Source organism: Paenibacillus anseongensis (assembly GCF_009757995.1).
In the GTDB taxonomy this organism is placed as follows: domain Bacteria; phylum Bacillota; class Bacilli; order Paenibacillales; family NBRC-103111; genus Paenibacillus_E; species Paenibacillus_E chondroitinus.
This window is the reverse complement of record NZ_WSEM01000039.1, coordinates 519,044-634,386: the sequence shown is the minus strand read 5'-3', so window position 1 is coordinate 634,386 and position 115,343 is coordinate 519,044. Positions and strand designations below refer to the sequence as shown.

Here is a 115,343-nt window from a genome sequence, read left to right as displayed (position 1 = left end):
CATGGTTTATAGAACGACGGGACTGATGGATCACATCCTGAAAGACATTGACCATACAAGTCTCGATGCCGGCAAACACTCGGCGAAGGGCATTTCTGAATACGCGTTGGAGTGCTCGATCAATAAGGTGTTTGCATCGGAAGTTTTGGATTTTGTTGCCGATGAAGGCGTGCAAATTCATGGCGGATACGGCTACATTCAGGAATATAAAGTAGAGCGTATTTATCGCGATTCGCGGATTAATCGCATTTTCGAGGGAACGAATGAAATTAACCGTCTGCTTATACCGGGTACATTAGTGAAGAAAGCGATGAAAGGCGAGCTGCCTTTGATGCAAAAAGCGCAAGCGCTGCAAGGAGAATTGCTTTCGATCGTCCCGGGCCAGACGTTTGAAGGCACACTTGCCGAAGAGGTGCATTTGATCTCGATGGCGAAGAAGATTTTCTTGATGGTTGGCGGACTTGCCGTTCAGAAGTATGGCATGGCCTTGGAGAAAAATCAGGAGGTCTTAAGCAATTTAGCTGATATCATGATTCAGATTTTTGCTGGAGAGAGCGGACTTCTACGTACGCAAAAGCTGATTGCCAAGAGCGGTGAAGAGAAAGCGAAAAATGCGATTCAAGTCACAACCGTTTTCGTGCATGAAGCTTTTGACAAAATTGAGGCATACGCGAAGGAAGCGCTCAGTACGATGGAAGAAGGAGATGTTCTTCGGACGCAATTATCGATTTTGAAAAAACTGTCAAGACGCAGTGCTGTCAATACAACCCAGCTGAAGCGCGACATCGCCGCACGTGTTATTCAGGGTGAGAAATTCATCGTCTAGTCATCCGTGGGAAGAACCTGAAGGGGATGGTTTGTATGAGTGAGGCAAAGCCTTGGCTGCGTCATTATCCAGAGGAAGTGGCGCCGACGTACGAGTACCCTAAGATTAACCTTGCACGTTTGTTGGTAGATTCCGCGCATAAGTACCCCGACCGACCAGCCTTGCACTTCCTTGGTAAAACAATGCGTTATCATGAGGTGCTTGATGCGTCTTATCGCTTTGCAAATGTTCTGAAGGAACTCGGTGTGTGCCAAGGAGATCGTGTATCGATCATGCTGCCCAATTGTCCGTCCGCCATTATCGCCTACTTCGGAACGCTTATGATGGGCGGGATCGTCGTTATGACGAATCCGCTTTATATGGAGAGAGAGCTGGTCCACCAGCTCTCCGACTCTGGGGCAGAGATCATTATTACACTGGATTTATTATTTAATCGTGTGCAGAAGGCTAAAGCGCAGACGTTGATTCGACATATCATTGTGACATCGATTAAGGATTACCTGCCTTTTCCGAAAAATGTCTTATATCCGATTAAAATGAAAAAAGAAGGCGCAAAGCTGGACGTTGCTTATGGCGAAGGCGTGTACGCTTTCAAAAAATTGCTGCGTGCCGCTTCAGCGCGACCGATTTGCGTTGAGGCGGATGCGGATACGGATATTGCCTTGCTTCAATACACTGGAGGTACAACAGGGGTTTCGAAGGGTGTTATGCTGACTCACACGAACTTGATCGCCAACACGTATCAGACGACAAAATGGTGCTATAACATTCAAGTGGGCGGAGAGCGGTTCCTGGGAGCGATTCCCTGCTTCCATGTGTTTGGTTTAACGGTTCTGCTAAATCAATCCATGCTGCAGGCAGGTATGCTGATTCTGATCCCCAAATTTGATATCGACCTTATTTTAGAAACGATTAATAAGATGAAACCCACGATTTTTCCTGGAGCACCTACCATGTACATTGCAATTATTAATCATAAACGGGTCAAAGAGGTTGATATTTCGTCCATTAATGTCTGTGTAAGCGGTTCGGCACCACTTCCATTAGAAGTTCAGGAACGTTTTGAGGCTTTGACTGGAGGTAAGCTCATTGAAGGGTACGGGTTAACGGAGACCTCCCCGGTTACGCATGCCAATCCCATTTGGGGTTATCGTAAAATCGGCTCGATTGGTGTTCCTTTACCCGATACTTCAGCGAAGGTTGTTGATGTGAATACCGGCGAAGAATTGCCGATCGGGGAAATTGGTGAGTTGTTGATCAAGGGCCCGCAGGTGATGAAAGGGTATTGGCAGCGAGAGCTTGAAACGGCGATGACCATTCGCGATGGTTGGCTTTACACAGGAGATATGGGACGCATGGATGAGGACGGCTTTTTCTCCATTGTCGACCGTAAGAAGGATCTCATTATTGCTGGAGGCTTCAATATTTATCCCCGTGAAATTGAGGAAGTGCTTTTTGAGCATCCGGCTATTTTGGAGGCGACGATTGTCGGGGTGCCGGATGAATACCGGGGGGAAACGGTGAAAGCCTTTGTTGTGCTGAAACCCGGAATGACGTTAACAGAGAAAGAGCTTGAACTGTGGTGCCGTGAACGGTTAGCGGCTTTTAAAGTTCCACGGAAAGTCGAATTCCGCGATTCTTTGCCCAAGACGATGATTGGAAAAGTATTGCGAAGGAAATTACTGGAAGAAGAGAAAAAGGGGTAGCCCTTTACAAGGAAAGTGGAGGGGAATCCTATGGATAACGCTCATGAGCGAGTGAATAGACGACTGCAGCAGCTGGCCGCAGCGGCGGAACCTACGTTTTGGGGGTTTCTTGGTTGTGAATTTGTTGATCTGAAAGACGGGATCATTACGATTGCTTTGGAGGCAAAACCTCATCATTTGAATCCGATTGGCATTGTCCATGGCGGTGTTCTGTCCTCTTTGCTGGATAATGCGATGGGGATTGTCGTTATGACGGCAAGGCCGGAGGATAAGGTTGTTACAACGAATTTGAATGTTCATTTCGTCGCTCCGCTGTATGAGGGGCGGCTGACTGTAACGGCTGAGCTTGTTCATCAATCGCGCAAAATGATTACAACACAAGGGCGAGTGATGGATCGCGAAGGAAATTTAGGAACCATGGGCACGGGAACGTTTCGAGTGATTTAGTGGGTAAAGGCTTTAGGACGAGGGGCATGTGCAAGCATGTCTCTCGTTTTTTGCGTATTTATGTTACATTAAATAACATCGTTAAGCGATATAGACATAAATTGTTCAAAAAAATTTAACCAATGTCATATAATCTAACATAAATCCATTGACTGTTTGGTCATGTCATCCTATAATCTGTAAAAAGGCATAAGGGGGGAAGCACGATGCATCTTACCATTCGTGAAGCATTATCCATTTATCCATTAACGGAAGCGAAGCTTGTAGCTGGCAAGCAAGGGGAATCCCGCATCGTTAAGTCTGTCAATGTTATGGACGCGCCAGATATTGCGGATTGGACGAAATCCGGCGAGATGCTCTTCACCACCGCTTTCGCCATGAAAGATAGTCCGCAGGAGACCGTTAATTTACTTCGTAAATTAAATGATCGCGGGGCTGCCGGGCTAGGGATCAAGCTTGGCCGTTTTTGGACGGAGCTGCCACAGGTTGTTGTCGAGGAAGCGGACCGGCTGCATTTTCCGATTATTGAGATGCCCTTCCAGTTTACTTTTTCTGACCAAATGAATGCCTTGTTCAACGCGGAATACCGCCGCAACACGAAGCTGCTGCAATCCGTGCTGGAGAAACAGACGAGGTTGATGCAGTTCGGTTTGAAGCAGGACAATATGGCGTCAATGTTCCAATTACTCAGTAATATTCTTGGATATCCCATGGCTGTCGTTGGGGCCAGAGGGCAAATTCTATATAATACAAGCGCGTGGAAGCAAGAGCAATTAGCTCAGAACTGGCCGAAAAGAAAGTGCGGCTGGGTATACTCGAACAAAGACCGCGCGTACCGGGTAGGGCTCTACCATCAGGATGATGAGCTCCTAGGCCATTTGCTGATCATGCCGGATGCTGTGCTTCTTGCCAATGTCGAGGAAGGTTTATTCCAGCAAGCGGCAGACATCTTAACTTTTCATATGAACTATACGTTTCGGTCACATGTGGAGGCATCAGCGGAGCGTGATTTGCAAAACTCCTTGTACCGCTATTTGGAGAAAGGGACGTCGCTTGAAGAGTTTCTGGAGCAGGCAGAGGGTAGAGGGCTAACGCTCTTTACGGGTGCTTACCAATGTGTGATAAGCAAAAGTAAGCCGGATGGGCAGTTAGATGAACAACGCCAGGGAAGAATGAAGCGGCTGAAAGAGTATATGGAGCTGCATCCCAAATCGAATCTCTTGCGAGCAAATCATTTTATACTCAAAGATCTCATGTTTTCCATTTATTCCTCGACTCAAGCGGAGGGCTTCCCGGAAGATGAGTTAGCACAGCTTCTGATCAAATATGCAGGCGATTCAGGCTGCCGGGAGGAAGCCGGCGAGATGGTGTTCTATACAAGTGCTATGAAAAGCAAGCCAACAGCATTAAGAGAAGCTTATATGGAATGTATGGAGACACAACGAATGGCCAATAAGCTCGAGTTGTCGGATCGCGTGGTTCACTACGAAACGATAGAGTTCGCTCATCTGTTCCAACATGTGTCGGTCAATATGATGGAAGACTACTGTGCCAAAGTTTTGCGCCCGCTCTTGGAGAAGGATGCCGAATATTCGCAAGAAATGATCCGAACTTTGGAGGTCTTCATTCGTAATGACGGTCAAGTTAGCGAAGCGGCCAAGCAATTATTCATTCATAGAAATACCGTTACCTATCGGTTAGAGAAGATCAGTGATCTTTTGCAGGTGGATTTCAAGAAAGTGAATGATCTATTGAAGCTGAAAGCTGTCTTCTTATTCCGTCAATTTTTACATGTCAGACAATAAATTCTGAACCCTGTGACGCTGTGTAAGCGCTCAGGGTTTTCGTTTTTCTAACGTGATCACGGTAATTTCAGGTCTGCAAAGGAAGCGGAAGGGGAGAAACGTTGTGCCGATCCCCCGATTCGTATAGACAAGCAGCTTGGAATCAGGTACTTCGTAGAGCCCCATCACGTACTGCTTACCTTGAAGCGGTGTGAAGAGCGCACCTACGATAGGCAAGCGAACCTGTCCTCCATGCGAGTGGCCGGATAGCTGCAAATCGACGGGTTGTCCGATGACTTGATTAGCGAAGTCGGGACAATGCGAGAGCAGAAGCGTGAACATTTGAGCATTGGTGCCTTGGAGGGTTTTGACGATATCGGGGGAGCCGGTAAGTCGATCTTCAACACCTGCGATCTGAATGGATTGTCTTTTGTAGGTAATCTTCTTACAGGCATTAAGTAACGTTTGAAACCCGCCGTTTTGGAGGATGGGCAGCGTATAGTTTTTATCGATCCATTTATCATGGTTGCCAAGTACGGCCCATTTGCCGAGTGGTGCTTCAAGGCTGGCGAGCAGATTGCTTGTTAACGTCTCGTCTTCTGTAATCCGGGCATCGAATAAATCTCCTGTGAAAGTTAGAAGATCTGCTTTTTCTTTATTAATAAGGGTAACGACACGTTCTAAATCCTTTAAATTAAAATGATGACCTATATGTAAATCGCTGAACTGTAAAAGCTTAAGTCCATGGAAGGCATTGGGGAGCCGTTCAAATGATAAAGTGATTCTCGTAATATCGTACCATTTTGTTTCAATAAAGCTGGAATAACTGCCAACAAGACCTCCGGAAGCCAGTAAAGAACCTGCAAGCAGAACGCCTTTTTTTAGAAATGTTCGTCTTGACACTGGGGGTGTTGGTTCCATTATGTTCCTCCTAGTTCCAAAGCTCATTTTATATCTTGATTATAGCAATAAGCTTGCTCTGTTTGCGAATCTTGTGAGGTTTGGCTAGGTTTGACTCGGTCTGTCTTGGTCTGTCTATGTCTGGCAAGTTGCATAAGCAGCTTGGTTAATTTATAATAATTTCAATGTAATGCGAAGGGAGAGATTGGAATGTCAGCATGGAAAGAGCTCACAACGGTTGATCAGTGGCAGGAAGTATGGGACCGTTCCTCCGATAAACCGGCGGTCGTTCTGAAACACAGCACAACTTGTCCGGTAAGCGCAAGCGCGCTTGATGAATACGAACAATATTTGTCAGGGAAGCCGAATGAAGATGTAGATTATTACTTGGTTAAGGTCATTGAATCTCGCCCGGTTTCTAACCAAATCGCGGAGGATCTTGGCATCAAGCACGCATCGCCGCAAATTCTTTATTTTAAAAATAAAGAATCCATCTGGAATACATCGCACTGGTCTGTTACAACCAAGCATATTACGGCTGTTTTAGACTAAATAATGCGCAGGATTTAATTACAAAGCCCGTGGAAGCTGCCTATTCGTATTAGGCGGATCGCCACAGGGCTTTTTTTCTTATGGGACAATAATTGAACAATGTCTAAAAAAGATTGGCAATAGAGGCATCCTCCTATATAATAATTTGGTATTTGGCAACAACAAGGTAACTATGCAGCAAGGAGTTTTGCAAGATGAATGCAATGAATAAAACGAAAGTTCCAATTCCTGTTTTTTTGTTAATCGGTATTATCGCAATCTCATTTTCGGCTATTTTTGTGAGATGGTCCGATGCACCTGCCGCAGTCACGGCTATGTATCGTTTGTTGATGACGAATGTGCTTATGCTTCCTTTTCTATGGAGTTATCGGTCAGAGATTACTAGAATTCGTTTGAGAGACTGGCTGCGAACGGCGGCGTCCGGAATTGCTCTTGGTTTGCATTTTCTATTCTGGATGGATTCTCTGCGATTTACGACGGTTGCCAGCTCGACTGCGATTCTCACGTTAGAGCCGATCTTTGTGCTTGTCGGTGCGTTTCTGCTTTATGGGCAAAGAACCAATCGCGCGGCCGTTTTGGCGATGTGTGTGGCGATCGTAGGCGCTATTTGTATTGGTTGGGGTGATTTCCAATTTTCAGGTGCGGCATTGAAAGGTGACTTTCTATCGCTCATCGGCACCGTTGCAGTTGCCCTGCATATGCTTTGGGGCAAAAGCCTGCGAGAGCGGATTTCCGCTTTCGTGTACAGTTTCTTTGTTTTCCTGTTCGCTGGACTCGTACTTGCCGTCACGAATGTGATGACTGGAACCTCATTCACAGCTTATCCAGCGAAAGAGTGGGGCGTTTTCTTGCTGCTTGCCATCATTCCAACGGTCTTCGGCCACTATGTATTCAATTGGCTGCTCAAGTATATGAAGGCATCCTCCGTATCGATGACCGTTCTGGGCGAACCGCTTGGCGCGACGATATTGGCTTATTTTTTGCTCGGGGAAAAGATTACTGCCATTCAGCTTCTGGCGGGGTGCCTATTGTTAGTTGGCGTAGGCTTGTTTCTGCGCAGTAACGAGAAAAAGTAATTTTTCAACGTATTAATTGAACGAAGGTGAAATACGAGGCTCGGCAGATATGTTTTTCCACTTGGAGGGATCACGTGAGATTTCGCGATTTTCATCGTAATGTTAAATTAAGAATCGGCCTTTCTTTTATTTCCGGTACCGCGAACAATATGGTGCTTCCCTTCATGTCCATTTATTTTTCTGGAAAATTAGGTGATACGAGCGCTGGGCTTGTTGTCATTCTCGGCATTCTGGCGGGGGTCATCGCAGGAATTGTAGGGGGCTATTACGCAGATCGAATAGGTCGTAAAAAGCTGATGCTTACCGCAGAAATCGGTTGGATGATCTGTTTTATGGGGATGGCTTTGTCTAATTCGCCGTGGTTATCGTCTCCGTGGATGACGTTTGTACTGATGATTTTCGTGAGCATGTTCTGGGGTGTTCATGGACCCGCCAACGATGCGATGCTGCTCGATGTTACAGCTCCTGATATTCGCAAATACATGTACGCCATTATGTACTGGATGAACAATTTATCTTTTGCAATTGCTGGTATTGCAGGCGCATTTTTATTCAAATCGTACTTGTTTGAGTTGTTTATTGGCTTATCGGTTATCGGCTTGATATCGCTAATCATCACCTACTTCTTTATTCATGAGGCATACCAACCGAAACCCTTATCCGATCGTGGAGGAGTGGGGGATAGCTTTCAAGGGAAGACGTCCATGTGGTCCAATTACAAGCTGGTGCTGTACGATAAAACATTCATGATCTTCACAATAGCTTCTTTATTGTTGGTCTCTGTAGAGTTTCATCTAGGTAATTATGTCGGTGTGCGATTGGAAAAAGAGATGGCATCCGCTCCGCTTATCCCTTGGATGGAGTCATCCTGGACCATTGACGGTCTCAAAATGTTAGGATTTATCCGCACCGAAAATACCGTGCTCGTCGTTGTGCTTTCCGTTCTTATGGGCGTTTTGATGCGGCGTTTCTCAGATAGCAGAGTGTTGTTTATCGGCTACACCTGTTATATTCTGGGCTATAGTTATTTAGCTTATAGCAATCAGCCTTGGCTGTTGATGTTATCGATGTTCATTGCAACGGTTGGCGAATTGATGTATGTGCCGATTAAGCAAGCGTATTTGGGTAATATTGCTCCCGACCATGCAAGAAGCTCGTATATGGCTCTTTATGGGATGGTATACAAAGGAGCAACACTGCTTGGCGGTGTTGGCGTGATCCTTGGCGGCTGGATTTCGTCTTGGATGATGGCAACGCTCATTGGGATTAGCGGAGTCCTTGGCATGGGGATGTTTTACGCGATCTTGGCTCAGCTTGAAGAGCGAAAAGATAAGGCGGAAAAGAATCACAGGGAGGCAATGGCAACTGCTGCAGCTACGACTTCTGGCGTTACGGCTTGAGCCATTTATTTCAGCTGAGGCGAGCCAAGCTAATCGCTCTGAAAAAAGGGGCTGTCCCTCAGGACTTTCATGTCCTGTAGTGACAACCCCTTTTTCATCTTATTTCGTAGCTGCCGCAAACTCATCTTTGATTCTTTGCAGCAGATCAGGGCTGCTGAGAACTTCGTACGCTGTGTTAGCCAGCGCTTTGGCTGTGAAAATCATCGCGTCAAGGGCGGGCTCTTGCAGCGCCAAATCACGGAACTCCTTGGTATGCAGCATATGCTTCTCGCCAACGACCTTGACGAAAGGATGAATCGTCGGACATTGGATCGATACGTTACCCAGATCAAGCGAGCCGTGATCCTTGCCGACTTCAACGTCTTTCGGGTTGATTCCCATCTCGCTTAGTTGATCCGAGAATACTTGGGACAACGTTTCGTTGGTACGCAGCTCGTCATACGAATATTCGTAGAAGGACGTTTTGAGCGTACATCCGGTTTGTAACGCAGCGCCTTCTGCGCAGTGGAGCACTTTCTGGACGAGCTCATCCGTATAGGTACGAGACGCTGATCGAACATAGAACTGAGCGACAGCATAGTCTGGGATAATGTTAGGGGCTTTACCGCCTTCGCTAATAATGCCGTGAACACGCGCGTCGGATTTCATTTGTTGGCGCAGCGCGTTGATGGAATTGAAAAGCTGGAGAACGGCGTCCAGCGCGTTCACACCTTCATAAGGCTGCGCAGCGGCATGCGCGGGACGGCCGAAAAATTCATACTGAATCGCATCCATGGCCAGGGATTCACCCGATTTTTCATAGGTGTAATAAGGATGAGCCATCAAGGCGATATCCACATCGCGGAAAAGTCCTGCTTCGGCCATGGGCACTTTCGCACCTTTGGTTTCTTCGGCGGGAGTCCCATACACACGAATGCTGCCGCCTGTTTCGGCAAGAACAGACTTAAGGCCGATGGCTGCGCCTATGCTCATCATACAGATTAAGTGGTGGCCGCAGGCATGACCCAGATCCGGCAAGGCGTCATACTCCGCTAAGAAGCCGACGACAGGTCCTGTTTTCCCGGAATCATAGGTGGCTATAAAAGCAGTTGGAATATCCAGTACGCCACGTTCAACTTGGAAACCATGATATTCCAGCTCTTCCGTCAGGCGAGCGGCAGCCTGAAACTCTTCATGTCCGAGCTCCGGATTTGCACCGATAAAGCTGGAAATCGCTTTGAATCTATTGGCGTTGTTGTCAATGGTTTGCGTAATGGTGGATTTCGATGTCATAAGTGAGAAGGCTCCTTTATCTAATTACTTGCTTTTATTGTAGTATAAAGGAACGCAAACTACCACTTTCAGGAGCTCTGAGTTACAATAAATGAACGAGGTTCAAATAGACATAATCAGCTTTTTAGAAAATAATGTTGCGGGGGAACTGTCAGATGATGAAATATGGCGCAGAGCACGTTGAACACAAATTTACTTTATCTTTTGTTGAATCTGAGGTGCGCGGACAATGGCGTGATCTGTATTTAAGCATTCAGCTAGAGGATGGCGAGAGCTTTCCGGAAGATCTCATCGATCCTTCTATTCTTGTGATTTGCAATTTGGAGGGGGACATTGTGCAAATTGTGCTTCATGACGAGGGCTGCGACTGCGAGTTTCAATTTACCTACGCGGAAAAAGCGCAAATCGAAAATTTTGTTCAAGAGCATGTAAACGTATAAAAAAACTTGCCGCACAACTGGTGAGAGTGTCCCTTCCCAAACTGGGCGCTGACGCATATACTATCCTACGTCAGCTTTAGGGAGAGGATAGCATGGATAAGACGATTAATTATTTGGCATTTGGTGATTCACTTACCGTTGGTTTTGGTGCGCCGGATGGTCGTGGATTCGTGTACAGCTTTAAGCAGAAAGTAGAGCAGTGGCTTAACGTTCCAGTTCAATTGATCCAAGCGGGCACGAACGGTGCTACGACTAACGAATTGCTCCAAACGCTGCAGTCCGATCCGCAAATTCAGAAGGATATCCAAACGGCGGATATCATCACGATTACAGCTGGCGGTAATGATTTAATCCAAGGTGCGATTCCTTTCTTTTATCAAAATGACCCCGCTTTTTTAAAAACAGCTCTTCAAACCTACGAATCGAATTACAAAGAAATCATGGTACAAATAGAAACGCTGCGGCAAGGTATCAATAGCCCCTATTTAATTGCCTTGATTGGATTATATAATCCTTTACCGCAGGTGCCTGAATCGGCTTATTGGGTGCAGCGTTTTAATATATTTTTGCGTAAATTAGAGCAGCCGCATATTCACATCGTTCAGGTGTATGATGCTTTTGTGGGGCAGGACACTCGCTACCTTTCTGACGATGCCATTCATCCGAATGAGGATGGTTATGATGAGCTGGCACGCCAAGTTGAGAGCGTCGTCTCCCTTCCGCAGCTGCAGCGGCTGATTCCTTGACTAGGACATGATGACATACCCGAAGATGGAAACGAAATGACAGGCGCTACCAGCGAGCACGAAAATATGCCAAATGGCATGGTGATAAGGGATGCGCCTCCATACATAAAAGATGGAACCGAACGTGTACAGCAGTCCGCCAACTACCAGCCATACGATGCCTCCGAAGGGAAGGTTCATGTAAAGCGGCTTAAAAGCAATAACAATAAGCCAGCCCATGAGTATGTAACAGAGCGTGGAGATAAGGACAAATCGCTTCACATAAAATATTTTGAGCACAATACCTGTTAAGGCAAGCCCCCATATCACACCAAAGAAAGTCCACCCCAAAGGCCCGCGTAGGGTCACCAGCAAATAGGGGGTATAGGTTCCGGCAATTAAAACGTAAATAGCGGCATGATCGAGCACCTCAAAAATGTCCTTCAGCCGGGGGTGCCTGACGCTATGCAGCAGGGTGGAGCAGGTATACAACGTAACGAGCGCCACACCGAACACGCTGAAACTTACAATATGCCACGCATCGCCATGTAGACAAGCTTGAACAACGAGCAGGATAAGCGCTGCGCAGCTTAAAAGGACGCCAACCCCATGGCTGATGGCGTTTGCTTTCTCTTCTTGAACGGAATATTCCATGTGAATAACCTACTTTCTTTTTTTAGCTGCAAAAAAAATACCTAATAGATTGGACGATGAGAATATGTTATTACCTTCATTTCGACTGGGAAATAAAATTGCCTTAGTTACAGGAGCAGGAAGAGGGATCGGTAGAGCACTGGCGATCGGACTTGCCGAGGCCGGCGCTGATGTCGCCCTTTTTGCGCGTACGTCAAGTGATATCGAAGAAGTTGCAGCTGAAATTCGTGCTTTGGGCAGACAAGCTTATCCGTTCCAAGTGGATGTCACAAGTAGAGAACAAATTGAAGCAGCTGTGGAACAAATCATCGAAAAGGCAGGTAGATTGGATATTCTGATCAACAATGCCGGGATGAACATACGAAGCCAAGCGCTGGCCGTAACTGATGAAGAGTGGGATACCATTATGCAGACGAATCTCAAATCCGCCTTTCTGTGCGCCCAAATTGTTGGCCATCATATGAAAGAGCAGAAGTATGGCCGGATCATCAATATCGCCTCTGTTGCCGGACAGGTTGCCCTACGGACCGGAGTTGTATACGCGGCTACAAAAGCAGCCATGATTCAAATGACAAAGGTGCTGGCGCTGGAGTGGGGCAAATTCGGAATTAACGTGAACAGCATCGGGCCTTGGTACTTTAAAACAACGCTTACGGAGAAAATATTGGCTAACCCTGATTTTCTGGCTGATGTTATTGCGCGTACACCTCTGCAGCGTGTTGGGGAGCTCCAAGAGCTGGTAGGACCTGCTGTTTTCTTTGCTTCGGATGCTGCGAACTATGTGACGGGTCAGACATTATTCGTTGACGGCGGCATGACGATCTATGGTTTCTAATTTATAGTTACTTCTTTTGTATGATTGAGCTTTCATCTCATATCCGATATACTGAACACACAACAATCCATAGAATTCATGTGGTTTTCAGTTTATAGACGGATAGATAGAAAGATAAGGTGGTTGACCGTAATGTCCCGGGTGCGTATTTTTACTGACAGTACGTGTGATTTAAGTGAGGAGCTCATTCATCGATACCAGATTGAAGTTGTCCCTCTTTATGTTATTTTTGACGAATTATCGTTAAAAGATGGCGTTTCCATCAAGCCAGACCGACTTTTTGAGCTTGTAGATGAAACCGGCAAACTGCCCAAAACAGCGGCGCCTTCTCCGATCGATTTTGAGAGGGCGTTTGAAGGGGCTGTGCAGGCTGGTGATGCTGTCGTTTATATCGGACTTTCGTCGGAACTATCTTCGACAATTCAAAATGCTTCCATAGCGGCTGCAAATTTTCCTGATGGTAAAGTTACCGTAATCGATTCTAGAACTCTATCAACAGGGATTGGTTTGCTAGTGTTGAAGGCTGCTCATTCGGCTCAGGAGGGTAAAAGCAGTTCGGAAATCAAATCCATGATTGAGTCGTTTCGATCCCATATTGAAGTAGAGTTTATTATTGATACGCTGGAGTACTTGCATAAAGGCGGAAGATGTTCGAGCGTCCAGCATTTCCTCGGAAGTTTATTGAAGATTAGACCTGTTGTGAAAGTGATTGACGGGGCTATGACATTAACGGACAAAGTAAGAGGGAAAAGGGAGAAAGCGCTTCAACAACTATTGGATAATGCACTTGCTTTAAAAGATGAAATGGATACGGAGTTCCTGTTCGTCACTCATGCGATGGCAGCCGATGAAGCTGCGTATGTCAAAGAGCAGATTGAGCAGCGAACCAATATAAAGCAAGTCTATATGACCGAAACCGGGTGTGTGGTATCCAGTCACTGCGGTCCTCGCACGCTTGGAATCGTTTTCGCCAAAAAATAAGAAATGAGTGTACACAACATGACGAGAATCAAGATTATCACTGACAGCAGCTGCGACCTCCCCAAATTGATTGTGGACGAGCTAGGGATTACCATTGTACCTTTGTCCGTACATTTTGGAGAGGAGTGCATGCCTCCTCACATGGAGCTTTGTGAATTTTATGCGAGAATGAAAACGGAGAGTGTACTGCCTAAGACGTCTAGTCCCTCGCCGCTGCATTTTCTCACGGATTTTCAGAAAAAAGCTGAGGTCAATCAAGATATTCTTGTGATTTGTCTTTCTTCTGCGCTAAGCAGTACGTACAATCATGCCCTTATGGCCAAAGAGATGCTTCTGGAGGAAGGTTATCAAGGACGTATTGAAGTTATCGATTCGAAAACGGCTTCATTAGGACTTGGTGTACTGGCCTTTAAAGCAGCCAAGATGGCTGAGAATCATGTTCCTTTTGAGCAAATTGTTGAGACGATACGATGTTCGGTTACTTCTTCGGGGACGCTGTTTTTCTTGGATACATTAGAAAATGTCATTAAAGGTGGACGACTTGATCGGGTCAGAGGGGCTGTCGCTTCTGTTTTGAATATTAAACTTGTCATGAAAGCCAGTGAAGAAGGCTCGATTGAAGTCATGGATAAAATCCGCGGCACGCAGCAAGCGTTGAAGCGAATGATCGCCAAAGTGGGCGAGGCTGTTCACGACTACGATCAAGATGTGATTGCCGTCGCCCACAGCAACTGTGAGGAGAGAGCTCGCGAGGTGTTGAACCAACTCCTCCAAAAGCATCCGTTCCGCAATGTGCTATTCGCAAACATGGGCACCGTCATTGGCACGTATGCTGGTGAAGGCGGCGTACTGATCGCATATTAAAAAGAGACACCTGATCGATTTCTAGGGCATTTGGCCTAAGAAAAATCAGGTGTCTTTTATTTTATGGTGAATCCGTTGTGACAATGTCCGCATCGTCTGTCGAGACAAGAGGAGATAAGTCGCCAGGAGCCATCAGCCATAATTCATGAAGCGCGCGCGTGCAGCCTACATAAAGCAATTTGGCATCCATAAGCGTGGCTTCGTAATGTGCGGCCGTTACATCCATCAGCAGAACGGCGTCAAATTCCAGTCCTTTGGTTAAGTAAACCGGTACAACCGAAATTCCTCCGCGATACACACGTTGTTTGGATGTGATGAGATTTGTTTCTATGCCGGCTTTGGTCAGGACGTCGTGCAAGTCCTCAGCCTGCTTCTCCGTACGAGCAACAACGGCAATCGTGCTGGACGTTCCTTGTTGTAATGTCGCGATAGCCTGCAGCAGCAGAGGGATTCTTTGTTTGAGGTCAGTCTGCAAGACCCGGACTTTGTTCCCGCTGCGGAACACGGGCACGGCAAGGAGCGGGTTCTCAACACCCCGCTGCAGCACCAGATTGGCGAACTGGATGATTTCCATCGTTGACCGGTAACTGCGCTCGAGCTCGAAGTAGCCGCCTTGCTCTTCCTGAAATAAACTGGAAAATTCCTTCCAATCTTTGATGCCTTGATAGGCATGAATTCCTTGCGACAAATCACCGAGAATCGTAAAGGAACTATTGCGTGTGTAACTATCAAGAACAGCCACCTGGAAAGGTGAAAAGTCTTGGGCTTCGTCTATGACGACATGGTCGAACAATCGGTCCGATGATATGCCATATAGACGTGTATGGATATGAAGGAGTGGAGCGAGATCTTCAAGCTGCACTTCTTTTTTCTTGAATAGCTTAAGTGACGCGCTAACAATGGGCTCAGGAAGCTTATGCAGAAGCTCCACAGGCAGGCTTTCCGGGCGATTGTTTTCAGCGAACAGCATTTTGTAGAAGCTGAATGCCGAATGCTCCGACCAACTGGTCAAATACGTCCGCAAGCGCTGCGCCGATTTCTTTTTCAACTCTTTTTTCCGGGTTTGCTCCCAGATTTTGTCGAGCTGCATTTCCATCCAACGTTTGATGCGGGCTACGACGCGTTCGCGGCGTTTGACGAGAGGATAATGCTTATTCTCGACGAAAAACCATTCGCGAATGTTCGCAAGCGGCAGCTTAACGCCTTCCCAAGGAATGAAATCGGCTGTTGGGACGTAGGAGGACTCGAATTTAGTCAAACAATCATCCAAATATTGTTTGAATGCAATCGAACCCTTAAACCTGCCTGGGGCATTATCATCCAGCGGTGGTCTTTTGCTGCCAAGTGAGAACCAGGTTTGGAGGGTGAGCGCTTGATCCGCTAACTTCACTTCTTGCTCGAGTACATCGAGCGCCCAGTCGGTAAAAGTACTCTGCTGAATATTGCCGACACCCAGTTCAGGCAGAACGCCTGATATGTAGTCGAGGAACATCGAGTTCGGTGCAAAAATAATCATTCGCTCAGCACGAACCTGTTCACGGTATTGATAGAGTAAAAAGGCGAGACGATGCAGGGCAACCGTCGTTTTACCACTACCTGCGACTCCTTGGATAATGAGCGCGGTATTTTTGGCGGCACGGATGATGCGGTCTTGCTCCGCTTGAATGGTGGAGACGATATCGCGAAGCTTGTTGTCTTTATTTTCCCCTAATCGATAGAGCAAAAATTCGTCGCCTACAGCCAAAGAATCTTCGTTGCGGTCATAAGTGTCCACGACGCGCTGAAGGATTTGCTTGCGGACCACGAGGTTTCGCTTTAAATAGACGAGGCCCTCAATGAGACCGTCCGGTGAGTCGTAGGAAGCAGCATCTAGTCCTCCGGTGAACGAGTAGAACAAGCTGGCCACCGGTGCGCGCCAGTCAATAACGAGCAATTGGCCGGTACGTTCGTCTTCTACGCCTGATTTGCCGATATAGAGCGGCTGGGACGAAGCGGTGCCTGACTCTTGAAAATCCAAACGGCCAAAATAGGGTTCTTCAACCGCTTTGGCTAAGTTGTTCCGCCCATTTTCACGTGCAACTTCTAAAGCTTGTTCCGTTAAATCGGGGCCGTAATAGACAGGCGTGGCTCTAAGCCTAGCCAGTTGTTTGTCAATTTCGATATTCGTTTCTTCAAGTCGCTGTAGCTCTTCTTGATAGGCACTTTGAGTCTTTGTGTCCAAGATCAGTTACCTCCTAAGATCAGATGATATGTCTATTATGCGAATAAACAGGTAAACAATATAACACACCTGTCAGGATATGGGAAGCTAAAACGTTTTAACATGAAGATATTTGGGGGTGTTGGCAAACAATGCTATAATGGACAAGTAGTTATTTTATCATTGAAGGAGTAGATCACGGTGTCCATTTATGATATTGAAGTTCAGACCATTACGGGAGAAACGAAGTCACTTTCCGATTACAAAGGCAAAGCATTACTTATTGTCAATACAGCAAGCGCTTGTGGACTTACGCCTCATTACAAAGGTTTGCAGAGTTTATACGAGCAATATCAAGAAAAGGGCCTTGTTGTTCTAGGATTCCCTTGTAATCAATTTGCCGGTCAAGAGCCGGGGACCAATGAAGAAATTCAAAGTTTCTGTGAGCTTAATTACAATGTCACTTTCCCGATGTTTGCAAAGATCGATGTGAAAGGTGAACACGCTCACCCTTTATACACTTATTTGCTAAGCCACACTCCAGAACCTTACCGCACTGGCGATATTGAATGGAATTTCGTGAAATTCCTTGTTGATGCAAACGGCAGCGTAGTCAAGCAGTACAGCGCGAGAACGGAACCTTCCGATATTGCAGCAGATATTGAAGCGGTTCTAGCCTAAGAATTCAGAAAAAAGTTGTTGCATTGCTGACAACCCCCCGCTATAATCAGAAATAATCATGACAGTGAAGGAGTCGAATCAATATGAAGAACACAGCTTGGTTCGTACAATTTCATTATTTTTATAGGCGTTAGCACATACCTGAACTTATCAGGGTGGGCTAACGCATTTCGCGTTGGCCTCCCTGCGAGATAGTAATTCGCGCAGGACCATAGGTCCGGCGCGTTTTTTTATCTCGGGAGAAGGGACTAGGTGAAGGTATGGGAAACAGCAATCAAAGGTATGAGAGTCCGGAAGAAGAGAGTCGGTTCATGAATCACCTCGAACAAGCCAAAGTTATCCTGTTAGCGCCTAAAGCTTCCTTGCAAGTGAATGCACGGATACGTGAACTAACGAGTGAATTGCAACTCGTTGGCATAGGGGTAAGAATGGAATGTCTGGCTTCGGATTCAGGGAAACATATAGCGGAAGGGCTTGGCATGCGCTTCGTCATCTCCATAAGTGATAACTCGAAGGCGGGGAATGAAGTCAGCTTGATGGATTTGCAAGAAAACACGGAGATGACGATGCCTTGGGATCAAGCGATTTTCGTGATTGAGAACGTGTATCCGCCCGCCAATTTTACATAAAAGAAAACGGAGTGAAGATGAAGATGGGAATTCAAAATGGATTTGTTTATGCGCATCCGGATGATGAGACCTTTCTCAGTGGATGTTTAATTCGCAAATATGCGGATGAAGGCAACGCGCCTGCGCTGCTGCTAGCGACGCGGGGGGACGCAGGCCGGCATGGGTTGGAGAGAGCGACTGATAAGTCGGAGCTTGCCAGGGTGAGAGAAGAAGAAATGAATGTTGCCGCTGAAGTGTTGGGGATTTCCATTGTGGAACATTTGGGCTTCCCGGACGGTCAGTTGGCGAATATTGATTTCGATGATCTGGTCGCAGGCGTTATTTCCTTTCTTCAGCGTTATGAGGTGGAAAACGTATTCAGCTTCGCAGAAGATGGTGGGAATGGGCACCCGGATCATGTGACCATTTCCAAAGCTGCGACTGCTGCTGTTTTAAGCGGGAAATGCCCAAGCGTTCGCAAGCTGTACTATGCGGCGTCAGGAATTTTACGGGAGCGGGGGCTGCAGCCTTCAATTGTTGTGGATACGGAGCTGGGATGGTCAGTCAAAGCAGCTGCCCTGAAAGCTCATGCGACCCAGCATGTGGCTATCGCGAAATATTTTGGCGATTTGGAGGTTTTTCCAGAGGCGCGCAGATGGGAAGCTTTTGTACTGGGATGGGAAGACGGAGTTATGTGGCCGGAGATGGCGGTAAGCCGGTAAGCTGAGAAGCGTCACAACGTCATTAACAACAAATGCCGTTCGTGCATATGGATAAGTAAGTTGCGAAATTTTGGACAAGGCGGGTAGGCTATAGATGACCATGTTGATAAAAGTTGAAGCTGTGCTTATTGCAGATAACCCTGACACATTTATTACAAGAGAAATTGACGGAGCCGAGTTGAAATTTGGTGGTATAGAAGGAGATAGGCATTTTGGTCTATTTGCCAAAGCTGACTCCAGACAGCCCATGTATAAGAGAGGGACGGAGATCTTTAATCGTCGTCAACTTAGCCTCGTGTCTGTTGAGGAGCTTCAAGGAATCGCAGACCGGTTAGGTGTCGAAACAATTCGGCCCGAGTGGTTGGGAGCGAACATTCTGGTGAGCGGCGCGCCGGACTTAACCAAGCTTCCCATTGGCATTCGTATGATGCTTTCTAGTGGCGGCGGGTTAGTCTGCGAGGGTGAAAATGAGCCCTGTGCCGGACCGGGCAGAGTGATCGCGGAACAGTATGACAACAAAAGTTTAACGAAACATTTTATCATTCAAGCGCAGAAAAGCAGGGGAATTGTCGCTTATGTGGAACGCCCAGGTGAGATTAAACCAGGGGATCATATCGAAATTCACCTACCTACCCCCTGAAAACAGAACGCCGTTGCGAAAGCTATTTTTGATTGGAAATAGCCTGGTAAAAGTTGGCTCTGGAAGGTGTAGAGAAATGACATTAAGCAACTGTGAGGCATGCGGAAAAGTTTTCATAACACAATTTGAAAAACGCTGTAAACCCTGTGCGCAGCTGCTACTGGTCGAGTCGCATAAGGTCAAAGATTTTGTTCGCAGCCATCCGGGTGCCACACTGATTGATGTGTACCATGAGACGGGCGTATCGCTCAAGACGATCAAAGAGTTGATACAGGAATGAGTGAAAAAGAAAATCGTGACTTGCTTTTTTACATACATAAAACGAAAATAAGCGGACATACTATCTTTGACGGTGAAAGCAGAGAGGTGTCGTGTCAAAGACAATTTACACCAAGGGAAGTTGTTGTTGAATCCGTATAGAAGCGAGGAGATGTGCCGCAGAAATCATTAATGTGGTCAAGTACTGCAATAGTGTGATGAGGTAGAGACCAAGCTGAGTTAAGGTTCATAGCATAGTACCATAAATCTATTCACCGTCAATGAGGACTCCGAGAGGGGTCCTTATTTCGTATGTTTTGGGTACACCCTTCCTAAAAGTACGACAACCCCGACAACCCGACAACCCGACAACCCGACAACCCGACAACCCGACAACCCGACAACCCGACAAACCCGACAAACCCGACAAACCCAACAAACCCAACAAACCCAACAAACCCAACACAACCAACACAACCAACAAAGCCGTTTATCCTTGTATTCACTGGCGCAGTAACTGGAATTTCTACTGTTAAAAATGGCGCGGAGTGGCATTTCGATGAAATAACTGGAGTTGGTGGAGGTAATTCAGTCGATTTGAATCATTTTTGAGGAAACTTGAGGAAATAGAAGGATAAATTCCATATAATGGATCGCAAGTGGTGGAAATGATCAGACTAAGCTGCACTTTTTCCCGTTAAAATTCAAGGGAATGGTGATGGGGAAGGGTAAAGGGTGATGAGTAAAAGGCTTACGTTGCATTATATACAACGTAATGGGCTCGTCTGACCACGAATGCGGTCTTTGATTGCACAATATACAACCATTTATAGTGAAAAGGTGAGATGTAAGCGTTTTAGTGTGTGATTCGTTGCATAAAGTACAGTATAGAGGCGTGCTGAGGCCTAATTACAGCCAAATGGTTGCACAATATACAACATAGAATGGTGCTCCAGTCGTAACCTGTTTATAAGTGATAAAAGGTGTGACGGAGTGGGGTGACGAAGGTACGGCTTAGCAGCAAAGTCGAAGGCTTACATTGCACTTAATACAGTGTAATGACGTCGTCTGACGGCAAAATGCGGTTAAACGAAAAAAATCCCCCGGTGCCAGCGAATCGAGACAAGGCAATCAGGGGATTTTTTGCTGTGGTCATCGCTTTGCAAACACATCCAGCAGCAGCTCATCCTTAATGGGATCCTGCATATCCCAAGCTGTTGCAAATCGTACCTGATGCGAAACGCCCATAATCTCGTATTTTTGCACGAGATGCTGGCGGGCGGAGCCGATAATCAGGGAATGCAGCCGCAGCTGCTTTTTTTGGCCTAGCAGCGCAAGCTGCTGCTGCGTAGATTTGGAGATCTGGCCAACGCCATCGGTGACCATCACGAAATCGGCATCGCGAAACTGCGGCTGATGCTGAACGATGTCCATGCCCCTGCCCAGCGGGGCATCGAAGTTGGTGCCGCCGCCGAAGGCAAGCTGCGCAAGGCCATAGAAGCGGTCCCAGTCGGGACGCTTGTAAGACAAGATGTGCTCGACCAGCTCACCTTTGGCGCCGAACAGCAGCAGGACGAAGTCCCGCCGCTCGAGAAGCGCGAAGGAGGCGAAGGTCGCCGTGAACAGCTGGGCAAGCCGGAGCTTGCTGCCGCGCATCGAATGCGACGTGTCGAGCATACAGATTACGGGACCTTTTTGCGGTTCTGGAGAAGACCCGCTGTAGTTGTAAGTCATGAGCTTATTTTCCATCCATTTGACGAGAAAATAAGGCTCAAAATCTTCATCCGCGAGCAAACTGGCTTCGCTGGGCAGCAAATGCGCGATGTCTCCGGAATGCCGCAGATCATCGTAGGATTCAGGGACATACGGCGAGCGCTGCTTTTTCCGCTGAACCCGCAGATGATGGATGTTGCGGCCCACCTCCTGCAAGAAAGCGACCAAATCCTTGCTGCGCTTCAGCTTTTCAATCCACTGCACGTAGTGCTCGAACGTCTGCCTCCGCAGCTTCCCCAGCTCGCTGCCCCAGCGCCGGTTCGCGAGCCGCTGACTCGCCTGCACGAGCTCGTGCACATTAAAGCTGTCCATCTCTTCGAGGGACAGCGTCTCCTTCAAAGATCGCCCGAGCCAGTCGCCCAGCTCGGACTCAAGCTCCTGCATCGCGGCGAGGTCGCGGGCGCTCATGCGTTCCAGCTGCCGCTTCCGGCGCTCGAGTTCCTCTTCCGCCTTGCGCAGCTTGGCTTTCAGCTTGTCGCGTTTCATGAACTCCGTACGCAGCTCGCCTTGCAGTTCCAAGATGCGCTGTTTCAACGCGCGAATCTCGTCTACAACCAGCGGCCGTGAGTCAGAGGCCTCTTGCTTGTCCTCTACAGCTCGTTTTCCCTGCTGCAGGGTATATCCAACAAGCCTCAGCTTCTCAATTTGCTTATCAGTGAGCCGCTCGCTGACGCTTTTGTCCTCTTGACCGCTCATTTGCTGTTTTTTCTCCAAACCGATGCCGATCTGCTGTTGCTCCTTTTGCCGTTTTTTTACTTCTTTCTCGTATGACTCCGTCAGCCACATTAGCGCTTTGAGCGCCGTCTTGAAGGAAGCGTTCACTTGTCCAATTGTGCGCGGATGAATGGAGACATAGAAGTATTGTTTGGTCAAAGTCAACACCATCCAACGGTGGAAAGGTGTTTCCTCGGAAGCGGCATCGATCTCAGGTTTCGTTAAATAAAAGCACATGAAGAAATCGGCAAACAGTTCAAGCGAAAACCAGGGAGCTTGCCGCACCGCTTCCCGCATCCATTCCTGGGCGACGCGGGAAGAATGAACATAACCTTCAAACACATACCGATCGACCCGTGTGCAGCGAATGATCATAACGTAACCTCTTATAGGGTATAGTCGTACACGATTCCCGGAATTTCACGGTCAAACAATGTGCGATATAAACCTTGAATGGATTGTAAAATGCGTTCACCCTGGATGCGAAGGTGCGTAAATTTGACGGCATATTGCTCGGGATGCTGCAGGAAAATGGATTGTGAAGCAATCCATTCGGGCAATTTTTTTTCTTTTTCCTGCCAAGAGACAAGTCTGCCTCGCAAACTGCGTGCAGTATCCTCAAGCTCCGTGCGGCATTCTTCCAAGCTGCCCTTCAGGCGCTCAGCGGCGTCTTTGGATAAAGAACCGCCGATTTCTTTTTTAAATTGGAAGGCATGGAGCTCATCTTCCTTGTCCAGCCATTTTTTAACCGTCATATTGTACTGCTGCAGAGGAAGCTCCTGTTCCATCTCGCGTTTGAGCATATCCTGAAATAACGTATCAAAAACCGCTTTAATTTCAGGCAAATCCTCTGGAAAATCCCAAAGCATGTGCGGAGTGAGGACAGTGTCCCAGACGCCAACGGCACTTCGTCCGTGGATAGCGGCAGAGATCTTCCAAGTGTGTCCTATTTTATTCCAACGGCGATCAGAGAGCACATATTCTTTCTCTTGAAGGGCCGTTTTCAACTGGAAGAGCATGTAAATCAAAGCATCCGGCAATTGCACGTCCATCGCTTGTGATCTCAATTGGTTAATTAGCTCTGTTGTAAGCAGTGTAGGAAGAGGCGTTTTCGGCGCTTGAAACATCAGTTCGAAGCTCGAAATTTGTTTGACATACTCGACTTCAAATCGGAACAAAAACCTATCGTAAAGTGCAGCCAGCTGCTCGTTATCTTCAGGCAATTCGTTGGAGGCTGCCATTAAAAATAACAGAGGCGACGGCTGTTTGAGACGTCCATTGAAGAAAACGCGCTCATTTAATATCGATAAGAGTGAGTTAAGAATCGCACTGTTTGCTTTGAATATTTCATCCAGGAAGGCGAAACGCGCGCTAGGCAGATATCCTTCCGTGAGGCGACTGTACTCATCTTGTTTTAATTTTTGCAAAGAGACTGGGCCGAATAGCTCGTCTGGTGTCGTAAAGCGAGTCAATAAATAGTCGTAATAGGGCTCATTGCCGAATAATTCTGCTGCAGCTCGGGCCAGCTGCGATTTCGCCGAACCGGGAGGTCCGACCAATAGGACGTGTTCACCGCTCATGATCGCAAGGAGCAAGACTCGGATGAGTTCTTCACGCTCCATGAACCTTTTCTCGAGATGCCCCATAGCTTCTCTTAATTTGTTCTGTATGACGATGGGATCTTTCATCATCGGTGTCCCCCTTGGCGTAGACTTCAGCAATATTGTATCAAACTGATCTTCAAACATCGAATTTTCAGGAGATCTGTCTCTTCATGAGTCAGATACCTTAGTCTGCTCTTTATTCTGCCTTGTATTTGCAGTTCCTTCCGGCGAATGAGAAAATAGGAGCATATGTGGAAAAAGGAGTGATTTTATGCGAATTGGTGTCATTTCCGATACGCATCTATCCGCGAGAGTACTTAAGCTGCCGGATACGCTAGTAGCAGGATTAAAAGGTGTTGACCTGATTCTGCACGCAGGAGATTGGGTGAGTGAGCATGTCGTTGATCTCGTTGAGCAAATTGCTCCATGCGAGGCTGTGGCTGGGAATAACGACGGTCATGACATTATAGAGCGGTTTGGTTTGAAAAAAATTGTGACCGCCGGGAAGTATCGAATCGGACTTATTCACGGTGACGGCTTTCGTAAGACGACAGAGGAAAGAGCCCGGGAAGCATTCCGGGAAGAGCAGCCGGACATCATCATTTTCGGGCATTCTCATGTTCCTTATCATCAAACTGTTGACGGGATCCTGATGTTCAATCCGGGCTCGCCAACGGATAAAAGAAGACAGCCTCAATATTCATATGGCATTATCGAATTGAGTGATCGTATTCTGGCGCAGCATTATTTCTATGAGAGCAAAGCTTAGTCCCCGATTAGCGTGCTCACGTCTTGCTTCCACTTCGTCTACATTCGACGAATGTTAAATAATTCCTTCATACTTTTCGTTCGCGCTTAGGTATTTACCGTGTTACTCGCTAACGGAGAGACATACACTGACAATGTTCTTATTTACGAATGGTGGTGGTGTTTAGGTGCGAACGACGGTAGGTGTCTTACTTGATTTAAAAACTTATAAAGGGATTGCAAAGGGAAGAACCGGGAACGAACGTATAGCGTTGTATGAACGAGCAGGCAACAAGTGCGGACTCAAGCCTTTCTATATGTGTTTAAGGTATGTGAACAGGAAATCAGCTTTGGGTTATTTTAACACCAATCATAAATATAAGCTTGTCCGGAGGAGCATTCCTCGTGTCACACATAACCGCGCCATAACCTTAACGCCATATTTGAAAAAAAAATTAAGCCAGCTATCGCGCTATAGCTACGTATTTAATAGGCAAAATCGCTATGATAAGCATCTCATTCATCATCTTATCCATCAGAATGCGCATCTCCGCAAGTATTTGCCGGAATCTACAAAATACACGCGCAAACAGCTGGAGTCGGCCATGTCCAAGTATACCTCGCTCTTTATTAAACCAACGAACAGCAGTGTAGGGAACGGCATCGTGAAAGCTTCAAAGCAAGCAAACGGAGCTTGGAAACTACATGGTGTTTTCAGAACACCTAAGCTTGTATCCCGGAAGCAGGCCATCCTTTTAATAAACAAAAAAGTTCGCAATCAAAGGTATATGATTCAAGAAGCCATACCTTTAGCGACATACAAAGGCAGGCCTTATGACATCAGGGTATCTGTGCAGAGAAGCGAGAACGGACAATGGCAGATCACAGGCATGGTGGGCAAAGTCGCGGCTAGAGGCCGTCATGTGACCAATGTAGCCAAAGGGGGCCAAGTGAAGCGCTGCGAGGAGCTTTTTAAGTCGAGCGGATTTAATGCCGCACATATTTCGGAGGAAATACATCAAGCATCGTTAGCCATAGCTAGGCATCTAGGCAGTAGTCTGCCTCACATAGCTGATCTTGGGCTTGATGTAGGTGTTGATCAAAGCGGAGGCATCAAGTTCATTGAAGTGAACGGAAGAGATCAGCGTTATTCCTTCAGAAAAGCGAAAATGCATACAACTTTTTATAAAACGTATGAAACTCCGCTAAAGTATGCGAAATTTTTGTTGAAATAACGACAGCACGAAATGACATTCTCGGGAGGCCGTGAGTGTTTTTCGTGCTGGCTGCATCCGTTTTCTGAAATATTAGGTTTCTATTTCATTCAGCCTGTTAAGCGCATCGCCTGCAATCGTATAGGTTGGTGACAGCTCGTAGGCCTTTTCATAGGCGTTTATTGCCTCTTGGTCATTTCCTAATTTTTCCCAGCATAAACCTAAATAATAATACGCATGAAAGCTGCCTGTACCTCGTAAGGTCAGATGTTGCCCTGTCATTTCCCCCGATTCAATACAATGCCGAAAAACGTCAATTGCCGCAGTGTACCACCCCTTCAAATAGCAAATCACACCTTTATAGAAATGAAGATCGACATAATCGGGATACAAGGCAATAGCTTTCTCGATACCGGGCCAGGCGCCATCAATGCTCCCTGTGTTAAAGAGGATGGCATATTTCAGTTTATACAGCATAGAAGGGGGCATTTTACCCGATTGAATGAAGCGGACTATGGATAGATTCACATACTCAAATGCTTTGTCATATTGATGCACGCGATAGTACTCGCTGGCTATGTGGTATTCAATCCATGGATTCGAAGTTGCCGCTGGAGCGCTTGCTTCCTGCTGCAGCAGGGTCATATTGCGGGCAAACTTGTTTTTTTGAATCGTAATTGGCTCCATATACCCGCGGTGAAATAATTTGAGAGGGATCATTTCCAAAAGGTCCGTCGTGTCACGGTCAAGGAAAATATCGTCGATATTCAGTGTTTCATGGATGGCATATTTAAACTTTAACCCGATGTGATTGCGAAAAAAACGTGGATGAGCAATATGAAATGCTTCGTCTTCATTTGGCGTTTCGCCAATATAATTGACTAAATGGAGGGATAAAATGGAAGCTTGTGTCTCCTGAAGCGCCTTGTGCAAGTCGAAATTACCTAGTGGCGACAGCTCTTCATCGGCATCCAAATATAGGATCCAATCCGACTTGGCATGCTCCAGCCCATAATTCCTGGCATCTGCAAAGTGGTTATTCCATTCGTAGGTAAGGACAGAAGCCCCCATGGAAAGGGCAATCTGCGCAGTGTTATCCAATGAACCCGTGTCCACGACGATCATTTCATCAATCCAAACTTGGACACTTCGTAAACAGGCTTCAATCAGGCGTTCTTCGTCTCTCACAATCATGCACAGCGAAACTGTTGGGCGGCTCATCCAAAGGCACCTCCGGTTTAATCACTTATGGCCATAGATATGCGCACACCTTCAATTACATGAAAGAAGGGATGATCACATGCAGCCATGTCCGCTTTGCCAAGCAACTGAAAGCATAATTTTTCATACTTATGAGGTCGCGCATGAAATCTTTTGCGTTGCGGGGCTGCGCCATGAGTAAATTGACACTTTCCATGGTTGTAAAAAACGAAAGCCACCGCTATTTGCGCAAGGCACTACTCCAGCATCGCGACTGGATTGATGAGGCAGTCATCATTGATGACGGAAGTACAGATGATACTTCAGAGATTTGCGAAGAGCTTTTGTCCGGCATCCCTTTGCAGTTAATTCGCAATCCTGAATCGCGTTTTGCCAATGAGGTGCAGCTAAGGAAGCAGCAATGGGAAGCGACAGTGCAATCCAATCCGGAATGGATCCTGAATCTGGATGGCGATGAGCTCCTGGAGGATCAATTTGCCAATCAAGTGCGTGACTTGCTGATCCACTGTGAACAGGATGCCATCTATTTTCGGTTGTACGATATGTGGAGCGAAACCAGCTATCGGGATGATGCTTACTGGAGTGCCCATCATTATTACCGTCCTTTCCTGATCAGATATAAACCGGATTTTCCATATCTCTGGAAAGAGACGCCTCAGCACTGCGGCCGATTCCCGGTCACGATCAACCAATTTTCCTATTTATGCCACCCGGCCAGAATCAAGCACTATGGATGGGCGAAACCGGAAGACAGGATCGAGAAATATGAGCGGTATATGCGGCTTGATCCGAACGCCCAATATGGCTGGAAAGAGCAGTATGATTCCATTCTGGATGAACATCCCAACCTTGTGCCTTGGGAGGAATAGCCAATTGATAACGATTAGTTTATGTATGATTGTCAAAAATGAGGAGCAGTCCCTACATCGCTGTCTTCACTCTGTAAGAGAAGTAGCAGATGAAATTATTATCGTAGACACAGGTTCTACGGATAAGACCAAGGAGATAGCTTCCTCTTTTACCGAATTTATCTATGATTTGACATGGAATGATCATTTCGCGGAGGCCAGGAACTTTGCTTTTTCTAAAGCGACTAAGGACTATCTCTTATGGCTGGATGCGGATGACGAGTTTGAAGAAGCAGACCGGCTGAAATTCAAAGCGCTTAAAGATTCCTTGGATCCTTCTGTTGACAGCGTGATGATGCCGTATCACTTAGCTTTTGATGCCGATCATAACGTAACAACGAGTCTTAAACGCAACCGTTTAGTCAGGCGGGCAGCCGGGTTTCGTTGGGAAGGACCCGTTCATGAAGTACTGATCGTCAGTGGGAATGTGATTCAGTCGGATATTGCCGTTACCCATAAGAAGGATAAAGCGTATACCGACCGGAATTTGCGGATATATCAAAAACGCGAGTCAGAGAATGAATCCTTTTCCCCACGAGATCTGTACTACTTTGCTAATGAGCTTAAAGATCATGGTCTTCATGAAAAAGCAGTTACGTATTACGAGCGATTTCTTGCTACCAAACAGGGATGGCGTGAGGATTGTTTTGCCGCTTGTCTGAAGATGGGGTATTGTTACGGCAATTTAATGAATCGGCAGATGCAGCTGAGAACTTGGTTTAGAACCTTACTTTACGGGAAGCCAAGAGCGGAGATGATCTGTCGGGTAGGGAACTTTTTCTACGAAGACAACAAGCTGGAGCTTGCGATCTATTGGTTTCAGAAAGCAACATCGTTAGGAGAGCCAACCGACTATGCAGGTGTGATTGATCATGCGGCCTGGACTTGGATGCCACACTTACACCTCTGCTTGTGCTATGACCGAATGGGGCAGAAGCAGAAAGCGGAGCTGCATAATGAGATCGCCTACGTCTACAACCCGACTCATCCAAGCATTTTGCATAATAAAGCTTATTTTGCTAATCTCCGCCGAGAGGAGAAGGCACTTTGAGTCCTAAAAAGCGTGTCCTGATTGGAAGCCCCATTCGCCAAATACCTGAAATTCTTGCTCCATTTCTCACTTCACTTGCTGAACTTGAGCGCAAAAACTTTACGGTGAGTTATTTATTCGTCGACGATAACGAGGTAGAAGCTTCACAGCAATTATTGCTTGATTTTCAAGCGAAATATGGCCGGACAGTCATTCACAATGAAGAGAAACATGCCCAAACCTATGAGAAAGATGAATTCACTCACTATTGGCCCGAGGATACGATTTGGAAAGTAGCCAGAATGAAGGACGCTATCCTTTCTTATGCCTTGGAAAAGAAATACGATTATGTCTTTCTGATTGACTCCGATCTCGTTTTACACCCGCACACGCTTGAGCAGCTTGTATCAGCGAACAAAGCGATTATCGCGAACATTTTTTGGACGAAATGGCAGCCGGAAACGATGGAAATGCCCCAGGTTTGGCTGAGCGACCAGTATACGCTGTACCACAAAGGCAGACAGGAATCCTTATCCGACGAGGAGTCGGCTAGACGGACCTGGGAGTTCTTCGCTCAACTGAGAATCCCGGGTATTTATGAAGTTGGCGGGCTTGGAGCGTGCACCTTGATCAGCCGCAAAGCCATTCAAGCCGGTGTACGTTTTGCAGAAATTCCTAATTTATCATTCTGGGGTGAAGATCGGCACTTTTGCATTCGCGCACGAGCAATAGGCTTCTCACTCTACGTGGACACACATTTTCCCGCCTATCATATTTATCGCAAGTCAGAATTGGCCGGTGTTGAAGCCTATAGGCAAGGCAGCATTGGGGTGAAGGCCGATGAACGCAAGATCACAATCAGTTTATGTCTCATTGTCAAAAATGAAGAAAACGCGCTGCCGATATGTCTCCATTCCGTACGTGGTATTGCAGATGAAATCATAATTGTTGATACGGGCTCTACGGACAGGACAAAGGAAGTTGCCGCCAGGTATACCGACCGAATTTATGATTTTACTTGGGTGGATGATTTTGCTGCAGCCAGAAACTTTGCTTTTTCAAAAGCGACGAAGCAGTACATTCTATGGTTGGACGCTGATGATACGCTGACAGAGAAAGATCGGCTGTTATTTCTCGAATTAATTCAGACGCTGGAGCCGCTTGTGGATCGCGTTTCGATGAATTATAACCTCAGCTTTGATGAGAATCAGAATGTGACGTATAGTCTGCGCAGAAACCGGCTAGTTCGCCGAGATTGCCAGTTTCAATGGATTGGCGCAGTGCATGAATATTTAGCGGCAAGCGGATCCGTGCTCCACAGTGAAATTGCGGTCACACACCGGAAAGATAAGCTGCATACGGATCGCAATTTACAAATCTATCGGAAGAAACTTACCGGAGGAGAGACGTTAAGTTTACGTGATCAATTTTATTATGCTAACGAATGCAGAGAACATGGTCATTATGAGGAAGCCGTGACGTATTATGAAGATTTCCTTCAATCGCCAGACGGTTGGTTAGAGGATAAAATTGCTGCTTCCCTTCATTTGGCAACCTGTTACAGCCATTTAGGTAAGAGAGATGAACAGCTAATGGCTTTGTTCAGATCCTTCGAATTCGATACGCCTCGCGCAGATTGCTGCTGCAGAATCGGGTCTATTTTTCTGGAGGAACAAGATTATTTGCATGCGATTTATTGGTATGAGTCCGCTGCGCAGTTTTCCAAACCGAAGGAATCGATGGGCTTTATGGACCACTCGTCCTGGACGTGGCTGCCGCATGTTCAGCTTTGTCTGTGTTACGACCGGATCGGCAAGCTGGATAAGGCGAAATTTCATCATGATATTTCTTATTCGTACAATCCCAAACATCCATCCGTCATTCATAATCAACGTTATTTTGAGCAAATTGGAGTTAAATAGAGATGAAAAAATAGTTCGATAAAACAAGTTCTGTAGCATATATATTAGCAAACGAAGCAACTTGACACGATAGGAGGGAAGGGAATGTCACAAGCCAATATACCTAATATTACCCCCATAATATCACTGACATTAGGGGGGACTGTGAATTTATTATTAGCTTCCATTGCGTTGGAGGAACTTGCTTTAGCGCATATCGTCAATGCGGAAGCAGAGAAGATCCAATATGTGGTTGGCACATTATTTCCAGCGGTTACGCCACCAACGACTAACATCTCGAATTTGTTGTTGATTAATGAGAGTGTTAGGAAAACGTTACAAGACGTGATAAAGAAAGAAATGCTGCTGCAATTTAAGATGGAAAATATTTTGGATCATTTCCCAAATGAAGTGACGTAGATTGTTTTGTAAAAAGAGCCCGAAAGGGCTTTTTTGTTTTTATTTTCCAAATAGAGGATAAAAAAATCATGAATGGAGACAACCATCATATACTAAATTGAAGGTGCGGATAAATGCCGAAATGTTCCTATCTTACATATACAGGAGTTGAAAGACATGTCCATGCCTAATATTCCTGACATTAAACCAGAGATTATTCTGAAACGAAAAGAAGTCATTAATTTATTATTAACCTCGATTGCTCTTGAAGAAATTGGACTTTCACACATTATTAACGCAGAAGCGGAGAAATTGCAGCATGTTCTGAAAGACCGCTGTTTGACCATAAACGAAGCATTGCTCATTAATTCGAGCGTGGATCGCATGATGCGAAATATCATTAGCAATCAAATGCTCTTAACCTTTAAATTATCGGATATCATGAAACTCGAAGAAAAGGAAGAGCTCTCGGAGTATGTCATAGATGAGTGTGAAGAATAGATGTTGATTTCAGGCGAAAGGGGAGTAATCATTGAGTGTCCATGCAAAGTTCCCATATGAGCAAGTACCTCCTTCCTATTCGGCTGCGATCACTCAATTACTGCAGTCTCTTGCTTCTGAAGAGGAATCCCTGGCTAAGCTGATGCGGACGGAAGCGGATAAAACATCATCCTTCGTTGGAAGAGATCTCGATTTCCCTACTGCGCCAACTACACAGGAAATTCTCGTTTATAATCACAGTGTCATTCAATTCCTGGATTCCATGGTGATGACCCAATGGTTAATGCTTAAGAAGCTGCACGCTATCTCACATATGCAGTTCCTTCAAACAAGATCGCCTGCATTGCTTAAAGAAGGGGAGGCAGACAATATTATGGAATTGGAAAATTTGGAGTATGAGCATTTCGACTACTGATCAAACCGTAAACAAATGTGCAGCAGCCATCTCGCAGTTAAGTTTATCCGTTTTCCAGCTTATAGAAGCGATATTGCATCGGATAGAGAGTCAAGTGGATGAGGACAAGACTGTTCTCTCTTTTCAAATTTGTGTCTTGCTTACGTCCTTATTGGATGTTCATACAGCTCATCAACGTAAAAATAAAAGCCATTCATGGATTGAAAAGAACGACCGTCAGCTATTTTCATCGCCTGAAGTGCGTGAGAAGATTGCTGAGCTATATACGTTACTCCAGCAGACAGATCTTGTCTCAAACTCAGAATGCATGGAGCGATTAGATGAGTTTAAGGACTATTATCAGAGCGACCCAATTCAACCTGAAGCTGAACGGACGGAAATAGAAACTCATGCAGTTGTATCCGAACAATTCCAAATTGAAAGCATTCAGCACGTGGAGGTAATTACGAGCAGCCAAACCCAAATGTCGGCGTCACCGCCGCCGCTTATGTTCACTCAACGGGAACGAAAAACCAGCTCTAAAAGGCGATAGTAAGTAATTTCAAGGGTTGTCCCTCAGTCAAGGAAATGACTGGTGGGACGGCCCTTTTTGGTTGGATCATGCCTTCGAATAAATTCCCAAAATTAGGTATGTGCGCGATCACCATTCTGGAAATAGGAGAATATTCTGTAACTATCGAATGGAGGTTGGGATACATGTCACAGGCAAATATACCTAATATATCACCCAATATTACTGTAACGCGCGATCAAGCGATAAATTTATTGCTTTCGTCGATTGCCATGGAAGAGCTTGGGTTAAGTCATATTCTCAATGCGGAGGGTGAAAAGCTTCAGTACGTACTGGGCACATTGCCGGGGTTAACGGGACCACCGGCGACAATCAGCGATATTTTGCTTATTAATGACAGTATGAAAAGTACCATTAATACGGTAGCTAGAAAAGAATTCCTTTTGCAGTCCAAGTTGGAAAGCATTCTTGAAACGCCTATCTCCGTAGGACCAACGGGTCCTGTAGGTCCTACAGGTCCTACTGGTGGGCCGGCTGTTGGTCCGACGGGAGCAACGGGGGCACAGGGTGTTGCAGGGGCAACGGGAGCGACCGGACTAACCGGTGCAACAGGGGCTGGTGCAACAGGCGCGACTGGAGACATAGGTCCAACTGGTGCAACAGGTTCAATTGGGGTGACAGGACCTACAGGAGCGGGAGCAACAGGTGCGACTGGGGTTGCTGGTCCGACAGGGGCAACGGGATCCATCGGGGTAACGGGTCCGACTGGAGCAGGGGCAACGGGAGCAACAGGTGTAGCTGGACCAACAGGGACAACAGGACTTGATGGGTCTGGACCTATTATTCCTTACGCGTCGGGATTGCCGACGACCTTGACGACCATTGCCGGTGGTCTAGTGGGCACAGTGAGCTTGGTAGGTTTTGGAAACACAGCGACAGGCGTTTCTGTTTTGGGTGGAGTTATCGATTTAACCGGTGCGGGTGGAACACTGCTTAACTTCTCCTTCTCAATGCCAAGGGCAGGAACAATTACGGCGATCTCGGCTTACTTTAGCACAACGGCTGCCTTGTTGCTAACGGGTTCGACCGTGACAATTACGGCTCAATTGTGGAGCTCGACGACGCCAAACAATTCATTTACGGCTATTCCAGGTGCTGTAGTAACCTTGACACCGGGACTTACAGGCATTCTGCCGATCGGCACGATTGCCAACGGAATCACGACTGGCTTGACAATACCTGTTACGGCACAAACAAGACTTTTACTCGTGTTTTCCTCTACAGCTACGGGTCTTTCTTTGGTGAATACAATTATTGGTTACGCTAGTGCCGGGGTTTCTATGGTTTAATTTAAAATTTTAAAATACAGCGAAAAAGGGGTTGACTTCGACCAAAAGTCAACTCTTTTCGTATTTTAATGACTCCTTAGACGAGAGCGGGGGACTTCATCATGTCTTTAAGTGACTTTCCTAATCTTACACCGAACATTTCTATTACAAGAGAAGAGGCCATCAATCTGCTTCTCGCTTCAATCGCGTTGCAGGAACTTGGATTAAGTCATATTTTGAACGCTGAAGGTGAGAAGCTGCAGTATGTTTTAGGAACACTTCCCGGTGTAACACCGATCCCGGCAACCATTAGCGACATCCTGCTTGTCAATGAAAGCATTAAGAATACGATTGCAGCGGTGAGTCTGGAGGAAGCCATTCTGCAAGCTAAATTAGCAGATGTGCTAGCTGCTCAAACGCTGCCAGGTCCTACAGGACCAACTGGACCGACGGGTCCGCTTGGCGGTCCATCAGGACCAACTGGGATGACGGGTGCGACGGGTGAAACTGGAGCAACTGGGGTTGCGGGAGCAACGGGCGAAACGGGAGCGACAGGGGTAACGGGTGCGACAGGTGCGACGGGGGCAACGGGAGTAGCGGGAGCGACAGGTGCAACGGGTGCGACGGGAGCAACGGGGGCGACGGGAGTAGCGGGAGCGACGGGAGCAACGGGAGCAACAGGGGCGACAGGTGCAACGGGAGTAGCGGGAGCGACGGGTGCAACGGGTGCGACAGGGGCAACGGGAGCGGCGGGAGTAGTGGGAGCGACGGGGGCAACGGGAGCAACGGGAGCAACGGGAGTAGCGGGTGCGACGGGGCCGACGGGGGCGACGGGTGCAACGGGAGTAGCGGGTGCGACGGGGCCGACGGGTGCGACGGGTGCAACGGGAGCTACAGGATCAACGGGAGTAGCGGGAGCGACAGGTGCAACGGGTGCGACAGGTGCGACAGGATCAACGGGAACGACGGGTGCAACGGGAGCAACGGGAGCGACAGGGGCTACAGGTGCGACGGGTGCAACAGGAGCAACAGGCTCAGGAGCAACGGGTGCAACAGGCGCTACTGGAGCAACAGGTGATACGGGAACCAGTCTGACCGCGAATTCAGCGTTTGCATCAAACACGTCAGGCACGTTATTGGTTGTATTGGGCGGACTTAATATTCCTCTGCCGAATAACCAAGATATTGGCCCGGGAATAACGATTAATGGTGCTAATACGACTTTTACGCTTGCGAATGCGGGTCGATATTACATTTCCTATAAATTAAGCGCCACAGCGGGCGTGCTCGCACAAACACGCGTTATGCTAAACGGCGTAGCCATTCCAGCGTCAGTAACATCACCTGCAGTTGCCACGACAGCATATTTAGCAGATTTTATCACTACAGTTACTGCAGGATCAACCATTATTCTCCAAATGTTCGGGTTGGTTGCGACGGTAGTATTATCGCCTCCGGGAGCAACCATTAATATCATTCGACTTAGCTGATTATGAGAAAAAAGGACATCTTACTCGACTGTAAAAATCATAAATTGAACCTTTGCCATATTGCAGACGCTTATAAAGTGGGATACACTGAGTCGATAGATGAGATCCATTTAGAAAGAATGAGTAAGGAGCGATACTCTTTTGAAGACACTTATTATTGCGGAAAAACCGGACATGGGGCGAAATATAGCCGCCGCAATAGAACCTAAAGCCAAAAATCTTAGGTCCTATCTGGAGGGTGAGCAGTACATTATCACCTGGGCGATCGGACACTTAATCGAGTTGGCTGAACCAGATCAATATGATGAGAAATATAAAAAATGGAACATAAGCCATCTTCCGATCATTCCTGAACAGTTCAAGCTGATTCCGAATCCGCGGACGTATGATCAACTGAAAGTAATTGCTGAACTTGCGAAAAAGTGTGATCAACTCGTCAATGCCTGTGATGCGGGGCGGGAGGGTCAACATATTTTCTCTTTGATTCAGCGGCATTTAGGACTAAAGCAGCCGGTGAAGCGGCTTTGGATTTCGGACTTAACGTCGGAAACGATTCGCAATGGCTTTGCAACGTTGAAAGACGGATCCGAATATGAGAATCTGACCCGGGCCGCACGATCCCGAAGTGAAGCCGATTGGTTGATCGGCATGAATGGCTCTCGTGCTTTTACAACAAAGCATAATGTCCTGCTTTCTGTAGGTCGCGTTCAAACGCCGGTCCTTGCGCTCATTTACGATCGTCAGAAACAAATAGAAGCCTTTTCCTCACTCAAGTTTTACGAGCTGGAAGGCTACTTCACACAAGGTGATACTACGTATAGAGGCATGTGGCAGGGCGAACGCTTAACAGACCAACTGAAAGTGGAAGCATTAGCGGCCAAGGTGAAGGGGAAACCGGCACGCATTATTTCATATGAAGTAAAGGAAACGAAGGAATACCCCTTTAAATTGTATGATTTAACGCTGCTGCAGCGTGAGGCGAACGGGAAATATGCTTTTTCAGCCAAAAAAACGCTTGATACCGCTCAGTCGCTTTATGAGAAACACAAGGTCATTTCGTATCCAAGAACGAATTCCAACTATGTCACGGAGCAAAATATTCCGGAAATGCACAAGTCGCTATCCGCTTTGCAGGGCACCGCGTATCATGACCTTGTACAGGGAGCTAACCGCAATCTGGTACACAAAAATAATAAAAATATTTGCAACCCGTCAAAGGTGGAAGATCATCATGCGATTCTGCCGACGAATCGTAAAGCATCTGGACTCACGCCGGATGAACAGAAATTGTACGATTTGATTGTGAGACGTTTCTTATCGCAATTTTATCCACCTGCCGAATATAAGGTTCACACGGTGATGACCGAGGTCGAGCAGGAGATGTTCAAGACGACGGTGAAAGAACTTCTCCATTTGGGCTGGAAGGTCATTTATGCCGATCAGAAAAAAGAAAAGCCCAAAAGCTCCAAGGGCAAAGAGAAGGAAGAGGAAGAAGACGAAGAGGTTGAAGTCAGCGAACCCTTCTCCATCGATGCACAAGGTCAAGTTGTTTGCAGCGATGCTGTTGTCAAAGAGAAAGATACTCAGCCGCCAAAGCATTTCAACGAAGGCACGCTGCTTAAAGCGATGGAAAGCGCAGGCAAGCAGATTGAGGACGAGGAGCTTCGCGATGCGATGAAGGATTCCGGTCTCGGGACACCAGCGACACGCGCAGCAACCATTGAACGTTTGAAGAAGGTAGGCTATATTGACATGCAGGGCAAAAAGATTGTCCTTACCCAGAAGGGCAGAATGGCCGTGGAACTCATTCGCGGAGCCGGCATCGAGCTGCTTACTTCTCCGGAGATGACGGGTCAATGGGAGCGCAGGTTGAACGAGATCTCCCGCGGCACGGCGTCGGACGAGCAGTTTATGCACAATGTCAAAAGGTTTGCGACATTAATCGTCGATAAAGTCCGCGTGCAGCCCAGAGCTGCCAAAACAGCCTTCGAAGGTGAAACGCCTGCTCCTGCGGGAACGAAGAGAGGATCCACGGCACGTGCGAAGTCATCTGCTCCTTCGGGCAGCACCAAGGCTAAAACAGCATCCAAGAAATCGCCGGATGCCAGCAGCAACCCTTCGGATGGTGCCAACGCATTCCTGGCAGCTTGTCCACGACCGGGCTGCGGCGGCTCCCTTTTTATGGGGCGTAAAGGCTACGGGTGCTCTCATTACAAGGAAGGCTGCAAGTTTGTCATCTGGAAGGAAAGTTTTGGCCGGAATTTGACCGATACACAGGTGCAGGCACTTGTTCAAAAAGGGAAAACGACGAAACTAAAGCTCGTGCTTCCAGATGGAACAGCAGCAGACGGACGTATTGTATTGAAAAACATTGATACAGGAGAGCTTGGCACGGAAACAGAGTAATGGGGGACACCAAACGTGTTTGATTTAACAAACGATTGGGCTGAAGTTGTTGGCTCCGAGTTTGAAGAGCCTTATTTTCAAGCATTATGTGATTTTCTTAATGAAGAATACCGAGTTACAACCATCTATCCCGAACAAAATGAAGTTCTGAATGCTTTGCATTTAACCTCCTACGAAGCAACGAAAGTTGTCATACTGGGACAAGATCCTTATCACGGAAAAGGCCAAGCGCATGGCCTCAGTTTTTCCGTTAAACCTGGCATCACAGCGCCGCCGTCCTTACAAAATATGTACAAAGAATTGCAGTCCGATCTGGGCTGCTTTATTCCCAATAATGGCTATTTAGTGAAATGGGCCGAGCAAGGCGTACTTCTCCTAAATACGGTGTTGACTGTTCGAGAGGACACACCTAATTCCCATAAAGGGAAGGGATGGGAGCGTTTTACGGACAAAGTGATTGAGGCATTGAATTCACGGGAGCAGCCTGTTATTTTTGTCTTGTGGGGAAGCCATGCCCAAACCAAGGAGCGACTCATTCATACAAACCGGCACTTTATTCTAAAATCTGTTCATCCTAGTCCGCTTTCTTCTTATCGCGGATTCTTTGGCAGTAAGCCATTTTCGCAGGTTAATAAGCTCCTTAATGAGCTAGGCAGTCAGGAAATTAATTGGCAAATCCCCAATTTATGAGGGATAATGAAGAGGCAGCCGTTACATTGAATAAAATGCGAGGGAGAGAAGTCAATGAAATTTCAAGACTTTACCTATTTAAGACCCGAATTTAGCACATTTGAAGCGGCGTTTAAAGAGCTTTTAGAACAGTTTAAGCAAGCAGCTTCTTTTGAGGAGCAGGACCAAGCGATGGAAGCTATTGTAAAGCTTCGGAGTGAGCATGAGTCTATGGAATCTATTGCACGAATTCGGCACACCGTGGATACGACGGATGAATTTTATAAAGCGGAACAAGAATATTTAGATGAAATTGAACCTTTATATCAAGGCTCCATCACTGAATTCTACAAAGCGTTGATCGGTTCGGCCTATCGTGCTGAACTGGAAGCCAAATGGGGCAAACAATTGTTCAGAATTGCTGCTTTATCGCTCAAAACCTTCTCACCGGAAATTGTTGAAGATCTCGTCCAAGAAAATAAACTGGCCAGCGAATATTCCAAGCTACTTGCTTCGGCAAAGCTGGTTTATGCAGGGGAAGAACGAAATTTATCACAGCTGATCCCTTTTCAATTATCAACAGACCGAAATGTTCGCAAAGAATCGAATGATGTAAAATATAACTTTTTTATCGAAAATGAAGCGAAATTGGACGACCTCTATGATCAGCTGGTCAAGGTTCGTACGGCTATTGCTAAGAAGCTTGGATACAGCAATTTTGTAGAACTGGCCTATGCGCGCATGAACCGCTCCGATTATAATGCCAAGGACGTGGAAGCGTTCCGCAATCAAGTATTGGAACATATTGTACCCGCGGCTACGAAATTGAAGGAACGGCAGAAAGCTAGAATCGGCGTAGACGCTCTTCATTACTACGATGATAAATTCGGCTTCCCGTCCGGAAATGCCACACCAAAAGGGAATGCCGATTGGATTGTCGAGCAAGCACGGGAGATGTATGCGGAGTTGTCGCCGGAAACGGATGAATTTTTCACATTTATGATCGAAAATGGTTTGATGGATTTAGTGGCTAAGAAGGGGAAACGAGTTGGGGGCTACTGCTCTTATATTAGTACATACCAAGCACCATTTATTTTCTCGAATTTTAACGGTACATCAGGAGACATTGATGTCTTAACGCATGAAGTTGGCCATGCCTTCCAAGGTTATAGTTCCAGAGAGTTTCAAGTGCCTGAATATGTTTTTCCAACCTTGGAGGCTTGTGAAATCCATTCTATGAGCATGGAGTTCCTGGCTTGGCCTTGGATGTCACTATTTTTCGAAGAAGAAACGGATAAATATAAATTTAAACATTTGAGCGAATCTCTGTTGTTTATTCCTTATGGCGTAGCGGTTGATGAATTCCAACACCGCATCTATGAGCAGCCGGAACTGACGCCAGTGGAACGCAAACTTGTTTGGCGCGAGATTGAGCGGAAATATTTACCACATCGTGTTTATGAGGATAACGACTTTTTGGAAAGAGGAGGCTTCTGGCAGCAGCAGCCGCACATTTACAAAAGCCCGTTCTACTACATCGACTACACGCTCGCGCAGGTATGTGCATTTCAGTTCTGGAAACGGGCAAATGAAAACCCGGAGCAAGCCTGGGAAGATTATTTAAGATTATGCCAGCAAGGAGGAAGCCAAAGCTTCACGGAACTTGTTCAAGTAGCGAACTTGATCTCGCCTTTCCATGATGGTTGCGTAGCTTCTGTGATCGGCCAAATCGAGACTTGGCTCAATCAAGTCGACGACTCTAACCTTTAGAGCATGGGCTTCACATGCGTGATCTCGAGGCCGCTGTCACAATCTTTTCCGGTTTCGTAAGAGCGATTACCTAGAACGGCAGTAAAGGCTTGTAGGTCGACAGACGAACCTCTTAGTAAAACTTGAATTGCCGCTTGGAGGACGATTTCACCATCGGCCATAGCCATGTTCCACAGATCCCAGATGCTATGCGTATAGGTCTCTTCAAGTGAAGTCGGACAGTTCCAAACCGTGTGGGCTTCGTTTAAATAATCAAGCGGAGCCACACGCTTTTTATAAACCAGCGGTGATATTTTACCGAAGGTTAATACCCTCTTGATTCCTTTAGGATCGTGAAAAAGACGCTGCGCTTTAATCAGATCATAGTAAGCGTCGTTCCAATCTTTCTCCGTAATGTTCGTAGCTATGTCCGGGTAGTTGTTTGCCGTTGCTTGGTTTAGAGCAGGTACAACGCCAAGCGGCAGCTTTTCACCCACATAAATTTCTTTCCAAACCGGTGTTTTCCATGTCTGAATTCCACGTTTGCGTTTGACGATCAGGGTGTCCATAATGATTTCAAATCGTTGATGATCCCATTTCTTGAAACCTGATTTATAGAAAACATAAGGATGCATGTTACGGTCTAAAATATGATGCGTGATGAATCCAAGCACATAAACAACAGCCGGATTATACAGACCGCGGCCTTGCACCTGTCGTAGTAAATCCTCCAGGAATGGACCGCAATTTTTTGCATGCATGAGACTTCCTAATTGATTTAGTGTTTTATCCTTTTTCCAAGGCAAGAAATTATGATAGAACAAGAAGTCCGGCCCTTGACAGCCAAGGGAGAAAACTTGTCTCATTTGTCTGTCATTAAGCATTTGGTCATGACCCAGTTGCGCCATCAATTCTTGGCCGAATATGAGATGAGTCCAGATGTTTGGCAAGCTGTAGTTCCTCCTTCGTACAAACCGTTAAATTATAGTGCGACCACTTACATTCTAACATAACAATTACGCTCAAGGTCACATATCGCGAACTATTTATGTTCCAACCACTTCTAAAGAAGGAATAATATGCAAGTTGTCGAATTCAAAAAACGATCGGTACTGAAAGCCATCCAATGCATATCCATGATAGGAGATAACGTATGAATAGGGTCAATAATCCGCAGGATCGTTCAAACCGTGCAGATCCCGACAATATTCAGGGTTTGCTTTCGAGCACAGAACCGTCTTTTGCCGCAGTTTTCGAATTCACCACCATGGGTATCGCCATTATTTCGCTGAACGGGTTATGGATGAGAGTAAATACGAGTTTATGCACCTTAACCGGCTATGCGGAAGAAGAGTTAGTCAATAGGGAGCTGCATGCGATATTTTCACAGGATGAAGCCGAGGAACTAGAAGCTTATTTCGAGCAAATGCTCTCTGGAGATACAAGCTTCTATCAACTTGAGAAAAAATTGATTCGCAAAGATGGGAGCATCGCCTGGGTGGAATTCAGGATCTCTTTAATGAGAGATTCACAGGATGAACCGTTTTATTATATGTCTCAAATTAATTATCTTTCACAGAAAACGGAAATGGAACGGAAGCTTGCAGAGAGTGAGCAGAGATATAAATCATTAATCGAGCATAATCCTGCCGGAATTCTCACCTGTGATCTTAAAGGGATGATTAGAAGTGTGAATCCTGCCATGGAAAGGATTTTGGGGTATACGGAGCGAGAAATGGTAGGTCAATCCATTAATCACCTATGGAAGCAGGAACATCATGTAAATAATTGGATCGATAGCATCGTTTCTAAGAGCGATAATTACATGCTCCGAGTTAAGCATAAAAACGGTGAGCAGATTGAGTTAGGCTTGAAGAACGTGCCCATCATCGTTGATGGCATGAATGAAGGGATTTATGTGATTGCCAGAGACATCACCCAGCATAACAAAGATCGCGAATCCCTGCGGGTTGCTCAACAGGATCTACACGATACGGTACGTAGACAGCAAGGCATGACGATGAAGTTCAGGCAAATGCAAGGAAAATTCATTCACACGCTATGCGACGGCGAGCTTCTCTATCGATTGGGATTTCAGCCATCGAATATCCTCGGCAATCATCTCTATGAAATTTGGCCGTATTCTATGGCTGTTAATATGGATTCGTTTTACCGCAGGGCGTGGAATGGTGAGGAAAATGTCATGTATGAAGCGACCTTTCGTGGCATTACATACTTAACTTCCTTACGACCGATTTTTGAAAATGGCCGCGTTGTTGAAGTTATCGGATCCTGTGTGGATATTACGGAACGAAAACGCATGGAAACGGAGCTTAGAGAGACCAAGGATCTTCTTGAATCATTCATCAGCAATACGACAGATGCCATTTGCGTACTTGATTTACGTGCAAGAGTTACTTTGGTCAATGGGGCGTACGAGCAAATATTTGGTTGGCACCAAGATGAATTGTTGAATAAGCCGCTGCCGATTTATCCTGATTTCTTGGAGGAACAGCGCAAAGAAATCTATGACATGCTGAAGGCTGGCCAGCAGATTTCAGGGCTTGAGACCGTCAGATTGCGGAAGGATGGACAGCTTGTACATGTGAGCGTAACGAAAACGCCGATCAAAAATGAAAAAGGCGAAATTATTGGCTTCGCCGGCATCTCAAGAGACATAACAGAACGGAATCGAACGGAGGAACTGTTACGTAAATCGGATAAGCTATCTGTCGCAGGACAATTAGCCGCAGGGTTAGCGCACGAAATCAGAAACCCCCTCACATCACTTCGCGGCTTCTTGCAGCTGCTGCAAAATGACGTAAAGGGGAAACAGCACTATTTTGACATCATGCTCTCTGAATTAGATCGAATCAATTTTATTGTCAGTGAATTCCTTGTGATTGCCAAGCCGGAGGCGATTCATTACAAAAAAAGCGATCTGAAGGATATTCTTCAATCGGTTACTGCACTGCTCGAAACGCAGGCCGTGTTATGCGATGTGGAGCTTGTCTTGGAATTTGAAACGGAAAGCACGCAGCTTGTTTGTTCGGAAATGCATTTGAAGCAATTATTTATTAATTTGGTTAAAAATGCGATGGAAGCCATTGCGAAGGATGGGCAAATCAAACTGACGGTTTCCCTGCAAGGTGATGATTGGATAAGGGTTCGGACAGAAGACAACGGCTGTGGCATTCCGGATGATCGATTAAAGCAATTAGGGGAACCATTTTACACGACGAAGGAAAAGGGGACAGGTCTTGGGTTAATGATGTGTTTTAAAATTGTCGAGGCTCATAAAGGGACAATGACCATCCAGAGCCATTTAGGAGAAGGAACGGTCATTGATGTGTGTTTACCTACGTTGACAAGTGGACAAAACATGATGGAATGGAACTGAGCTCGCGTGAAAAAACCGTCTTTCCATGTACGGAGAAGGGCGGTTTTTTCGTTAATTAGAAACTGATGCTGAATTCATTGGATTCACGGGAATACCATTTTGAAATCGATGCGTCTTGCTCATTGTGGATTCGTACTTCATCAGGCGTATATTTGACAATAATCCCTGAGCTGACTTGATAATAAACGCCTAAAGGATCTAACGACCAAACGTAGACAGGTGTTTTGGTCAAAGCTGCAATAAAAATCTCTATATCTGTATCCAGTAGTTTAGTTCCGTAAATCATCGACACACCTCTGTCTTATTTTTTTATGAACTTGCACTTATTATTAGTGACAGTACGAACAATTAAACAATCACGAAAACATTGGAACATTTTTTTGTGGCGTTTTCGGAAGAGACGCAGGATAAACCAAAAAATAATGTTTGCAGGACTTTGAATTCCTTGTATAATAGGAAAGCTTTGCGAAAATTGACAGTAGGTAAATTATGATTGGGTAGAAGGAGAAAGGGGTCAATGGCTGTGATTGTGGTTGGGGGAATGATCGGTCTCGGTAAAACATCAGTATCCACTTTACTTGGAAAAGAACTGAATTCAAGTGTTTTCTATGAAAGTGTAGATGATAATCCGATTCTGCCGCTGTTTTACACGTCATCTCCGGAAGAGATTGAGAAGAAGCGTTATCCGTTTCTGCTTCAACTGCACTTCCTGAATACAAGATTTAAGGCGATTAAACAAGCATTGGTACATAATCGAAATGTACTTGATAGAAGTATTTACGAAGATTGGTACTTTGCAAAAGTGAATAGGGAGCTTGGGCGAATCTCTCAACTTGAATTCGATGTGTACGAAGGGCTTGCAGACAATATGATGTCTGAACTTGCAGAGCTTCCCAAGAAGGCGCCTGATTTGATGGTCTATCTCAAAGCCTCCTTTGATACCGTGATGCATCGTATCGGATTAAGAGGACGCAGCTTCGAGCAGGATCAATCCTTGGTTGACTACTATCGACAGCTTTGGTCAGGGTATGATGACTGGGTGATGAATCATTATCACGCTTCTGAAGTGTTGATCGTAGATATGGATCAAGTGGATGTTGTAAACCGTCCTCAAGATGCGCAAGAATTAGTGAATCGAGTACGAGCTAAACTTTCCGAATTAGCGATTGTTTAATAATGAAGACCCCCTCTAACCAGAGGGGGTCTTTCGAATTATATACAAGGTTAAATGATTTAAAAAAGATAGCATATTGCCCCGTGCAGTTGCATATACATATCGAATATTGACGGTGTCGCGCTTTATTTGTCGGAAAATAAAAGAAGGCTGTGCAAAAAATTCATAAAGGAATGGTGATGAATTTGTTATTTATCGTATGTTATAACGGGAAACCGATGTGCCCTCCACTGCCGAAATTGGCTGCTTCTGAAAAAATGCAAAAACTAAGCCTTTTTTTCTCCAACTTAGAACTGATAGAAGTGCAGCAAGAAAAAGTTGCCAATTGATCGTTTAATGACAATTCATATGCATGTTTGTAATACTCCTAGTCTTTGGATTAAGGAGTATTTGTCTTTCCCGGAATATGATAAAGTAGATGGAAATGACTGGATTTGGGAGGATGGCATGGAGTCTGTTGCACCTGGCAAGAAAGCGATTATTATTGGGGCAGGTATTGGCGGCCTCACGACAGCCCTATTTTTACAAAAAATCGGATGGGAAGCCGTCATTTATGAGAAAAAGGAGGCGCGTGCTGAATTTGGAGCAGGGATTGTCATCGCCGCGAACGCATTGGAAGTCTTGAAGGATCTTGGTGTCGCCGATAAGGTGAAGCAGGCAGGTGCCAAAGTCGGCATGGCAGACATTCGCTCTTGGGATGGCAACACCATCACATCCGTTCCTGTAGCCAAACAAGCAGCTCGCTACGAAACGTACAGCTATCTTATTCATCGTGCGAAGCTGCAGGCTATTTTGGCAGAGTCTCTGAGAGATGAGACGAAGTTGTATGATCGGAAAAAGATGATGTCAATGGAACAAAATGAGCATGGTGTCAGCGTGCGGTTTGAGGATGGAACGGAAGACCACGCGGATATTCTGATTGGTGCAGACGGACTGCATTCTGATACGGCTAGGCTCTTGTTTGGGGCAGGTCCGCTGACGTATTCAGGATTTACGGCTTTTCGTGGCGTAGCTGCTTATGTAGACCCAGCTTACACCCTAGAGGTTGGCGGAGGTTTTGAAGCTTGGGGCAGTGGACGGCGATTTGGATTTTCGCAGCTGGGCGAAGGTCAAATCTATTGGTTTGTAGCGATCAATGCTCCTGAAGGTCAAGAAGTGCGGGGAAAGAAAGAGCATGTTCTTCAGCAATTAAGCGGCTGGCATGCTCCAATTGAAGAGGTAGTGTTGGCGACAAACGAACAAGCGATTCTTAAGCATGATATTTATGATCGAGAGCCGCTTACTTCCTGGAGCAAAGGCAGAGTGGTGCTGCTTGGTGATGCGGCACACCCGATGCTGCCGAATTTGGGGCAAGGCGGAGCGCAAGCGATGGAGGATGCTTATGTGCTTGCAAAGTGTTTGAAGGAAGCCGCCGATATAACGCTACCTAGTATTAGAAAAGCGTACGAGACGTATGAAGCGATTCGCATCCCACGAGCTAATCGCATTGTACGACAGTCAAGACGCATGGCCCGAATGGTACAAATGAAAAACCCGATGATCATAAAATTACGTAATTTATTGCTGAGTTTATTTCCTGATTCATTCAAAATAAAGCAGTTGCATTGGTTGCTTGGCTATCGCATGTCGGATTGGGATCGTAAAGAGTGGATGAAATGATACGATTAGAAGATATAACAATGGAGGGTACTAATGAAAATACTCATTCTTGGTGGTACAAAGTTTCTTGGACGAGCCCTAACGGAAGCGGCAATAGCGCAGGGGCATGACGTTACCTTGTTTCATCGCGGCTTGCATGATGCCAATGCCTTTCCTAACGTTCGGCATATTATTGGCGATCGGAATAACGATTTAGACCTCCTGCAAGGTCGCGAGTGGGATGCGGTGATTGATACCAGCGGGTATGAACCTGAGTCGGTCTTAGCCGCCGCTGAGCAGCTTAAGAATCAAGTGAAACACTACACGTTCATCTCTACGATTTCCGTTTACGAGGATCTGAAAAAAGTGAATGTTAATGAAGCAGCACCTGTTGCTAAACTGACAGATCAGATGGATCCTGGTCAGAAATATGGGGCAAAGAAAGCCCTTTGCGAACTAGCTGTGCAGCAAGAATTCCCGAACCAAACACTGGTTATTCGTCCCGGTCTCATTGTAGGACCGTACGATGTGTCTGATCGTTTTACGTATTGGCCTGCTCGTTTTCACCGTGGGGGCGAAGTGTTGGTGCCATTGCCGAAAGAACGGAAACTGCAATTTATTGATGTGCGCGACTTGTCAGCTTGGATTATTCGTTTAGTGGAGCAAGAGATGGTAGGCACGCTGCATGCGAGCGGAAGTGATTATACAATGGAGGAGGTTGTTCAAGCTTGTACACAAACTACTCAGCATGAAGTTATCTGTACGTGGGTGCCGGAAGAGTTCCTAGTGGCAAATGAGGTCGGAGAATGGATGGAGATGCCGCTTTGGATTCAAAGCGATAGTCTAGTCGGGATGTTCTCCTTGGATAATGCGAAGGCTTTTGCGAACGGTTTGACAACAAGACCATTGATTGAAATTGTTCGAGATACGTTGGCATGGGATCAAAGTCGTTCTATGACTGCGGTGCGTGCAGCCGGCATGGACCCTGCCCGTGAGGAGGAACTCTTGCTGATCTGGTCGAAAAATATTTTTTGAATTGTGTGAAAATCAATAGAATAGATGGAAAAGTCCGAATATAATGGAATAGTATACTTTGAGAAAAGAGGTGCTGTCCATGTACGATTCCACGGATATTCAAAGTAATAAGGGAATGGCTATTATTGCTTATATCTTGTTTTTCGTTCCGCTGATTGCTGCTAAAGATTCGAAGTTTGCTATGTACCACGCGAATCAAGGGCTGACACTATTCCTCTGCTGCGTGATCTTGAATGTAGTGCTGGGAATCATCCCGATTATCGGTTGGATTCTGCTGCCGCTTGCCAACCTGGCGCTTTTCATCTTCGCCATCCTGGGCATTGTTGCAGCCGCTCAAGGTCAAGTCAAACCGCTGCCGGTAATCGGCGCATACACGCTATTAAAGTAGTTTGACGTACATAATGGAAAGCAGGTTGCCTTTGGGGGCAGCCTGCTTTTTAATTTTAGGGACGTTTAGATGGACTCGTATTTCGCCACTCAAAGCTCTGTTGCTAGCTCAGCAATCCGCGCGCTCGATTTATCATAAAACAGCCCACCGTGATAACAAATAACTCTTTCGATGTCATAAGCAGTGAACTTCTTAACCGACTGCTTCGCCAACTCATAATCGTAGCAATAAGCCGGTATAGGACCCATCAACTGTCCGTCGGCAACAACCAGTGCATCCGCGGCAATCAACGTTTTACTTGGGATGTGATAAAAGCTCAGATGTCCCGGTGTATGACCTGGCGTCAAAATGACTTGAAGGCCACCGGCGATCGCAAGCACCTGGCCATCTTCCAAGATGCCATGCACTTTCCCTTTGGGAGGATTTTCTAAATTCGTTCGAAAAGCTTTCCGCCATTCGGGCGAAACATCCGCGGGCAAGCTTGCGACAGCGCGCTCAATGGCCTCCGGCGTGACTTTGATCAACATTTTCTCGCCTTCGATATAAGGTTTCTCGAGCTGGCTGGCAAGTACAGTTAGTTTGCCTGGCATTTCTGTTAAAAATGCAGGCAAGCTCCCGATATGGTCAATGTCCTGATGAGAGATCACAATCGTTTTTAAATCTTCAAGAAGGACAGAGGCGTGCTCGAATGCTTTACAAATAAGAGGGTAGTTTCCAGGGTACCCAGTATCGATTAATACCGCACCGTCGCTATCGCTCAATAGGATAGGATAAATAACGTTTGTACGTCCCATGATGAGAACTTCCAGCTCCAACATATGAATTCCGTTTGCGATTTGCATCGTAATCCCTCCAAAGTGATAGTAAAGAATGAAACTATCATACCTATAGAGGAGTGTATAAGTCAATAAAATATTTAATTATAACACAATTATAATTAAATGTCAATAGATGATTCTGTGAAATTCCGATTTTTATTTTTGTCCAAAATTTGATCAACGTGTGAATAAAATATGAACATTTTTTTTATTTTTTGTGTTATAATAACTATATTAGACTTTTACTTCTGAGTTTGGAGTGATAATGATGGCTGTTAAAACAGTAACCGTAAGTAATGAACGCAGTGAACGTGATGTGGTGCCATTAGTAAAGTTAATGACTATCGCGGCATGGGCTTTGCTTGGCATAGGGTTAGTATTAAGCTTGTTGAGTTTGGATCACTTCAGTGATCGCAATGCTACGTTAATGATTGGAATCGGATTCATGGTAGGCAGTGTTTTCGTTTATGTGATTCGCACAGCGATTCATCTGGTTCATTCCCGTGCCGTATCGAAGGACGAATGAGAACAAAATTCATGAATAAATTTAGCCTTTCAGGTGAATAACTTGAAGGGCTTTTTGATTTTCATGGATTTTCATACTTTTACATAATAGTCAACAAACGTTGTGTGACATTTGTTTTACAGTAAAACGTCGATCCTTTGACGTATTTGTTAAGTCCTGCTAGTGCCTGTGTACTTTTAAATGCAATTTGTTATCTTAGTATTAGATAAAAAAGCGCATGTTAATAAATACTTAGAAACAGCACTTTGTAGATTGTGGATTAGGAGGTTAGTTGGATGAAGAAGAGAAAACTCGTAAAAGCATTGCTGCCCTTGATGATGATTGCCATCGTCGTGTTATTGGCAGGCTGCAGCGGTCAAGCAATGGTATTGGATCCGAAAGGACCGATTGCTGAAACGCAAAAAGATTTGATGTACATCTCCACGGTTATGTGTTTGGTCATTCTTGTTCCGGTTTTGGCACTAACGGCATGGATTGTATGGCGGTATCGGGATCGAGAAGGAAGTAAAGCTTCTTATAAACCGAACTGGGCACACAACACAACACTAGAAGCTGTATGGTGGTCAATACCGATTATTATGATTGCGGCACTCGCTGTAATCACGGTTAAATATACGTATGCTTTGGAGCCATCCAAACCGATTAAGTCGGAGAAAGCTCCGATTACGATCCAAGTGACATCACTGGATTGGAAATGGCTGTTCACTTATCCGGAGTTAGGCATTGGCACACTTAACTATGTGCAAATTCCAGCGGATACACCGATTAAGTTTGAACTGACTTCCGACGCTCCGATGAATTCATTCTGGGTTCCACAGTTAGGCGGACAGATTTATACGATGTCAGGAATGGCCATGACCTTGTATTTGCAGGCGGATGAGATTGGTCATTATTTCGGAACGGGAGCTAATTTCAGCGGATCCCATTTCGCCGATATGACATTCGACGTGAATGCGACGTCCCAAGCGGACTTTGATGCCTTTGTTGCAAAAACCAAACAATCGCCAACCAAACTTACGATGGAAAGTTATGAACAACTGGCGAAGCCTGGTCAATTAAAAGAGGTTCAGTATTTCTCCACCATTCCAGACGGACTATTCCAGAAGGTGGTAACGAAATATACGAATGGTCAATCCGCTCACAGCGGTCATGGGGCTTCTTCTGAAACCAATCATGATGCGATGAAAACCTCATCGGCGTCAGAAAAAAGTGAAGCGAAAGATTCTAAACAAATGGATCATAGCCAAATGAATATGTCAAAATGATAGAACGAAGTTTTTACGAAAGGAAGTCATGCTCATGTTGGATCGTATTAAAGAGTTCGCATCAGAGTTTTTCGTAACGGGCGACCCGCTTATTCTGGGCGCACAGGTAAGTATCGGGCTCTCGATGGTTGCTATGGTTTTCGTACTGACTTATTTCAGAAAATGGGGCTGGCTCTGGCGGGAGTGGTTAACAAGCGTTGACCATAAACGGATCGGAATCATGTACATCATTTGTTCCATCCTGATGCTTTTCCGCGGCGGTGTCGACGCACTTTTGATGCGTGTACAGCTCGCCGTACCAAATATGCAGTTTCTACAAGCCGATCACTATAACGCAATTTTCACAACTCATGGCGTTATTATGATTTTGTTCATGGCGATGCCGCTCATGTTCGGTTTGTTTAATATCGTTGTTCCTCTACAAATTGGAGCGAGGGACGTTGCCTATCCGTTCTTGAACTCACTCAGCTTCTGGTTATTCTTCTGGGGAGCGATGCTGTTCAACGTGTCGTTCGTCATCGGCGGATCGCCGGATGCAGGATGGCTGAGCTATCCGCCGCTTTCCGAGCTTTCCCATAGTCCGGGCGTCGGACAGAACTTCTATATTTGGGGGATTCAAATCTCAGGTATCGGTAGTTTGGCGACAGGGATTAACTTTATAGTCACGATTATCAAAATGCGTGCTCCAGGCATGACTTTGATGAAAATGCCGATGTTTACTTGGTCTGTATTTTCCAGCTGCGTCACGATTATCTTTGCATTCCCTATTCTAACGGTTACTCTAGCGTTATTGTTCCTGGATCGCTTCTTCGGTGCGCATTTCTTCACCTTGGATGGTGGCGGAAATCCGATGATGTACATCAACTTGATTTGGATGTGGGGACATCCTGAGGTTTACATCGTTGTCCTTCCGGCATTCGGGATTTTCTCGGAAATCGTTGCAACGTTCTCCAAGAAGAAATTGTTTGGTTACAAATCCATGGTTTTCGCGATGTTCATCATCAGCTTGTTGTCCTTCTTCACATGGGCGCATCACTTCTTCACGATGGGTTCAGGCGCGGATGTCAACGCGTTCTTCGCACTTACGACGATGCTGATTGCTATTCCTACCGGTGTCAAAGTCTTTAACTGGTTATTCACCATGTTCAGAGGGAAAATTCGTTTCTCAACGCCGATGATGTGGACGATTGCATTCATACCGTGTTTCGTCGTAGGGGGAATGACAGGGGTCTTGCTGTCTGTTGCACCTGCTGACTTCCAATTCCATAACAGTTACTTCCTGATCGCGCATTTCCATCAAGTTTTAATTGGCGGTGTAGCTTTCGGATACTTTGCAGGTTTGTACTACTGGTGGCCAAAAATGTTCGGCTTCAAGCTCAACGAGCACTTAGGCAAATGGGCTTTCTGGCTGTGGAACATCGGTTTCTATGTTTGTTTCATGCCGCAATATTTCTTAGGCTTAGACGGTATGACTCGCCGTACGTATACGTACGATTTCGATATGGGCTGGGGACCGCTCAACTTGGTATCCACCATCGGCGGTTTCTTGATGGGGATCGGGTTCCTATTCCAAGTATGGCAAATTGCTCACTCCATTAAGTTCAGAGAGCCGGATGTGACCGGAGATCCGTGGGATGGCCGTACGCTCGAGTGGTCGATTCCTTCACCGGCGCCAATTTACAACTTTGCTGTGCTTCCACAAGTGTCTACGATCGATGCATGGTGGGAGACGAAGCAGAAGCAAGGTACCCAAGCTAAAGCAGCAGCGGCGGCACCAGTCGTCTATGAACCGATTCATATGCCTAAAAATTCGGCTATTCCATTCCTGAAATCCGCATTTTGGTTCTTCGCAGGATTTGGTTTCGTATGGGATTGGATGTGGCTCACGATTCCAGCGCTGATCGGTGTCGGAATTTGTATGATAGCTCGTTCATTTACTTATGACACGGACTACTACATTCCGGTTGACGAAATTAAACGGACAGAAGCCGCATTGAAAGGAGCGAAAGTCTAATGGCACATGCAGCCGCGAACGGTGGGCACGACGCTCATGCACACGACCATGAACATGATCACGAATCGCTCAAGACCTTCGGATTCTGGATTTTTCTAATCACGGATGTCATTTTATTCGGATCTTTATTCGCCACATATATGGTTCTCCATCAGAATACGAATGGGGGACCTACACCGGAAGAGCTTTTCAAAATGCCGGGTATCATCGCTGAGACATTTATTTTGCTTACGAGCTCTTTCACGAGCGGTTTAGCGGTGTTAGGCATGAACAAAGGGAACATGAAGCAGTTAATCGGCTGGCTAATTGTTACCGTCATTCTAGGGGCTTCTTTCGTTGGGCTTGAGGTATCGGAATTCGTTACCATGGTGAATCACGAGGGAGCATCCATTAGTACAAGTGCTTTCTTGTCCGGTTTCTTTGCACTCGTAGGGACGCACGGGCTTCACGTTTCAGTGGGATTGATCTGGATGATCGGGTTAATCCTGCAGCTTAGACGCAGAGGCATTACTGCTGTGACCAAGCGCAAAGTGGAAATTATTTCTTTGTACTGGCATTTCCTTGACGTCGTTTGGATCTTTGTCTTCACAATCGTTTATTTGATGGGGGTGATGTAAGATGAGCGGACACCAACACCATACAGGAACTCACGATAACCATGCGCACGGGTCGTTAAAATCTTATATCATCGGCTTCGCGCTCTCCATCATCTTAACCATCATTCCACTGGTTGTTGTTATGAACCACATGATGAGTAAGACTGGAACACTGGTTTTAATTCTCATCATGGCTATTCTGCAGTTTGCGGTGCAATTGTTCTTCTTCATGCATGTGAAGGAAGGCGAGAATGCGCGTTGGAATATTATGACGCTGATTTTTGGTCTCATTATTCTCGTGACCATCGTTGGCGGCTCCATTTGGATCATGACTTACAACCAAGTGGCGCATTAATACAAAGGTTAAAAGGAAAAGACGCTCTAAACCGCGATCATACGCGGGAAGGGGCGTCTTTTTCCTATTAGGAGCTTAGCATGATGACTTGTTATTGCGTTCTTTCATTTCTCGTTTATCTTGCTGGGCGGCTTTGTCTCCAAATTGATCCAGGCGAGAAGGGCTGCCGGATGGTCCGTTGTTTTTCGGTTTGCTGTTTCTCCCACTCATCTCTATCACCTCCGAGATTCAGCTTTTGCTAAATAGACAAGGTTCATGCTGGTGCTTTCAGGAAGCAAGAAAGGGGTTGTTTTCATGTTGGTAACATGATACATTATGTATCAGAGATACTAAACGTATCAGTCATCCGTAATGGACAAGCTAATCTATTGAACGGAGAGGAGCCGAATGATACGCCGTAACCAGCGATTTCGTAACCATCTCGATGACAATCTCATTCATTTGCGCAAGAACTTGTTCATTTCTCCATCCGACCCGATGTACTATGAGAAGGTGATCCGTTATCTGGATGCTACCTCACCGGAAGCTCATTATAAGATCGGGCAAAAGTTTCAAAAAAGAGGGAATTTCAAGCGAGCTATTTTTCATTACAAGGAAGTTCTTCGCACCTACCCGTCGCCGTTCTATTCCGCCGCGAATCGAGCGATTCGCGACATTGAAGAGGAGAAGGCCGCACATGCGATGAACTTGCAGCAAGCTTTCCCGGAGAAAGCGAAGGGGATTTTGCCTCCTTTTATGAAAACGCTGCTCATCGTTCTACTCGTCCTTAATCTTTTGTTAATCGTTTTGTTTGCGGGGAGTAATCCACTCTACAAAACCATTTCTACGATGAAGGTCTGGGGCGCTGGGAGCGACATTACCTATGAAACGGTTGACGCGCCTTTCGTGATGTACATCGCACCTGAGACCGAGAGCCAAGCGATTGAAACCGCCTTGCACAAACAAGCGCTGGAGCTGGCGAAGGAAATGCCGAAGACGAACATCCTGATTTACGGCGTTATTTCCCAGGATAACATGGCTCAGGGGAAAACCATGCTGCTCCGAGATGAGGAGCTGACGAAGAGTGCTGTGGTTGTTGCACAGTACCATCCTGCGACAGATGAAGCCGTAAAAATTCGTTTCTTGAATACCGAATTTGGAAAGCACCAACCGCTTAGTGCGTTTGGTGCTAATTTAGTTCGCACGGCACTGGAGGCGTACACCAAAGATCACGGCAGCCCGCCAGCCCGTCTGGATGCGCTGCTGCAGGATTATCCGAACAACTATATTAGCTTTATCCCTTTGGAAGCGACAACGGGTTCTAATAGCATTTCTGAGGCTTTCACGGGGGACGGGGGCTGGGTGTACTCACCGGATGCGGCAAACCCTTCACAAATGTTCTATGCGAATTCCGCTGATGTGCAGGAAATCCAGTACGAACCTGTTCATATTGAAATCAATAAAAAGGAACATCAACTTAAACTCGTAAGCGGAGATTATATTTTATGGGATAAAGAAATCGGCCTTGGCGCAAATGATCGTACACCGCAAGGTCAATTCCTCGTGAAGGACCGCGTGCAAAACCCTCAGGGAAGCCGCACGCAAAGTTACGGGGAAGCCGGTTTGGGGCTGGGGGCAATTGCGCTTCACGGCACTTACGATGAGAGCTCCATCGGTTCGGACAAATCGCTGGGGTGTGTGAGATTGACAAACGGGGACGTGCAGCAGCTCTTTCCATTTGTACCTAAGGGCGCAGAAGTGCAAATCCAGGCCTCAACATGGGCCGGGGCAAGCCATGAACAGCTGAAGGACATCAATCTGCTTATTCCAGCCACGCGGCCGACTTTAGATGAGTCGCCGGAAGAAGTCATGTTCCATTGGCTTGGATAAGTGATTATGCATAATTTAATGCCATTACATAAAAAAGCAGCTGAAGCTATCCAGTCGTTACGGGATGCCTCAACTGCTTATTTGATTACATTAAGTTTTCCGGATTCAACTTCTCAAGCTCCGGTAGGACGAATCGACCATCTTTGCGAATAAGCACATCGTCAAAGTAAATTTCTCCGCCGCCGTATTCCGGACGCTGGATCAGAACCATATCCCAGTGAACGGAGGAACGGTTCGTGTTATCCGCGGTTTCATAGGCTTGGCCTGGTGTGAAGTGGATGCTGCCGTCAATTTTCTCATCGAAAAGAATGTCTTTCATCGGATGCTGAATATAAGGATTCACCCCGATAGCGAATTCACCGATATAACGCGCTCCGTCATCCGTATCCAGAATATCGTTTAATTTCTTGGTGTCATTGCTGGTCGCTTCCACAATGCGCCCGTTTTCGAAACGAAGCACGATGTTCTCGAAGGAAGTGCCGGAGTAGATCGTTGGCGTATTGTAGCTGATTACACCGTTCACAGAGTCTTTCACCGGTGCAGTGTACACCTCGCCATCCGGAATATTTCTCAGCCCGGAGCAAGGAACTGCGCCAATATTTTTAATGGAGAAGGAGATGTCCGTGCCTTTGGCAACAAGACGAACTTTATCTGTTCGTTTCATCAGGTCTACCAGCGATTCCATGGCTGTCGCCATTTTGCTGTAATCGAGGTTGCAAACATCAAAGTAGAAATTTTCGAATTCCTCGGTGCTTTTGCCAGCAAGCTGAGCCATGGAAGGGTTCGGGTAGCGCATGACACACCATTTGGTATTGTTAATGCGCTCGTCAAAGAGCGGACGTTGGAAATATTTCAAGTACAGGCGCATTTGCTCATCTGGCACATCGGAAGATTCCGTAATGTTATCTCCGCTGCGAACGGCTACATAAGCATCCATCTTCTTCATGCGGGCAAGCTCGAAATCAGACCATTCACTAAATTGTTCTTGAGTCCCTTTCATTTGCAAGCTTCTCATGACCATAGGATCACGCAGTTCAATGAATGGCTTGCCGCCTACGGCATATACTTCTTCGATGAAGCATTTGGCGAGTTCGGGATCTTTGACGCCAATCATCTCAATCAGAATGTTCTCACCAGGTTGAAGGCTAACCGAGTAGCGGATAATATTGCGGGCAAATGTTTGAAGTCGCGGATCTCTCATTCTATAGGTCTCCCTTAATTGAAAATTAGTACTTAGAAAGTATATCGCAATGGGAGCCTTAAAGCCAATTGAGCCCTCATTTCATAGAACTTTAAAGGGTATGCTACAATAGAGAATTGTGAAGAACTAGACTTGCTTAAGCACATCAAACATCAAGAGGAGGACATGCATGGCAAGAGAGCAGATTAAAGTACCTTTCGGGTATGAACCCCCTGCCCAAACGCACAAAGGCACGGTGTTTGTATTCGAAACATTCGAAGATTGGACGGAATCCGATATGCAGGCTTTTACGGCATGGGCGGAGGAGAAGAAATTCGTCAGAGCCATCTTTTACCCGCAGCATGAAGAAACGCTTCGTAGAATGGCTATTACGACCAGTATGCCCTATTATGCCAGAGTGAAGCATTTGGAAAGCCTTGTGAAACAAGTGAACACTTCGGTTCAAGTGGATGTAGACACATGGGAGGGAAAACGTAAGAAATATACCCCTCTGGATACTTCCTTGCATTTTTTAACGGAGAAATCATCAGGTCCTTATTTTTTATGCCTAAGTGATCGCTATGCCAACTTGTTCGTTACTTATCCGTCCTTCAAGGAATGGATTAAGAATCTAAGATTATACATTCATGAGCAGTTCCATGTCCCGCTCCATGGCAAGCTGCACGATTACGCACAAAGATGGGAAACTGTTCGTTTTGGAAATGGCTCTTAAAGAGGGGCTAGCCCCCAGAAAATTAACCATATTAATTATGGTCATTATCGTAGCGGGCATGAGCCAAGGCATGCTTCTGCCGCTGCTTACGATTTTGCTGGATCGATCGGGTGTATCTACCGATGCCAATGGCCTGAATGCTGCTGCCCTGTATATCGGCATCTTCTCGACGATGTTCTTCATCGAAAAGCCGGTCAGGCGGTTTGGTTATAAGCCGGTTATTATGGTTGGGATGGGACTGGTTATTGCGGCGAACTGCTTGTTTCCTGCCTGGCAGCATATTGGATTCTGGTTTGTGCTTCGCTTAATGGTAGGAATAGGGGATAGCGCTCTTCATTATGCCACACAGCTATGGATTGTAACGTCCAGCCCCAAAGAGCATAGGGGACGCAATATCACGTTGTACGGAATGGCCTACGGCATCGGATTCAGCTTAGGGCCAGTTGGGATTACACTTTTAAAAGTGGGGATTTGGGGGCCGTTTCTGACCACAAGCAGCTTTTTTATTGTCATTTTGCTGCTGATGACAAGGCTGAAAAATGAGCGTCCTGAAAGAGGCGAACGCGTGGAAGCTGTACATAAGCGTGCATCAAAAGTGGCGGCCATAGCCTGGTTCCCGCTTATTACTTCGCTATTATATGGCTATATGGAAGCCTCTATGAACAGTAACTTTCCGCTCTACGGTTTACGCATAGGCCTGTCAGAGGCTAATATTGGAGTTCTTTTGCCTGTCATGGGGGTAGGCGGCCTTATCATGCAGCTGCCGCTGGGCATATGGAGTGATCGCATCGGGAGGAAGAAAATCCTCATTTCATCCGGACTTATTGGCGCGCTAGCCTTTCTATGTATCCCGTTTGCAGGCACGAAATTATGGCTGATTGGCTTATTATTTGCCATAGCCGGAGGCATGGTAGGCTCGTTTTTTTCGCTTGGACTAGCCTACGCGGCAGACATTTTACCTAGACATCTGCTTCCCACGGCCAACGTATTGGCGTCTATTCAGTATAGTGTAGGGAGCATTGCGGGGCCTTTAATCGGAGGAATGGCAATTCGCTATTCCAGTGCGGCCAGCATTTTTTATGTGCTCAGCCTTATTTACGTCTTATTTGCACTATCAGGGCTTATGTTTCGCCGTGAACCGACGGCATAAAGAAAGACACTCTTTCCAAGAATGGCGAGAGTGTCTTTTGCTTGTTTTAGCCTATTTCATAATCGGCTGCCTGATCCGTCATATAACGTTCCGTCAGAATCGTCAGCATGGAGATCCCGATTTGGTTTTCTCCGCCTTCAGGAATAATAATATCCGCATATTTCTTGGAAGGCTCGATGAAAGCATCATGCATCGGCTTCACCGTCGTCAAATACTGATCGAAGACAGATTGCAGCGTGCGCCCCCGTTCGTTAATATCCCGGGAAAGTCGGCGAAGGATACGCACATCCGGGTCCGTATCAACAAACACCTTGATATTCAAAGCGCTGCGAAGATCTTCATCGGTTAATACATGGATGCCTTCTAGCAACACAATAGGCTTAACTTCAACTCGGATCGTTTCTTGCGAGCGAGCATGCTTCGAGAAATCATAAACGGGGATATTGACTGCGTTTCCGTTCTTCAATTCATTCAGATGCTTAAGCAGCAGCTCGTTCTCAAACGCGCGCGGGTGATCGTAGTTGATGCGCTCCCGCTCTTCAAAAGTAAGACCACTATGATGAAGATAGTAATTATCTTGTGAAATTAATGTCACGTTCGTGGATCCCAGTTTATTAATAATCGATCTGGCTACTGTAGTTTTTCCTGAACCGGTACCTCCGGCAATTCCGATAACGAGCATGAAATGTAGTGCCTCCCCAAATAACTTGAAAACCTTCCCCAGTAGTTTAACATATTGTTCATATAAAAAGAAAAAAGCGATCGAATTTCGATCACCTTTTACATAGAACCGACGTTTACCGAATTTGCTTAGGGGTGTGAAATTTCACTTGATTGGCATCGACGTCCTGAGAAGCTTGGTTCAACTGCTCCAACGTTTGCTGAATTTGCTGCCCATACTGCTCATTATTGTACGTTTCAAGCTGGGCCTGTGCATCTCTGACTTTGTGCTTGGCTTGCGTCAGAGCAGCTTGTGCAGATTGTATATCATGAGGGTGAGCCTGCATGACGGCTCTTTGCAGTTTATACTCAGCGTCTGAAGCCAATCGTATGGCTTGATCTGCTGCGTCAATGGCGTGTTGGACCTGCATCGAAAAATCACGGGTGTCGGACATAGGGGAGAGCCTCCTAAGAATCGAGTTATTTTAAAATGAACAGTGACTTTACTACATTGCTCCAAAGCTGGGGAAATCATTCTTCATTCGGGAAATGAAATTATTTCCTGGGTAAGCGCAAAATGTGAGCGTTCTCATGACGATTCGACAAGAAAAGTCTGAAAATTAAGAATACATAGAATAGTGTTCAAACAAAGGGTTTTGTTTCCAAAATATAAGTGGACAAACTTTATGAATATTCATAAGCTAAAGAGGATAGCTTTTTTTGAGTAGAAATCCTTTCATGAATAGACAATTAACGACTAAATAGGGGATGAAAAGATGAGAATTTGTAAAAGTATTTGTTTGGCAGCTGCAATGGCCATCTTCATTTCCGGATGCGGGTCAGCGAAAACAAGTACAGCGCCGACAAATACGTATACGCCAACATTAGAAGTCAGTGCGGCGGTCAATGGCGATGCCGTAACGCTGCAGATGACGACGGATCTGAAGATTTCGAAGGAGCATTATGATCATCAACGGGTTGAAGGGGAAGGGCACATCCACATTTCCCTGGATAAAGGTGAGAAAATTGTCGTGACGGACAAGCAGAAAGTGCTGGATCATTTGAGCAAGGGGCCGCATGAAGTCAAAGTATCCTTACATAACAACGATCATACGCCTTACGACGTTAGCAAAACGATAACGTTCGACGTGAAATAGGAGCCTCTTGCATATGCCTATACTTCGAAAGAAGCTCAGTTTACAGAAACGAATCGTATTTCTGATTACATCGGTGACGGTCATTATGATTTCGACGATGATGGTGTTCGATACGAAGAGTTTAAATCAATCCATCAAAGAAGCTTATGTGAGCCAAATTAGCGGCATGACCATCGCCATCAATGGGCGTTACGAGGAATCCCGCTCGATTTCGGATGTGCAGCAAATTTTTGATTATATTCAATATAAAAACACGCGGGTTCTCGAAATGAAGCTCTACAGCAAAGACGGAGCTATTCTGGCTGCTTCTGATCGCGAACAGGTCGGTAAGCGTCTGGATCCATCCAACGTGATTATTCCAAAGCAGGACAAAACGATCGTAGACCGGCTGCCAATGGCGAAAAGCGAGAAGCCGGTTGTAAGGCTCATCGCGCCGCTGCAGGAAGATGGCATGGTTGTTGGAGCCGTGGAAGTCATTTTCGACTCTTCCGAGGAGTCTGTGCTGCTTAAGAAGCGCACGAAGCTTATTTTAGCTGTAGGTATTAGCATTGCTATCATCTTATCCATTTTGCTATGGCTTATCTTACGCACAATTGTCATTCGACCTTTAAGCAAGCTTCGCGAAGCTGCTGTGATTGTCAAGCAGGGAGGAGAGCTTCCGCTGCTGCAATTCCAGGCTTCTCCCGAAATTTCGGAAGTATCCGAGGCTTTTAATGATATGGTAAAAAATCTGGATGAACGTTATAAGGAGCTCCAGCAGGTGCTCAACACGCTGCAAATTACCCAGGATCAATTGGTTCAATCCGAGAAGATGGGAGCCTTAGGCAACCTCGTTGCGGGTGTCTCCCATGAGATAAATACACCAATAGGCATCGGAGTTACCGCGATCACCTATTTGGATCAGAAGACGAAGGATTTCCGAAGCTTGTACGAAACAGGTAAAATGAAAAAATCTGATTTGGAACAGTTTCTTTCCATCATCGGCGAAACGAACGCCATGGTCCAGACGAATTTGGAACGCGCCTCTTCACTGGTACGCAGCTTTAAGCAAATTTCCGTCGATCAAAGCGTGGAAGTGAAACGTACGTTTCTTTTGAAGGAGTATCTAGAAGGAATCGTTGCCAGCTTAAAGCCATCACTGAAGAAAACGAGACTTCGTGTAGACATCTATTGTGATGATGGCCTTAATCTGTATACATATCCCGGAGCGTTATCGCAAATTGTTACGAATTTAGTTATGAATTCATTGAATCATGCCTATGGGCCAGAAGATGAAGGCAGCTTAAGCATTCGTGTCACTGAACACCAAGATCATATTCGGATTGTATATTCCGATGATGGGAAGGGAATGACGCAGGAGGTGCTGGATCATATCTTTGATCCGTTCTTTACGACCAGCCGCGGCAAAGGCGGTACCGGCTTAGGCATGAATATCGTTTATAACCTTGTCACGCAATCGCTGAATGGCAGCATCCAGTGCTTGAGTACGCTGGGACAAGGCAGTTTGTTTATGATCACGATTCCGTTAGAGGAGGAGTCAGAGCTATGACGAGACAGGATGGGTTAATGGACCTGGATGAACTACTTTTTGCTGATGAGGAAGAGAACGTTCCCACAAATAATGTGGTGGTGGAACAGGATCCTTGGGTTGTCTTAATTGTCGATGATGAAAAACAGATTCATCAAGTGACGAAGATGGTTTTGCAGGATTTCGAGTTTGATGGCAGAAAGTTGGAGTTTCACAGTGCTTTTTCCGCTGCAGAAGCTAAACAAGTCTTGCAACAGCAGCCTAATGCAGCATTGGTTTTGCTCGATGTTGTGATGGAACAGGAAGATGCAGGGCTTCAAACTGTAAGATATATACGCGAGGAATTAAAAAATACAGCGATACGCATTATTTTGCGTACAGGTCAGCCTGGTCAAGCTCCTGAGCGTACAGTCATTATGGATTATGACATTAATGATTATAAAGAGAAAACCGAGCTAACGACGCAAAAGCTGTTCACGACCGTCGTTACCGCGCTGCGCTCCTATCGGGATTTGAAGACAATCGAGAAAAGCAGATCAGGGCTGGAGGAAATCATTAAATCTTCGGCAACGCTGTTTGAACTGCAATCTATGAAGAAGTTTGCCTCAGGCGTTTTAACTCAAATGACCTCCATTGTTAACTTGCATAAGAATGCCATTCATTGCAGCTTTGCCGTAACGAAGGGTGTCGAGGATATTTATATCTTGGCTGCGAGCGGCGACTATGCGTCCAATCAGGATGAAAGAGCGCGTGATGTCGTTCCCGAGCACGTTCTCGGTGAAATTGAGCTCGCTTTTTTAACGAAAAAAAGCTCGTTCGCTTCCGACCGTTTTGTGATTTATTTTCAAAGCAAGATGGGGATGGAGAATGTCATTTATATGAATGGCTTCAAAGAACTGAGCGAGTGGGAGCGATATTTAATTGATATCTACTGCACGAACGTTTCCGTTGCTTTTGAGAATATATACTTGAATGAAGAGTTGGAAAGCACGCAGCAAGAAATCATCTATACGATGGGTGAAATCACGGAAACAAGATCCCGGGAAACGGGGCATCATGTGAAGCGAGTAGCGGAATATTCGCGCTTGCTGGCGATAAAATACGGATTGTCAGAGCAAGAAGCAGAGGTTATTCGTCTAGCCTCGCCGATGCACGATGTGGGGAAAGTCGGGATTCCGGATGCGATCTTGAATAAGCCAGGCCCATTGACACAGGAAGAATTTGAAATTATGAAAACTCACTCGAACTTGGGTTATGAAATGCTGAAGCATTCGAACAAGCAAGTGTTGAACGCAGCGGCTATCATTGCCCAGCAGCATCATGAGCGGTTCGATGGTTCGGGGTATCCCCATGGACTTCGCGGCGAGGATATTCACGTCTATGGGCGTATTACGGCGTTAGCCGATGTGTTTGACGCACTGTGCAGTGATCGTGTCTACAAGAAAGCATGGGAGCTGGATAGGGTGCTGGATTTATTAAAAACAGAACGCGGACGTCATTTTGACCCCGTGGTTGTGGATCTTTTTCTGGAGCACTTGGATGAATTTCTGGTGATCAAGGAGCTTTACAGGGAACAACGTTAACGGCATTAAGGATCGAAAAAGCATAATAAGCCGGCAGCCTTCTCATACTAGGTGGGAGATGATGGAGGTGAAGGCAATGACCAAAGTGAATCGTCCTGATAAGAAGAATAATCAGCAGAATGACGCTTCCTTGATGGAAGAAGCTCAGACGTTAAAGAAGCAAAATGCTGCTGAATATCCACCTAGCTTAAACAACATTAACAAAACGAATTCATAGTTAAAGCGGTAAGGCTGTTCACAAGGTCACGAAAGACCTGCGAGCAGCCTTTTCTTATAGGCTTACGGAATTTGGTCAAAAACGCGGATTATATGTGGTAATTCCCGAATCCATATAAAAAAAGGGCTTGAACCTGCTTCTTTGTCATTCTTACGGAGACGGAGGAGCATTTATTTTAATTGACATTTCCTGTATGCTAATAAAGGGCTAGAGATAGACAGAAAGAAGGTGTCACGATGGAAGGAATTGGACTCGTACTGGAAGGCGGAGGTATGCGAGGCGTATACACCGCGGGAGTCTTGGAATACTTTATGGAACAAGATTGGTATTTTCCGTATGTAGTTGGTGTATCAGCGGGAGCCTGCAACGCGGTATCCTATATTTCGAAACAACCTGGTCGCAATAAGAAAGTGACCATTGACTATATTGGAGATCATCGGTATTTAAGTTATCGCAATTTATTGCGTCATAAGAGCATATTTGGAATGGATTTCATCTTTAATGAACTGCCTAATAAATTAGTCCCGTTTGATTACGATGCATTCTATCGTTCCCCTCAGCAATTCGCTATCGGTACTACTGATGCGCATACAGGAGAGCCGGTCTATTATACGAAGCATCAACTCGACCAGCAAACGATGCCGATCGTTCAAGCCTCAAGCTCGCTGCCGTTTGTTGCGCAGCCCATCCTCTATGATGGCCGTATTTTGTTTGATGGCGGCTTGGTAGACCCAATCCCTGTGAGGAAATCAGTTGCAGACGGGAACAGAAAACATATCATTGTCTTAACCAAAGAGATGGGTTATCGCAAGACCCCTTTTAAACAGCGGTGGTTAGCTAAAAGCTTTTACCCGAAATATGATGGCTTAGTGGATGTGTTAGTTAATCGCAGTGAAATTTATAATGGCACTTTAGAGCTCGTTAGGCAAATGGAAGCGGATGGCAGCGCGATCGTCATTCGTCCATCGTCCAAAGTGCTGGTAGGCCGAATGGAGAAAAATCCTAGGAAACTCGAAGTTTTACATGAGTTGGGTTATCAGGATGCGAAGCGGATGGGGTCTCAATTGAAAGACTGGCTTGTTAATTAATCAATGGATAAGGGAAAAAGTAACCGAATGTTCATATGAACCACGATTTCTGTGAAAAGGAATGGTGGTTTTTGTTTGCATTCATAGCGAACATGCGGTATGGTAATATCAAACCAATAAGAACCCACGGGAGCTTGAGTCGTCAGGCTGAGATTGTGACCGAAATGTCACTAACCGTTAATCTGATCTGGGTAATGCCAGCGTAGAGAATTCACACAAAATGTTTGTCTATTTCTTAATTTTGTATGGGTTTATCATCTTTCTACCAATGGCGCTCCCGGATAACGGGAGCTTTTTCTTGTGGTTATATAGATATAAGGGAGAGGGAAACAAGAAATGAACTGGAAAAAAATTGCACCACTCATGCTGGTGAGCTTGACTGTCCTTGCAGCAGGTTGCGGGAAACAAGAGGCGAAACCAGCCAATCCTGCTAGCCCGGCTGCTTCAGCCAGCCCAGCCGCTTCGGCAAAACCGCTTACGGATGTAAAGGTTGTCCTGGACTGGACGCCGAACACCAACCACACGGGTCTGTATGTGGCGAAAGACCAAGGATTTTTTGAGCAAGAAGGACTGAATGTTCAAATCATTGCGCCTGGCGAAGCCGGAGCGGATGCGATGATTGCTTCAGGAGCGGCTGAATTCGGGGTCTCCTATCAAGAAAGCATCACGCAGGGACGTATCCAAGGTGTACCCCTCGTTTCCATTGCAGCTGTTATTCAGCATAATACATCGGGCTTTGCTTCACCGGTAGCTAAAAACATTAAAACGCCTAAGGATTTTGAAGGAAAAACATACGGTGGTTGGGGAGCCCCGGCGGAAAGCGCAATGATCGACTCGCTCATGCAATCCGAGAAAGCTGATCCAAGCAAAGTGAAAAACGTAAATATCGGTGATGCCGATTATTTCACAGCGGTCAAAAGAGATATTGATTTCGCCTGGATTTACTATGCTTGGACAGGTGTGGACGCCGAGCTTCGCGGAGAGCCGCTGAACATGATTTATTTGAACAAATATTCGGATAAACTGGACTACTATACTCCTGTATTAGCAACAAGCGAAAAACTGATTAAAGAGAAGCCAGAGCTCGTTAAAGCGTTCACGGCGGCAGCAGCCAAGGGCTATCAATTTGCAATCAGCAAGCCTGAGGATGCCGCTAATATTTTGATCAAAGCTGTGCCTGATTTGGATGCCAAACTCGTGATGGCCAGCCAAAAATGGTTAAGCCCTCGTTATCAGGATGATGCGCCGCGTTGGGGCGAACAAAAACGTCAAGTATGGGAAAATTATGCGAACTGGATGTTGGAGCATAAGCTCTTGGAGAAAAATCTAGATGTAGACGCAGCGTTTACGAACAATTTCTTACCTGCTGGCACGAAATAATTTTATGACTCGGAAGGGGCATTTACGATGGCTAACGCACTTGTAAGTATTCAAATTATTCCTAAAACAAAAAACGGTGAAGATGTTATCCCTTATGTAGATCGAGCGATTGAAGTCATCGCCAAGTCAGGCGTGAAATATTTCGTTTCCCCACTCGAGACGACGATGGAAGGGGAGCTGGATCAACTTATGCTGATCATTCAAGATATGAATGCAGCGATGATTGAGATGGGCAGCCCTAACGTTATCTCGCAAGTGAAAATCTATTTTAACCCGTCTGGCGCATCGATGGACAAGCTGACGGAGAAATACAGATAATGAAACTGAAGAACGGATTGAAAGCAGGGTGGCCACCGATTGTTGTGGTCATCCTTCTCTTGCTTATTTGGCAGCTTGCGGTGACTTGGGGAGGAACGGCAAGCTGGCTGCTTCCAAGTCCGCTTAAGATCTGGCAGGACGGTACTACGGACATGCCACGGGTATGGATGCACACATTTGCTACAGTACGTTTAATGTTAATAGGGTTTATTGTTGGTGTAACAGGAGGCGTTATCGTAGCAAGCTGTTTGCATCGAGTGCCTTTTCTGAAGGCAGGGTTTTATCCGCTCCTGATTTTGTCCCAAAATGTCCCGATTATCGCGCTGGGACCGCTGCTCATTATTTTATTTGGTTTTGGCATCTTACCTAAAATTATTTTAATCGCACTAGTTTGTTTCTTTCCTGTCACCATGTCAACGCTGGACGGATTTATGCAAACGGACCGAAACATGTACAACTATATGCAAATGATTGGCGCCAGCAGACGGCAGATTTTTTATAAATTAGAGCTGCCGCATGCCCTTCCGTTTCTGTTTACCGGGCTGAAAATATCCGCTACCTACAGCGTAATGGGAGCTGTCATTGCAGAATGGCTAGGCGGCGGTGTCGGTCTGGGCTATTATATGATTTTGCAGAAATCAGGCTTTCGTGCAGATCGTGAATTTGTCGCCATATTAATCATTGTTGTGATTAGTTTGTTGTTCTTTTGGCTGATTGCCGGGCTTGAAAAGCTCTTTATTCGGTGGAACGTGAAACGGTCGTCTTAAGGAAGGGGAGAAAGGAACTTGAGCAAATTAGAACTGAAAGGGATCCATCACACGTTCACTGGCAAAAAACAGCAGGTCCCCGTGCTATCTGATATCTCACTGCATGTCAAAGAGGGAGAGTTCGTTTCCATCATCGGGCCATCCGGAAGCGGGAAAAGCACGCTGTTCCACATCATTGGCGGGCTCATTGCTCCTTCCTCAGGAGAGGTTTGGCTGGATGGCTCCAACGTGACTGGAAGCAAGGGGCTTATCAGCTATATGCCGCAGCAGTCGGCGTTATTCCCATGGCGCTCAATTGAAGCGAATGTTGCGCTCGCGCAGGAGGTTGCAGGGGTATCGCGTGCTGATGCCTTGGACAAAGCAAGAGAATGGCTGCCTAAGGTTGGATTAGGGGGCTATGAGCACGAGCTGCCGCATGTGTTGTCAGGTGGTATGCAGCAGCGCGTTTCATTCCTGCGGGCACTTTTGAGCCCCCAAGAGGTCATGTGCCTCGATGAGCCGTTCGGCTCCTTGGACGCACTAACACGGCAAGCGATGCAGTCTTGGCTGCTAAACATATGGGAGCAAAACAAACGGTCCATTCTGTTTGTGACACATAGCATTGAAGAGGCGATATTCCTCTCGGATCGCATTTATGTTCTCTCGAGCAAACCTGCACAAGTACTCGAACAATTTGTTGTGCCATTTGAACGGCCACGACATGAAAAAGTAATGATGGACCCGAAATTTCACGAGCTCCGCCAACAGATTCAAGGCCTACTGCGTCAGGAGATCTTATCATGAATAATAACAATGCCATTGATGCACATATACATCTTGATATGTATTCAGAAACAGAAGCTCAGAAGATCGTGTCAGAGCTGGATCAATCGCAAGTCGAGGCGCTGATTGCCGTTTCCAGACATTTGGCATCTTGTTTGGCAACGGAGCGGCTGAGCCTGCAAGCACCAAACCAGGTTTATGCGGCGTATGGTTTTCATCCCGAGCAAGAGATCCCACATGAAGCTGATCTCCAGGAGTTGTTAAAATGGATAAGTGAGCGTGCAAGTGCTATGGTCGCAGTGGGAGAGATCGGCTTGCCGTACTATCGGAGGCTCGAAGCGGAAGAGAGGGGGGAACAACTTGATTATACCCCTTATGTTCAACTGTTTGAGCGATTCTTGGAGCTGGCAGCAAAGTTAGAAAAACCTGTCGTCCTGCATGCGGTCTATGAAGATGCCGATATCGTGTGCGATCTTCTTGAGAAGCATGGGATCTCAAAGGCGCATTTTCATTGGTTTAAAGGGTCGCCTCAGACCGTTCAACGTATGATTCAAGCCGGATATTATATTTCCATCACGCCGGATGTTCTCTATGAAGAAGAAATTCGTGAGCTCGTTCGAAATTATCCGCTTGAGCTGCTTATGGTCGAAACAGACGGACCATGGCCGTTCGAAGGAATCTTCGCGGGGCAGATGACACATCCTCGAATGATTCACAAAGTCATTGAGCAAATTTCGCTTCTGCATGCTGTGGAGTCAGACATCGTTGCAGAGAAGATTCTGCACAATACGAAACTATTTTATAACCTGTTTACCCTTGGTTAATTGAAACTGGACATCTGTTCGCATTGGTTCTATAATAAAAGGGAACAAATGTTCGATATCTAGATGAGGTGAGTGTATAAAATGACGGTCAGATGCTCTTGGGTCAATGAGGATCCGTTATATGTCAATTACCATGATCATGAATGGGGAGTTCCAGTCCATGATGATCGCAAATTATTTGAGATGCTGAATCTGGAAGGAGCACAAGCTGGATTAAGCTGGTATACCATATTGAAAAAGCGGGAAGGTTATCGCGAAGCATTTGATGGATTTGATCCGGAAATCATCACGCAGTATGACGATAAGAAACTGGCAGAGCTTCTGCTGCATCCCGGGATCGTACGCAATCGATTGAAAATCGCAGCTGTCGTCCAGAATGCCAAAGCTTATCTGAAAGTGCAGCAAGAATTCGGGTCTTTCGACCGATATATATGGGGATTTGTTGGCGGTCAACCGATCATGAATCACTGGACGGATATGAGTCATGTGCCGGCGACATCGGAGATTTCAGATGCCATGAGCAAGGATTTGAAAAAACGTGGTTTCAAGTTCGTAGGTTCAACGATTTGCTACGCGTATATGCAAGCCGTTGGCATGGTGAACGATCATAACCAAAAGTGCTTCCGTTATCACGGCGTGAATTAAAAAAGTGAAGGCCATCGGTTAAGGATGAATGTCCCTAGCAGATGGCCTTTTGTGTGCTTTCACTCAGGCATATTGGAGTTGCTTCTCCATCAAATTATATTTGATTAAATAGATCCGCTTACGAATGTAAAAATCGTAAACTGCGCCAGTTAATTCTCTTGGCTTGATTCGGTTATTCGTGTCGTTGTCTATGATAATCACGGAGCCGTCGTCATAGAACTTGAACGTATAATCGGCATAGTGTGTGTGTGCTTCATCCAGCATGGCGTCAATCTGTCCAGGGAGAAGATGGTCAGTGTCACACAATGCCTTATTGTACCAATAATCTCTCTCAATAAACCGGAAATTGTGACTGGCGTTCATCATGTAACTACCTCCTCATCTAAATGGAACATTTGTTCTTGTTTTTATTATATCAAACAAATGTTCGTATTGGAAGAGGGATCTATGAAAAACAGGAAATATTTTCATAGAAAAAACCCTTCAATCAGCTAGATTGAAGGGTAATTGTGGACATGATATGTTTGGTAATCGCTAAACCATGCAGCCGGCCTGATTCAATGAAAATTTCGTTCGCATCATATTTGGAGGAAGCCACGACACCCGCCACATACAACCCCGGGATGCTCGTCTCCATCGTTTCGGGATTAACAATCGGAGCATTCGTCTCTTCATGAAAACCGACGCCGAGCGAAATCAGCAGTTCGCGATCAGGTCGGAAGCCGGTTAGGGCCAACACGAAGTCATTATCCAAGGTGACTCGTTCGCTTTCTTTTCGCACCAAGATGGAATGTTCATCAATCTGTTCAACCTGGGAGTCAAACCACATCTGGATTCGGCCTTTGTTCACACTGCTTTCAAAAAGAGGGCGTACCCATGGTTTAATACTGGCTGAGAAATGGCTCCCTCGATAAATAACCGTGACTTCAGCGCCTACGCGGAGCAAATCCATAGCGGCATCGACAGCGGAGTTGTTCCCCCCAATGATGGCTACCTTGGCGCCGGAATAAGGATGAGCCTCCTTATAATAGTGCGTCGTTTTCGGCAGATCCTCTCCAGGGATTCCAAGCATATTCGGATGATCAAAATAACCGGTAGCTACAATAACTTTCTTAGCTGTATAGACTTTCTTTTTGCCAAATTGATCGGCGGTATGGACGCAAAATCCTGTCTCTATTGGTTCAATAGAAACAACTTCCTCATAGGAATTAATGCGAAGCTGCTCTCTTCTGGCGACCTCTCTATAGTAAACCAGTGCTTCTTGGCGATATGGCTTTTCATGAGGGGTGGAGAAAGGGTAGCCGCCAATCTCGAGCAGCTCCGGTGTGCTGAAAAACTGTAAATACGTAGGATACAAATAAATTGCGTTCACAATGCAGCTTTTTTCTATCAATAAGGGGGAAAGCCCTTCACGCTGCAAAGCGACAGCGGCGGACAATCCGCAAGGCCCTGCCCCTACGACGATAACCTGTTCCAAAGTATGACAACCTCCTCTTAGCATTTCCCTCATCCTATAGTAGCGTAAGCTGAAGAGGATGCCAAGTTTGGCAAGCAAAAATAGAGCAGAGAGCAACCCGATTAAGTTTCGGAAAGCAATCTGCCCTTCATCTACGTTGCCTGAATTATTTCTGATTTAATTGATGGCCCTCATCGCTTTCGCTAATATCGTCTTTAGCTAAATTGACGGGGGTGATACTAGGTGCATTTTCTAACGTGTCATTCACGAACTCCATGTCTTGATTTTTGGCATTCATATTCGTTGTTCCTTTGTAGTTGCCTGTATGTTTTTTGTTTTCCATCGTTGGCCATCCTTTCTGCGTCAGATTAACGTTCAGCCTTAACGTGTACACTTGGGGACTATTTTATTCTCCATAATAAGGAAGGGAAGCGAAAAATCTCTTTAGAGCTGTGCATGAAGGCTGATCTTGAGGTTGTGTAGTTCACACCAGCAAAATCCGCTATAATAAATGAAGTTGGATAAAAAAGGAGACATGAGACGATGAATTCAAAGCGTATTAAACATATGGTTGTTTTTAATTTGCAAGTTGGCAAGGACACTCCTGAAGCTGAGCAGTTTCTCAGAGGAAGCGCGCAAGAGCTTGCGGCCATACCTGGGGTCGAGCAATTTGAAGTATTTCGTCAGGTGAGTGCCAAAACGGATTATGATTTCGGATTTTCCATGGTTTTTGCGGATCAAGCGGCTTACGACGCGTATAATGTTCATCCCGTACATACGAAATATGTTGCAGAGCGTTGGGTAAATGAAGTCAGCCGTTTTCAAGAAATTGATTTAACTGTATACGAATAAGGAGCTTCAAGATGAAACCGTTGAAATTACCGAAGGAAGAGAAAGATATATTGATCAATGACTTGCAGGAGCATATGGAAAACGATCATGGTGTTACGATGGGGAATTTAGCGGCGGAACAACTGTTGGACTATATGATCCAACAATTGGCGGCGCCTATTTATAATCAGGCGATCGAAGATGCCAGCAAAACGTTAATGGATAGAATGAGCGTCTTGGAAGAAGATCTGTACGCGATGAAAATCTCCAAAAAAACGCGAAGATAGCTAGTTGTCAGGTTGGTTTGAGGAGGAACAGAGCACGTTGAATAAGTCCGAAGAAATGTTTGATATTTATGATGAGAAAATGAATTGGCTTGGACAAGCGCCACGCTCTGAGGTTCATGCGAAAGGTTTATGGCATGCTACTTTTCAATGCTGGATTGTAAGTCTGGAAAGCGAAGAGCCTGCGCTTTTGCTTCAGTTAAGACATCCAGATAAGGATTTGTTTCCGAATCTGCTCGACATCTCCTGTGCCGGACATCTGGCAGCGGGGGAAACCGTTCAAGATGGCGCGCGCGAGATGAAGGAAGAGCTGGGATTGAGCGTGGATTTCAATGAGCTGGTACCATGTGGACTTTTTGCAGAAGAAGATCTGATGTCTGATCATCTTATCGATCGTGAGTTTTGCCATGTTTTTATTTACCGCTGCGATCAATCTCTGGACAAATATGTTTTACAGGCAGATGAGGTAACGGGTTTATTTAAAGTGAGTGCAGCGGGGTTAGAGCGTTTGGTGCATGGAGAAATCGAAGAGTTGAAGGCAGAGGGCTATCGAACAGGAGGAAACGGACAGCTGGAAGAAACGAGTTTGCTCGTGTCTCTGAATGATTTGGTCCCGCATCCAGCTGCTTATTATGATCTGGTTTTTCAAACGCTAAGGAAGCATGCTTTGTTCGTGTGAAAAAGAATGCAATAGCGCCGGTGGAGAACACCCAGCACAGCTAAAAATTCAGCCTTACTGCGAGACTTGGCGTAGAGGGGAATCTCATACTAGTGAGCGATATATGCTTGAGGAACTACAGGGCTTTATTCTAGTAAAATCTGCCCGTTTCCGCGTTCAAGCGGAACTACAGGGCCTTATTTGAACACCAAGTCCCGTTTTCTTGAAGAAAACGGACAAATAGCGGCCCACAGTTCCTCTTCGCGCGAAAAAGAGCCTATTGCGATGAAATAGCGCCCTGTAGTTCCCAGTGCAAGTGAGGAACCGCTCGAGCTATAGCAGATAATTTGATGGGGCGAGTGCTGAACACAGCTAAATTTATAAATAAGCTTCGCTTAAGTTGAAAAAGAACCGATCGGCTAAGCCGACCGGTTCTCCAAAGCATGTTAGACGAAGTATTTAGTCGCTATGTAGGAGTAAACGATATAACCTGCGATGGAGAGTCCGAAACAAACAATTCCAAGCGCAATTTTACGTTTAAACAAAAGCAAGAATCCGGCGCTAAAGGCCGATCCTATGACCAGCATGGCTACAAATGTTAGAATACCCATTGATTTTTATCTCCTACCCTTTGTTTACGTAATCGCGTACCATGTCCTCGGTTACATAAGAACGTAGAGGAGAAATACCTTCTTTGGCGTGGGCGATGATTTGAGCCGTAACCGCATTGATCGCATCAACGGAAAACGGCTGTCCGCTTTTGCACAGTTCAACTGCTGCTTCAATCGCACTCTCGCGCTGCGCGTCCAGTTCTGCAAAACGCACGAGGTGCAGATGCTGTGCATTCGAATGTTTGGTTATCGCTTCGTGTACATTCATCTTCAAGTACTCCTTTTCGTGACCAGATATTCCTTCAGTATACACGATTGAGTGGGTCAGGAACAGTTTTTACAAGCGGAATTCCGAATAATAATCGACAAATATTCGGATATTTCGGAGTGGAGGACCTGAAAACCTATCAAAGGGTATAGATCAATCGATAATAAGACTTATTGACAGCTCGGAGTGAAAGAAATGAACACATTACCGATTGAGTCGGTTCTCCCGCAATTGAAAGAAGCATTGCGAACCCATGCATGTGCTGTGCTGGTCGCTCAGCCGGGTGCGGGGAAAACTACGCAAGTGCCGATAGCCCTTCTGCAAGAAACATGGCTGCATAACCAGAAGATATTAATGCTGGAGCCTAGGAGATTGGCAGCCCGCGCTGCGGCGCGTTATATGTCGCGACTTCTGGGCGAAGCTGTTGGACAGACCGTTGGATATCGCGTAAAAAATGATACCTGTGTCGGACCCAACACACGGATTGAAGTCATCACGGAGGGAGTTCTTACCCGTATGCTTCAAACGGACCCTGCCCTGGAGGGGGTGGGGATTGTTATTTTTGATGAGTTCCATGAGCGAAGCCTTCATGCAGACTTGGGCTTGGCGCTCAGCCGACAATCGCAAACGCTTCTGAGGGAAGACCTGCGAATTCTCATCATGTCTGCGACAATTGAAGCTGAGCCTGTAGCGGACATGCTGGATCAGGCTCCGATTATTCAAAGTGAAGGGCGCGCTTATCCCGTGGCTACGCATTACTTGAATGCGAAACAAGAGGAAAAACTAGAAGCCACGGTGGTGAAAAGCATTCGCCAAGCCTTACAAACAAACGAAGGCAGCCTGCTCGTTTTTCTTCCCGGCGCAGCGGAAATCCACCGAGTGGCAGGCAGCTTGGCGGCGCTGGAGCTTGGAAAAGAGGTGGAAATCGCACCTCTTTACGGGAATCTGGCGCAGGAAGCGCAGGATCGGGCCTTGGCGCCATGCCAGCTGCCAGGGCACCGCAAGGTCGTGCTCGCGACCTCGATCGCCGAGACCTCTTTGACCGTCGAAGGCGTCACGGTTGTAATCGACAGCGGCCTCATGCGGGTGCCGCGTTTTTCACCGCGCACCGGCATGACTCGCCTGACGACGGTGCCTGTGTCTGCAGCCTCTGCCGATCAGCGCAGAGGCCGGGCCGGCCGTCTCGGTCCAGGCGTGTGCTACCGCCTGTGGACCGAGACCGAGCAGCGGCAGCTAGCGCCAAGCTCCACGCCAGAGATCCGCGAAGCGGATCTGGCGCCGCTTGCGCTCGAGCTGGCCGCCTGGGGCGTGACAGACCCAGCGGAGCTGGTCTGGCTGGACATGCCGCCTGCTGCTGCTTATCAGCAGGCGCGGGAACTGCTCGTGCAGCTCGGCGCACTGCACGAGGACGGCGGCCTAACACCGCACGGGAAGCGTGTGGCGGCGTTAGGCCTGCATCCGCGGCTTGCGCACATGGTGCTGCAAGCCATACCGCTCGAGCTCGGCGCGCTGGCGTGCGAGCTCGCGGTCATGCTGAGCGAGCGCGACATTCTGGCGGGCGCTCGGGGCCGTGATGCGGATGTGCGCACCCGCATCGAAGTGCTTTGGCGCGCTGCGCAGGGCGAGCAGCGCGCGGACGTGGACTTTGGCCTATGCCGCCGGATTACGGCGGAGGCCAAAGGGCTGATGCAGTCGCTCGGCTTGCGGCCGAGCGAGCAGCGGGCATCGGCGAGCGGCCTGCTGCTCGCCTTCGCCTACCCCGATCGCGTCGCGCAGCGGCGATCGGCAGGGCGGTTCTTGCTCAGCAGCGGGCGTGGCGCCGTGCTGCCTGAGCTGCAGGAGCTCTCGAACGCACGTTATCTTGTCGCGGCCGAGTTGGATGACAACGGAGCGGAAAGCCGAATTTTTCTAGCTGCCCCTGTACAGGAGGAAGATCTGCTGCAAGCTTTTGGCGATCGCCTCCTGGAGGAACAGGAAGTGCTGTGGGATGCTGCGGCTGGCGCAGTCAGAGCCAGACAGCGCCTACGGCTAGGCGCGATTATACTGAAAGAGAAGCCCTTGCAGGAGCCTGATCCGGAGCTGCTCGTGCAAGCTTTGATTGCCGGCATTCGGGCTGAATCGCTGGAGCTTCTGTCTTGGAGTCGCAGTGCGCGCCAGCTACAGGAGCGAGTTGTTTTTCTGCATCATCATCATGCAGGCGAATGGCCGGATATGCGTGAAGCCGCGCTGCTCGAAACATTGGAAGACTGGTTAGCTCCGCATTTATTTGGAATGACAAGTAAAGGTGCCCTTGGACGGCTTAACTTGACAAATATATTAGAGGAAATGCTAACATGGGAGCAGCGACGTTGGTTGGATGAGTGGGCGCCAACGCATATTCAAGTGCCAAGCGGTTCGCGCATCCCCGTAGATTACAGCGTGACAGAATCGCCGACGTTATCTGTTCGTCTGCAAGAGATGTTCGGGTTGTCGGATACCCCGCGAATTGCCAAAGGGCGTGTGCCGCTTACCCTGCATTTATTATCGCCGGCACAGCGTCCCGTTCAGGTGACGAAGGATTTGGCGAGCTTCTGGCGCGAGGCTTATTTCGAGGTCAAAAAAGATCTCAAAGGCCGCTATCCCAAGCATTATTGGCCGGACGATCCGATGGCAGCAATGCCGACGAATCGAGCGAAACCGCGCGTTTGACTTATTTGGCACAAAGGGTGCCGTGAAGGGAACTGAATGATCTATGACCGTTCACTCCGAATCGGAGGAAATCGTCATCTATATAACGGCCGGCTTTGCTACGGCGCCGGATTTTTTGGATCGCTTTGGCGCAGCGCTGGCGGCTCGCTTTGAAGAGGCGGGTAAACGTGCCCGCGTTGTGATACATTTTCCGTATGGAGATTGGAGTCGGCAGCGGCAAAAGCAGCTTCGTGAAATAACAAGTGATATGTGGAATAATGCCCACCGGAAGCCTTCGAGATATGGCGGCAAAAGCCTGGCCAAGTTAGTCACCGACCAGTGGAACCCTAGTCAAACTTTGCTTTTTATCGGGCACAGTGCAGGTGCCGTTGCTTCTATTCAAGCGGCAGGAGCCTTGATGAAAGAAGGACTCCCGGTTCTTGGTGTGATCCAAATCGGATCGCCGAAATGTGCGATTTCTCCTGAATTGAAGGATCGCGTATTATATATCAATGGGGTCAATCAAATGGACCAAAAAATAGACCCAATTCCGCGGCTGGGTACCTGGGGTGGTTGGATCAAATCACGTTTTGGCATATTACGTTGGCATCGTTTGAAGCATGCGCCTATTCACATGAAAACTTTGCCAATGATTGGCGGGCATGCGGATTATTTTAGAGATCACAACCCTTACATATGGCAGGAAGCAACGAATCTGCAAACGACGATTGCATCCATCTGGTCGTGGTTGGCACAACAGCAGGAACATTTAAAAGAAAAGGAAGATGAAGATGTTTAACATTTTAAAAGCAAATATGGAATACAGCAAAGCGGAAGGGTACCTCGGTCATGTGCAGTTTAGCGTAGAAGGTCACGAGCATCCTTATGAAATTACGCTGCAAAGCTTGCGTGGCAAAGACGATTGGAGTTATGCGCTGAACTTTTTGAGTGAATCCGGTAAAGAAGAGGACATTGAAGCGGTTGAAGAGCTTTTGGAAGAAGACGAGTGGTTTGATTTGCTTGTAAATGCGGGACTTCAAGTTTTAGAGAAGTAGTTGGATTGTGCACAGGCGTAAAGGGGGATGACAGCTTGGATTCATCGAATAATGCTGGGGTCAAACAGGTGCTGAAGGCGAGTTATGATCAACAGGCTAGACAGCGAAACGGGGAGACGATGCAGTCTTGGAAGATAGGTGAACTGGATGACTTTCTAGCGAGATTGGAGAAGGCTGGCGGCAGCAAACGTGTGTTAGACCTTGGGAGCGGTCCGGGTCATCAAGCTGACTACTTGCGGGAGCACGGGTGCGAAGTGGTATGCATCGACTTGTCTGAAGAGATGGTCGCCATTTGCCGTGAAAAAGGGCTCGAAGCTTATGCCATGGATTTCTTCGCTTTGGATTTGCAGCCAGCTTCGTTTGATGCGGTTTGGTCAATGAACACGCTGCTGCATGTACCGAAAGATAACCTTCTGCAAGTGCTCAGGAACGTTGAGCGCGTGCTGAAGCCTGACGGTTTCTTCTATTTGGGCCTCTATGGCGGGTACGAAAGCGAAGGGATTTGGGAGAACGATTCGTATCGACCACAAAGGTTTTTTGCTTTTTATGAGGATGAGCACATTCAGAAGAAAGTGAGCGAGGTGTTCGATCTCGAGCGTTTTAACGTGCTCCAGATGCCGGATATGCAGCCCAATTACCAGTCGATCATCGCGAAGCGCAGACAAGTAAACCCGTGATCTCACGGGTTTTTGTTTTGATTTTTACATTGTAATGGGGAGGACGGGAGGGCAGACGGTCGCGCAGCAGTAATTAACGCCGACTACTCCTGCTAATTGGGCAGTATTTTCTACTTTATCCTAAGTAACCGGATTTCCTCCTGCTAATTTCAACAAGTGAGGAAGTTTCCAGCCTGCTATCGAAGATTTAGATGTGGTTTTTCCAGTTAATTTCCTGTACGCAGCGGGAACAGCTCAGATTAGCGGTAGATTTTCCTTCTATTCGAGTTGAAGTACGATCCGGGACATTACATAGTTTATGGGTAGTTGCTGTCCCTCCCCAATATGTACATACAAGTTAAGCGAGTGTTATAATACGTTCAGAATCAAACGCCTGAGGTGAAAGCGAAACATGAAAGAAAAGCAAATGCCGAAATACTTGCAGTTGAAACAGGAAATATTAACTTGGCTTCATACGGGGAGATTGAAACCGAACGATCAGATGCCGTCAGAGAACGAAATTGCTGAACAATTTCAGATGAGCCGTCAAACGGTGCGCCAGACATTTGGCGAATTGGAGCAAGAGGGCTGGCTGTACCGGATGCAGGGAAAAGGTACTTTCGTCTCAACGCCTCAAACGCAAAAAAGCCGTGATGTACAGACGATCGGCATTCTAACCACGTATATATCCGATTATATTTTTCCTCATATCGTGAGAGGGGCAGAGTCAGCTTTACGTGCAAGAGGCTACAGACTTGTCTTGTCGTCAACAGACAACGATAAGGACAAGGAAAAGGAAAGCTTGACGATGATGTTAAGCCAGCCATTAAGCGGGCTGATTATCGAGCCTACGAAAAGTGCGGAAGGCAACCCGAATCTCAACTATTATCTTTCGCTGGACTATCAGCATATTCCTTATTTGATGATTAATGAACGTTATCCGGAGATGAACTGCCCGTCTTTGGTTGTCGACGATGAAGAGGGCGGCTTCAAGGCGGCGCAGCATTTGATCGAGCTGGGACACCGCAAGATTGCCGGATTTTTTAAGACAGATGACTTGCAAGGGGTCAATCGCCTGAAGGGATTTATTCGCGCTCATCACCATTACCAGGTTCCTTTATTGCCGGAGCTTGTCATCCACTACACAACGGAGGAAAAAAGGCAGAAACCTTATGAGCATGCGCTTTCGCTGCTGGGCCATGAGGACGAGCGTCCAACGGCTTTCGTCTGCTATAACGATGAGCTGGCTGTCCACTTACTTGAAGCTGTACGTACCTTAGGGCTTCAAGTACCTCAAGATGTCTCGTTAGTCGGTTTTGACGACTCTTCTTTGGCGATGGCGACGGAAGTGAAATTAACGACACTTTCGCATCCCAAAACCGAGTTAGGCACAGATGCTGCTGAGCTTTTAATTGATATGATTGAGAATAAGCGAGTAACGGGAAGAGAGACAGGCAAAATCTATAAGCCTGAACTCGTGGTCAGGGAGTCTACGATCCGCCTTTCATAAGAAGAAAATTCATCTAGCCAACTTGTACGTACAAGTGTTATACTGGACATAGGGATTGGAAAATCGAAGGAGGTTCTCTATGTCTAAGAAGTATGCAATTGGCGTCGACTATGGAACGGAATCCGGACGCGCCGTTCTGGTCGATTTGAGTGATGGCACAGAGGTTGCAGATCATGTAACCCCTTATCCGCACAATGTGATTGACGAGAAACTGCCGATTTCCGGCATTAAACTTGAATATGACTGGGCGCTTCAGCATCCGCAAGATTATCTGGATGTACTTACTCGCTCAGTACCTGCTGTTGTGCAAGCTTCCGGTGTTGACCCAGCCGACATCATCGGTCTTGGTATCGACTTTACAGCCTGCACGATGCTTCCGGTCGATGCGCAAGGCCAGCCGCTTTGCTTCAATCCGGAGCTGGCGAATCAGCCGCACAGCTGGGTGAAACTGTGGAAACATCATGCCGCTCAAGACGAAGCGAACCTGATTAACGAAATCGCTGAGCGCAGAGGTGAAGATTTCCTGCCTCGGTATGGCGGTAAAATTTCATCCGAATGGATGATCGCGAAGGTATGGCAAATATTGAATGAAGCTCCTGACATTTATGAGCAAACGGATCGCTTCCTGGAGGCGACGGACTGGGTTGTCTCACAAATGACAGGCGCTTCTGATATTGTGCGTAACAGCTGTACGGCCGGCTACAAAGCTATCTGGCATAAGAAGAAAGGCTTTCCGAGCAATGAGTTCTTCAAAACGTTGGATCCGCGGCTGGAAAATGTCACTGAGACTAAGCTTCGAGGCGAGGTTGTGGCGCTTGGCACCAAAGCTGGCGAATTAACGGAATCGATGGCTAAATTAATGGGCTTACAGCCAGGCATCGCTATTGCAGTAGGGAATGTAGATGCCCACGCGGCTGTACCAGGTGTCGGTGTTGTAACACCAGGCAAGCTGGTGATGGCGATGGGAACTTCGATTTGCCATATGCTTCTTGGAACAGAGGAGCGGGAGGTTGAAGGCATGTGTGGCGTTGTTGAAGATGGCATCATCCCGGGGTATTTAGGTTACGAAGCTGGGCAATCTGCTGTAGGGGATATATTTGCTTGGTACGTGGAACAAGGAGTGCCTGCTTATGTGCAAGCTGCGGCAGAGCAAGAAGGAACGAATGTGCATGAATGGCTGGAGCGTCATGCATCCGCTTACAAACCAGGTGAGACAGGTTTGCTTGCGTTGGATTGGTGGAATGGCAATCGGTCCGTGCTGGTAGATACGGAGCTTAATGGCCTTATTCTGGGCTACTCGCTTTTGACGAAGCCGGAAGAGGTTTATCGATCGCTGCTGGAAGCAACCGCTTTTGGAACTCGTAAAATTGTCGATGCTTTTCACAATAATGGCGTTGAGGTACAGGAATTGTACGCATGCGGCGGACTTCCGCAAAAAAATCGCTTGCTGATGCAGATTTATGCGGATGTAACGAATCGTGAGATTAAAGTCGCGGATTCCAAACAAACGCCGGCACTAGGAGCCGCCATGTTCGGGGCCGTGGCCGCAGGCGCAGCTAACGGAGGTTACGATAGTATCGTAGATGCCGCGCAAAAAATGGCGCGTGTACGCAAAGATACGTTTAAACCGATCCCAGAAAATGTCGCTGTTTACGAGAAGCTTTACCAAGAGTACAGCAAGCTGCACGATTATTTCGGCCGCGGAGAGAACGATGTCATGAAACGTCTTCGTGCAATCCGTGAGGAAGCGCGGCACTAATTCACATTCATCCATTCCATTATCCAAGGAGGCAAATTGCCATGAAAGCTTCAGCAGAAAAAGTATTTTGGTTTGTAACCGGAAGTCAACACTTATACGGACCTGAGACATTGCTTCAAGTAGAAGACCATTCAAAGCAGATTACGGAAGGAATTGATCGTGATCCTTCGATTCCTAGCAAGCTTGTCTTCAAACAAGTATTGACCACGCCAGATGCGATTCGCAGATTATGTTTGGATGCCAATGCGGATGACAACTGTGCAGGTATCATTACTTGGATGCATACCTTTTCTCCGGCAAAAATGTGGATTGCCGGCCTTGCCGAATACCGCAAGCCGCTCTTACACTTACATACCCAATTTAATCGTGATATCCCGTGGGAAACGATTGATATGGATTTCATGAACCTCAATCAAGCGGCGCATGGCGATCGCGAGTATGGTTTTATTGGTGCACGCATGGGGATTTCCCGTAAAGTGGTTGTTGGTTATTGGGAAGATCCGGCCGTCCTCTCCCGAATTGCGGGATGGATGCGTACCGCGTCGGCTTTTGTTGAAGGACGCAGCTTGAAGGTGGCTCGTTTTGGCGATAACATGCGGGAAGTGGCTGTAACCGAAGGGGATAAAGTTGAAGCACAGATTAAATTCGGTTGGTCGATTAATGGTTATGGCGTAGGCGACCTTGTTCAGCGCGTAAGAGACATTTCCGAGTCGGAAGTGGATCAATTAATGGATGAATACAATGAAGTTTATGATATAACACCTGAGGGTCGCTCAGCAGGTCCGGTGCGTGAGGCTATTCGTGAGCAAGCGCGTATTGAACTTGGGATGAAAAGCTTCTTGGAAGAAGGCGGATTCGGGGCGTTTACGACGTCGTTTGAGGATCTTCACGGCCTGAAGCAGCTGCCTGGCCTTGCTGTGCAACGTTTGATGGGGCAAGGTTATGGCTTCGGCGGCGAAGGCGACTGGAAAACAGCAGCGCTCACGCGTGTCATGAAGATTATCGCAGGCAATAAAGGGACTTCCTTCATGGAAGATTACACTTATCATATGGAGCCAGGAGCGGAGCTTGTACTCGGCGCACATATGTTGGAAATTTGTCCGACGATCGCAGCGACACGTCCAACCATCGAAGTTCATCCGCTTGGTATCGGCGGGAAAGCGGATCCAGCGCGTCTTGTTTTCGACGGAGCTTCCGGTCCTGCACTGAATGCATCAATCATCGATATGGGCAACCGTTTCCGGTTGCTAATTAACGAAGTGGATGCCGTGCAACCAATGAAAGCAATGCCTAAGCTGCCAGTGGCGCGCGTTCTATGGAAACCGCAGCCGTCCCTGCGTGATTCCGCAGAAGCTTGGATCTATGCGGGCGGAGCGCATCACACGGTTTTCTCTTACGAAGTAAGCACAGAGCAATTGGTAGATTGGGCGGAACTGGCTGGCATTGAAGTTGTCATTATTAATAAAAATACATCTACGCTGCAGTTCCGTAACGAACTACGTTGGGGCGAGGCGGCTTGGAAGCGCTAGGATCGCAAGCTGTCAACTGAACGTAAGACCGAGGACCGTTCTTCCCTAGTGGGAAGACGGTTTTCTTTTTCCATCGAAAAGAAGTCACTTTTGTCGATATCGGCGCAATTTTCATCCATTGACTTCCTTGTTTCTCATGCTTTAAAGTAAATTCATATGAGCCTGTCCAAATTATGGGCATCGCAATAGGAGGATAACACAGATGACAACGAAAGCCTACGAAGGTATATTCCAAGGAGAGAAAGCGGTTTGGCTGCAAGCGGGCCGTTATGAAGCAGCGGTATTGCCGGAAACCGGCGCGAATCTGATTGCTTTTAGAGACAATGAGAAGGAATACCGTTTTCTGCGTGAGCCGTCCCTGGATGAAATGGAAGCGTTTAAAGCACGTCCAATTATACACGGTATTCCTGTCTTATTTCCGCCAAATCGTTACGAAGACGGGAAGTTCCCATGGAAAGGCAAAGTTTTTCAATTTCCGGTTAATGAGCCGAAAACGGGTAATCATCTGCACGGTTTTGTCCATGATATCCCTTGGGAAGTAGAAAGATTTGGTGCAAATGAAAGCGAGAGCAGCGTTACTCTGGCGCTTAATGTAAGAGAAGGGCATTCCGTATATAACTATTTACCGTTTGATTTCACGCTTCGCTTGACTTATGTGCTGAATCAATTCGGTTTGCAGCAGCATATTTCGGTCCATAATGAAGGTCAAGAGGCAATGCCTTGCCTGATTGCCTACCATACAACGATTAATGCGCCTTTTGCGCCGAATTCGCAAGCAGCGGATTACACCTTCAAAATGACCATCGGCAACCGCTGGGAAATGAGCGAGAGAATGCTGCCAACAGGCGAGTATCAACCGCTTTCAAGCGAAGAAGCGAAGATGAAAGTCGGAGGCTTGTCGCCATTCTTCGAGTCGATGGACAATCATTACACGACGGCTCCGCAAAATGGACGAAATTACATGGAATTGACAGACGCACGCGAAGGCGTCAAACTGGTGTATGATGTGGGCACATCCTATAAACAATGGATGATCTGGAACAATGGCGCTACGGAAGGCTTTTTCTGTCCGGAGCCGCAAATGAATTTGGTTAATGCTCCTAATGTCGATATGCCGGCTGATCAAATCGGTCTAGTGAGTTTGGAGCCAGGCGAAGTGTGGAGCGAGTCTGCTCGTCTTTACACGATTGAGATCAAGAAATAAAGCAATAAGGCAATAAGTCAGCCCCCTTTTGACGCATGGAGAGAATCCACCGTGATGCTCTGCAGGCGGGGAGGGGGCATTTTTATCGAAAGCTCAGGTGAACAGCATGGACAAAGAACAATTACTCGCAGAAAACGAACGTTTGAAGCTGGAGAATGAGAAGCTGAAGCAGGAAATAGCCAAGCTTCGCGGTGTTAAGCGGCCAACAGCAGGTTCGATGGACAGCATGTCTACGAAACTGAAGGAAGCGCTCAGAGAGTAGGGAATCCGGGGTCGTTCGACAAATCGGATCTCATTCGTTATAATGAGTACTGGAAAAAGGAGGGAAACATTAATGAACGAAACATTACCGCCAAAGACTTGCACCATCGACCGCCTTGTGACCAAAGAAGCTGAGGTTGGCAAAGTGTTAGCCGGCCAAAAGACAGCTTGCAGACGCAATGGGCGTTATGCAGACATCGGTGAAACGATGGACCTGCAAGGCAACTCTTTTACTGTAACCAAAGTCTACCAACAAGCACTTGGTGATCTGACAGTGGAAGATGCCATCGCGGAAGGACATGCAACGATTGACGAATACCGCGACAGTATCTTATCCATTCATCCCGGCATGCCTTGGCTGCCGCAAATGAAAGTATGGGTACACGAATTTCAAAAAGCTGAATAAGTGATGAAAAAAACAGTGTGGATCGCAGGATCTACACTGTTTTATTGAATTTTTCTACAGAATGGATGATGGAGTTGTCCTGGTATATCTTGCTTTTATATCTTCATATTTTTAGTGTTGTACTCAGCATTGGCCCTTATTTTGTGTTATTCCCGTTATTGGCTAAAATAAGAACCGCCCCGTTTGAGCTCCTGCCTGAGTATTTGGAGCCTTTCCGGATTACGGTTCGACTGACGAAACATGCTGGACATGTGTTGGTAGCGACCGGAATTTTGCTTACTTGGCTGACCGAATGGACGTGGAAAACATCATGGATCGTTTTCACAGTGCTTATTATGGTAGCATCCTTATATTTTATTGCGCGTGCATTTTCACCGCTGCTGAGAAAGCTCCGTGCGCCGCACGAGGACCGGAACGTATTGGTGAACCAACTGCGCAGCGCGTTAATCTGGTATGTGATCATTACGTTGTCGATGATGTGGTTCATGGTAGCGAAACCTTCGTTTTGGTAAGGTTAAGCTTCTGGCTTCTGAGCAAACATGACGACAAAATTATAATATTTGTACACACAATCAACATCTGCGAAACCGCTGGCTTTCAGCCATGCAAGCTGCTGGTCGAGAGGCGCCATTTTATCCAGTTTGGTTCTTTCATAGGCAGCTTGAAGCGCTTCGCGGGTTAAGTCAGTCGCCTCTATTTTCGCCTCCCAATCCGCGCGGTACAAATGATCAAGAAAAGGTGATCTTCCTAGAACTTGATCCGCATTTACGAAAATGCCCCCAGGCTTTAACAGCTTAAAAATCCGCTCATATAAGTTCTGTTTGGCTTGATCCTCCAGATGATGAATGGACAAAGCCGATACCACACAATCAAATGGTTCATCCGATTCGAAAGCGGTATAATCTCCTGCCTGAATCGTCAAATTTGCGTTCATCTCACCAAAGCGCAGCTTCGCGATGTCTAACATCCCCTGGGAGAGATCAATTAACGTCACCTTCGCATCCGGATATTGGCCCAGGATATAAGAGGAGAGAAGTCCCGTTCCAGCACCAAGATCAAGAATGCGAGGCTCAGCTGCACGCGGCTGAACAAGCGAAGTGGCCGTCCCGTAAAAGTCGTCAAAACACGGAATGAGCTTCCTTCGTTGACCGTCATACTTCTCGGCGACTTCATCAAATTTCGTTATCAGCTGGTTATTGTTTTTGTCCGTCATAGAAATCATCTCCATATCGTTGTTTGGCGAGACTTGCTTCTTGGGACTATTTTATAGGGAAAAGAAGGAAAAATCTAAGACATAAATCCGATCATGGTTATAGGTTAGACCTATCAAAATAAAGCGACCTATTAAGATAGGTCAGAAAAGGGCTATTTTGCCCGGCGGCGAAAAAGCTGATTCAACACTTCGGAGAAGACTAATCCGATCGCGATTGCGCCCGAAAGCATGAAGGCTTTGGCAGCCAGCTGCACGGCAAGATCGTAATGATTGAGCACGGCGTTTTTCATCGCGTCATAAGCTAAGCCGCCTGGCACCAAGGGGATTATTCCCGCGACACTGAACACAATGACCGGAGTTTTATATATTCTTGCGAAAAATTGGCTGATGACAGTTACGAGAAAGGAAGCCATCAGCGTTGATAGAATTGGATCTAATGGAATCAATTGTGTTGAAACGTACATCATCCAACCGACCATTCCAATGAATCCACATTGTATGATCGTGCTTCGCGGCACATTGAACAAGATGGCAAACGCTGCTGTGGAGACGAAGCTGGTGACGAGCTGCCCAAGCATATTCACACCATACCCTCCCCATTGTAAAAGGATAGAACAAAGGCGATGCCTGCCCCGATGGCAAAAGCCGTGAGAAAAGCTTCTGCACCCTTGGAAACACCTGACACAAAATGTCCGGCCATTAAATCCCGCACCGCGTTCGTAATGAGAAGCCCTGGAACTAACGGCATGACAGAACCGATAATGATCGTATCCAAATCATGGCCAAAGCCAATGTGCACGAATAAAAAAGCTAACACTCCTATGAATAATGAGGCCAAAAATTCAGCAAAAAACTTAATCCGAACTAAGCGATTAAAATAACCGAGGAAGGCTAAACCAGCCCCACCTGTAAGAAATGCCGGTAGGAAATCATGCCACATTCCTTTGAACATGATTAAGAAACAACCGCTCGCAACCGCGGCTGCCAGTATTTTTACCCATGTCGGGAAGCTGGTATTGGCCGCATCGATTTCTGAAAGCAAGCGGTAGGCTTCTTGGGGAGATAAATCTCCTTTGCTGATGCGTCTGGAGATGGCATTCACGACGGTCACTTTATGCAGATCGGTAGATCGGGCCGAAATCCGAATCAGTCTTGTCGTCTGCTCAGGCCCATCGATGGAGAATATAATGCCGGTTGGTGTGACGAAGCTGTGCGAATTAGGGACGCCGAAGCCTTCTGCAACGTGCGTCATCGTATCTTCAACGCGGTACGTTTCGCCGCCGTTTTCGAGCATAATTTTACCGGCTAACAAACAAACTTGCGCAATTTCATAATTGGTTGGTGGGAGAGGTTCCGTCATTGCTTGTCTCCTGTTTTTGTATTTGACCAAAGTATAATACATTTTGGCAGTAATTCCTAAGACAAGCCTAACGTATGGAGAAGAGCCCGTAAATAGAGCTGGACATTTGTATACCCCATGGGGTATTATTTATACCCATAGGGGTATACAAAATATGAATCAACAGGAGTGAACATCATGAGTAGAACGATTGTTATTATCGGCGGTGTAGCAGGAGGAGCATCTGCGGCCGCGCGTTTACGGAGATTAAATGAGAATGATGAAATCATTATGTACGAACGAGGAGAGCATATTTCTTTTGCAAATTGTGGATTGCCTTATTATATCGGTGAAACGATCACGAACCGCGATAAGCTTCTCATTCAATCACCTCAGGCTATGAAAAACCGCTTTGGCATTGACGTAAGAACCCAAACCGAGGTGACGGCTATTGACCGGCATGCCAAAAGAGTGACTACCCGGCATGTAGGGACAGGCGCAGTTCAAGATCAGCCTTATGATATTTTGATTATGTCACCTGGAGCAAAGCCAATCGTACCTGACATTCCAGGTTTGGCAGAGGCTAATCATGTTTTTACACTTCGGAATATACCGGATACGGACCGTATCAAATCTTATGTAGATTCAAGCAATCCAAAGCATGCCACAATCCTTGGCGGAGGATTCATCGGCATTGAGATGGCGGAGAACCTTCGTCACCGCGGTCTGGAAGTGACCGTTATTGAACGCAACCCGCAGGTGCTTGGACCTCTGGATCTCGAGATGGCTAAGCTCATCGAACGTCATTTGCTGTTAAAAGGAGTTAAGTTGATTTTCAATGACAATGTTCAGGAAATGAGCGATAACGGCAGAACGTTGAAACTTCAGTCAGGTAAAGTTTTAACCACGGATATGATGATTCTATCCGTCGGGGTCAAGCCTGAAAGTCAATTGGCTGCGGAAGCAGGGCTCACGCTTGGTGTCAAAGGTTCGATACAAGTCAACGAACATATGCAGACGAATGATCCATCGATTTATGCGATCGGGGATGCGGCAGGAGTGAAAGACAGAGTTCAAGGCTTTGAAACGGTCGTTCCCCTAGCTTGGGGCGCTAACCGACAAGGCCGCCTCGTTGCGGATCACATTAACGGCCTTCAAGCTTCTTATCAAGGTGCCTTCGGTACGGCAATCGTAAAGGTATTTGATCTGACGGCTGCCGTTACCGGCAACAACGAGAAGACGCTTCGCCGCTTAGGCGTGCCTTATGAAGTCATTCATATTCATCCGAATTCGCACGCCGGTTATTATCCGGGCGCGGCTTCGATGTCGATGAAGCTTCTGTTTGACAAAGATAGCGGGCGCATACTTGGCGCTCAAGCCGTTGGAGCGAGCGGAGTGGACAAACGTATCGATGTGATTGCAACAGCTATGAGAGGTGGTTTGAGGGCGGATGAGCTGGCTGATATTGAACTGTCATATGCACCGCCTTACTCATCGGCCAAAGATCCTGTCAACATGGCTGGATATGTAGCAGCAAACATGATGGATGGCTTGGTTGAAACGATGCAATGGCATGAGGTGGATCGTTATGTGGAGCAAGGCGGACTCCTCATCGATGTGCGAGATGAAATTGAACGGGAGCTCGGTTATATTCCTGGTTCCGTTTGCATACCTCTGAATGATATTCGTGAGCATTTGCACGATATTCCGGTTGGCTCAGAGGTTGCTGTCTCCTGTCAGGTTGGTTTACGGGGGTATCTGGCAGCTCGTATCCTGAAGCAGCATGGCTACCGAGTTAGAAATGTAGATGGCGGTTATAAAACCTATAGTTCGATGAAGGAAACATCGCTGCCTCCAATTCAAGCGCCAAAAGTTTCTACAACGAGTCAAGCGCCAATTCTTATTGATGCTTGCGGATTGCAATGCCCAGGTCCGATCATGAGGGTGTATGAAACCATGAAAGGTTTGAAGGACGGAGAGCAAATTGAGGTGCATGCGACAGATTTCGGATTTGCGGCGGATATCCAGAAGTGGTCCGAGAAAACCGGGAATACGCTGCAATCTTTGGATACTTCCACGGGAATCGTGAAAGCTGTCGTCAGCAAAGGTCAATCTGAAGATGAGGATCATTTGTCAAGGGCTGCAGACGTAAGTGCCAATGGGACAACTATGGTTGTTTTCAGCGGTGATTTGGATAAAACGATTGCTGCTTTCATTATTGCATCGGGAGCCGCGGCGATGGGCAAGAAAGTAACGATGTTTTTCACCTTCTGGGGGCTCAATGTATTGCGTAAGGATGATGCGCCTCCTGTCCGGAAGGACGGGTTAGAAACAATGTTTAGTATGATGATGCCTAAGGGGACGCGTAAACTGCCGATGTCCAAAATGAATATGGGCGGCATGGGCGCCAAGATGATTCGCCACGTTATGCAGCGGAAAAATGTTGAATCGCTGGAATCACTTATGCAAGGAGCTATCCAAGCCGGAGTAAAATTAATTGCATGTACGATGAGTATGGATATAATGGGAATTAAACGCGAAGAGCTAATGGATGGCATTGACTACGCTGGAGTTGCCAGTTATCTGGGGGATGCGGAGGATGCCGGACTAAATCTCTTTATTTAAGGAGAGAGTGGAAGATGGAGTATGATAAAGCACTGAAAAATAGATTAAAGCGGATGGAAGGCCAAATCCGCGGGATTCTCGGGATGATGGAGGCGGGAGAAGATTGCCGGGAGGTTGTGACCCAGCTCTCTGCGGTCCGAACAGCGGTAGACCGAACCATCGGTGTCGTGATTGGGTCCAATCTTCAGCATTGTATCCAAGAGGAACTTGCCAAAGGAAATTCACCGGACAAAGTGATTCAAGAAGCTGTGGAGCTTCTCGTCAAGAGCAGATAAACATAGGGGTGTCACATCAGGTTATGAAAACTTGATGGACAACCCCTTTTTTATACGGTAAATTCAACTTATTGAGCTTGCTTGGCAGGATGAACAGCTGATTCCCAATCCAGCAGCAGCTTGACGGTTTCTTCCAATTGCTGCTCGGCAGAAATTTCTGCAGGGTGATCCCCTTTCTGAAAGCCGTAGCTGCCGAATTGCGAATGATTTCCGCCGCGGATCGTATGATATTCAGCCGTACTTGGTAAATCGCTTTTTGCTTTGGTGAACGCAGCCATATTGACGGCTCCATCATTGGAACCAACGACGGAGAACACGGGCAAATTAGACGAAACCAAACTTCCTTTGGGATCAGGATAAGATGCAAAGAAAAACACTCCTTCCAATTCGCTGGCATGCGATGCAGCATAACGAGATGCCATCACGCCGCCAAGCGAATGACCGCCAAGCAGAAAGGTCTCATCAGGCTGTTTCGCTGCAATGATCGGTTGAGCACGATCTCCGCCGAAAACGGCCAGATTCAGAGGCATTTTCACAATATACACGCGATGACCTGCTTGTGCAAACGCTTTCGCATAAGTCGCATAGCTTTCGGGCTTCACGAGACCGCCGGGATAATAAATGATGCTGGGTTGCACAGGTGTTTTGGGTTCAAAACGGATGACCTGTTTCTCTTCACTGACCGTGATCTCGTCATTAGACTGCATGGCAGACAACGCAGCCTGACTAGGTTGGTAGGGTCTTAAATACAAGTAGATTAATCCCATCAAAAGCACAAGAAGGGCTAACCCCGCTTTCCACCAGTGGCGTTTGAAAGCTTTCACGATCCATCACCTCTCGCCGAGTAGGTTATCAATTCGTAGGGGGAGTGTCAAGCAATGATCAGGATGGCGTCGCTGCCTATGTGGAAGGTCGTTTGAAAATGGGTGTATAATGGAAAAAATAGGGGAAAGGAGTGAGTTAACCAATGCCTTACAACGATGAACACATGAGTTATTCGAATACGTTCATTCAAGTCGCGACGGATTGTCCCGTTGAGATGGGAGTCGAGCCGCCGATGAAAAAGGAGGGCAAAACAGCTCACCGAATTCAATATGAGCTGTTGTCGCAGAACCCTTACAAATTCACGCAAGGCGAACTGATCTACGAGGTCCATTTGCAGCATAAACAGATTTCAGATGTGGAAAGCGAGCAGCGCGGCGCCGAAATTCGTGAGGCGTTGTTTGCCAAAAATCACCCCTGTCTTCGAGCGTCCATGCTCCCGAAGAAACACGGTTGGGGCGTTCACTACAATGAAGAAGGCAAAATAGCGATATACCCGATGGAATCGGAAGCATACCAGCAATTTGTTGAAGCGGGGACGCACCAGCCGGAAGGGCCAAAGCTTTTATTTGCCATGAGAAGTTCACGGTGATGAGTGGGAGAATATGTTTGGGGGTAACCGAACCAATGGTTACTCCTTATTTTTTTGTGCGCAAACGGATGAATTGGTATCACCACACACACATTGTTGACATATTTATAAACAAAATAATATAATGTCTATGAATTACTAAACAATTCGAGGAAGTGTTTGTTGTGGAAGTGTCAGATCAGTTTTGGCAGGCTTCAATCGACGACTGGAAGCGCGGCTACGTGAAGGAAAATGACTGCTATTGCTGTCTGTTATGCGGCAAGCGGACGGAAGCAGGAATTATTTATCCGGAAAGCGGAGTTTTATACGAAGCAGAACGATATATGAAATGGCATATCCAGCATGTGCATGTTTCGGTATTTCATTATTTAATTGGTCTGGACAAGAAGCTTACAGGGTTGACCGATCATCAGAATAGTTTGTTGAAGCTGTTCTATGAAGGCAAAAATGATAGTGAAGTTCAGCAGGAAATGGGGATTGGCAGCGCCTCGACCATTCGCAATCATCGCTTTGGGCTGAAAGAAAAAGAGCGGCAGGCCAAAGTTTTTCTAACGATGATGGAGCTATTGAAAGAAAAGGATCAGCATGCGCCAACTTTTGTAGATATTCATAAAACGGCTACGATGGTGGATGAACGATACAATGTCACACAAGATGAGTATGAGCAAATTGTTAAAAAATATTTCCCGGAAGGCACATCGGGCAAGCTCACTTCCTTCTCGCAGCAAGAAAAACACAAGTTTGTTGTTCTTCGTGAAATCGCCAAACGATTCGAACAGGATCGCTTTTATGGAGAAAAGGAAGTTAACGAGTTGTTAAAACCGGTGTTTCACGACTATGTGAAAATACGCAGATATCTAATTGAATATGGCTTCCTGGACCGCGAGCCAGATGGCAGCCAATATTGGTTGAAAGGATGAAATGAGACCATGACAAAAAAGGAATCAAATCAACGGAGACAAGAATTACAGCAAATCTATAAAGAAACGAAAAAAGAATCCGGAGTATTTCAAATCCGCAATACGGTGAATGATAAGCGCTGGATCTCGAGCACGAAAAATTTACGCTCCTTGAATGGCAAACGAATGGAGCTTGATATGGGTAAACACATGAATCATGCCCTGCAACAGGAATTAACCGAATTTGGAAGCAGCGCTTTTGAAGTTGAGGTATTGGAAGTGCTTAAAGTAAAGGAAACAGGGTACTTCGATGAGGATGACGCCTTGAGGAAGTTGGAAGACAAATGGCTGGAACAACTGCAGCCTTATGGTGATCGCGGTTATCATAAGCGAAAGACTGAATAATTCTTATCATTTCTACATTCATGGTTAAGGTTTTGGTTTAGTAATGGATTTACTGAGATTTTTTAGTATAATCGTAGGTAGAGATTGAAAACTCTTACTACACTTTTACTAATAAGGAGTCTTATCATGTCAAAAACACTTATTTTCGGACATAAAAATCCGGACACTGATTCAATCACATCAGCAATTGCTTATGCAGCACTGAAAACGAAGCTTGGCCAAGAGGTTGAAGCTGTTCGTCTAGGCAGCGTGAATGGTGAAACACAATTTGCACTCGATACGTTTAAAGTTGCGGCGCCTCGTCAAGTCGATACGGTTGCGAACGAAGCGGCGAATGTAATTTTGGTTGACCACGTTGAGCGTCAGCAAAGCGCTGCGGACATTGATCAAGTGCGTGTAGTGGAAGTTATCGACCATCATCGAATTGCAAATTTCGAAACCAGCCACCCGCTGTACTACCGTGCAGAGCCAGTTGGTTGCACAGCAACGATTTTGAATAAATTGTACAAAGAAAACGGCGTTGCCATCGATAAGGACATCGCAGGTCTGATGCTTTCTGCTATCATTTCAGATTCCTTGTTGTTCAAATCCCCGACTTGCACAGAACAGGACGTTGCCGCTGCTCGTGAGCTTGCAGCTATTGCTGGCGTAGACGCTGAAGAATATGGCCTGCAAATGCTGAAAGCCGGCGCTGATCTGTCCGACAAAACCGTTGCGCAATTGATTTCCTTGGATGCAAAAGAGTTCCAAATGGGCAGCTACAAAGTGGAAATCGCGCAAGTTAACGCGGTGGATGTCAACGATGTGCTTGCGAAGCAAGCCGAGATCGAGGCTGCACTGAACACCATTATTGCTGACAAAAACCTGGATCTGTTCCTGTTCGTCGTGACAGATATTCTTAACAACGATTCCGTGGGTCTTGCCCTTGGCCGCAAAGCTGAAGCTGTTGAAAAAGCATACAAAGTAACGCTTGCCGACAACAAAGCACTTCTGAAAGGCGTAGTTTCCCGTAAATCTCAAATCGTTCCTGTACTTACGGATATTTTCAACAACCTGTAAGCTTGAAACGGCATACCGCAGGCATCGTTCGCGCAAGTGGACGGTGTCTTTTTGGTTATCGCGCAAACTTTTGGTATGATAGAAGTGATTTCAATGAAAGAGGTGGAGAAGAGATGGAAACTAACGTTCAACAAAGTAAATATGACAAGGCAACATTTGCCGGGGGTTGTTTCTGGTGTATGGTTACGCCGTTCGACCAGCTGCCGGGGATTGTGTCTGTCGTATCTGGTTATATAGGTGGTCATACAAGTAATCCGACATACGAAGAGGTGTGCTCGGAAACAACAGGTCACGCCGAAGCTGTCCAAATTACATTTGATCCCGAACTTTTTTCGTACAATAAATTATTGGAAACCTATTGGCGCCAAATCGACCCTACAGATGCTGGCGGACAGTTCCATGACCGCGGCTCCTCCTATCGTACAGCGATTTTCGCACATACGGATCAGCAGAAGCTGGAAGCGGAAGCCTCCAAGCAAGCTTTGCAGGATAGCGGACGTTTCAACGCTCCGATCGTAACGGAAATCGTGCGTATCGATGCGGATGCTTTCTACCCGGGAGAAGAGTATCACCAGGATTATCATCATAAAAATCCGCTGCGCTACAAAGCATATCACAAAGGCTCCGGGCGCGATGCGTTTATTTCCAAACATTGGAACACGGCCAAAGATAAAGAGGAGCGCAAGAAAAAGCTTACTCCTCTGCAATATGAAGTGACGCAAAACAGCGCGACAGAACGCCCTTTCGACAATGAATTCTGGGACTCCCATGAAAAGGGATTGTATGTAGACATCGTTTCAGGCGAACCGCTATTTACCTCCATCGATAAATTCGATTCAGGCTGCGGTTGGCCCAGCTTCACGAAGCCCGTATTTGAAGGCAATGTGAAAGAGAAAACCGACACCAGCCATTTCATGGTCAGGACGGAAGTACGCAGCCAGGAAGCGGATTCGCATTTGGGTCACGTGTTTAATGATGGTCCTGGACCAACTAGACTCAGATATTGCATCAATTCAGCTGCACTTCGGTTTGTCCCGTTAGCTGATATGGAAAAAGAAGGATATGGAGCTTATCTTCGTTTCTTTGAAGTGTAATTAAACAAAAAGACGCCAGTCAGGTTTATGCCTGATTAGCGTCTTTTCGCTTATATGCTCTGTGTTTTAATCTTCATACCAGGGATTTAAATGGATGAGAACTTCATCAACATCGGCGTGCTGGTCCATGATCGATTTTTTGATCACACGTGTAATATCGTGCCCTTCCTGAACGGTTAGTTCACCAGGGATGGATACTCTAGCATCTACCAGAATGTAGTGGCCATGTTCGCGAGCACGAATACGGTCTATTCGTTTTACTTCAGGCACCGCCTCAATCAGTAAGATGTATTGGTGAAGTTTCTCTTGATCAACTGTTTTTTCCATCAAAATATCGAAGGATTCTTTGCCCATTTCCACGGCTAGTCTTAAAACGAGCAGAGATACGATAATTCCCGCTGCGGCATCGCCAAAGGATAACCACGCAATGTTATAGGCTCCTCCTACAAAAGCCAAACCAATACCAATAACGGCAGCGAGCGAAGCGTAGACATCGGCTAAATGATCTTTTGCAGTCGCTATCAGTCCCTTGCTGCTGGTGTTAACGCCAATTCGCATGGTGTACTTATAGAGTACATACTTCCAAACGGTTGAAATAACAGCAGCTGTAAAAGCGACCCAGCTTGGAGATTGAGGCTCATGAAATAAGGCAATAGTAGAATGATAGCCTATATAAAGTGCTGCGATCAGCAGGATAAAAGCGACAAATCCTGAGCCGAGCACCTCAGCTTTGCCATGCCCGTAAGGGTGGTCCTCATCGGCTGGCAGTTTGGATATGCGCATCGCGCTAAGGGCTGCGATTGTGGCGATAATATCGCCGGCATTATGGAGTCCGTCTGCAAGCAAAACTTCACTTTGGAACCATAACCCGATAATAATCTTCATGAGCGTTAGAAAAATGTTGCTGATCAGCGAAAGCCATATCGCCAATACGGATGATTTGTTGTCTACAGTCATTAATGATGACCTCCTACAGAAGTGTTTCCCGAAGGAAAAAAAATCCCTTGACCTAGGTACAGCTCAGGTCAAGGGATTTTTTGATGTATATAGTAATCTAGTAACTATCAATAGGCGCATAATCAACACTTCACTTTACACAAATATCTTTGTATAATACCACACATAGCAGAAATTAACAAACCACGAATCAGAGAGTCTGGGAGAGGCACTAATTTGTGGGGGAAGGAAGTCTGGAGAAACAATGTTAAAGCCATGGTTACTTGAGATCGAACATCAATTATTGCCACAGTTAGAGATATACAGCAAACAACCCTACGATCCGATTGTAGTCCATTATATTCCGAAGCCGTGGAAATTGCTTGGTTCAGGTAACTATGCGGCGGTCCTTATGCATCCCAATTATTCTGATCTTGTTGTTAAGGTATATGCGCCAGGCAGGCCGGGAATCGAAGAAGAAACGGAAGTCTATCGACGACTAGGCAAGCATCCCGCTTATTCCGAATGTTTGCATGCAGGAGACAATTACTTAGTTCTGCGCCGGTTAACTGGCGTTACGCTTTATAAATGTTTGCAGCGTGGACTTCCGATTCCAAGGCAGGTCATTGAGGATATAGATGAAGCATTAGCCTATGCGGTTAAAAGAGGCCTGAATCCACATGATGTTCATGGAAAAAATGTGATGATGAAGGATGGCCGAGGATTAGTCGTAGACGTATCGGATTTCATGAAAGAGGAATATTGTCCGATGTGGGACGATTTGAAAAACGCTTATGACCGATTTTATTATCCGTGGGTTCGCAAAATGCCTATACCAAATTTTGCTTTAAATGTTGTGCGGAGAAGCTATCGGAAATGGAAGAAATTTCGCCGAACTCGTGGTACAATCTAAGTAGAAGAGATGAGATTTCCTAAATTTTAAACATAAGGAAGGCGCGTCTATGAGAGTACATGAATTCGAGCTTGGCGCTGACTTGCAGCGAAGTGATCTAACGGCGATTTCGGCCAAATCTTCCCATTTTATGTCGGACATTACGATTGATTTTGAGTATGATCATTCCATGCATTGTGTCGATGTGAAAAGTTTACTGGGTATGCTGTTAATACCGATCAGAGCGGGGACTACGCTGCGCTTGCTGACCAAGGGCAAAGATGAGGAAGAAGCGATGCACTACATGTTCGATCTGTTTCAATCCTATCGGTAAAATCAAATAGATCCTGATAAAGACGTCCATTCTAACACTTACGAATACTTGTTTATTCGATGGTGAGGAAGCGGCGTCTTTTTTCAGAGATGTATGTAAGCGGTTCAACTATAGGACAAGATGTGACGATTTTCCGTCAAGATTGGATAGAGCATGTACCCAACAAAAGGGATAAAATAGGTCTATATAGACGGAATAAAGGAGCGTGGCTGCTGAATGAGTAAGCATCAAATTGTCATCGTTGGTTGCGGAGGCATGGCAAATGTTTGGGTTGACTATGTGTTAAAACGTGAAGATTGCTTGATTGTGGCGCTAGTTGATATCAAAAAGGAATTCGCTCAGGCTATGGCGGACCGCCATCAGCTGACTTGTGGCATTTACACGGATCTGGAGCAAGCCATTGAAGAGTCCGGCGCCAATCTGGTGCTGGACATCACCATCCCGGCCAGCCACTTCCAAGTGGCGACGACGGCGCTTCGCCATGGCTGCAACGTCTTCGGCGAGAAGCCGATGGCCGCCACCATGGCGGAGGCACGTGAGCTTGTGCAGCGGGTGGAGCAGGCGGGAGCATCGCTCTCCGTCATGCAAAACCGGCGCTATGACGCGAACATCCGCGCCCTGCGCGAGCTGATTCACGCGGGCACGATCGGCCGCGTGGGTTATGTGGGGGCCGATTTCTTCCTCGGCCCGCATTTCGGGGGCTTTCGCGATGTGATGGAAAGCCCGCTGATCCTGGACATGGCGATCCATACATTCGATCAGGCTCGCTTTATTACAGGGGCAGACCCGGTGTCGGTGTACTGCCAGGAATTTAACCCTCCCGGCTCGTGGTACGCCGGGAATGCTTCCGCCATCTGCATCTATGAGATGTCAGATGGCACGGTGTTCTGTTACCGCGGCTCGTGGTGCGCGGAAGGGGCGCCGACCTCCTGGGAGGCGTCATGGCGCGTGACGGGCGAAACCGGCAGTGCCATCTGGGACGGGGCTGGCGCACCGTACGCCGAGGTTGTCGCCGGCGGCGAGCAAGCCGGCAAGTTCCTTCGCGAGCATACGCGCATTGACGCGGAGGTGAGCTGGCAGGGCCGCAGCGGGCACGCTGGCTGCCTGGATGAGATGTTCGCGGCGCTGGAGCAGGGACGCCGTGCGGAGACGGACTGCCGCGATAATATCAAGAGCATGGCCATGGTGCTTGGCGCCATCGACAGCGCGAAGAGCGGCCAGAAGGTCGATCTGCGCAGCTACTGGAGATGACAAAAAGGGTTGAACAGATGAGCATCTGTTCAACCCTTTTCTTGTGTTTAGTGAATGTCTTTCTTTTTGAAGCGGCCGCCTTTGACATCGTGAATGTTGCCAATCGCGAGAAAAGCCTTGGGATCGAGCTCATCGACAATGGATTTCAATTTGGCCTCTTCCAGTCTGGTGATGACACTAAAGATGACTTTCTTGTCATCTCCCGTGAACGCGCCTTCGCCCTTGAGATAGGTAACGCCGCGGCCTAAACGGGAGGTGATGGAGTCACCGATTTTGCTGAACTCATCGCTGATAATCCAAACGGATTTGGATTGATCCAACCCTTCAATGGTGATATCAATCATTTTGAAGGCAATGTAATACGCGATCAGCGAGTACATGGCATGATCCCATCCGAAGACAAAACCTGCGCTGCCAAGGATGAAGAAGTTGAAAAACATCACGATTTCACCAACGGAAAAAGGTGATTTTTTGCTAAATAAGATCGCGACGATTTCAGTCCCATCCAGAGAACCTCCGGAGCGGATAACGAGTCCGACACCGATTCCCAGTATGATGCCGCCGAAAACTGCGGCTAACAGAGGATCAATCGTGAACGCTTGAACCGGATGAAGCAAGGTCGTTCCGACGGACATTAAAATAACGGAAAATAGCGTAGATAGGGCAAAGGTTTTACCAATCTGCTTATATCCGATTAATAAAAATGGCAGATTTAATAACACCAGAAAAATACCTAACGGGAAGTGGGATAAATGCGACAAAATAATGGAAATACCCACAATTCCGCCATCGATAATATTATTGGGAACTAGAAAAACTTCTAAAGCGACAGATACTAAGGCGGATCCGATGATCATAAACATGACTCTGCGTAAAAATTTGAGGCGGGTCAACTTTTGATGTTGGGAGCTTAATTGTACGGCTCCATTTGGCAGGTTAGACATAATAGGTTCCTCTTTTCCTCATTCATTTCCAACATAGCGCTCTTATGAAATAGGAAGTATGAGGCCCGTGTAACCCGAGGTGAATTTAAGGAATGACAGAAGAATTGTTTTTAATCTAAGCCAAATTTTCTTGACGAGATAAACAATGAAAATAACAAAGACGGTAATTTCATATTGTGTATAAACATCATACGGCCATTGGAGCTTATCGAAGCGCGTATAGATTGTTTTTTTGGCAGGAACATGCTCCTGAATCGAAAGAACTTGCGAGGTATTAGCGAGAACAAGTATTTCTGTATCTGACGAAAAATGATGGGAAATCGGCGGAGTTAATGGGAAAATAAATAAACCGAGAATGATCCAGACCAATATTTTCCACTGATGTTGTCGTGTAAATCGATGCAAGAGTCATCCCCTCCTTGTGCTAAATACAACTAAATTTGTTTGAATTGTAGCATTTCATTTTATCTGAGTCAAACCGCTGTAAGGTTGATTTATGATTTTCAATTCATAGCGGGAGTGATAAAATAGGGTGAAGGACAAAAACCGACATAGTTATGTAACGAAGTGTTCGATTTACATATTTTGTAAGCGTATACATATTGTTGGGGGTGTAATTTTAATCTGAATTAACGCATGAGTCGCCTTCATTCATCATTTTTTTGGAGGAGTTCAACATGAGCATAACCAATTCATATCCAAAGAAGATCATATCCGCAGCCAACTTGCATCAGAGTTTCAGCTTCCATGGGGGGAATTTGTTTGATAAAAAGATTATTACATAAGAATACTTGGTTGCGGTATGGGATTGCGGGCTTAGTGTCCTGTGGTTTATTTCTCGGCTTATATCATATGATGACTGTCGAAGGGGCCGATAACAATCCGCGGTTCATGTTGCTCCGATTGGAAGACATTGGCCCCGGCGGTTACTATAGCTCTCTTGAAGGTCTTGGTAAGTTAAGGGCGGTCCTCCACTATTTGGACGAGAAACACGTGCAGTTCGGGATGGCCGTCGTTCCGCGCTGGATCAATATTACAGATGACGGAACTCGCTACGATAAATCGATCGATCAGCTGGACGATACCTATATTCAAGCCTTTGATAAGGTTATCAAAGAGGCTTCGGAGCATCGAGGTACAATCGGCATGCACGGTTATACGCATCAGGCAGGGGAAGTGCGCCGCGGTGATGGCCAGCATGCTTCCGGCGTTGGCAACGAGTTCAATGTCAGCGATTTGCCGGAGACGACGACGGCGGCGTTCGCGGAGAGTCGGGTTAAAGAAGGGTGGGGGCGCTTCCGCAATGCCGGTATGACACCTCATTTCTGGGAAGCGCCGCATTATCATACAGCTCCCGAGCAGGATAAGGTGTTTCGATCCTATTTTGGACTCCTGTATCAACCGGATGTCAATATTGATCCCAACCCGCCAGTCGCGAGATATGAAAATATAGTGAATAAGGGCTTTGGAACTACATCGCTTGGCAGTGTATATGTACCGACGACGCTCTCCTACATTCCAATCGGAAAAGACGAGAAATTTATATTGAATCAATTAGGGGTTGCAGAACGCATTTATTCTTTCTTTTTTCATCCCTTTTTGGAATTCAATTATTTGGAACCTGAGCTGGATGAGTTCGGTACTCCCGTTGTCCGCGATGGCATTCCAGCTTACCAATATACCGGTGAGAATAAAAGTGTACTTCAAAAGTTGATCGCACAAATTCAGCAAAAAGGATATCCGTTCTATTCAATCCATGATTATGTTCCTTTTACACCGGGAGAAAGGCTGAAGGTCGGCAGCACGAAAACAGCTTTGACGGAGATCGGGAATGTCAGCGGCAGCGGTCAGATGGACATCGTGACGTGGGATAAGAAATCGGCAGCCATGTCCGTTATCCAAGGGCAATACGAGGAGCTGCGTAATGATCGTCAGCCGGCATCGCACACATGGGCGTCGATACCGTATGCTGATGGCGCGGCATTTACTTTGAACAGCAGAATCGATAGTAAGAAGCAGGGCCTTTGGATCGTGCGTCCGAACGGTAAGCTAGAAGCTTACGCGTCAACGGGAGATTCATTCAAGCGAAGCCAAGCGTGGTCCATTCCGGCAAATCGCTGGTACGATTTATATGAACTGAAACAACCGAATGGAGATTGTATTCTTGCTGGGCAATCACAGGATCGAAGCAAACTTCTCGGCTTATATTTGCACGGGAACGAAATTAAAAGCATTAAACCGTATACGTTCAGATCGAGCGCGGCTCGAGATTTAATCGTGCGGAATTTAGCGGGCAAGGATCAGCAAAAGTTGATGTTATTTAAAGATAATACATCACAAGGTGTGGAATTTGAGCTGGATCAGGCTAGTATGCAGTGGAGACTGGATAAAGTTGAGCTGGACATTCCGGATGAGCTCGGCAGCATTCGTTTCGGAGATTTTAATGGGGATGGGAGAGAAGATATTCTTCGCTGGGATCCCAGAAATTTAACCAATCGCGTGTATCAGCAAACGGAGGATCATACGTATAAGCTGCTTTCCATTTTTGGACCTTGGGGCAAAACAAACGGTCGACTATCTGTCGCTGATTTCGATGGAAACGGCAAAGATGATATCGCGATGTATGGAAATGAAGACGGGTTTTTGGATGTAGCTTTATCGTTTCAGACCGATCATGTAAAATAAAATAGGTTCATTCGGAAAGAAAAACTTGGAGGATCACCATGCGAACACCTATTTTATATGGATCGGTACACATTTTATTTTATCGAAATGATGAGGTTTTATTGTTAAAACGGCAAAATACCGGGTTTCAAGACGGCAATTGGAGCGTAGTGGCCGGCAGGATGGATGGCAACGAGGAGGTTGTTGCTGCGGCGATCCGGGAAGCAAAGGAAGAAGCAGGCGTCGATATCGAGCCTAATCAGCTTGAAATTATCGGCATGATGCATCGCAAAAACACAACTTCCGAATGGGTCGATTTCTTCTTGAAAGCGCACGACTGGAAAGGCGAGATCACGAATATGGAGCCGGAAAAATGCGAGCAATTGACATGGTTTCCATTGAGCGAGCTTCCAAGCCAAATGGTCAGCTATATTCGTGTGGCGATCGAGCATAAACAAGATGGGCTTTGGTTTGAAAGTATAGGTTGGAAATGAAAGGAGCTGGCGCTGCCGGCTTTTTTTGTTTGTTCTTAAGGCGAACGGCGAACGGTGATGGGGATCAGGGGACATGGCCGTGAATAAGGTGACAAAGGGTCTCCGGGGAGTGGACTTGAGGACCTACGTTGCATTTTATACAGCTTAGTAGCCTGAATTGACTGTGAATACGATGCTTCGTTGCACAGAATACAACCATTTCTCTCGAAAGGGTGAGATCCAAGCAGTTTAGTGGTTTAATCGTTGTATAAAATACAATATAGAGGTGATCTGAGGCACAATTACAGCTATATGATTGCACAAAATACAACATAGAACGCTGTTGCAGCGTTTTCCTCGCCCTCTCAGCCCCAGAAGCCAAATGATTGCAGACGTGAACATCCGGTTTAGCTGTGAAAAAAGGCTCATGAAAGCCGTTCTTTTGGACCAGAAGGGAAGCAAGTGCATACAGTGTTATGGATGGCTTTTTGGTGGAGGTGTTCATATGCGCAATGTAGTGGGCATTCTTTTGGATCGAAAAACGTACTTAGGAATACAGAGCAAACAGACCGGATATGAACAAATTGATTTATATAACCAAGCGGCGGAAAAACTGGGTATAACGCTTTTTTATATTTGCTTGCAGGAAACGAGCGCTGATTCAGCCCTTGGTTTATGTTTTGAAAACAAAAGCTACCGTCTACTTCGTCTTCCAATCCCCAAAGTCATCCATAATCGAGCTATTTCGCTTTCCCCATATATGCTTAAGAAATTGAACCATCTTGCTGCATCAAGTCAGGTCTTCAATCGTCAAAATCGGTATGATAAACTGCGTATTCACAAGTTGCTGCATACGACGGAGTCGCTGCGGGCGCACCTCCCGGCGACCTTGTCCTATTCTCGCACGCATTTGCTTGAAGCTATGGAGCAATTTCCCGATTTTTTCGTCAAACCGACGAACAGTTCCGTTGGCAAAGGGATTATTAAGCTGTCAAAGCAGGAAAATGATACGTGGGATTTGTTCTGGAGCAATAACCAGCCCAAGAAGTTGACCCGTGACCAAGCGCTGGCTTATATCAAAAACAAGGTTGGAAAGCAAACCTATCTCATACAACAAGCCATTTCTTTAGCAACGCATCAAGGCAGGCCCTACGATTTACGAGTTTCTGTGCAGCGCGGAGCAAAGGGCAAGTGGCAGGTAAACGGGATTGCAGGGAAAGTTGCCGCCCATGGCAGACAGGTTACCAATTTGGGCAAAGGCGGAGAAGCTTGGCGATGCGAACTTTTATTTCATAGGAGCGGGTTTCAGCCTGAACAGATGAAAGAAGCCGTTGAGCAGGTATCCCTAAGAGTAGCTGAAGTATTGGGCAAACGATTACCGAATATGGCGGATATAGGGTTGGATATGGGTGTCGACAAGACAGGGCACATCTGGTTTATCGAGGCCAACGGGAGGGACCAAAGGTACGAATTCAAGCAGTTAAAAATGGAGGATTCGTTCTATCAGACTTATGAGACACCGCTTGTGTATGCCAAGTACCTACTAAATAAACGGGGATAATCACCCATCTAGAAATGGAGAATTCATCTAGTACACTAGCAGTGAAACGTGAATAAACTACTATTATAGCGCTGTAAAGGTGGAGTTTGATAGTGAAAAATAGGGTGTTAGTCATTAAAATGAATTTATTACCCTGGTACAATGAGCTCAACGATGAATTGGAAATTAACCATCCGGCCTTTCCTATCCCGGTGAAAACGAAAATTTTATTGTTCGGTGAGTATTCAATTGTAGCTATTAATCGAGTTGAAACCAGATTACGACAGATTCGCCAACAATCAGATGAAAAAACCTCCAAACCGTGACTCAGGTAATGGAGGTTTTCTTTTTTTATAAGTGAAATCTTTCTATTTGTTCCCATTGGTGTTCAAGCTCTAAAATTTTCTTTTGGATTGGCCCAAATAAGTCGTAATGCGGATATGAGGGACTGTGGTGAATGTATTGCGGATTGAGACCATGGGACAAGCACCAGTTGGTTAATCGTTCCAAATCCGAACAGCCGACCTTGGTTACGGTACTTATGCCAGCAAAACGATCATCAAGCCAATAGTGGGTTAAAAAGGCGATTTCACCGCGGCTGACAGCGTCTTTCCATCGATAAAGCTCATCTCTTTTTATGCCAAATGCCATGTCGAACTCCATCCTACTGTTAATTTTCAATGTTAAGGCTTAGAATATATAAAAGTGTGTTATAATTATACAATACATCAATGGTTCATGGAAAAGGGGCACAAAAATTGAATGTTCATTTGAATTTTACGAACAAAGGTAAGCTGGTCATCGAGAATTTTAACAACGAGGAATTAATCGAAATTTTTAGTCGATATATGAATACATTGACGAAGAAATATGCCGTAGATGTTAACGTTCCGGAAGAGGCCAATCAAAACATTGTCCAGGATGGTTCATTCAAGGTTGTTCTTAGCAATGTACAATGCGATGTTGACACTTTTTTCAAAGAGCTTGGTCGTGATATCAAAATTCCTCTGAAAAAAAGATCTGAAGGCAAATTGGAGAATGTATTTAAAATTCAAGTGATGGAGTAATTGACGCATGCTCAGTTTAGAAGAGAAGTTAGCGATTGTGGAATCATTTCCCGAGTTACATCGTAAGGATGTATCTCTGGGACGCATTAATTTTCATTATGAAGAAAGCAGCTATGATAAGAAAATTGTTGTCTACCACTTGCACCCGAACGGCAACGGATTTGTTTATGCGGAATATGTGAAGGGGTATGCAACGGATAACAAAGGGTTAATCAATATTCGTGATTTTAGTGCGGAAGAGCTTCGTGACATTATTCGAAAGTCCATCCAGTCATTAACGAGCACTGCTGCGATTCAAGATCAACCGGAGTCGGATTCAACGCAGGAAGAGCTGTGGACGGATGAAGAAGGCCATGCTTTGGCCGTTACTTTTGAAGAAGATCTGTGGTATGTCTATGCCGGCAGTAATCTGGACTGCGCTTTTGAAACCTACGAAGAAGTTGAGGAATACATGGCGGAAGAAGGATTCATCAAGCAATAAGATCATATTACGAGCCAGGCCGTCCCGAACGTTATGGGAAGGTCTTTTCTATTTTGAGATCCCATTGAAGGTTCTTCGTTGATAGAATGTGCTATAATAAATGGAAAATTAAGCTTGCAACAATTGCGGATAGTGGGGGTAAAGTCATTGGAATTTCGGCCATGCATCGATCTACATAGCGGGAAAGTGAAACAAATTGTTGGTGAAACGTTAGGCACAGAAGGAAAAGCAATTATTGAAAATTTTGTATCTTCATTCGACTCCAAGTATTATGCGGCAATGTTCAAAAAGGATCAATTAGTTGGCGGGCATGTCATTATGCTCGGAGATGGGAATCAAGATGAAGCTGTAAGTGCGCTTCAGGAATATCCAGGCGGTTTACAAATCGGGGGCGGCATTCACGCTGAGAATGCCATGTATTATTTGGACCGCGGTGCATCCCACGTCATTGTGACGTCGTACATTTTCCGGGACGGACAGCTGAATCAGGAAAATCTGGATAGAATAGTTGATAAAGTTGGAAAGAAACGCTTAGTCATTGATTTAAGCTGCAAAGAGAAGGATGGCAAGTGGTTCGTTGCAACCAACCAATGGAAACAATTAAGCGATTTTGAGCTGAATGAAGAAAATATTCGGTTCTTGGAACAATACTGCGATGAGTTTCTTATCCATGCGGTCGATGTAGAAGGCAAGCAAAGCGGTATTCAACAAAGTCTAGTCCGCACGCTCGCGGAATGGGTTACGATTCCAACAACGTATGCCGGCGGAGCGAGATCCTTCGAGGACATCGAGCTGTTTAAACAATTATCCGCCGGGAAGCTGGATATTACGATTGGCAGTGCCCTGGATATTTTCGGTGGAAACCTTTCGTATGATCAAGTTGTCGCTTACATGAAAGAGCAGTGATTTTGAGTTGAAAAAGTAGCGAACTCTCCATACGAGAGCGTCAGCTACTTTTTTACATAGGAAAGGATGCATAGGATGGCTCTTTGGAAAAAGTTGTACTATTCGGCTATGGTTCTGACGCTGCTATTAGTTGTTCTGGGTGAGTTGATTTGGCTCCCGGACCCGCTGCGGCTAAGCTCTACAATCTATTGGATTGATATGATTGATGAACTTATCTATGTCCTCATCCTCATTCCACTGCTTTGGATCGCTGGTTCACTCATCCACCTAAGGTCGCACAGACAGGTAGGGATGTGGGTGAGAGCTGCGTCCATCATCGTGGCAGGCCTGGCCTGTATGATCATCTTATTGACGGTACCAAAGAAGTTAGAGTATTCGGCAGGGGCATTTATTTTGACCTTGCTGCTAGTTTTTGTGGATTTATTCGTTCATGAGCTTAAGGGGCGCAAGCTGCCTATAAAAAGTATAAGTCTTTTTGTTGCAACGGTTGGTTTGATGCTGGTGATGTTTTGGCCGACTAAGTATTTAGTTACGTATCCTGGCCTGACGTTAAATATGAACCGATATGCACATACCAGTGAAAGTAAGGTTCATGGAGACATCTCAGGGGTGCTGGTGTTTGAACGTCCCGCATTTCCGATCGATTGGGTATATGCAAAACTCTTCGCAAAGTATTCATTTGAAGTCGAAAATTTAGGGATGACGATAGGCGAATACAATCAAGAAGTAAGGCTCATGAAGGCCGATGCAAATGCCGCGGGAAGTGCGGTTGCTTTTCAAAAGGTCGGAAAAGGGAAGGGAATCACCTCCGACGGTGTTCGTATCACAGCCATACTCAAGGATAGCCCTGCGAGCAGCCAGATTCAGTTAGGGGATGTGATCCAACAAGTGAATGGGCAGGCTGTCACCACCGTCCAAGAACTCACTGAGCGTATGAAATCGGTCAAGCCCAATGATCAAGTGGCGCTCATAGTGCTGCGCGGCGGCAAGCAAGTCAGCTTGCAGGCCAAGACACGTACGAATCCAGATGATCCGAGTCGTGCTGCTTTCGGCATCCAAGTTGAGAACGAGGTGCAATATGATCTGCCAATCCTTGTGAGTTATCATGATTATTTATTACATGAGGGCGGACCTTCCCATGGAGCGATGCTGGCGCTAACGTTAATTGATCAACTCACTCCTTGCGGTGTAACCTACGGCAATCATGTTGCAGGGACGGGAACCATGGAACCGGACGGTTCAATCGGCCCTGTCGGTGGATTAGAACAGAAGGCCTACACCATTAGCAGAACGAATGCCGACGTTTTCTTTGTCCCGGCCGCGAACGAGGCGGAAGCGAAGAAAGGGGCGCCAAGCCTGCAGATCGTGCCCGTGCGCACGTTAGATGATATTTTGAAGTGGTTAAAAGATCACCCGAAACAAGCGGCGGGCCAGCTTTCTTGTCCTTAGTCTTTCACTAACATTTATGAAAAGTAGGTTCAATTATATGGTAACGAACGATCAAAAAATGTATCGGTTCAGTGAATCTCCCATCTGGGAGCTGCAGCGAACCTATTATGAAGAGATGGGCATAAGCGCATGGCAAAATAACGAAGTCCCTGAGTACATCACAAGTAACCCGGTGATGGCTACCTCCTATGCAGAGATTATATTTGGTTTTCTGCAAGATCGGGCACAGTTAGGGTCTCTATCTGAGCCTGTTACGATCGTTGAGCTTGGTGCCGGCTCCGGTCGGCTCGCCTTTCATGTACTGAAGGAATTGTGCGCCATGAGGGATTATGCGGGAATGGCTCTGCCTGCTTTTCGTTATGTCATGACGGATTTGGCGCTCAAAAATTTGGCGTACTGGCAGCAGCACCCAAGTTTGCAGCCTTTTGTGGCACAGGGGATCCTGGATTTTGCTCAGTTCGATGCCGTGCAAGATGCCGAGCTGAACTTAACGGAAAGCGGCATCAGTATCCGAAACGGAGATTTGCAGCAACCGCTGCTGGTGATTGCGAATTACTTTTTTGATAGCATCCCGCAGGAGCTGCTTTATGTGGATGATAAGCGCGTCTATGATTGTATGGTATCGCTGCATTTCACCGATGAGGTCGCTGGTGGCAGCGCCGCTGATAGGCTGGAAAGCGCAACGGTCGAGTATGAATATCGGCTTGCTGAGGAATATGAGCAACAATCGTATGCGTACAGCAACGTTATTGCGCAATACACCCAAAAATTAGAAGATTCACATATCCTATTTCCGGTGATTGGTTTGCATTGTCTTGAACGGTTGAATCAACTTTCGAGGGAAGGATTCGTTCTGCTGACGGCTGACAAAGGAGACCACCGGCTGGAAAGCTGGGAGTACTGTGAGCCGCCGCAGCTGATCCATCACGGCAGTTTTTCGTTAACAGCGAACTATCATGCCCTGAACGAGGTTTGGGAGCAAAAAGGGGCTCTGTGTCTGTTTACACAGCATCCTTATCATCACCTGAACATTGGCTGTATGTTGATGCTCACCCAGCCAACTGGGTATGGAAACACTCGTTTAGCCTATCGGCGATTTATTGAGCGTTATGGGCCGGACGATTTTATCACGGTGAAAGAGTGGCTCGATGGTTATTTGGAGCAGCTGGAAGTACCTCAATTTCTTGCCTTTTGGCGTTTGTGCGGGTATGATGCTCAGTTTTTCCTGCAATTTGTAGGAAGGCTATCGGAGCTTCTACCAATGTGTGAGGAAGGTGTTTACTCGGACATACGTCTAGGCATTTACCAGATGTGGGAAGGGTACTACCCGATGAAGGAGCGGCATGAAATGGCTTTGGAGTGCGCAGAGCTTTTGTATCAGATGGAGATGTATCAGGATGCCCGTGTCTTTTTCGAGAAAACGGAAGAAGCGTACAATCAGAATCCGGATGTCCTCTATGATATGGCGATCTGCTATTATGAGGTCGGAAATGTCGAAGCAGCTAGGCGTTACGCAGAGCTTACACGGATTTTTGCCCCGGAGCACGAAGGTGCTTCAGCACTATTGAAACTTAATGACTAGCCAGTTGTAAATGAGTCGTCTAATCGAAGGGATGGCGGTTACATCGGGTAAGATCGGCTTCTCAAGAAATTATACCAACCCACCGCGCAAATCACGCACATCGTGATGATGCCCACCAAATCGAACCATTCCTCTTGAAGCAGCAGCAGGATACCTGGTTCTTTTTTTATTTGCAGAACAGCTAGTTGCGCCAGTAAGCCGGCTATGACGATTTCGAGCCAAGGCATCTTGAAAAAAAACATTTCCATTTTGGAGGAGAAAAAGAACAGAAGCAATAATGCCGGGAGCACGCCAGTTGCGATAAAAGCGACATTATCCGAAAGTCTGGCCGATAGCAGAATACTGTCGATGCTCATGACTAGATCCAAAGAAGCTACACTGCTGTAAATCCATAATAATGAGAAATGTTTTCTCATTTGATTCTTGGGCAGGACCATTCGAATTGCAAAAAATAACATGATAGCGGCTGTAGCCAAGTTGATATAAGGAATTCGATACGAGGATTGGACACAAGCGATGTAGATGATGCGCAGCAAGCATAAAAGCCCAAGAAGATACAATTTGAATTTACTTCTCAGGCTATATCGGTTAAGGGAATTTTGAATCATAATGGCGTTATCGACGTTGGTAAATAAATTGTATATGAAAATGATAAACCAATTCTGCATCCTTGGTCTTCCTCTCCAGGACATCGGCCTGTCCTCAGAAACTAAGATCATTATATGATTGAGATTCCAAAATAAACCAAATACTACATATGGAAATGAGAATATAAATGGACGTAAAAGGTCTTGTACGGATAACAGATAAACTTACTGAGCTTGGTATTCCTTATGCGTTAGGCGGAAGCGGTTTATTGCACGCTTTGGGGCTCGTTGAGCAGATGAATGATTGGGATCTTCTAGTGGAGTGTCCGAAAGAAAAGCTTACTGAGGCCATTCAAGGGTATTCCTGGCAGGAACAGACAAGTGGAGAGGGTCTTTTTGCAAGCGAATATCGGATCCAAGTTGTACCCTTATCTATTGATTTTATTGGTTATTTCGCACTAAGGAGCACAAAAGGGATCGTGAAGTTGCCTCTTGGAAAAAGGGAAGGGAGTACTTGGCAGGGTATCCCATTGAGCGCGCCTGAAACTTGGTATGTGGCTTATAAAATGATGGGGCGGGAGCCTAAGGCAGAGCTGTTGTACAATTATTTGAAACATACAGACAGGAACGAAGAAATCATAATAGAGCTTGCAAGAAACGAAATGATGGATGAGTCGCTGAAAGCGGACTTGCTTCGGTTGCTAGGCTGAACTATGAGTTTCCATGGGAAATTTTGCAACATTTTTCGAACGGATCACGTTAAGAGGGTAACTACACATTGAGTCATCTCAAAAATGGTAAAGGAGAGAATGAGGATGAAAAAATTAGCCGCTATCACATTAACGACTTTGTTGATCAGCTCATTGACTGTTAGTTCGGCATTTGCTTTTTCTGATCTGGAAGAGGGTCAATCCGATGCTGTTATGGCGCTGAAAGACCGCGGGATTGTAAGCGGAATTGACAGCGAGCACTATGTGCCAAAAGGGAAAATCAGCTATGCGCAAAGCGTGCAAATGATTGTAAAAGGCTTGAATTTGAATATGGATACGATACGTTTCATCAAGCAGCCAGTGGCGTCGGACACATACACGAATGTTCCAAATGATGCTTGGTATGCAGACGCCTTCATCATTGCTCATTATAACGGACTGGACATTCCCAAGGATGTGAATCCGAACGCAACCATTTCACGTGAGCAATTCGGGGATTTATTAGTCCGCGCTCTTGAAACGAAAGGCAATTTCCCGCTTGTTAAAATGTTTATTGTGATCAAGGATGAGGATCAAATTAACATCAATTACCAGGGCACTCTGCAAAGATTGCTGTTGTACAAAATCACACAGCTGGACAGTGACGGCAGGTTCAATCCGAAGGCTGAACTTACACGTGGCGAAGCAGCCAGCTGGGTTTATCAGGCGATTCAATTTGTAGAATCTCATGCGCAGAACCAAGCTCCGGTTGAAGAGGTTTCGGTGAAAGTTGAGAAAGTGAATGACGAAGTCAACAAAGTGACACTGTCCAAAGAAATGCCGAGTCCCGGATACGGCCTTGCTATACAGGCTATTGAGTTCCAAACAGATGGGCAGGCTGTCATTCGGTACACGATTCAGCAGCCAAAGCCGGGTATGATGTATCCGCAAGTGATTACCAAGGCGAAGGTGGAAACGTTCGTATCTTCCCAGTATAATGCGATCGCTAAACCAGCGGTCTCGCCATAAGTAGTGGCATGCTGTCGCCTTGAATGAGGTGGCGGCATTTTTTGTGCATCTGCATCACTGTCATTTGGACATGTCCGATGCCAGGTCTCTCTCATAGAATATAGCATCCTATTTTCATAGGAGGTGAGAGAGATGAAAGTAAACTACTACACGTTAACTTTGGGCTTGATCGGTGCTGCCAAATTGATTTTGGACGCGTACGGTATGGACCTTATTAAAGATGCGGATATGAACGCGATTGCCAATGGTGTTGCTGCGTTGCTATCTGTCGTTGGTATTTATACAAACCATCAGAAATCCTAATTAATTTCTAGAAGGGATAGATGTTGGCGAGGAGGCTTCGAGCGATAGCTCGGAGCTTTTTTGCTTTTTGTGGCGGGGAGAAGCTTTATCTGAAAATATGTCCAAAGGTTCTTGAATATCGTCATGGTAACGTTTTCTTGAAATGATTATAGTTAAGTTGCGGGTAAGAAATGGAAGAGGGGGATCGACAAAGAAAAAGCGATAAAAGGGTCCATTGGTGTGGGCACGCCTTATTATCGCTCGTCGGTAGTGAGACTGAATTTTTGGCGAAATTCAATCATCACTACAATTTTGACACAAGAGAGTCCTGAGATGCAACTACTATAATCTGTGTTTAAATTGAAGGGAGCTTGAAAACAGGATGAAAATGAACAACTTTAAAGTGATCGGTTTAACATGTATTTCTTTTACCATGGTTTTGTCGGGATGCTCGGCCACGAAAACAGCTGAACCTGCTGCGGCGACAACAGCACCTGCAGCTTCAACAGCAGCAGCGACTAAAGCACCAGAACCGGCAAAAAGCGGTGAAAAAATTACGATCAACTTCTGGAACCCTTTCTCTGGTAATGACGGTCCATTTATGAAGAAAATTGTGGACAATTATAATAAATCACAAGACAAATACAACGTGAAAATGACGATTCAACCAAACGGCGACTACTACAAGCTGTTGGATACGGCGATTGCGACGAAAAAAGGGGTTCCTGATGTGGCCATTATGCATCTTGACCAAACGCCTACGTATATTGCCAAAGATTTGCTGCAGCCGTTAGATGAAGTGGCTAAATCCGCAGGTGTGGATAAAGGCAACTTCCCGGCAGCAACGGTGGACTATTCGACCAAAGATGGCAAATGGTACAGCATTCCACTTGATATTCACCCATTAGTGATGTACTACAATAAAGATTTGTTCGCAGCAGCAGGTATCACGGCTCCTCCAACGAATCGTCAAGAATTTGTTGATGCAGCGAAAAAGCTGACAGATCCGTCCAAAGGGATTTGGGGAGCGGCGATGCCAACGTTCTGGATTCAGAACTTCTTATTCCCAACGGTCTTATTCCAAAATGGCGGCAGCTTCCTGGATGAGAAAGGAAACATTGCCTACAATTCACCGGCAGGCGTTGAAGCCGTTACCTTCATGAGAAGTTTAACCACGATGAAAGTTTCCCCGCCAACGGTGGCGGCGGACGGCGATTTCAACTTGTTCCAACAAGGCAAAAGCGCTATGCATTTTAACGGCCCATGGGCGAAAGACGCTTTCGATAAAGCGAAAGTGAACTATGGCGTTGCGGAAGTACCGCAATTAGGTACAGTGAAAAAAGCTGTTTTCGCTGGTTCGCACAACTTTGTCATTCCTAAATCAACGACGGATGCAGCAGTGCTGGCTGGTGTCGGCGATTTCTTGAAATATGTATCGAATAACTCCATCGACTGGGCCGAGTCCGGCCAAGCTGTTGCATCCAAAGTCGTTCGCGACAGCGCAGCGTTTAAGGCGATGACACAACAACAAACGGAAGTTGCCAAAGAATTTGATTATGTGCAATTTGCACCTAAAGTTTTGAACTGGGGTCCAATCTCCGACAGTATTTGGAGTGAACTGGCGAATGCGCTGCAAGGGAAAAAGGATCCAAAAGCTGCCCTTGACGATGCAGCTGCGAAATCCACGATTGCGATGAACAAAAAATAATGCTGAGCGAAGGCAGGCGGGTACACGTTACCCGTCTGCCATTTTAAAAAAAGGAGGGGAAGCCCTTGCCTACAACATCCTCTTGGAAATCAAAGCTGACATCCAGCTTATTCATACTTCCGTATTTTGTGGCTTTTATGGCGTTCACGTTAATTCCGATTATTTATGGTTTTGTGATTAGTCTAAAACAATATAACCTGCTTGATCCCGTACATCCTTTTGTTGGTTTGGACAACTACAAGAGCATTTTCACAAAGGGTACGCAAGAAAATGATCTCTTTTTTATCGGCATGCAAGCGACTTTGAAATTTGTTATCTTTTCTGTTCCATTCTTAGTCCTTGTGGGCTTAGGCTTTGCTTTATTGTTAAACGCGCTTCCCGCCAAACTGCGCTCCTTCTTCCGCTCGATTTACTTCATTCCTTATGCGGTTTCGGCTACCGTGATGGCAGTCATTTGGAAAAGGATGTTCGATGTTACGGGCGGATTCATCAATTTACTACTGGCTAAGATGGGGATTCACGAATTTGACCCGATCCCTTGGCTGCTGGATAAACCATTTGTGTGGATTGCATTGGTCATGGCTACGCTCTGGTGGACGATTGGTTTTAATATGATTATCTTTGTCAATGCGCTTAATGGCGTTCCAGAGGATCTGTATGAAGCTGCCAGAATAGATGGGGCAAATGGTTGGGAAAGACTGAGAAGCATCACGCTGCCATCGATCCGGCCTGTGATTATTTTTGTGCTGATTACGTCCACGATTGCTTCTTATAATGTTTTCGCCCAGCCCAATCTCATGAGCAATGCCGGGGACGAGACCAAGGTTCTGCTGATGGGCATCTTACAAACAGCTTATACAGCCCGGGAAATTGGCTCGGCATCGGCGATGGCCATTTTGATGGGATTAACGATCATGATCGTATCGGTCATCCAATTTAAAGTCACGAACAGAAAGGAGTAGAGGACGTTGAAACCTTTGAAGCTATTTTACGTGGTGTTGGCTAGTGTGTTAGGTATCATATTCATTTTGCCCATCCTGTGGATGTTTTCGAATTCGTTCAAAACCGACGTAGAAGTGATGGCACCTGTGTTTCATTTATTGCCGCAGGAATTCACCTGGGATAATTTCCATACGATATTTGTCGGCGGTGACGTCGAGGTACCGATTTTCCGTTGGATTTTCAATTCATTTTTTGTGGGATTTGCTGCAACTTTTTTGGTCATTCTACTGGACACGATGGCGGCGTACGCGTTAACGAAGCTTGATTTGCCTTTTAAAAAGACGTTAATCGCCTTGTTCGTCGGTTCCTTGATGGTGCCAGGCATTATTTCTTTTCTGCCGCAATATTTGAACTTTAGCAACTTGAACTTGATCAACACGTATTATGTGCTTATTTTGCCTTATTCCGGCGGTGCACTTGGCGTATTTCTGTTGATTCAATTTTTCCAATCGTTCCCGATTGAGATTATTGAAGCTGCGAAAATGGATGGGGCGAACAAATGGCATGTGTTCACGTCCGTTCTGCTGCCGTCTTCTGTTTCGATTGTAACAACATTGGCAATTTTCACATTTATGGGGGTTTTCAACGATTATGTGTGGCCGTTTTTTACGGTAACGGATTTGGAAATGCGCACGCTCACTGCGGGAATTGCTGTTATGGCTACTGGAAGTTTTGTGCAATCGTATGGTAAATTAATGGCACTTGCCACGCTATCCACACTTCCAACCCTTCTAATTTTTCTAATCGGGCAGAGACAATTTATTCAATCTATTACAGCCACGGGAGTTAAGCAGTAAAAAGGCTGTTTCTCGGGGGGCGGTGTATTAA

Annotated in this window: 123 protein-coding genes (1 of these 123 cut by a window edge); 95 read left to right on the top strand and 28 right to left on the bottom strand. The window is 46.3% G+C overall.

Features of this window, described 5'->3' with window-relative positions; genetic code table 11:
- From GON05_RS38180 to GON05_RS38165, 4 genes are all read left to right on the top strand, one after another.
- Positions 1-826: the 3' end of an acyl-CoA dehydrogenase family protein gene (locus GON05_RS38180; RefSeq protein ID WP_157326651.1), read on the top strand. 947 nt of this gene lie to the left of the window's left edge; 826 of the gene's 1,773 nt are visible here — the last part of the coding sequence; the start codon falls outside the window, past its left edge; its stop codon occupies positions 824-826.
- 35 nt (positions 827-861) lie between these two features.
- Positions 862-2,532 carry a long-chain-fatty-acid--CoA ligase gene (locus GON05_RS38175; RefSeq protein WP_157326650.1) on the top strand — a complete coding sequence of 557 codons (1,671 nt, stop codon included), beginning with the start codon at positions 862-864 and terminating at the stop codon, positions 2,530-2,532.
- Positions 2,533-2,562: 30 nt separating this feature from the next.
- The gene (locus tag GON05_RS38170; protein ID WP_157326649.1) at positions 2,563-2,979 is read left to right on the top strand and encodes a PaaI family thioesterase; all 417 of its coding nucleotides are present in this window, start codon (positions 2,563-2,565) and stop codon (positions 2,977-2,979) included.
- Positions 2,980-3,185: 206 nt separating this feature from the next.
- Positions 3,186-4,784, top strand: coding sequence for a PucR family transcriptional regulator (locus GON05_RS38165; protein WP_157326648.1), 1,599 nt, complete (start codon positions 3,186-3,188; stop codon positions 4,782-4,784).
- Positions 4,785-4,814: 30 nt separating this feature from the next.
- Here GON05_RS38165 and GON05_RS38160 read toward each other — a convergent pair whose 3' ends face one another.
- Positions 4,815-5,684, bottom strand: coding sequence for a metallophosphoesterase (locus GON05_RS38160; RefSeq protein WP_157326647.1), 870 nt, complete (start codon positions 5,682-5,684; stop codon positions 4,815-4,817).
- Positions 5,685-5,873: 189 nt separating this feature from the next.
- Here GON05_RS38160 and ytxJ point away from each other — a divergent pair, with 189 nt between their 5' ends.
- The 3 genes from ytxJ (at position 5,874) to GON05_RS38145 (ending at position 8,691) form a co-directional block, all read left to right on the top strand.
- Positions 5,874-6,215: a bacillithiol system redox-active protein YtxJ gene (ytxJ, locus tag GON05_RS38155; protein WP_157326646.1), complete on the top strand. Its 342-nt coding sequence runs from the start codon at positions 5,874-5,876 to the stop codon at positions 6,213-6,215.
- Between the two features lie 194 nt (positions 6,216-6,409).
- Complete coding sequence (locus GON05_RS38150; RefSeq protein ID WP_157326645.1) at positions 6,410-7,291, top strand: DMT family transporter; 882 nt, start codon at positions 6,410-6,412, stop codon at positions 7,289-7,291.
- A gap of 74 nt (positions 7,292-7,365) precedes the next feature.
- Positions 7,366-8,691 (top strand): MFS transporter, encoded by a 1,326-nt coding sequence (locus GON05_RS38145; RefSeq protein ID WP_181646492.1) that lies wholly within the window; start codon positions 7,366-7,368, stop codon positions 8,689-8,691.
- A 99-nt stretch (positions 8,692-8,790) separates the two neighbouring features.
- Here the strand turns inward: GON05_RS38145 and GON05_RS38140 are convergent, their stop codons facing one another.
- The gene (locus GON05_RS38140) at positions 8,791-9,963 is read right to left on the bottom strand and encodes a M20 family metallopeptidase (protein WP_157326644.1); all 1,173 of its coding nucleotides are present in this window, start codon (positions 9,961-9,963) and stop codon (positions 8,791-8,793) included.
- Positions 9,964-10,118: 155 nt separating this feature from the next.
- Between GON05_RS38140 and GON05_RS38135 the strand changes: the two genes are divergently transcribed.
- On the top strand, positions 10,119-10,403 hold the full coding sequence (locus GON05_RS38135; protein WP_157326643.1) for a hypothetical protein: 285 nt from the start codon (positions 10,119-10,121) through the stop codon (positions 10,401-10,403).
- Positions 10,404-10,495: 92 nt separating this feature from the next.
- Entirely contained in the window at positions 10,496-11,149 is a 654-nt protein-coding gene (locus GON05_RS38130; protein ID WP_157326642.1) for a GDSL-type esterase/lipase family protein, read from the top strand.
- On the opposite strand, the gene trhA is transcribed toward GON05_RS38130, so the two are convergent.
- Complete coding sequence (gene trhA / locus GON05_RS38125) at positions 11,150-11,782, bottom strand: PAQR family membrane homeostasis protein TrhA (RefSeq protein ID WP_157326641.1); 633 nt, start codon at positions 11,780-11,782, stop codon at positions 11,150-11,152.
- Positions 11,783-11,846: 64 nt separating this feature from the next.
- On the opposite strand from trhA, the gene GON05_RS38120 reads away from it, so the two are divergent.
- The 3 genes from GON05_RS38120 (at position 11,847) to GON05_RS38110 (ending at position 14,462) form a co-directional block, all read left to right on the top strand.
- Positions 11,847-12,617: an SDR family NAD(P)-dependent oxidoreductase gene (locus GON05_RS38120; protein ID WP_157326640.1), complete on the top strand. Its 771-nt coding sequence runs from the start codon at positions 11,847-11,849 to the stop codon at positions 12,615-12,617.
- Positions 12,618-12,749: 132 nt separating this feature from the next.
- Positions 12,750-13,598, top strand: a complete 849-nt coding sequence (locus GON05_RS38115) for a DegV family protein (protein WP_157326639.1) — start codon at positions 12,750-12,752, stop codon at positions 13,596-13,598.
- 18 nt (positions 13,599-13,616) lie between these two features.
- The gene (locus GON05_RS38110; RefSeq protein ID WP_157326711.1) at positions 13,617-14,462 is read left to right on the top strand and encodes a DegV family protein; all 846 of its coding nucleotides are present in this window, start codon (positions 13,617-13,619) and stop codon (positions 14,460-14,462) included.
- 61 nt (positions 14,463-14,523) lie between these two features.
- Here the strand turns inward: GON05_RS38110 and GON05_RS38105 are convergent, their stop codons facing one another.
- On the bottom strand, positions 14,524-16,683 hold the full coding sequence (locus GON05_RS38105; protein WP_157326638.1) for a HelD family protein: 2,160 nt from the start codon (positions 16,681-16,683) through the stop codon (positions 14,524-14,526).
- Positions 16,684-16,863: 180 nt separating this feature from the next.
- Between GON05_RS38105 and GON05_RS38100 the strand changes: the two genes are divergently transcribed.
- From GON05_RS38100 to GON05_RS38080, 5 genes are all read left to right on the top strand, one after another.
- Complete coding sequence (locus tag GON05_RS38100) at positions 16,864-17,343, top strand: glutathione peroxidase (RefSeq protein ID WP_181646491.1); 480 nt, start codon at positions 16,864-16,866, stop codon at positions 17,341-17,343.
- Positions 17,344-17,654: 311 nt separating this feature from the next.
- Positions 17,655-17,972: a hypothetical protein gene (locus GON05_RS38095; protein ID WP_157326637.1), complete on the top strand. Its 318-nt coding sequence runs from the start codon at positions 17,655-17,657 to the stop codon at positions 17,970-17,972.
- A gap of 23 nt (positions 17,973-17,995) precedes the next feature.
- The gene (locus GON05_RS38090) at positions 17,996-18,673 is read left to right on the top strand and encodes a PIG-L deacetylase family protein (RefSeq protein ID WP_157326636.1); all 678 of its coding nucleotides are present in this window, start codon (positions 17,996-17,998) and stop codon (positions 18,671-18,673) included.
- A 94-nt stretch (positions 18,674-18,767) separates the two neighbouring features.
- Positions 18,768-19,313, top strand: coding sequence for an MOSC domain-containing protein (locus tag GON05_RS38085; RefSeq protein ID WP_157326635.1), 546 nt, complete (start codon positions 18,768-18,770; stop codon positions 19,311-19,313).
- Positions 19,314-19,389: 76 nt separating this feature from the next.
- A complete protein-coding gene (locus GON05_RS38080) occupies positions 19,390-19,593 on the top strand; it encodes a hypothetical protein (RefSeq protein ID WP_157326634.1) in 204 nt (67 codons plus the stop codon).
- 1,130 nt (positions 19,594-20,723) lie between these two features.
- Here GON05_RS38080 and GON05_RS38075 read toward each other — a convergent pair.
- Positions 20,724-22,433: a vWA domain-containing protein gene (locus GON05_RS38075; RefSeq protein WP_157326633.1), complete on the bottom strand. Its 1,710-nt coding sequence runs from the start codon at positions 22,431-22,433 to the stop codon at positions 20,724-20,726.
- Between the two features lie 11 nt (positions 22,434-22,444).
- Positions 22,445-23,746, bottom strand: a complete 1,302-nt coding sequence (locus GON05_RS38070; RefSeq protein WP_157326710.1) for an AAA family ATPase — start codon at positions 23,744-23,746, stop codon at positions 22,445-22,447.
- 187 nt (positions 23,747-23,933) lie between these two features.
- Between GON05_RS38070 and GON05_RS38065 the strand changes: the two genes are divergently transcribed.
- Together GON05_RS38065 and GON05_RS38060 are read left to right on the top strand one after the other, a co-directional pair.
- Positions 23,934-24,431 (top strand): metallophosphoesterase family protein, encoded by a 498-nt coding sequence (locus tag GON05_RS38065; protein ID WP_157326632.1) that lies wholly within the window; start codon positions 23,934-23,936, stop codon positions 24,429-24,431.
- Positions 24,432-24,597: 166 nt separating this feature from the next.
- Positions 24,598-25,644 carry a YheC/YheD family endospore coat-associated protein gene (locus GON05_RS38060; protein ID WP_157326631.1) on the top strand — a complete coding sequence of 349 codons (1,047 nt, stop codon included), beginning with the start codon at positions 24,598-24,600 and terminating at the stop codon, positions 25,642-25,644.
- 72 nt (positions 25,645-25,716) lie between these two features.
- Here the strand turns inward: GON05_RS38060 and GON05_RS38055 are convergent, their stop codons facing one another.
- Positions 25,717-26,844, bottom strand: coding sequence for a glycosyltransferase (locus GON05_RS38055; protein WP_157326630.1), 1,128 nt, complete (start codon positions 26,842-26,844; stop codon positions 25,717-25,719).
- A 143-nt stretch (positions 26,845-26,987) separates the two neighbouring features.
- Here GON05_RS38055 and GON05_RS38050 point away from each other — a divergent pair, with 143 nt between their 5' ends.
- The 12 genes from GON05_RS38050 to GON05_RS37995 all read left to right on the top strand — a co-directional run bounded on the left by GON05_RS38050 (position 26,988) and on the right by GON05_RS37995 (position 40,172).
- Positions 26,988-27,713: a glycosyltransferase gene (locus GON05_RS38050; RefSeq protein WP_246239768.1), complete on the top strand. Its 726-nt coding sequence runs from the start codon at positions 26,988-26,990 to the stop codon at positions 27,711-27,713.
- A 4-nt stretch (positions 27,714-27,717) separates the two neighbouring features.
- Positions 27,718-28,803: a glycosyltransferase family 2 protein gene (locus tag GON05_RS38045; RefSeq protein WP_181646490.1), complete on the top strand. Its 1,086-nt coding sequence runs from the start codon at positions 27,718-27,720 to the stop codon at positions 28,801-28,803.
- Positions 28,800-30,704, top strand: a complete 1,905-nt coding sequence (locus GON05_RS40025) for a glycosyltransferase (RefSeq protein ID WP_309492101.1) — start codon at positions 28,800-28,802, stop codon at positions 30,702-30,704. Before GON05_RS38045 ends, GON05_RS40025 begins: the two co-directional genes overlap by 4 nt.
- A gap of 84 nt (positions 30,705-30,788) precedes the next feature.
- The gene (locus GON05_RS38035) at positions 30,789-31,103 is read left to right on the top strand and encodes an alpha-helical endospore appendage domain-containing protein (RefSeq protein WP_157326627.1); all 315 of its coding nucleotides are present in this window, start codon (positions 30,789-30,791) and stop codon (positions 31,101-31,103) included.
- A 156-nt stretch (positions 31,104-31,259) separates the two neighbouring features.
- A complete protein-coding gene (locus tag GON05_RS38030) occupies positions 31,260-31,583 on the top strand; it encodes an alpha-helical endospore appendage domain-containing protein (protein ID WP_157326626.1) in 324 nt (107 codons plus the stop codon).
- Between the two features lie 31 nt (positions 31,584-31,614).
- A complete protein-coding gene (locus GON05_RS38025) occupies positions 31,615-31,998 on the top strand; it encodes an alpha-helical endospore appendage domain-containing protein (RefSeq protein ID WP_157326625.1) in 384 nt (127 codons plus the stop codon).
- Positions 31,979-32,530, top strand: a complete 552-nt coding sequence (locus GON05_RS38020; protein WP_157326624.1) for a hypothetical protein — start codon at positions 31,979-31,981, stop codon at positions 32,528-32,530. The genes GON05_RS38025 and GON05_RS38020 overlap by 20 nt, the downstream gene beginning before the upstream one ends.
- Positions 32,531-32,694: 164 nt before the next feature.
- Positions 32,695-33,858: an exosporium glycoprotein BclB-related protein gene (locus GON05_RS38015; protein WP_157326623.1), complete on the top strand. Its 1,164-nt coding sequence runs from the start codon at positions 32,695-32,697 to the stop codon at positions 33,856-33,858.
- Between the two features lie 101 nt (positions 33,859-33,959).
- Positions 33,960-35,327: a BclA C-terminal domain-containing protein gene (locus tag GON05_RS38010; RefSeq protein ID WP_157326622.1), complete on the top strand. Its 1,368-nt coding sequence runs from the start codon at positions 33,960-33,962 to the stop codon at positions 35,325-35,327.
- Positions 35,328-35,468: 141 nt separating this feature from the next.
- A complete protein-coding gene (locus GON05_RS38005) occupies positions 35,469-37,733 on the top strand; it encodes a DNA topoisomerase 3 (protein WP_157326621.1) in 2,265 nt (754 codons plus the stop codon).
- 15 nt (positions 37,734-37,748) lie between these two features.
- Positions 37,749-38,423 (top strand): uracil-DNA glycosylase, encoded by a 675-nt coding sequence (locus tag GON05_RS38000; RefSeq protein WP_181646489.1) that lies wholly within the window; start codon positions 37,749-37,751, stop codon positions 38,421-38,423.
- Between the two features lie 54 nt (positions 38,424-38,477).
- Positions 38,478-40,172: a M3 family oligoendopeptidase gene (locus GON05_RS37995; RefSeq protein ID WP_157326620.1), complete on the top strand. Its 1,695-nt coding sequence runs from the start codon at positions 38,478-38,480 to the stop codon at positions 40,170-40,172.
- Here the strand turns inward: GON05_RS37995 and GON05_RS37990 are convergent.
- Complete coding sequence (locus tag GON05_RS37990) at positions 40,169-41,101, bottom strand: zinc dependent phospholipase C family protein (protein WP_157326619.1); 933 nt, start codon at positions 41,099-41,101, stop codon at positions 40,169-40,171. The genes GON05_RS37995 and GON05_RS37990 overlap by 4 nt on opposite strands.
- 203 nt (positions 41,102-41,304) lie before the next feature.
- On the opposite strand from GON05_RS37990, the gene GON05_RS37985 reads away from it, so the two are divergent.
- Positions 41,305-43,551: a PAS domain S-box protein gene (locus tag GON05_RS37985; protein WP_157326618.1), complete on the top strand. Its 2,247-nt coding sequence runs from the start codon at positions 41,305-41,307 to the stop codon at positions 43,549-43,551.
- Positions 43,552-43,606: 55 nt separating this feature from the next.
- Here GON05_RS37985 and GON05_RS37980 read toward each other — a convergent pair whose 3' ends face one another.
- On the bottom strand, positions 43,607-43,837 hold the full coding sequence (locus GON05_RS37980) for a hypothetical protein (protein WP_157326617.1): 231 nt from the start codon (positions 43,835-43,837) through the stop codon (positions 43,607-43,609).
- A 231-nt stretch (positions 43,838-44,068) separates the two neighbouring features.
- Here GON05_RS37980 and GON05_RS37975 point away from each other — a divergent pair, with 231 nt between their 5' ends.
- The 5 genes from GON05_RS37975 (at position 44,069) to GON05_RS37960 (ending at position 47,786) form a co-directional block, all read left to right on the top strand.
- Entirely contained in the window at positions 44,069-44,725 is a 657-nt protein-coding gene (locus GON05_RS37975) for a deoxynucleoside kinase (protein ID WP_157326616.1), read from the top strand.
- A gap of 173 nt (positions 44,726-44,898) precedes the next feature.
- Positions 44,899-45,054: a hypothetical protein gene (locus GON05_RS38990; protein WP_185157278.1), complete on the top strand. Its 156-nt coding sequence runs from the start codon at positions 44,899-44,901 to the stop codon at positions 45,052-45,054.
- 19 nt (positions 45,055-45,073) lie between these two features.
- Positions 45,074-46,384, top strand: coding sequence for an FAD-dependent monooxygenase (locus GON05_RS37970; protein ID WP_246239766.1), 1,311 nt, complete (start codon positions 45,074-45,076; stop codon positions 46,382-46,384).
- A 33-nt stretch (positions 46,385-46,417) separates the two neighbouring features.
- A complete protein-coding gene (locus tag GON05_RS37965) occupies positions 46,418-47,398 on the top strand; it encodes an NAD-dependent epimerase/dehydratase family protein (protein WP_157326615.1) in 981 nt (326 codons plus the stop codon).
- 79 nt (positions 47,399-47,477) lie between these two features.
- A complete protein-coding gene (locus GON05_RS37960) occupies positions 47,478-47,786 on the top strand; it encodes a DUF4870 domain-containing protein (RefSeq protein ID WP_127456473.1) in 309 nt (102 codons plus the stop codon).
- An 89-nt stretch (positions 47,787-47,875) separates the two neighbouring features.
- Here GON05_RS37960 and GON05_RS37955 read toward each other — a convergent pair whose 3' ends face one another.
- On the bottom strand, positions 47,876-48,628 hold the full coding sequence (locus GON05_RS37955) for an MBL fold metallo-hydrolase (protein ID WP_157326614.1): 753 nt from the start codon (positions 48,626-48,628) through the stop codon (positions 47,876-47,878).
- Between the two features lie 244 nt (positions 48,629-48,872).
- Between GON05_RS37955 and GON05_RS37950 the strand changes: the two genes are divergently transcribed.
- The 5 genes from GON05_RS37950 (at position 48,873) to cyoD (ending at position 53,360) form a co-directional block, all read left to right on the top strand.
- On the top strand, positions 48,873-49,130 hold the full coding sequence (locus GON05_RS37950) for a hypothetical protein (protein ID WP_157326613.1): 258 nt from the start codon (positions 48,873-48,875) through the stop codon (positions 49,128-49,130).
- A 275-nt stretch (positions 49,131-49,405) separates the two neighbouring features.
- Positions 49,406-50,395 (top strand): ubiquinol oxidase subunit II, encoded by a 990-nt coding sequence (gene cyoA / locus GON05_RS37945; RefSeq protein WP_157326612.1) that lies wholly within the window; start codon positions 49,406-49,408, stop codon positions 50,393-50,395.
- Between the two features lie 34 nt (positions 50,396-50,429).
- On the top strand, positions 50,430-52,409 hold the full coding sequence (locus tag GON05_RS37940; protein WP_127456469.1) for a cbb3-type cytochrome c oxidase subunit I: 1,980 nt from the start codon (positions 50,430-50,432) through the stop codon (positions 52,407-52,409).
- On the top strand, positions 52,409-53,026 hold the full coding sequence (gene cyoC / locus GON05_RS37935; protein WP_157326611.1) for a cytochrome o ubiquinol oxidase subunit III: 618 nt from the start codon (positions 52,409-52,411) through the stop codon (positions 53,024-53,026). Before GON05_RS37940 ends, cyoC begins: the two co-directional genes overlap by 1 nt.
- A 1-nt stretch (position 53,027) precedes the next feature.
- Complete coding sequence (gene cyoD / locus GON05_RS37930; protein WP_157326610.1) at positions 53,028-53,360, top strand: cytochrome o ubiquinol oxidase subunit IV; 333 nt, start codon at positions 53,028-53,030, stop codon at positions 53,358-53,360.
- A 75-nt stretch (positions 53,361-53,435) separates the two neighbouring features.
- Here cyoD and GON05_RS39860 read toward each other — a convergent pair whose 3' ends face one another.
- Positions 53,436-53,570 carry a hypothetical protein gene (locus tag GON05_RS39860; protein ID WP_258567612.1) on the bottom strand — a complete coding sequence of 45 codons (135 nt, stop codon included), beginning with the start codon at positions 53,568-53,570 and terminating at the stop codon, positions 53,436-53,438.
- Between the two features lie 177 nt (positions 53,571-53,747).
- Between GON05_RS39860 and GON05_RS37925 the strand changes: the two genes are divergently transcribed.
- Positions 53,748-55,229 (top strand): L,D-transpeptidase family protein, encoded by a 1,482-nt coding sequence (locus GON05_RS37925; protein ID WP_157326609.1) that lies wholly within the window; start codon positions 53,748-53,750, stop codon positions 55,227-55,229.
- Positions 55,230-55,314: 85 nt separating this feature from the next.
- Here GON05_RS37925 and GON05_RS37920 read toward each other — a convergent pair whose 3' ends face one another.
- Positions 55,315-56,430, bottom strand: a complete 1,116-nt coding sequence (locus GON05_RS37920; protein ID WP_157326608.1) for an aminopeptidase — start codon at positions 56,428-56,430, stop codon at positions 55,315-55,317.
- A gap of 169 nt (positions 56,431-56,599) precedes the next feature.
- Between GON05_RS37920 and GON05_RS37915 the strand changes: the two genes are divergently transcribed.
- Complete coding sequence (locus GON05_RS37915) at positions 56,600-57,142, top strand: hypothetical protein (protein WP_157326607.1); 543 nt, start codon at positions 56,600-56,602, stop codon at positions 57,140-57,142.
- On the top strand, positions 57,057-58,292 hold the full coding sequence (locus GON05_RS37910; RefSeq protein ID WP_246239764.1) for an MFS transporter: 1,236 nt from the start codon (positions 57,057-57,059) through the stop codon (positions 58,290-58,292). Before GON05_RS37915 ends, GON05_RS37910 begins: the two co-directional genes overlap by 86 nt.
- A 46-nt stretch (positions 58,293-58,338) precedes the next feature.
- Here the strand turns inward: GON05_RS37910 and udk are convergent, their stop codons facing one another.
- Positions 58,339-58,974, bottom strand: a complete 636-nt coding sequence (gene udk, locus GON05_RS37905; RefSeq protein WP_127456463.1) for a uridine kinase — start codon at positions 58,972-58,974, stop codon at positions 58,339-58,341.
- Between the two features lie 115 nt (positions 58,975-59,089).
- A complete protein-coding gene (locus GON05_RS37900; RefSeq protein WP_157326606.1) occupies positions 59,090-59,407 on the bottom strand; it encodes a hypothetical protein in 318 nt (105 codons plus the stop codon).
- A gap of 321 nt (positions 59,408-59,728) precedes the next feature.
- On the opposite strand from GON05_RS37900, the gene GON05_RS37895 reads away from it, so the two are divergent.
- The 11 genes from GON05_RS37895 to GON05_RS37850 all read left to right on the top strand — a co-directional run bounded on the left by GON05_RS37895 (position 59,729) and on the right by GON05_RS37850 (position 69,221).
- Positions 59,729-60,109 carry a hypothetical protein gene (locus GON05_RS37895; RefSeq protein WP_157326605.1) on the top strand — a complete coding sequence of 127 codons (381 nt, stop codon included), beginning with the start codon at positions 59,729-59,731 and terminating at the stop codon, positions 60,107-60,109.
- Positions 60,110-60,122: 13 nt separating this feature from the next.
- Positions 60,123-61,658 carry a sensor histidine kinase gene (locus tag GON05_RS37890; protein WP_157326604.1) on the top strand — a complete coding sequence of 512 codons (1,536 nt, stop codon included), beginning with the start codon at positions 60,123-60,125 and terminating at the stop codon, positions 61,656-61,658.
- Positions 61,655-63,220: a DUF3369 domain-containing protein gene (locus GON05_RS37885; RefSeq protein WP_220138870.1), complete on the top strand. Its 1,566-nt coding sequence runs from the start codon at positions 61,655-61,657 to the stop codon at positions 63,218-63,220. Before GON05_RS37890 ends, GON05_RS37885 begins: the two co-directional genes overlap by 4 nt.
- Before the next feature lie 76 nt (positions 63,221-63,296).
- Positions 63,297-63,437 carry a hypothetical protein gene (locus tag GON05_RS38985; protein WP_181646488.1) on the top strand — a complete coding sequence of 47 codons (141 nt, stop codon included), beginning with the start codon at positions 63,297-63,299 and terminating at the stop codon, positions 63,435-63,437.
- A 236-nt stretch (positions 63,438-63,673) separates the two neighbouring features.
- Complete coding sequence (locus GON05_RS37880; protein WP_157326603.1) at positions 63,674-64,525, top strand: patatin-like phospholipase family protein; 852 nt, start codon at positions 63,674-63,676, stop codon at positions 64,523-64,525.
- A 336-nt stretch (positions 64,526-64,861) separates the two neighbouring features.
- On the top strand, positions 64,862-65,905 hold the full coding sequence (locus tag GON05_RS37875) for an ABC transporter substrate-binding protein (RefSeq protein WP_157326602.1): 1,044 nt from the start codon (positions 64,862-64,864) through the stop codon (positions 65,903-65,905).
- Positions 65,906-65,932: 27 nt separating this feature from the next.
- Positions 65,933-66,223 carry a thiamine-binding protein gene (locus GON05_RS37870; RefSeq protein ID WP_127456450.1) on the top strand — a complete coding sequence of 97 codons (291 nt, stop codon included), beginning with the start codon at positions 65,933-65,935 and terminating at the stop codon, positions 66,221-66,223.
- Entirely contained in the window at positions 66,223-66,990 is a 768-nt protein-coding gene (locus tag GON05_RS37865) for an ABC transporter permease (protein ID WP_127456449.1), read from the top strand. The genes GON05_RS37870 and GON05_RS37865 overlap by 1 nt, the downstream gene beginning before the upstream one ends.
- A gap of 18 nt (positions 66,991-67,008) precedes the next feature.
- Positions 67,009-67,773 (top strand): ABC transporter ATP-binding protein, encoded by a 765-nt coding sequence (locus GON05_RS37860; protein WP_157326601.1) that lies wholly within the window; start codon positions 67,009-67,011, stop codon positions 67,771-67,773.
- Positions 67,770-68,576, top strand: a complete 807-nt coding sequence (locus GON05_RS37855) for a TatD family hydrolase (RefSeq protein ID WP_157326600.1) — start codon at positions 67,770-67,772, stop codon at positions 68,574-68,576. Before GON05_RS37860 ends, GON05_RS37855 begins: the two co-directional genes overlap by 4 nt.
- 81 nt (positions 68,577-68,657) lie before the next feature.
- A complete protein-coding gene (locus GON05_RS37850) occupies positions 68,658-69,221 on the top strand; it encodes a DNA-3-methyladenine glycosylase I (protein WP_127456446.1) in 564 nt (187 codons plus the stop codon).
- A 63-nt stretch (positions 69,222-69,284) separates the two neighbouring features.
- Here GON05_RS37850 and GON05_RS37845 read toward each other — a convergent pair whose 3' ends face one another.
- The 3 genes from GON05_RS37845 to GON05_RS38980 form a co-directional block, all read right to left on the bottom strand.
- Positions 69,285-69,587, bottom strand: a complete 303-nt coding sequence (locus tag GON05_RS37845) for a hypothetical protein (RefSeq protein WP_246239762.1) — start codon at positions 69,585-69,587, stop codon at positions 69,285-69,287.
- 121 nt (positions 69,588-69,708) lie between these two features.
- Positions 69,709-70,698, bottom strand: coding sequence for a YpdA family putative bacillithiol disulfide reductase (locus GON05_RS37840; protein WP_157326599.1), 990 nt, complete (start codon positions 70,696-70,698; stop codon positions 69,709-69,711).
- A gap of 145 nt (positions 70,699-70,843) precedes the next feature.
- Positions 70,844-71,020 (bottom strand): hypothetical protein, encoded by a 177-nt coding sequence (locus GON05_RS38980; protein WP_164819703.1) that lies wholly within the window; start codon positions 71,018-71,020, stop codon positions 70,844-70,846.
- Between the two features lie 200 nt (positions 71,021-71,220).
- Here GON05_RS38980 and GON05_RS37835 point away from each other — a divergent pair, with 200 nt between their 5' ends.
- From GON05_RS37835 to GON05_RS37825, 3 genes are read left to right on the top strand one after another with little or no spacing between them, the layout of a single operon-like run.
- Positions 71,221-71,529 (top strand): Dabb family protein, encoded by a 309-nt coding sequence (locus tag GON05_RS37835; RefSeq protein ID WP_127456444.1) that lies wholly within the window; start codon positions 71,221-71,223, stop codon positions 71,527-71,529.
- An 11-nt stretch (positions 71,530-71,540) separates the two neighbouring features.
- The gene (locus GON05_RS37830) at positions 71,541-71,795 is read left to right on the top strand and encodes a DUF2164 domain-containing protein (RefSeq protein ID WP_157326598.1); all 255 of its coding nucleotides are present in this window, start codon (positions 71,541-71,543) and stop codon (positions 71,793-71,795) included.
- Between the two features lie 37 nt (positions 71,796-71,832).
- Positions 71,833-72,471, top strand: coding sequence for an NUDIX hydrolase (locus GON05_RS37825; protein WP_157326597.1), 639 nt, complete (start codon positions 71,833-71,835; stop codon positions 72,469-72,471).
- Positions 72,472-72,896: 425 nt separating this feature from the next.
- Here GON05_RS37825 and GON05_RS37820 read toward each other — a convergent pair whose 3' ends face one another.
- Positions 72,897-73,061: a hypothetical protein gene (locus GON05_RS37820; RefSeq protein ID WP_157326596.1), complete on the bottom strand. Its 165-nt coding sequence runs from the start codon at positions 73,059-73,061 to the stop codon at positions 72,897-72,899.
- A gap of 13 nt (positions 73,062-73,074) precedes the next feature.
- A complete protein-coding gene (locus GON05_RS37815) occupies positions 73,075-73,329 on the bottom strand; it encodes a YpbS family protein (RefSeq protein ID WP_157326595.1) in 255 nt (84 codons plus the stop codon).
- Positions 73,330-73,524: 195 nt separating this feature from the next.
- On the opposite strand from GON05_RS37815, the gene hrpB reads away from it, so the two are divergent.
- The 11 genes from hrpB to GON05_RS37760 all read left to right on the top strand — a co-directional run bounded on the left by hrpB (position 73,525) and on the right by GON05_RS37760 (position 84,888).
- A complete protein-coding gene (gene hrpB, locus GON05_RS37810) occupies positions 73,525-76,017 on the top strand; it encodes an ATP-dependent helicase HrpB (RefSeq protein ID WP_157326594.1) in 2,493 nt (830 codons plus the stop codon).
- Positions 76,018-76,060: 43 nt separating this feature from the next.
- Positions 76,061-76,795 carry a hypothetical protein gene (locus tag GON05_RS37805; RefSeq protein ID WP_157326593.1) on the top strand — a complete coding sequence of 245 codons (735 nt, stop codon included), beginning with the start codon at positions 76,061-76,063 and terminating at the stop codon, positions 76,793-76,795.
- The gene (locus GON05_RS37800; RefSeq protein ID WP_157326592.1) at positions 76,788-77,051 is read left to right on the top strand and encodes a hypothetical protein; all 264 of its coding nucleotides are present in this window, start codon (positions 76,788-76,790) and stop codon (positions 77,049-77,051) included. Before GON05_RS37805 ends, GON05_RS37800 begins: the two co-directional genes overlap by 8 nt.
- A gap of 35 nt (positions 77,052-77,086) precedes the next feature.
- Positions 77,087-77,728: a class I SAM-dependent methyltransferase gene (locus tag GON05_RS37795; protein ID WP_157326591.1), complete on the top strand. Its 642-nt coding sequence runs from the start codon at positions 77,087-77,089 to the stop codon at positions 77,726-77,728.
- A 391-nt stretch (positions 77,729-78,119) separates the two neighbouring features.
- On the top strand, positions 78,120-79,217 hold the full coding sequence (locus tag GON05_RS37790) for a GntR family transcriptional regulator (RefSeq protein WP_157326590.1): 1,098 nt from the start codon (positions 78,120-78,122) through the stop codon (positions 79,215-79,217).
- Between the two features lie 79 nt (positions 79,218-79,296).
- Positions 79,297-80,976, top strand: coding sequence for a ribulokinase (locus GON05_RS37785; protein WP_157326589.1), 1,680 nt, complete (start codon positions 79,297-79,299; stop codon positions 80,974-80,976).
- A 41-nt stretch (positions 80,977-81,017) separates the two neighbouring features.
- Positions 81,018-82,505, top strand: coding sequence for an L-arabinose isomerase (gene araA / locus GON05_RS37780; RefSeq protein ID WP_157326588.1), 1,488 nt, complete (start codon positions 81,018-81,020; stop codon positions 82,503-82,505).
- A gap of 202 nt (positions 82,506-82,707) precedes the next feature.
- Positions 82,708-83,709 carry an aldose 1-epimerase gene (locus GON05_RS37775; RefSeq protein WP_157326587.1) on the top strand — a complete coding sequence of 334 codons (1,002 nt, stop codon included), beginning with the start codon at positions 82,708-82,710 and terminating at the stop codon, positions 83,707-83,709.
- Between the two features lie 106 nt (positions 83,710-83,815).
- Complete coding sequence (locus tag GON05_RS37770) at positions 83,816-83,971, top strand: hypothetical protein (RefSeq protein ID WP_181646487.1); 156 nt, start codon at positions 83,816-83,818, stop codon at positions 83,969-83,971.
- A gap of 72 nt (positions 83,972-84,043) precedes the next feature.
- Positions 84,044-84,376: an ASCH domain-containing protein gene (locus GON05_RS37765; protein WP_127456085.1), complete on the top strand. Its 333-nt coding sequence runs from the start codon at positions 84,044-84,046 to the stop codon at positions 84,374-84,376.
- A gap of 44 nt (positions 84,377-84,420) precedes the next feature.
- A complete protein-coding gene (locus GON05_RS37760; RefSeq protein WP_309492089.1) occupies positions 84,421-84,888 on the top strand; it encodes a DUF2269 family protein in 468 nt (155 codons plus the stop codon).
- 2 nt (positions 84,889-84,890) lie between these two features.
- Here GON05_RS37760 and GON05_RS37755 read toward each other — a convergent pair whose 3' ends face one another.
- The 3 genes from GON05_RS37755 to GON05_RS37745 form a co-directional block, all read right to left on the bottom strand.
- Entirely contained in the window at positions 84,891-85,589 is a 699-nt protein-coding gene (locus tag GON05_RS37755; RefSeq protein ID WP_157326585.1) for a class I SAM-dependent methyltransferase, read from the bottom strand.
- A gap of 152 nt (positions 85,590-85,741) precedes the next feature.
- Complete coding sequence (locus GON05_RS37750) at positions 85,742-86,167, bottom strand: threonine/serine exporter family protein (protein ID WP_157326703.1); 426 nt, start codon at positions 86,165-86,167, stop codon at positions 85,742-85,744.
- 2 nt (positions 86,168-86,169) lie between these two features.
- A complete protein-coding gene (locus GON05_RS37745) occupies positions 86,170-86,949 on the bottom strand; it encodes a threonine/serine exporter family protein (protein ID WP_157326584.1) in 780 nt (259 codons plus the stop codon).
- Between the two features lie 177 nt (positions 86,950-87,126).
- Between GON05_RS37745 and GON05_RS37740 the strand changes: the two genes are divergently transcribed.
- Both GON05_RS37740 and GON05_RS37735 read left to right on the top strand, forming a co-directional pair.
- A complete protein-coding gene (locus GON05_RS37740) occupies positions 87,127-89,553 on the top strand; it encodes a CoA-disulfide reductase (RefSeq protein WP_157326583.1) in 2,427 nt (808 codons plus the stop codon).
- 14 nt (positions 89,554-89,567) lie between these two features.
- Positions 89,568-89,828: a metal-sensitive transcriptional regulator gene (locus GON05_RS37735; RefSeq protein ID WP_145655952.1), complete on the top strand. Its 261-nt coding sequence runs from the start codon at positions 89,568-89,570 to the stop codon at positions 89,826-89,828.
- 68 nt (positions 89,829-89,896) lie between these two features.
- On the opposite strand, the gene GON05_RS37730 is transcribed toward GON05_RS37735, so the two are convergent.
- Entirely contained in the window at positions 89,897-90,652 is a 756-nt protein-coding gene (locus GON05_RS37730; protein WP_309492085.1) for an alpha/beta hydrolase, read from the bottom strand.
- 143 nt (positions 90,653-90,795) lie between these two features.
- Here GON05_RS37730 and GON05_RS37725 point away from each other — a divergent pair, with 143 nt between their 5' ends.
- The 5 genes from GON05_RS37725 to msrB all read left to right on the top strand — a co-directional run bounded on the left by GON05_RS37725 (position 90,796) and on the right by msrB (position 94,699).
- Positions 90,796-91,242, top strand: a complete 447-nt coding sequence (locus GON05_RS37725) for a DUF6157 family protein (protein WP_246239761.1) — start codon at positions 90,796-90,798, stop codon at positions 91,240-91,242.
- A gap of 164 nt (positions 91,243-91,406) precedes the next feature.
- Complete coding sequence (locus GON05_RS37720; protein WP_181646486.1) at positions 91,407-92,162, top strand: DUF2087 domain-containing protein; 756 nt, start codon at positions 91,407-91,409, stop codon at positions 92,160-92,162.
- A gap of 9 nt (positions 92,163-92,171) precedes the next feature.
- Positions 92,172-92,546: a GIY-YIG nuclease family protein gene (locus GON05_RS37715; protein ID WP_157326582.1), complete on the top strand. Its 375-nt coding sequence runs from the start codon at positions 92,172-92,174 to the stop codon at positions 92,544-92,546.
- A gap of 126 nt (positions 92,547-92,672) precedes the next feature.
- Positions 92,673-93,605 carry a manganese-dependent inorganic pyrophosphatase gene (locus GON05_RS37710; protein WP_157326581.1) on the top strand — a complete coding sequence of 311 codons (933 nt, stop codon included), beginning with the start codon at positions 92,673-92,675 and terminating at the stop codon, positions 93,603-93,605.
- Between the two features lie 113 nt (positions 93,606-93,718).
- Entirely contained in the window at positions 93,719-94,699 is a 981-nt protein-coding gene (gene msrB / locus GON05_RS37705) for a peptide-methionine (R)-S-oxide reductase MsrB (protein ID WP_157326580.1), read from the top strand.
- Between the two features lie 66 nt (positions 94,700-94,765).
- Here the strand turns inward: msrB and GON05_RS37700 are convergent, their stop codons facing one another.
- Positions 94,766-95,656 (bottom strand): cation diffusion facilitator family transporter, encoded by an 891-nt coding sequence (locus GON05_RS37700; protein WP_157326579.1) that lies wholly within the window; start codon positions 95,654-95,656, stop codon positions 94,766-94,768.
- A gap of 244 nt (positions 95,657-95,900) precedes the next feature.
- Here GON05_RS37700 and GON05_RS37695 point away from each other — a divergent pair, with 244 nt between their 5' ends.
- From GON05_RS37695 to GON05_RS37685, 3 genes are all read left to right on the top strand, one after another.
- A complete protein-coding gene (locus GON05_RS37695; RefSeq protein ID WP_157326578.1) occupies positions 95,901-96,548 on the top strand; it encodes a serine/threonine-protein kinase in 648 nt (215 codons plus the stop codon).
- Between the two features lie 49 nt (positions 96,549-96,597).
- Positions 96,598-96,861 (top strand): HPr family phosphocarrier protein, encoded by a 264-nt coding sequence (locus tag GON05_RS37690; RefSeq protein WP_127456074.1) that lies wholly within the window; start codon positions 96,598-96,600, stop codon positions 96,859-96,861.
- 216 nt (positions 96,862-97,077) lie between these two features.
- Entirely contained in the window at positions 97,078-98,112 is a 1,035-nt protein-coding gene (locus GON05_RS37685; protein ID WP_157326577.1) for a Gfo/Idh/MocA family protein, read from the top strand.
- A 47-nt stretch (positions 98,113-98,159) separates the two neighbouring features.
- Here the strand turns inward: GON05_RS37685 and GON05_RS37680 are convergent, their stop codons facing one another.
- Together GON05_RS37680 and GON05_RS37675 are read right to left on the bottom strand one after the other, a co-directional pair.
- Positions 98,160-99,056 (bottom strand): YitT family protein, encoded by an 897-nt coding sequence (locus GON05_RS37680; protein ID WP_157326576.1) that lies wholly within the window; start codon positions 99,054-99,056, stop codon positions 98,160-98,162.
- Between the two features lie 42 nt (positions 99,057-99,098).
- Entirely contained in the window at positions 99,099-99,461 is a 363-nt protein-coding gene (locus tag GON05_RS37675) for a hypothetical protein (protein ID WP_157326575.1), read from the bottom strand.
- Positions 99,462-99,818: 357 nt separating this feature from the next.
- On the opposite strand from GON05_RS37675, the gene GON05_RS37670 reads away from it, so the two are divergent.
- The 4 genes from GON05_RS37670 (at position 99,819) to GON05_RS37655 (ending at position 104,059) form a co-directional block, all read left to right on the top strand.
- Positions 99,819-101,741: a DUF2334 domain-containing protein gene (locus GON05_RS37670; RefSeq protein WP_181646485.1), complete on the top strand. Its 1,923-nt coding sequence runs from the start codon at positions 99,819-99,821 to the stop codon at positions 101,739-101,741.
- A gap of 38 nt (positions 101,742-101,779) precedes the next feature.
- Positions 101,780-102,214 (top strand): NUDIX hydrolase, encoded by a 435-nt coding sequence (locus GON05_RS37665; protein WP_157326573.1) that lies wholly within the window; start codon positions 101,780-101,782, stop codon positions 102,212-102,214.
- A 484-nt stretch (positions 102,215-102,698) separates the two neighbouring features.
- A complete protein-coding gene (locus GON05_RS37660) occupies positions 102,699-103,754 on the top strand; it encodes a YheC/YheD family endospore coat-associated protein (RefSeq protein WP_157326572.1) in 1,056 nt (351 codons plus the stop codon).
- A gap of 92 nt (positions 103,755-103,846) precedes the next feature.
- The gene (locus GON05_RS37655; protein ID WP_181646484.1) at positions 103,847-104,059 is read left to right on the top strand and encodes a hypothetical protein; all 213 of its coding nucleotides are present in this window, start codon (positions 103,847-103,849) and stop codon (positions 104,057-104,059) included.
- Between the two features lie 25 nt (positions 104,060-104,084).
- On the opposite strand, the gene GON05_RS37650 is transcribed toward GON05_RS37655, so the two are convergent.
- Positions 104,085-104,384 (bottom strand): hypothetical protein, encoded by a 300-nt coding sequence (locus GON05_RS37650; RefSeq protein ID WP_127456066.1) that lies wholly within the window; start codon positions 104,382-104,384, stop codon positions 104,085-104,087.
- A 107-nt stretch (positions 104,385-104,491) separates the two neighbouring features.
- Here GON05_RS37650 and GON05_RS37645 point away from each other — a divergent pair, with 107 nt between their 5' ends.
- The 5 genes from GON05_RS37645 to GON05_RS37625 all read left to right on the top strand — a co-directional run bounded on the left by GON05_RS37645 (position 104,492) and on the right by GON05_RS37625 (position 109,218).
- On the top strand, positions 104,492-104,800 hold the full coding sequence (locus GON05_RS37645) for a hypothetical protein (RefSeq protein ID WP_127456065.1): 309 nt from the start codon (positions 104,492-104,494) through the stop codon (positions 104,798-104,800).
- 7 nt (positions 104,801-104,807) lie between these two features.
- Complete coding sequence (locus GON05_RS37640) at positions 104,808-105,281, top strand: hypothetical protein (protein WP_157326570.1); 474 nt, start codon at positions 104,808-104,810, stop codon at positions 105,279-105,281.
- A gap of 147 nt (positions 105,282-105,428) precedes the next feature.
- Positions 105,429-106,187: a phosphoribosylformimino-5-aminoimidazole carboxamide ribotide isomerase gene (hisA, locus tag GON05_RS37635; RefSeq protein ID WP_127456063.1), complete on the top strand. Its 759-nt coding sequence runs from the start codon at positions 105,429-105,431 to the stop codon at positions 106,185-106,187.
- A 75-nt stretch (positions 106,188-106,262) separates the two neighbouring features.
- Positions 106,263-107,636, top strand: a complete 1,374-nt coding sequence (locus GON05_RS37630) for a PDZ domain-containing protein (protein WP_181646483.1) — start codon at positions 106,263-106,265, stop codon at positions 107,634-107,636.
- A 37-nt stretch (positions 107,637-107,673) separates the two neighbouring features.
- Positions 107,674-109,218, top strand: a complete 1,545-nt coding sequence (locus GON05_RS37625; protein ID WP_157326699.1) for an SAM-dependent methyltransferase — start codon at positions 107,674-107,676, stop codon at positions 109,216-109,218.
- A gap of 38 nt (positions 109,219-109,256) precedes the next feature.
- On the opposite strand, the gene GON05_RS37620 is transcribed toward GON05_RS37625, so the two are convergent.
- A complete protein-coding gene (locus GON05_RS37620) occupies positions 109,257-109,886 on the bottom strand; it encodes a TerC family protein (protein ID WP_157326568.1) in 630 nt (209 codons plus the stop codon).
- A gap of 107 nt (positions 109,887-109,993) precedes the next feature.
- Between GON05_RS37620 and GON05_RS37615 the strand changes: the two genes are divergently transcribed.
- The 6 genes from GON05_RS37615 (at position 109,994) to GON05_RS37595 (ending at position 115,312) form a co-directional block, all read left to right on the top strand.
- Positions 109,994-110,515: a hypothetical protein gene (locus GON05_RS37615; RefSeq protein WP_157326567.1), complete on the top strand. Its 522-nt coding sequence runs from the start codon at positions 109,994-109,996 to the stop codon at positions 110,513-110,515.
- Between the two features lie 105 nt (positions 110,516-110,620).
- Entirely contained in the window at positions 110,621-111,523 is a 903-nt protein-coding gene (locus GON05_RS37610; protein WP_246239758.1) for an S-layer homology domain-containing protein, read from the top strand.
- 132 nt (positions 111,524-111,655) lie between these two features.
- Positions 111,656-111,826 carry a hypothetical protein gene (locus tag GON05_RS38975; RefSeq protein WP_164819675.1) on the top strand — a complete coding sequence of 57 codons (171 nt, stop codon included), beginning with the start codon at positions 111,656-111,658 and terminating at the stop codon, positions 111,824-111,826.
- Between the two features lie 361 nt (positions 111,827-112,187).
- Positions 112,188-113,513, top strand: a complete 1,326-nt coding sequence (locus GON05_RS37605) for an ABC transporter substrate-binding protein (protein WP_157326565.1) — start codon at positions 112,188-112,190, stop codon at positions 113,511-113,513.
- 65 nt (positions 113,514-113,578) lie between these two features.
- Entirely contained in the window at positions 113,579-114,475 is an 897-nt protein-coding gene (locus tag GON05_RS37600; RefSeq protein WP_246239757.1) for a carbohydrate ABC transporter permease, read from the top strand.
- 6 nt (positions 114,476-114,481) lie between these two features.
- Complete coding sequence (locus GON05_RS37595; protein ID WP_246239756.1) at positions 114,482-115,312, top strand: carbohydrate ABC transporter permease; 831 nt, start codon at positions 114,482-114,484, stop codon at positions 115,310-115,312.
- The last annotated feature ends 31 nt before the right edge of the window (positions 115,313-115,343 follow it).

Bases quoted from the DNA above. Each gene is read 5' to 3' on its own strand.
- cyoD (WP_157326610.1), top strand. From the start codon at position 53,028: ATGAGCGGACACCAACACCATACAGGAACTCACGATAACCATGCGCAC.
- GON05_RS37715 (WP_157326582.1), top strand. From the start codon at position 92,172: ATGACAAAAAAGGAATCAAATCAACGGAGACAAGAATTACAGCAAATC.
- GON05_RS37940 (WP_127456469.1), top strand. From the start codon at position 50,430: ATGTTGGATCGTATTAAAGAGTTCGCATCAGAGTTTTTCGTAACGGGC.
- GON05_RS38070 (WP_157326710.1), bottom strand. From the start codon at position 23,746: ATGAAAGATCCCATCGTCATACAGAACAAATTAAGAGAAGCTATGGGG.
- GON05_RS37920 (WP_157326608.1), bottom strand. From the start codon at position 56,430: ATGAGAGATCCGCGACTTCAAACATTTGCCCGCAATATTATCCGCTAC.
- GON05_RS37695 (WP_157326578.1), top strand. From the start codon at position 95,901: ATGTTAAAGCCATGGTTACTTGAGATCGAACATCAATTATTGCCACAG.
- GON05_RS37865 (WP_127456449.1), top strand. From the start codon at position 66,223: ATGAAACTGAAGAACGGATTGAAAGCAGGGTGGCCACCGATTGTTGTG.
- GON05_RS38160 (WP_157326647.1), bottom strand. From the start codon at position 5,684: ATGGAACCAACACCCCCAGTGTCAAGACGAACATTTCTAAAAAAAGGC.
- GON05_RS38035 (WP_157326627.1), top strand. From the start codon at position 30,789: ATGTCACAAGCCAATATACCTAATATTACCCCCATAATATCACTGACA.
- GON05_RS38090 (WP_157326636.1), top strand. From the start codon at position 17,996: ATGGGAATTCAAAATGGATTTGTTTATGCGCATCCGGATGATGAGACC.
- GON05_RS37800 (WP_157326592.1), top strand. From the start codon at position 76,788: ATGTTTAACATTTTAAAAGCAAATATGGAATACAGCAAAGCGGAAGGG.
- GON05_RS38075 (WP_157326633.1), bottom strand. From the start codon at position 22,433: ATGATCATTCGCTGCACACGGGTCGATCGGTATGTGTTTGAAGGTTAT.
- GON05_RS38095 (WP_157326637.1), top strand. From the start codon at position 17,655: ATGAATCACCTCGAACAAGCCAAAGTTATCCTGTTAGCGCCTAAAGCT.
- GON05_RS39860 (WP_258567612.1), bottom strand. From the start codon at position 53,570: ATGAGTGGGAGAAACAGCAAACCGAAAAACAACGGACCATCCGGCAGC.
- GON05_RS37630 (WP_181646483.1), top strand. From the start codon at position 106,263: ATGGCTCTTTGGAAAAAGTTGTACTATTCGGCTATGGTTCTGACGCTG.
- GON05_RS38080 (WP_157326634.1), top strand. From the start codon at position 19,390: ATGACATTAAGCAACTGTGAGGCATGCGGAAAAGTTTTCATAACACAA.
- GON05_RS37725 (WP_246239761.1), top strand. From the start codon at position 90,796: ATGCCTTACAACGATGAACACATGAGTTATTCGAATACGTTCATTCAA.
- GON05_RS38135 (WP_157326643.1), top strand. From the start codon at position 10,119: ATGATGAAATATGGCGCAGAGCACGTTGAACACAAATTTACTTTATCT.
- GON05_RS37805 (WP_157326593.1), top strand. From the start codon at position 76,061: ATGACCGTTCACTCCGAATCGGAGGAAATCGTCATCTATATAACGGCC.
- GON05_RS38170 (WP_157326649.1), top strand. From the start codon at position 2,563: ATGGATAACGCTCATGAGCGAGTGAATAGACGACTGCAGCAGCTGGCC.
- GON05_RS38120 (WP_157326640.1), top strand. From the start codon at position 11,847: ATGTTATTACCTTCATTTCGACTGGGAAATAAAATTGCCTTAGTTACA.
- GON05_RS37620 (WP_157326568.1), bottom strand. From the start codon at position 109,886: ATGCAGAATTGGTTTATCATTTTCATATACAATTTATTTACCAACGTC.
- GON05_RS37870 (WP_127456450.1), top strand. From the start codon at position 65,933: ATGGCTAACGCACTTGTAAGTATTCAAATTATTCCTAAAACAAAAAAC.
- GON05_RS37845 (WP_246239762.1), bottom strand. From the start codon at position 69,587: ATGATGAACGCCAGTCACAATTTCCGGTTTATTGAGAGAGATTATTGG.
- GON05_RS37975 (WP_157326616.1), top strand. From the start codon at position 44,069: ATGGCTGTGATTGTGGTTGGGGGAATGATCGGTCTCGGTAAAACATCA.
- GON05_RS38030 (WP_157326626.1), top strand. From the start codon at position 31,260: ATGTCCATGCCTAATATTCCTGACATTAAACCAGAGATTATTCTGAAA.
- GON05_RS37785 (WP_157326589.1), top strand. From the start codon at position 79,297: ATGTCTAAGAAGTATGCAATTGGCGTCGACTATGGAACGGAATCCGGA.
- GON05_RS37815 (WP_157326595.1), bottom strand. From the start codon at position 73,329: ATGAATGTACACGAAGCGATAACCAAACATTCGAATGCACAGCATCTG.
- GON05_RS37690 (WP_127456074.1), top strand. From the start codon at position 96,598: ATGAGAGTACATGAATTCGAGCTTGGCGCTGACTTGCAGCGAAGTGAT.
- GON05_RS37980 (WP_157326617.1), bottom strand. From the start codon at position 43,837: ATGATTTACGGAACTAAACTACTGGATACAGATATAGAGATTTTTATT.
- GON05_RS37745 (WP_157326584.1), bottom strand. From the start codon at position 86,949: ATGACGGAACCTCTCCCACCAACCAATTATGAAATTGCGCAAGTTTGT.
- hrpB (WP_157326594.1), top strand. From the start codon at position 73,525: ATGAACACATTACCGATTGAGTCGGTTCTCCCGCAATTGAAAGAAGCA.
- GON05_RS37880 (WP_157326603.1), top strand. From the start codon at position 63,674: ATGGAAGGAATTGGACTCGTACTGGAAGGCGGAGGTATGCGAGGCGTA.
- GON05_RS38150 (WP_157326645.1), top strand. From the start codon at position 6,410: ATGAATGCAATGAATAAAACGAAAGTTCCAATTCCTGTTTTTTTGTTA.
- GON05_RS37740 (WP_157326583.1), top strand. From the start codon at position 87,127: ATGAGTAGAACGATTGTTATTATCGGCGGTGTAGCAGGAGGAGCATCT.
- cyoC (WP_157326611.1), top strand. From the start codon at position 52,409: ATGGCACATGCAGCCGCGAACGGTGGGCACGACGCTCATGCACACGAC.
- GON05_RS37755 (WP_157326585.1), bottom strand. From the start codon at position 85,589: ATGACGGACAAAAACAATAACCAGCTGATAACGAAATTTGATGAAGTC.
- GON05_RS38175 (WP_157326650.1), top strand. From the start codon at position 862: ATGAGTGAGGCAAAGCCTTGGCTGCGTCATTATCCAGAGGAAGTGGCG.
- GON05_RS37970 (WP_246239766.1), top strand. From the start codon at position 45,074: ATGCATGTTTGTAATACTCCTAGTCTTTGGATTAAGGAGTATTTGTCT.
- GON05_RS38165 (WP_157326648.1), top strand. From the start codon at position 3,186: ATGCATCTTACCATTCGTGAAGCATTATCCATTTATCCATTAACGGAA.
- GON05_RS37650 (WP_127456066.1), bottom strand. From the start codon at position 104,384: ATGGCATTTGGCATAAAAAGAGATGAGCTTTATCGATGGAAAGACGCT.
- GON05_RS37640 (WP_157326570.1), top strand. From the start codon at position 104,808: ATGCTCAGTTTAGAAGAGAAGTTAGCGATTGTGGAATCATTTCCCGAG.
- GON05_RS37830 (WP_157326598.1), top strand. From the start codon at position 71,541: ATGAAACCGTTGAAATTACCGAAGGAAGAGAAAGATATATTGATCAAT.
- GON05_RS37605 (WP_157326565.1), top strand. From the start codon at position 112,188: ATGAAAATGAACAACTTTAAAGTGATCGGTTTAACATGTATTTCTTTT.
- GON05_RS37750 (WP_157326703.1), bottom strand. From the start codon at position 86,167: ATGCTTGGGCAGCTCGTCACCAGCTTCGTCTCCACAGCAGCGTTTGCC.
- GON05_RS38010 (WP_157326622.1), top strand. From the start codon at position 33,960: ATGTCTTTAAGTGACTTTCCTAATCTTACACCGAACATTTCTATTACA.
- GON05_RS37995 (WP_157326620.1), top strand. From the start codon at position 38,478: ATGAAATTTCAAGACTTTACCTATTTAAGACCCGAATTTAGCACATTT.
- GON05_RS37820 (WP_157326596.1), bottom strand. From the start codon at position 73,061: ATGGGTATTCTAACATTTGTAGCCATGCTGGTCATAGGATCGGCCTTT.
- GON05_RS38085 (WP_157326635.1), top strand. From the start codon at position 18,768: ATGACCATGTTGATAAAAGTTGAAGCTGTGCTTATTGCAGATAACCCT.
- GON05_RS37790 (WP_157326590.1), top strand. From the start codon at position 78,120: ATGAAAGAAAAGCAAATGCCGAAATACTTGCAGTTGAAACAGGAAATA.
- GON05_RS37775 (WP_157326587.1), top strand. From the start codon at position 82,708: ATGACAACGAAAGCCTACGAAGGTATATTCCAAGGAGAGAAAGCGGTT.
- GON05_RS37910 (WP_246239764.1), top strand. From the start codon at position 57,057: ATGAGCAGTTCCATGTCCCGCTCCATGGCAAGCTGCACGATTACGCAC.
- GON05_RS37835 (WP_127456444.1), top strand. From the start codon at position 71,221: ATGAATTCAAAGCGTATTAAACATATGGTTGTTTTTAATTTGCAAGTT.
- msrB (WP_157326580.1), top strand. From the start codon at position 93,719: ATGGAAACTAACGTTCAACAAAGTAAATATGACAAGGCAACATTTGCC.
- GON05_RS38140 (WP_157326644.1), bottom strand. From the start codon at position 9,963: ATGACATCGAAATCCACCATTACGCAAACCATTGACAACAACGCCAAT.
- GON05_RS37895 (WP_157326605.1), top strand. From the start codon at position 59,729: ATGAGAATTTGTAAAAGTATTTGTTTGGCAGCTGCAATGGCCATCTTC.
- GON05_RS37925 (WP_157326609.1), top strand. From the start codon at position 53,748: ATGATACGCCGTAACCAGCGATTTCGTAACCATCTCGATGACAATCTC.
- GON05_RS38020 (WP_157326624.1), top strand. From the start codon at position 31,979: ATGAGCATTTCGACTACTGATCAAACCGTAAACAAATGTGCAGCAGCC.
- GON05_RS38015 (WP_157326623.1), top strand. From the start codon at position 32,695: ATGTCACAGGCAAATATACCTAATATATCACCCAATATTACTGTAACG.
- ytxJ (WP_157326646.1), top strand. From the start codon at position 5,874: ATGTCAGCATGGAAAGAGCTCACAACGGTTGATCAGTGGCAGGAAGTA.
- GON05_RS37955 (WP_157326614.1), bottom strand. From the start codon at position 48,628: ATGCAAATCGCAAACGGAATTCATATGTTGGAGCTGGAAGTTCTCATC.
- GON05_RS38980 (WP_164819703.1), bottom strand. From the start codon at position 71,020: ATGGAAAACAAAAAACATACAGGCAACTACAAAGGAACAACGAATATG.
- GON05_RS38050 (WP_246239768.1), top strand. From the start codon at position 26,988: ATGAAATCTTTTGCGTTGCGGGGCTGCGCCATGAGTAAATTGACACTT.
- GON05_RS37735 (WP_145655952.1), top strand. From the start codon at position 89,568: ATGGAGTATGATAAAGCACTGAAAAATAGATTAAAGCGGATGGAAGGC.
- GON05_RS37680 (WP_157326576.1), bottom strand. From the start codon at position 99,056: ATGTCTAACCTGCCAAATGGAGCCGTACAATTAAGCTCCCAACATCAA.
- cyoA (WP_157326612.1), top strand. From the start codon at position 49,406: ATGAAGAAGAGAAAACTCGTAAAAGCATTGCTGCCCTTGATGATGATT.
- GON05_RS37625 (WP_157326699.1), top strand. From the start codon at position 107,674: ATGGTAACGAACGATCAAAAAATGTATCGGTTCAGTGAATCTCCCATC.
- GON05_RS37685 (WP_157326577.1), top strand. From the start codon at position 97,078: ATGAGTAAGCATCAAATTGTCATCGTTGGTTGCGGAGGCATGGCAAAT.
- GON05_RS37875 (WP_157326602.1), top strand. From the start codon at position 64,862: ATGAACTGGAAAAAAATTGCACCACTCATGCTGGTGAGCTTGACTGTC.
- GON05_RS38975 (WP_164819675.1), top strand. From the start codon at position 111,656: ATGAAAGTAAACTACTACACGTTAACTTTGGGCTTGATCGGTGCTGCC.
- GON05_RS37855 (WP_157326600.1), top strand. From the start codon at position 67,770: ATGAATAATAACAATGCCATTGATGCACATATACATCTTGATATGTAT.
- GON05_RS37765 (WP_127456085.1), top strand. From the start codon at position 84,044: ATGAACGAAACATTACCGCCAAAGACTTGCACCATCGACCGCCTTGTG.
- GON05_RS37710 (WP_157326581.1), top strand. From the start codon at position 92,673: ATGTCAAAAACACTTATTTTCGGACATAAAAATCCGGACACTGATTCA.
- udk (WP_127456463.1), bottom strand. From the start codon at position 58,974: ATGCTCGTTATCGGAATTGCCGGAGGTACCGGTTCAGGAAAAACTACA.
- GON05_RS38990 (WP_185157278.1), top strand. From the start codon at position 44,899: ATGGTGATGAATTTGTTATTTATCGTATGTTATAACGGGAAACCGATG.
- GON05_RS38985 (WP_181646488.1), top strand. From the start codon at position 63,297: ATGACCAAAGTGAATCGTCCTGATAAGAAGAATAATCAGCAGAATGAC.
- GON05_RS38115 (WP_157326639.1), top strand. From the start codon at position 12,750: ATGTCCCGGGTGCGTATTTTTACTGACAGTACGTGTGATTTAAGTGAG.
- GON05_RS37900 (WP_157326606.1), bottom strand. From the start codon at position 59,407: ATGTCCGACACCCGTGATTTTTCGATGCAGGTCCAACACGCCATTGAC.
- GON05_RS38055 (WP_157326630.1), bottom strand. From the start codon at position 26,844: ATGAGCCGCCCAACAGTTTCGCTGTGCATGATTGTGAGAGACGAAGAA.
- GON05_RS38110 (WP_157326711.1), top strand. From the start codon at position 13,617: ATGACGAGAATCAAGATTATCACTGACAGCAGCTGCGACCTCCCCAAA.
- GON05_RS37985 (WP_157326618.1), top strand. From the start codon at position 41,305: ATGAATAGGGTCAATAATCCGCAGGATCGTTCAAACCGTGCAGATCCC.
- trhA (WP_157326641.1), bottom strand. From the start codon at position 11,782: ATGGAATATTCCGTTCAAGAAGAGAAAGCAAACGCCATCAGCCATGGG.
- GON05_RS38130 (WP_157326642.1), top strand. From the start codon at position 10,496: ATGGATAAGACGATTAATTATTTGGCATTTGGTGATTCACTTACCGTT.
- GON05_RS37615 (WP_157326567.1), top strand. From the start codon at position 109,994: ATGGACGTAAAAGGTCTTGTACGGATAACAGATAAACTTACTGAGCTT.
- GON05_RS37850 (WP_127456446.1), top strand. From the start codon at position 68,658: ATGACGGTCAGATGCTCTTGGGTCAATGAGGATCCGTTATATGTCAAT.
- GON05_RS37965 (WP_157326615.1), top strand. From the start codon at position 46,418: ATGAAAATACTCATTCTTGGTGGTACAAAGTTTCTTGGACGAGCCCTA.
- GON05_RS37915 (WP_157326607.1), top strand. From the start codon at position 56,600: ATGGCAAGAGAGCAGATTAAAGTACCTTTCGGGTATGAACCCCCTGCC.
- GON05_RS37885 (WP_220138870.1), top strand. From the start codon at position 61,655: ATGACGAGACAGGATGGGTTAATGGACCTGGATGAACTACTTTTTGCT.
- GON05_RS37700 (WP_157326579.1), bottom strand. From the start codon at position 95,656: ATGACTGTAGACAACAAATCATCCGTATTGGCGATATGGCTTTCGCTG.
- araA (WP_157326588.1), top strand. From the start codon at position 81,018: ATGAAAGCTTCAGCAGAAAAAGTATTTTGGTTTGTAACCGGAAGTCAA.
- GON05_RS37660 (WP_157326572.1), top strand. From the start codon at position 102,699: ATGCGCAATGTAGTGGGCATTCTTTTGGATCGAAAAACGTACTTAGGA.
- GON05_RS37890 (WP_157326604.1), top strand. From the start codon at position 60,123: ATGCCTATACTTCGAAAGAAGCTCAGTTTACAGAAACGAATCGTATTT.
- GON05_RS37770 (WP_181646487.1), top strand. From the start codon at position 83,816: ATGGACAAAGAACAATTACTCGCAGAAAACGAACGTTTGAAGCTGGAG.
- GON05_RS38065 (WP_157326632.1), top strand. From the start codon at position 23,934: ATGCGAATTGGTGTCATTTCCGATACGCATCTATCCGCGAGAGTACTT.
- GON05_RS37960 (WP_127456473.1), top strand. From the start codon at position 47,478: ATGTACGATTCCACGGATATTCAAAGTAATAAGGGAATGGCTATTATT.
- GON05_RS37950 (WP_157326613.1), top strand. From the start codon at position 48,873: ATGGCTGTTAAAACAGTAACCGTAAGTAATGAACGCAGTGAACGTGAT.
- GON05_RS37610 (WP_246239758.1), top strand. From the start codon at position 110,621: ATGAAAAAATTAGCCGCTATCACATTAACGACTTTGTTGATCAGCTCA.
- GON05_RS37665 (WP_157326573.1), top strand. From the start codon at position 101,780: ATGCGAACACCTATTTTATATGGATCGGTACACATTTTATTTTATCGA.